The 96,857-nt window shown below is 67.1% G+C and carries 85 protein-coding genes, 2 tRNA genes and 1 pseudogene (1 of these 88 only partly in view); 26 read left to right on the top strand and 62 right to left on the bottom strand.

What is annotated here, in order from left to right:
- Positions 1-400, top strand: partial view of a hypothetical protein gene (locus DID96_RS07275; RefSeq protein WP_185732191.1) — the 3' portion only. 869 nt of this gene lie to the left of the window's left edge; only the last 400 of its 1,269 coding nucleotides appear in the window; its start codon lies beyond the left edge, outside the window; its stop codon occupies positions 398-400.
- Here the strand turns inward: DID96_RS07275 and DID96_RS07280 are convergent.
- The gene (locus DID96_RS07280) at positions 380-922 is read right to left on the bottom strand and encodes a peptidylprolyl isomerase (protein ID WP_124598691.1); all 543 of its coding nucleotides are present in this window, start codon (positions 920-922) and stop codon (positions 380-382) included. The two genes, DID96_RS07275 and DID96_RS07280, sit on opposite strands and share 21 nt — an antisense overlap.
- Positions 923-954: 32 nt before the next feature.
- Between DID96_RS07280 and DID96_RS07285 the strand changes: the two genes are divergently transcribed.
- The gene (locus tag DID96_RS07285) at positions 955-2,178 is read left to right on the top strand and encodes a cupin domain-containing protein (protein WP_124598692.1); all 1,224 of its coding nucleotides are present in this window, start codon (positions 955-957) and stop codon (positions 2,176-2,178) included.
- Between the two features lie 55 nt (positions 2,179-2,233).
- A complete protein-coding gene (locus DID96_RS39510; RefSeq protein WP_011657350.1) occupies positions 2,234-2,479 on the top strand; it encodes a hypothetical protein in 246 nt (81 codons plus the stop codon).
- Between the two features lie 20 nt (positions 2,480-2,499).
- On the opposite strand, the gene DID96_RS38210 is transcribed toward DID96_RS39510, so the two are convergent.
- The 11 genes from DID96_RS38210 to DID96_RS07345 all read right to left on the bottom strand — a co-directional run bounded on the left by DID96_RS38210 (position 2,500) and on the right by DID96_RS07345 (position 11,868).
- Positions 2,500-2,682, bottom strand: coding sequence for a hypothetical protein (locus DID96_RS38210; RefSeq protein ID WP_185732195.1), 183 nt, complete (start codon positions 2,680-2,682; stop codon positions 2,500-2,502).
- A gap of 120 nt (positions 2,683-2,802) precedes the next feature.
- The gene (locus tag DID96_RS07300; protein ID WP_124598694.1) at positions 2,803-3,576 is read right to left on the bottom strand and encodes an MBL fold metallo-hydrolase; all 774 of its coding nucleotides are present in this window, start codon (positions 3,574-3,576) and stop codon (positions 2,803-2,805) included.
- Positions 3,577-3,580: 4 nt separating this feature from the next.
- Complete coding sequence (gene bamC, locus DID96_RS07305; protein ID WP_124598695.1) at positions 3,581-4,726, bottom strand: outer membrane protein assembly factor BamC; 1,146 nt, start codon at positions 4,724-4,726, stop codon at positions 3,581-3,583.
- Between the two features lie 105 nt (positions 4,727-4,831).
- Complete coding sequence (dapA, locus tag DID96_RS07310; protein WP_124598696.1) at positions 4,832-5,737, bottom strand: 4-hydroxy-tetrahydrodipicolinate synthase; 906 nt, start codon at positions 5,735-5,737, stop codon at positions 4,832-4,834.
- Between the two features lie 46 nt (positions 5,738-5,783).
- Complete coding sequence (locus DID96_RS07315) at positions 5,784-6,386, bottom strand: bifunctional 2-polyprenyl-6-hydroxyphenol methylase/3-demethylubiquinol 3-O-methyltransferase UbiG (RefSeq protein ID WP_124598697.1); 603 nt, start codon at positions 6,384-6,386, stop codon at positions 5,784-5,786.
- Between the two features lie 5 nt (positions 6,387-6,391).
- Entirely contained in the window at positions 6,392-7,594 is a 1,203-nt protein-coding gene (locus DID96_RS07320; protein ID WP_124598698.1) for a tryptophan--tRNA ligase, read from the bottom strand.
- Positions 7,595-7,602: 8 nt separating this feature from the next.
- Positions 7,603-8,265, bottom strand: a complete 663-nt coding sequence (locus tag DID96_RS07325) for a site-2 protease family protein (RefSeq protein ID WP_124598699.1) — start codon at positions 8,263-8,265, stop codon at positions 7,603-7,605.
- Positions 8,266-8,315: 50 nt separating this feature from the next.
- Positions 8,316-8,948, bottom strand: a complete 633-nt coding sequence (locus DID96_RS07330) for an L-threonylcarbamoyladenylate synthase (protein WP_124598700.1) — start codon at positions 8,946-8,948, stop codon at positions 8,316-8,318.
- Between the two features lie 83 nt (positions 8,949-9,031).
- Positions 9,032-9,862: a 3',5'-nucleoside bisphosphate phosphatase gene (locus DID96_RS07335; protein ID WP_185732192.1), complete on the bottom strand. Its 831-nt coding sequence runs from the start codon at positions 9,860-9,862 to the stop codon at positions 9,032-9,034.
- Between the two features lie 125 nt (positions 9,863-9,987).
- A complete protein-coding gene (locus tag DID96_RS07340) occupies positions 9,988-10,878 on the bottom strand; it encodes an alpha/beta fold hydrolase (protein WP_124598702.1) in 891 nt (296 codons plus the stop codon).
- Positions 10,879-11,004: 126 nt separating this feature from the next.
- Complete coding sequence (locus tag DID96_RS07345) at positions 11,005-11,868, bottom strand: ferritin-like domain-containing protein (RefSeq protein ID WP_124598770.1); 864 nt, start codon at positions 11,866-11,868, stop codon at positions 11,005-11,007.
- 247 nt (positions 11,869-12,115) lie between these two features.
- Between DID96_RS07345 and DID96_RS07350 the strand changes: the two genes are divergently transcribed.
- From DID96_RS07350 to DID96_RS07360, 3 genes are all read left to right on the top strand, one after another.
- Positions 12,116-12,640 carry a gamma carbonic anhydrase family protein gene (locus DID96_RS07350; protein WP_124598703.1) on the top strand — a complete coding sequence of 175 codons (525 nt, stop codon included), beginning with the start codon at positions 12,116-12,118 and terminating at the stop codon, positions 12,638-12,640.
- A 25-nt stretch (positions 12,641-12,665) separates the two neighbouring features.
- Positions 12,666-13,616 carry an Hsp33 family molecular chaperone HslO gene (hslO, locus tag DID96_RS07355; RefSeq protein ID WP_124598704.1) on the top strand — a complete coding sequence of 317 codons (951 nt, stop codon included), beginning with the start codon at positions 12,666-12,668 and terminating at the stop codon, positions 13,614-13,616.
- 122 nt (positions 13,617-13,738) lie between these two features.
- Positions 13,739-14,089, top strand: coding sequence for a hypothetical protein (locus DID96_RS07360; protein WP_124598705.1), 351 nt, complete (start codon positions 13,739-13,741; stop codon positions 14,087-14,089).
- Between the two features lie 88 nt (positions 14,090-14,177).
- On the opposite strand, the gene ftsB is transcribed toward DID96_RS07360, so the two are convergent.
- The 9 genes from ftsB to DID96_RS07405 all read right to left on the bottom strand — a co-directional run bounded on the left by ftsB (position 14,178) and on the right by DID96_RS07405 (position 25,198).
- Positions 14,178-14,603, bottom strand: coding sequence for a cell division protein FtsB (ftsB, locus tag DID96_RS07365; RefSeq protein WP_124598706.1), 426 nt, complete (start codon positions 14,601-14,603; stop codon positions 14,178-14,180).
- A gap of 82 nt (positions 14,604-14,685) precedes the next feature.
- Complete coding sequence (gene eno, locus DID96_RS07370; RefSeq protein ID WP_017331789.1) at positions 14,686-15,969, bottom strand: phosphopyruvate hydratase; 1,284 nt, start codon at positions 15,967-15,969, stop codon at positions 14,686-14,688.
- Positions 15,970-16,073: 104 nt separating this feature from the next.
- On the bottom strand, positions 16,074-16,928 hold the full coding sequence (kdsA, locus tag DID96_RS07375; RefSeq protein ID WP_124598707.1) for a 3-deoxy-8-phosphooctulonate synthase: 855 nt from the start codon (positions 16,926-16,928) through the stop codon (positions 16,074-16,076).
- Positions 16,925-18,586 carry a CTP synthase gene (locus DID96_RS07380; protein ID WP_124598708.1) on the bottom strand — a complete coding sequence of 554 codons (1,662 nt, stop codon included), beginning with the start codon at positions 18,584-18,586 and terminating at the stop codon, positions 16,925-16,927. Before DID96_RS07380 ends, kdsA begins: the two co-directional genes overlap by 4 nt.
- 257 nt (positions 18,587-18,843) lie before the next feature.
- Complete coding sequence (locus DID96_RS07385) at positions 18,844-19,674, bottom strand: alpha/beta fold hydrolase (protein WP_124598771.1); 831 nt, start codon at positions 19,672-19,674, stop codon at positions 18,844-18,846.
- A gap of 92 nt (positions 19,675-19,766) precedes the next feature.
- A complete protein-coding gene (locus DID96_RS07390) occupies positions 19,767-22,268 on the bottom strand; it encodes a DNA internalization-related competence protein ComEC/Rec2 (RefSeq protein WP_124598709.1) in 2,502 nt (833 codons plus the stop codon).
- A 57-nt stretch (positions 22,269-22,325) separates the two neighbouring features.
- On the bottom strand, positions 22,326-23,114 hold the full coding sequence (locus tag DID96_RS07395) for a TatD family hydrolase (protein ID WP_124598710.1): 789 nt from the start codon (positions 23,112-23,114) through the stop codon (positions 22,326-22,328).
- Positions 23,115-23,193: 79 nt separating this feature from the next.
- Positions 23,194-23,952 (bottom strand): lipoprotein-releasing ABC transporter ATP-binding protein LolD, encoded by a 759-nt coding sequence (gene lolD, locus DID96_RS07400; RefSeq protein WP_409333762.1) that lies wholly within the window; start codon positions 23,950-23,952, stop codon positions 23,194-23,196.
- Positions 23,945-25,198 (bottom strand): lipoprotein-releasing ABC transporter permease subunit, encoded by a 1,254-nt coding sequence (locus tag DID96_RS07405; protein ID WP_124598712.1) that lies wholly within the window; start codon positions 25,196-25,198, stop codon positions 23,945-23,947. Before DID96_RS07405 ends, lolD begins: the two co-directional genes overlap by 8 nt.
- 149 nt (positions 25,199-25,347) lie before the next feature.
- Between DID96_RS07405 and DID96_RS07410 the strand changes: the two genes are divergently transcribed.
- The 5 genes from DID96_RS07410 to DID96_RS07430 all read left to right on the top strand — a co-directional run bounded on the left by DID96_RS07410 (position 25,348) and on the right by DID96_RS07430 (position 32,070).
- Complete coding sequence (locus DID96_RS07410; protein WP_124598713.1) at positions 25,348-26,412, top strand: regulator; 1,065 nt, start codon at positions 25,348-25,350, stop codon at positions 26,410-26,412.
- An 11-nt stretch (positions 26,413-26,423) separates the two neighbouring features.
- Positions 26,424-28,121 carry a single-stranded-DNA-specific exonuclease RecJ gene (gene recJ / locus DID96_RS07415; RefSeq protein ID WP_124598714.1) on the top strand — a complete coding sequence of 566 codons (1,698 nt, stop codon included), beginning with the start codon at positions 26,424-26,426 and terminating at the stop codon, positions 28,119-28,121.
- 166 nt (positions 28,122-28,287) lie between these two features.
- Positions 28,288-29,392, top strand: a protein-coding gene (gene prfB / locus DID96_RS07420; RefSeq protein WP_124598715.1) for a peptide chain release factor 2 whose coding sequence is annotated in 2 segments (ribosomal slippage) — positions 28,288-28,368 and positions 28,370-29,392 — 1,104 coding nt in all. Because the reading frame shifts where the segments join, the coding sequence is not laid out codon by codon here.
- A gap of 82 nt (positions 29,393-29,474) precedes the next feature.
- Positions 29,475-31,001, top strand: a complete 1,527-nt coding sequence (gene lysS / locus DID96_RS07425) for a lysine--tRNA ligase (protein ID WP_124598716.1) — start codon at positions 29,475-29,477, stop codon at positions 30,999-31,001.
- A 319-nt stretch (positions 31,002-31,320) separates the two neighbouring features.
- Positions 31,321-32,070, top strand: coding sequence for a glycine zipper 2TM domain-containing protein (locus DID96_RS07430; RefSeq protein WP_124598717.1), 750 nt, complete (start codon positions 31,321-31,323; stop codon positions 32,068-32,070).
- Between the two features lie 137 nt (positions 32,071-32,207).
- Here the strand turns inward: DID96_RS07430 and iscX are convergent, their stop codons facing one another.
- The 12 genes from iscX to DID96_RS07490 all read right to left on the bottom strand — a co-directional run bounded on the left by iscX (position 32,208) and on the right by DID96_RS07490 (position 41,355).
- Complete coding sequence (iscX, locus tag DID96_RS07435; RefSeq protein ID WP_006478393.1) at positions 32,208-32,417, bottom strand: Fe-S cluster assembly protein IscX; 210 nt, start codon at positions 32,415-32,417, stop codon at positions 32,208-32,210.
- Positions 32,418-32,446: 29 nt separating this feature from the next.
- On the bottom strand, positions 32,447-32,788 hold the full coding sequence (fdx, locus tag DID96_RS07440; RefSeq protein ID WP_006754135.1) for an ISC system 2Fe-2S type ferredoxin: 342 nt from the start codon (positions 32,786-32,788) through the stop codon (positions 32,447-32,449).
- Positions 32,789-32,888: 100 nt separating this feature from the next.
- Positions 32,889-34,757: a Fe-S protein assembly chaperone HscA gene (hscA, locus tag DID96_RS07445; RefSeq protein ID WP_124598718.1), complete on the bottom strand. Its 1,869-nt coding sequence runs from the start codon at positions 34,755-34,757 to the stop codon at positions 32,889-32,891.
- 55 nt (positions 34,758-34,812) lie between these two features.
- Positions 34,813-35,340, bottom strand: coding sequence for a Fe-S protein assembly co-chaperone HscB (gene hscB / locus DID96_RS07450; RefSeq protein ID WP_124598772.1), 528 nt, complete (start codon positions 35,338-35,340; stop codon positions 34,813-34,815).
- An 88-nt stretch (positions 35,341-35,428) separates the two neighbouring features.
- A complete protein-coding gene (iscA, locus tag DID96_RS07455) occupies positions 35,429-35,752 on the bottom strand; it encodes an iron-sulfur cluster assembly protein IscA (RefSeq protein WP_124598719.1) in 324 nt (107 codons plus the stop codon).
- A gap of 63 nt (positions 35,753-35,815) precedes the next feature.
- Positions 35,816-36,223, bottom strand: coding sequence for a Fe-S cluster assembly scaffold IscU (iscU, locus tag DID96_RS07460; RefSeq protein ID WP_124598720.1), 408 nt, complete (start codon positions 36,221-36,223; stop codon positions 35,816-35,818).
- 68 nt (positions 36,224-36,291) lie between these two features.
- Positions 36,292-37,515: an IscS subfamily cysteine desulfurase gene (locus DID96_RS07465; protein ID WP_124598721.1), complete on the bottom strand. Its 1,224-nt coding sequence runs from the start codon at positions 37,513-37,515 to the stop codon at positions 36,292-36,294.
- Between the two features lie 62 nt (positions 37,516-37,577).
- Positions 37,578-38,117, bottom strand: a complete 540-nt coding sequence (iscR, locus tag DID96_RS07470) for a Fe-S cluster assembly transcriptional regulator IscR (protein WP_124598722.1) — start codon at positions 38,115-38,117, stop codon at positions 37,578-37,580.
- 121 nt (positions 38,118-38,238) lie between these two features.
- Positions 38,239-38,721 carry a low molecular weight protein-tyrosine-phosphatase gene (locus DID96_RS07475; RefSeq protein ID WP_124598723.1) on the bottom strand — a complete coding sequence of 161 codons (483 nt, stop codon included), beginning with the start codon at positions 38,719-38,721 and terminating at the stop codon, positions 38,239-38,241.
- 101 nt (positions 38,722-38,822) lie between these two features.
- On the bottom strand, positions 38,823-39,050 hold the full coding sequence (locus DID96_RS07480; RefSeq protein ID WP_124598724.1) for a hypothetical protein: 228 nt from the start codon (positions 39,048-39,050) through the stop codon (positions 38,823-38,825).
- Between the two features lie 135 nt (positions 39,051-39,185).
- Positions 39,186-40,598 carry a lactate utilization protein B gene (locus DID96_RS07485; protein ID WP_124598725.1) on the bottom strand — a complete coding sequence of 471 codons (1,413 nt, stop codon included), beginning with the start codon at positions 40,596-40,598 and terminating at the stop codon, positions 39,186-39,188.
- 34 nt (positions 40,599-40,632) lie between these two features.
- Positions 40,633-41,355 carry a (Fe-S)-binding protein gene (locus tag DID96_RS07490; protein WP_124598726.1) on the bottom strand — a complete coding sequence of 241 codons (723 nt, stop codon included), beginning with the start codon at positions 41,353-41,355 and terminating at the stop codon, positions 40,633-40,635.
- A gap of 180 nt (positions 41,356-41,535) precedes the next feature.
- On the opposite strand from DID96_RS07490, the gene DID96_RS07495 reads away from it, so the two are divergent.
- The gene (locus DID96_RS07495; RefSeq protein WP_124598727.1) at positions 41,536-42,345 is read left to right on the top strand and encodes an IclR family transcriptional regulator; all 810 of its coding nucleotides are present in this window, start codon (positions 41,536-41,538) and stop codon (positions 42,343-42,345) included.
- 101 nt (positions 42,346-42,446) lie between these two features.
- On the opposite strand, the gene pbpG is transcribed toward DID96_RS07495, so the two are convergent.
- On the bottom strand, positions 42,447-43,583 hold the full coding sequence (gene pbpG, locus DID96_RS07500) for a D-alanyl-D-alanine endopeptidase (RefSeq protein WP_124598728.1): 1,137 nt from the start codon (positions 43,581-43,583) through the stop codon (positions 42,447-42,449).
- Between the two features lie 669 nt (positions 43,584-44,252).
- Here pbpG and DID96_RS07505 point away from each other — a divergent pair.
- Complete coding sequence (locus DID96_RS07505) at positions 44,253-44,819, top strand: phasin family protein (protein ID WP_124598729.1); 567 nt, start codon at positions 44,253-44,255, stop codon at positions 44,817-44,819.
- Between the two features lie 209 nt (positions 44,820-45,028).
- Here the strand turns inward: DID96_RS07505 and lpdA are convergent, their stop codons facing one another.
- From lpdA to DID96_RS39375, 4 genes and pseudogenes are all read right to left on the bottom strand, one after another.
- Positions 45,029-46,792 (bottom strand): dihydrolipoyl dehydrogenase, encoded by a 1,764-nt coding sequence (gene lpdA / locus DID96_RS07510; protein WP_124598730.1) that lies wholly within the window; start codon positions 46,790-46,792, stop codon positions 45,029-45,031.
- Positions 46,793-47,064: 272 nt separating this feature from the next.
- Entirely contained in the window at positions 47,065-48,723 is a 1,659-nt protein-coding gene (gene aceF, locus DID96_RS07520) for a dihydrolipoyllysine-residue acetyltransferase (protein WP_124598731.1), read from the bottom strand.
- Between the two features lie 70 nt (positions 48,724-48,793).
- Positions 48,794-51,490, bottom strand: coding sequence for a pyruvate dehydrogenase (acetyl-transferring), homodimeric type (gene aceE / locus DID96_RS07525; RefSeq protein WP_124598732.1), 2,697 nt, complete (start codon positions 51,488-51,490; stop codon positions 48,794-48,796).
- Between the two features lie 136 nt (positions 51,491-51,626).
- Positions 51,627-51,844 (bottom strand): annotated as a pseudogene (locus DID96_RS39375) (hypothetical protein); the annotation flags it as partial.
- Here DID96_RS39375 and fixL point away from each other — a divergent pair.
- The 4 genes from fixL to DID96_RS07550 all read left to right on the top strand — a co-directional run bounded on the left by fixL (position 51,764) and on the right by DID96_RS07550 (position 58,375).
- Complete coding sequence (fixL, locus tag DID96_RS07535; RefSeq protein WP_124598733.1) at positions 51,764-54,280, top strand: oxygen sensor histidine kinase FixL; 2,517 nt, start codon at positions 51,764-51,766, stop codon at positions 54,278-54,280. The pseudogene DID96_RS39375 and the gene fixL sit on opposite strands and share 81 nt — an antisense overlap.
- Complete coding sequence (gene fixJ, locus DID96_RS07540; protein WP_006493245.1) at positions 54,277-54,915, top strand: oxygen response regulator transcription factor FixJ; 639 nt, start codon at positions 54,277-54,279, stop codon at positions 54,913-54,915. Before fixL ends, fixJ begins: the two co-directional genes overlap by 4 nt.
- A gap of 287 nt (positions 54,916-55,202) precedes the next feature.
- On the top strand, positions 55,203-56,060 hold the full coding sequence (gene folD, locus DID96_RS07545; RefSeq protein ID WP_124598734.1) for a bifunctional methylenetetrahydrofolate dehydrogenase/methenyltetrahydrofolate cyclohydrolase FolD: 858 nt from the start codon (positions 55,203-55,205) through the stop codon (positions 56,058-56,060).
- Between the two features lie 227 nt (positions 56,061-56,287).
- Positions 56,288-58,375 (top strand): M3 family metallopeptidase, encoded by a 2,088-nt coding sequence (locus DID96_RS07550; RefSeq protein ID WP_124598735.1) that lies wholly within the window; start codon positions 56,288-56,290, stop codon positions 58,373-58,375.
- A gap of 67 nt (positions 58,376-58,442) precedes the next feature.
- Here DID96_RS07550 and dinB read toward each other — a convergent pair whose 3' ends face one another.
- Positions 58,443-59,612 carry a DNA polymerase IV gene (gene dinB, locus DID96_RS07555; protein WP_124598736.1) on the bottom strand — a complete coding sequence of 390 codons (1,170 nt, stop codon included), beginning with the start codon at positions 59,610-59,612 and terminating at the stop codon, positions 58,443-58,445.
- A gap of 132 nt (positions 59,613-59,744) precedes the next feature.
- Between dinB and DID96_RS07560 the strand changes: the two genes are divergently transcribed.
- Entirely contained in the window at positions 59,745-60,437 is a 693-nt protein-coding gene (locus tag DID96_RS07560; protein ID WP_124598737.1) for an aspartate/glutamate racemase family protein, read from the top strand.
- Between the two features lie 90 nt (positions 60,438-60,527).
- Here the strand turns inward: DID96_RS07560 and DID96_RS07565 are convergent.
- Positions 60,528-60,604 (bottom strand) — tRNA-Met (locus tag DID96_RS07565).
- A 182-nt stretch (positions 60,605-60,786) separates the two neighbouring features.
- Here DID96_RS07565 and xth point away from each other — a divergent pair.
- Complete coding sequence (gene xth / locus DID96_RS07570) at positions 60,787-61,563, top strand: exodeoxyribonuclease III (protein ID WP_124598738.1); 777 nt, start codon at positions 60,787-60,789, stop codon at positions 61,561-61,563.
- A gap of 47 nt (positions 61,564-61,610) precedes the next feature.
- Here the strand turns inward: xth and DID96_RS07575 are convergent, their stop codons facing one another.
- The 5 genes from DID96_RS07575 to DID96_RS07595 all read right to left on the bottom strand — a co-directional run bounded on the left by DID96_RS07575 (position 61,611) and on the right by DID96_RS07595 (position 68,574).
- On the bottom strand, positions 61,611-63,740 hold the full coding sequence (locus DID96_RS07575; RefSeq protein ID WP_124598739.1) for a prolyl oligopeptidase family protein: 2,130 nt from the start codon (positions 63,738-63,740) through the stop codon (positions 61,611-61,613).
- 89 nt (positions 63,741-63,829) lie between these two features.
- Positions 63,830-65,338 carry a nitrogen regulation protein NR(I) gene (gene ntrC / locus DID96_RS07580; protein WP_124598740.1) on the bottom strand — a complete coding sequence of 503 codons (1,509 nt, stop codon included), beginning with the start codon at positions 65,336-65,338 and terminating at the stop codon, positions 63,830-63,832.
- A 38-nt stretch (positions 65,339-65,376) separates the two neighbouring features.
- A complete protein-coding gene (glnL, locus tag DID96_RS07585; protein ID WP_185732194.1) occupies positions 65,377-66,519 on the bottom strand; it encodes a nitrogen regulation protein NR(II) in 1,143 nt (380 codons plus the stop codon).
- 175 nt (positions 66,520-66,694) lie between these two features.
- Entirely contained in the window at positions 66,695-68,110 is a 1,416-nt protein-coding gene (gene glnA / locus DID96_RS07590) for a type I glutamate--ammonia ligase (RefSeq protein WP_124598741.1), read from the bottom strand.
- A gap of 251 nt (positions 68,111-68,361) precedes the next feature.
- Positions 68,362-68,574 carry a hypothetical protein gene (locus tag DID96_RS07595; RefSeq protein ID WP_124598742.1) on the bottom strand — a complete coding sequence of 71 codons (213 nt, stop codon included), beginning with the start codon at positions 68,572-68,574 and terminating at the stop codon, positions 68,362-68,364.
- Here DID96_RS07595 and DID96_RS07600 point away from each other — a divergent pair.
- Positions 68,573-69,037 (top strand): rhodanese-like domain-containing protein, encoded by a 465-nt coding sequence (locus tag DID96_RS07600; RefSeq protein WP_124598743.1) that lies wholly within the window; start codon positions 68,573-68,575, stop codon positions 69,035-69,037. The two genes, DID96_RS07595 and DID96_RS07600, sit on opposite strands and share 2 nt — an antisense overlap.
- Before the next feature lie 156 nt (positions 69,038-69,193).
- Here DID96_RS07600 and DID96_RS07605 read toward each other — a convergent pair whose 3' ends face one another.
- The 5 genes from DID96_RS07605 to hrpA form a co-directional block, all read right to left on the bottom strand.
- Positions 69,194-70,009 carry a molybdopterin-binding protein gene (locus DID96_RS07605; protein WP_124598744.1) on the bottom strand — a complete coding sequence of 272 codons (816 nt, stop codon included), beginning with the start codon at positions 70,007-70,009 and terminating at the stop codon, positions 69,194-69,196.
- Positions 70,006-70,833: an EI24 domain-containing protein gene (locus DID96_RS07610; protein WP_124598745.1), complete on the bottom strand. Its 828-nt coding sequence runs from the start codon at positions 70,831-70,833 to the stop codon at positions 70,006-70,008. Before DID96_RS07610 ends, DID96_RS07605 begins: the two co-directional genes overlap by 4 nt.
- 155 nt (positions 70,834-70,988) lie before the next feature.
- Positions 70,989-71,963 carry a sterol desaturase family protein gene (locus DID96_RS07615; RefSeq protein ID WP_124598746.1) on the bottom strand — a complete coding sequence of 325 codons (975 nt, stop codon included), beginning with the start codon at positions 71,961-71,963 and terminating at the stop codon, positions 70,989-70,991.
- A gap of 16 nt (positions 71,964-71,979) precedes the next feature.
- Entirely contained in the window at positions 71,980-72,969 is a 990-nt protein-coding gene (locus DID96_RS07620) for a beta-propeller fold lactonase family protein (RefSeq protein WP_124598747.1), read from the bottom strand.
- A gap of 210 nt (positions 72,970-73,179) precedes the next feature.
- Positions 73,180-77,262 (bottom strand): ATP-dependent RNA helicase HrpA, encoded by a 4,083-nt coding sequence (hrpA, locus tag DID96_RS07625; protein WP_124598748.1) that lies wholly within the window; start codon positions 77,260-77,262, stop codon positions 73,180-73,182.
- Positions 77,263-77,285: 23 nt separating this feature from the next.
- On the opposite strand from hrpA, the gene argA reads away from it, so the two are divergent.
- From argA to DID96_RS07640, 3 genes are all read left to right on the top strand, one after another.
- Complete coding sequence (gene argA / locus DID96_RS07630) at positions 77,286-78,662, top strand: amino-acid N-acetyltransferase (RefSeq protein WP_124598749.1); 1,377 nt, start codon at positions 77,286-77,288, stop codon at positions 78,660-78,662.
- A 43-nt stretch (positions 78,663-78,705) separates the two neighbouring features.
- Positions 78,706-78,981: an oxidative damage protection protein gene (locus DID96_RS07635; RefSeq protein WP_124598750.1), complete on the top strand. Its 276-nt coding sequence runs from the start codon at positions 78,706-78,708 to the stop codon at positions 78,979-78,981.
- Between the two features lie 227 nt (positions 78,982-79,208).
- Positions 79,209-79,283, top strand: a tRNA-Val gene (locus DID96_RS07640).
- 113 nt (positions 79,284-79,396) lie between these two features.
- Here the strand turns inward: DID96_RS07640 and DID96_RS07645 are convergent.
- The 12 genes from DID96_RS07645 to DID96_RS07705 form a co-directional block, all read right to left on the bottom strand.
- Positions 79,397-80,791, bottom strand: a complete 1,395-nt coding sequence (locus DID96_RS07645) for an aspartate aminotransferase family protein (protein WP_124598751.1) — start codon at positions 80,789-80,791, stop codon at positions 79,397-79,399.
- Positions 80,792-80,842: 51 nt separating this feature from the next.
- Positions 80,843-82,180: a glutamine synthetase family protein gene (locus DID96_RS07650; RefSeq protein WP_124598752.1), complete on the bottom strand. Its 1,338-nt coding sequence runs from the start codon at positions 82,178-82,180 to the stop codon at positions 80,843-80,845.
- A gap of 12 nt (positions 82,181-82,192) precedes the next feature.
- Entirely contained in the window at positions 82,193-83,002 is an 810-nt protein-coding gene (locus DID96_RS07655; RefSeq protein WP_124598774.1) for a gamma-glutamyl-gamma-aminobutyrate hydrolase family protein, read from the bottom strand.
- A gap of 793 nt (positions 83,003-83,795) precedes the next feature.
- Positions 83,796-84,593, bottom strand: a complete 798-nt coding sequence (gene hutG / locus DID96_RS07665; RefSeq protein WP_124598754.1) for an N-formylglutamate deformylase — start codon at positions 84,591-84,593, stop codon at positions 83,796-83,798.
- 60 nt (positions 84,594-84,653) lie between these two features.
- On the bottom strand, positions 84,654-86,030 hold the full coding sequence (locus DID96_RS07670) for a formimidoylglutamate deiminase (protein ID WP_124598755.1): 1,377 nt from the start codon (positions 86,028-86,030) through the stop codon (positions 84,654-84,656).
- Between the two features lie 11 nt (positions 86,031-86,041).
- Positions 86,042-87,265 carry an imidazolonepropionase gene (hutI, locus tag DID96_RS07675; protein ID WP_124598756.1) on the bottom strand — a complete coding sequence of 408 codons (1,224 nt, stop codon included), beginning with the start codon at positions 87,263-87,265 and terminating at the stop codon, positions 86,042-86,044.
- A 4-nt stretch (positions 87,266-87,269) separates the two neighbouring features.
- Positions 87,270-87,902 (bottom strand): HutD family protein, encoded by a 633-nt coding sequence (locus DID96_RS07680; RefSeq protein WP_124598757.1) that lies wholly within the window; start codon positions 87,900-87,902, stop codon positions 87,270-87,272.
- A gap of 3 nt (positions 87,903-87,905) precedes the next feature.
- The gene (gene hutU, locus DID96_RS07685) at positions 87,906-89,594 is read right to left on the bottom strand and encodes a urocanate hydratase (protein ID WP_124598758.1); all 1,689 of its coding nucleotides are present in this window, start codon (positions 89,592-89,594) and stop codon (positions 87,906-87,908) included.
- A gap of 38 nt (positions 89,595-89,632) precedes the next feature.
- Complete coding sequence (hutC, locus tag DID96_RS07690; RefSeq protein ID WP_124598759.1) at positions 89,633-90,328, bottom strand: histidine utilization repressor; 696 nt, start codon at positions 90,326-90,328, stop codon at positions 89,633-89,635.
- 4 nt (positions 90,329-90,332) lie between these two features.
- Positions 90,333-91,856 (bottom strand): histidine ammonia-lyase, encoded by a 1,524-nt coding sequence (gene hutH, locus DID96_RS07695; protein ID WP_124598760.1) that lies wholly within the window; start codon positions 91,854-91,856, stop codon positions 90,333-90,335.
- 282 nt (positions 91,857-92,138) lie between these two features.
- Positions 92,139-92,903 (bottom strand): 4'-phosphopantetheinyl transferase superfamily protein, encoded by a 765-nt coding sequence (locus tag DID96_RS07700; RefSeq protein ID WP_124598761.1) that lies wholly within the window; start codon positions 92,901-92,903, stop codon positions 92,139-92,141.
- 41 nt (positions 92,904-92,944) lie between these two features.
- Positions 92,945-93,994 carry an alpha/beta fold hydrolase gene (locus DID96_RS07705; protein WP_124598762.1) on the bottom strand — a complete coding sequence of 350 codons (1,050 nt, stop codon included), beginning with the start codon at positions 93,992-93,994 and terminating at the stop codon, positions 92,945-92,947.
- Positions 93,995-94,138: 144 nt separating this feature from the next.
- On the opposite strand from DID96_RS07705, the gene DID96_RS07710 reads away from it, so the two are divergent.
- The 3 genes from DID96_RS07710 to DID96_RS38805 all read left to right on the top strand — a co-directional run bounded on the left by DID96_RS07710 (position 94,139) and on the right by DID96_RS38805 (position 96,647).
- A complete protein-coding gene (locus tag DID96_RS07710) occupies positions 94,139-95,080 on the top strand; it encodes a LysR substrate-binding domain-containing protein (protein ID WP_124598763.1) in 942 nt (313 codons plus the stop codon).
- A 224-nt stretch (positions 95,081-95,304) separates the two neighbouring features.
- Complete coding sequence (locus tag DID96_RS07715) at positions 95,305-96,534, top strand: MFS transporter (protein ID WP_124598764.1); 1,230 nt, start codon at positions 95,305-95,307, stop codon at positions 96,532-96,534.
- Positions 96,525-96,647 carry a hypothetical protein gene (locus DID96_RS38805; protein WP_260463821.1) on the top strand — a complete coding sequence of 41 codons (123 nt, stop codon included), beginning with the start codon at positions 96,525-96,527 and terminating at the stop codon, positions 96,645-96,647. Before DID96_RS07715 ends, DID96_RS38805 begins: the two co-directional genes overlap by 10 nt.
- The last annotated feature ends 210 nt before the right edge of the window (positions 96,648-96,857 follow it).

Raw genomic sequence — 96,857 nt, forward strand, 5'->3', positions numbered from 1 at the left:
CGAACCGCTCGCGAACGGCTTCGTCATCGACCGTCCGCTGCGTGCGGATAACGGGGAACTCGTGGGGAACGTGACGCGAGTCGCATTCGGACCGCGCCAGCCTGCGAATCAATGGGTGAAGGTCAGCGTCTCGCCGGCCCGGCAGACGCTCTTCAACATCAGTTTGCAGGATGTGCCGAAAAACCTGCCGGTGCCGCCGGCACTGCCGGCCGCCCCACCCGGCGACATCCCGGTGCCGCAGATGCCGGAAATCCCGGCGTTGCCGGCGCTGCCCGATTCGTCATCGGTCGCGCCGCCGCTGCCGGGCGACAGCGTGGCGCCGTACGGCTCATCGGCGCCGGCGCCGCCATCCGGCCTGGCGCCGAGCTTGCCAGCGAGCTCAGTGCAGCGTGCGCCCTGACGGTTCGCCGTCTTCGTCGTCCTCATCCTCGTCGACGATCTCGAGCCCTTCCGCGCCGTGTGCGTGCTCGTGTTCGATTTCGTCCTCGGTCGCTTCGCGAACGTCCTTCACGGTCAGCGAAAAACGCAGCGCCATGCCGGCGAGCGGATGGTTGCCGTCGAGCACGACCTTGTCTTCGGCGATGTCGGTCACCGTGTAGATCAGCGAGTCGACTTCTTCGTCGCCGTCCTCCGGCGTGCCTTCGAACTGCATGCCAACTTCCAGCGGTTCCGGGAAACGATCGCGCGGCTCGATCTTCACGAGTTCCGGGTCGTAGTCACCGAACGCGTCCTGCGGCTCGAGCTGAATCTGCGCCTGGTATCCGGGCTCGTGGCCATCGAGCTGTTCCTCGATCTTGGGGAACGTGCCATCATAGCCGCCGTGCAGATAGACCATCGGCTCGTCGCTTTCCTCGATCAGGTTGCCTTGCGCATCCGACAGCTTGTAAGTGACCGACACGACGGTGTTTTTTGCGATTTTCATCCAATTCTCCCAAATACAAGTCTCATTATACGATGCGCAAACGGTCTCAAGCCGAACCGCGGAACGACACCGCCGCCGCGCTCGGCGCGCCGCCCCCCGATCTTCCCACGCCGCTGCTCGGCGGACTCACTCCGGCGCAATTCATGCGCCGCTACTGGCAAAAGAAACCGCTGCTGATCCGTCAGGCGATCCCTGGTATCCAATCCCCGGTTTCGCGCGACGCACTGTTCGAGCTCGCCGGCGACTACGACGCCGAGTCGCGGCTGATCACGCATTTTCGTAACAAGTGGCAACTGGCACACGGCCCGTTCGACGCCGATGCGCTGCCGCCCGTCACGCGCAACGCATGGACCCTGCTCGTACAGGGGCTCGACCTGCACGTCGACGCGGCCCGCGCGCTGCTCGAGCGTTTCCGCTTCGTCCCCGACGCGCGCCTCGACGACCTGATGATCTCGTACGCGACCCACGGCGGCGGCGTTGGCCCGCACTTCGATTCGTATGATGTCTTCCTGCTGCAGGTCGAGGGCAAGCGCCGCTGGCGCATCGGCGCCCAGCAGGACCTGTCGCTGCAGCCAGGCGTGCCGCTCAAGATCCTCGAGCACTTCGAGCCGAGCGACGAGTGGGTGCTCGAGCCTGGCGACATGCTCTACCTGCCGCCGCACATCGCGCACGACGGCGTTGCCGAAGGCGAATGCATGACCTGCTCGATCGGCTTCAGAGCCCCGTCAGCCGGGGAATTGAGCGCCCAGTTCCTGTACTACCTCGCCGAGCGCGGCGGCGTGCGCAGCGGCGCCCGCAGCGACGACCTGTATCGCGATCCGAAGCAGCCCGCCGTCGATGCGCCCGCGCAGCTGCCGCCGGCGCTGGTCGAACGGGTCGCCGCGATCGTCAACGGCATCAAATGGCGCGAGCGGGACGTCGCCGAATTCCTCGGCTGCTACCTCAGCGAACCGAAGCCGAACGTCGTATTCGACCCGCCGGCGCGCGCGCTTTCCGAAACGAAGTTCGCCGAGCAGGCGGCCCGCCATGGCGTACATCTCGACAGACGCGCCGCATTGTTGTATAACCCGCGCTCGTACTTCATCAACGGCGAGGAAGGGCCGCTAGATCAGGTTGCCAAATGGCTGCCCGAACTGGCTAATCAGCGCCAGATGGAGGCGAAACGGTTTGTAACACTATCCCGGGATCCCTCAATGACAGCTTTGCTGCACGAATGGTATTGTGCCGGCTGGATACGGGTCGGAATCCTGGATTAATGTCACCTGCCCGTACGCCCATGCGAATCAAAATTTGTATGGGAAAGACAACGTATTGACCCCGCATTTGTCGACGGTCGATAGGAAAGTGCATATAATTTCCGCCCAAGCCGTAGGGAAGATTCACGCTCTAGAAGTGCGTCTCCACCAGCGGCCCAGGTCGGTGTTGGAGCACATTACCGGTATTGTTTCGCGCTGTTGCTTACCTTTAACCATAAAAGGACGTGATCATGAAGAAATCCCTCCTCGTAGCTTCCCTGTTGGCTGCTGTTGCACTGGCTGCTTGCAACAAGAGCGCTGACCAAGCTGCATCGCCGGCTGCTAGCGACGCTGCTGCTGCCGCTTCGTCGGCTGCTTCGGCAGTTGCTGGTGCTGCGAGCGACGCGACGGCTGCTGCATCGTCGACGGCTGCTGCTGCGAGCGACGCAGCTGCTGCTGTGGCGTCGGCTGCTTCGGCAGCGACGGCTGCTCCGGCTTCGGGCGCAAGCCAGTAAGCCTCAGCATCAGCTGAAAAAAAACCGGCCTGCGGGCCGGTTTTTTTACGTCTGTGCGTTTCGTTGCCTGTCGTTGTGCTTCGTCGCGCCGTTCAGCGTCAGGGACGGGCCAAACGGCCGCCCACGGCCCTCACAAGCCCAGCCAGTCGAAGCCCTCGTCCTGCGTGGCCACGATCACGTCGCTTCCGTCCGTGCCCAGCACGGCCGCCAGCGCGCCGCGGGCCAGCTCCGGCCGGTTGTTCTGCTGGCTCAGGTGGGCCGCCACGAGGTGCCGCAGGCGGCTGCGCTCGAGCGACGCGAGGATGTCCGCGGCCGCGCCGTTGCTCAAGTGGCCATGGCTGCCGCCGATCCGCGCCTTCAGCGACTGCGGATAGCGGCTCTTCGCCAGCATCGCGGTATCGTGGTTGGATTCCAGCACCAGCGCGTCGCAGCCACTCAGGACGGCCGTGATGTGCGGCGTGGACGTCCCGACGTCGGTCAGCACGCCGAGGCGGTGGCAGCCGTCCATGAAGACGAACTGGAGCGGTTCCCTGGCGTCGTGCGGCACCGTATAGGGCAACACGGCCAGATCGCGAATCGGGGCCGTCTCGTCGCCCCACAGCACGCGGAGATCGACATCCGCTTCGTCCGCGCCGACCGCGCGCGCGGTGCCCCAGCTCATGTACAACGGCAGCGACGCGCGCCGGGCGAGCGTCAATGCGCTGCCGACATGGTCGCTGTGTTCATGGGTGATCAGGATCGCATCGAGATCGTCGACGCCGAGATTCAGGCGGCCGAGCCGGCGCTCGACCTCCTTGGCCGAAAAGCCGCAGTCGAGCAGCACGCGGGTCGTGGTCGTGCCGCTCGCGGCTTCGACGACCAGCGCATTGCCCTCGCTGCCGCTTCCGAGACTGGCGAATCGCACGCGCTCAGTTCAGCTGCGCGTGGAGCAGCGAAATGATCCGCTGGGCGTCCGACGAGTTGTCGACCTGTCCGTTCGCGTCGACCACCGCGACCTGCGTGCCGCCGTTGCTCTGCGCACGCACGTTGACGACGTATTCCTTGCCCGGCTTCGCCGCCGTCGGGCCGCCGTAGAACAGCTTGCCGAACAGGCCGTCGCGCTTGAGCTCTTCCATCGAGTTCGCGAAACGCACGTAGTACAGGCCCTTTTCGCGATCGCGGTTGTCGACGGTGAAGTTGGTGCGGTCGAGCGCGAGGCCGACGCGCAACCACGCGCGGTCGAACGACTCGGCGAGCTGCAGCGTCGCCGCACCACCGCTCGCGCCGCTGACCTGCGCCGGCGCCGTGGCCGGGCGCGCATCGGTCAGCAGCTGCTTCGCCTGCGCTTCGGTCAGGCCGAACTTCTGCATCAGCTTGGCCAGGAACACCGCTTCCAGCACCGGGTTGCGCGGACGCTCCTCCCAGCGCGACGACGTGCCGCCCTGCGGGCCGACCATCATCTCTTCCATCGCGCTGTGCGTGATCGAGATGTCGGTGTCGCCGTTCGCCGTGCGGTTCACGAGCGTGCGGAACTGGTCGCGCGTGCCCGACGAGTAAGCGAAATCGATAACCCTGCCGATCGTGCGGCGGAACCAGTCATCCGGAATGTTCGCGCGGTTTTCCGCCCAGTCGGTCGTCATGATGCCCGTCGACGGCGCGTCGGTCTTCAGCGAGAAGCCGTTGTCCTGCCAGAACTCCCTCAAGAGCGGCCAGAGCTGCTCCGGCGTGCGGCCGTCGACGACGAGCCAGCGATGGTCGCCGTCGCGCTCGATGTGCATGCCGAACGGATCCTGCGCGGACGGCACGCCGTCGGTCGCCGTGCCGGCGGCCGTCTGGGCCCGCGGCGGCAGCGTGCCGAGCCCCGCGTTCGACGGCGGCGCAACGAACTGCTGGCTCGTCGGCACGGGCTTCAGATCGCTCGGCACCGCCAGCGGCGGCGCCGAGCCGGTGTTCTTGTAATTGACCTTGTCAGGGGCCAGGTAGTCGTTCAGCGTATCGCAGCCGGCGAGCGCGCCCAGCGCCAGCGCCACCACCGAAACCTGGATGGCGCGAGGGGAAAAGGCGAAACGTTTCATGAAATCCTTCGTCTTGCTAAAACGCTCGTCACGAGCGGCGCCGGACGGGCCGGCCGGTGCGGGTTGATCAGGGAATGACGGCCGCCGGGCGCGGCCGTCGCGACATCAGGCGAGGATGCCGCCTTCGATGAGTGCCGAGCGCACCGCGTCGTGGCAACGCTCGTCGAGCGGCGTGAGCGGCAGGCGGATGCCGCCCTGCATCTTGCCCATCACCTGCAGCGCCCACTTCACCGGGATCGGATTGGCCTCGATGAACAGGTTCTTGTGCAGCGACAGCAGCTTCATGTGCAGCTCGCGGGCCGTCTTCACGTCGCCCGCGAGTGCCGCGCGGCACAGCTCGCTCATCGCGCGCGGCGCGACGTTCGCCGTCACCGAGATATTGCCGTGGCCACCGAGCAGCATCAGCGCGATCGCGGTCGGATCGTCGCCGCTGTAGATCGCGAAGTGCTTCGGCGCGGCCTTGATCAGGTGCGCGGCACGGTCGATGTTGCCGGTCGCTTCCTTCACGCCCGCGATGCCCGGCACCTGCGCGAGACGCAGCATCGTCTCGTTCGCCATGTCCGCGACCGTGCGGCCCGGCACGTTGTACAGGATCACCGGCAAGTCGACCGCTTCGGCGATCGTCTTGAAGTGACGATACATGCCTTCCTGGGTCGGCTTGTTGTAGTACGGCACGACCTGCAGCGTCGCGTCCGCGCCGACCGCTTTCGCGTGCTTCGTCAGCTCGATCGCCTCAGCGGTCGAATTGCCGCCCGCGCCCGCGATGATCGGGATGCGCTTCGCCGCGTGCTCGACGGCGGTGCGAATCATCAGGATGTGTTCTTCGACGTTGAGGGTCGCCGACTCCCCGCTCGTACCGACTACGACCAGCGCATCGGTGCCTTCTTCGATGTGCCAGTCGATCAGCTTGCGAAACGCCGGCAGGTCGAGACTGCCGTCTTCGAGCATCGGGGTGACGATCGCGGGGATGCTGCCGCGGATTTGAATGCCGTCTTGAGTGCCGTTAGCCATGAAACGCGATTGATTAGGAATCGGTAAACGTTGAGATTGTAGCGGATTAGCCGGGCAGTTCGTAACGCGGAATACCCGTCTCCGCCAATAGGGTCGCGCCCTCGCGCACCGCGCAGATACGCTGGACGAATGCTGCGCGCGGCGCGGCGACGAAGCCGTCTTCGTAAGCGACCACCCGCAGCCGGCCGCGCACGGCCTCCAGCAGCTCGCCCGGTGCGAGCAGGAACGCGGGATTGGACGGCTTGCCGACCGTTTCGTTTCCTTGCGCGAAAGTTTCGTACACGAGCACGCCGCCCGGCGCCAGCGCATCGAGCAGATGGGGCCAAAGCGGCCGATGCAGATAGTTCGTGACGATCACGGCCGCAAACTGCTCGCCGGCCGGCAGCGGCCACGGCGCGCCTTCGAGATCGGCGTCGCGCGCGTCCACGCCCGGAATCGCGCGCAGCGCGGCGAGCGCGGCCGGATCGCGCTCCAGCGCGACGACCGGATGAGCGCGCGACGCAAACCAGCGCGCATGCCGGCCGCCGCCCGCGGCGACATCCAGCACCGCCCCGCCCGCCGGGACGAGCGCCGACCAGCTCGCCACCCAGCGGGACGGTTCGGCAAGTCCGGCATGCGTGCCGGCCGCGGCGATCAGCGATTCGCGCATGGGGCTCAGGTGTACGACAGGCCCATCGCGTCGCGCACGTCGCGCATCGTCTCCGTCGCGTACTTGCGCGCCTTGTCGCAACCGTCGGCGACGATTGCGCGCAGCAGCGACGGATCGTCCATGTACTTCTGCGCACGCTCGAGCATCGGCTGCTGTTCGCGCAGGATGCCTTCGACCACCGGCTGCTTGCAATCGAGGCAGCCAATGCCCGCCGAGCGGCAGCCCTTCTGCACCCACTCGTGCGTCGACTCGTCCGTGTAGACCTGGTGAAGCTGCCACACCGGGCACTTGTCCGGATCGCCCGGATCGGTGCGGCGCACGCGCGCGGGGTCGGTCGGCATCGTGCGGACCTTCTTCGTGATCGTCTCCGCGTCCTCGCGCAGTCCGATCGTGTTGCCGTACGACTTCGACATCTTCTGGCCGTCGAGACCCGGCATGCGCGACGCTTCAGTCAGCAGCGCCTGCGGCTCGACGAGGATGATCTTGCGCGCGCCTTCGAGATAGCCGAACAGACGCTCGCGGTCGCTCATCGACAGGCTCTGCGATTCCTGCAGCATCGCACGCGCCTGCTCGAGCGCCTCGTCGTCGCCTTCCTGCTGATACGCGTTGCGCAGTTCGTGGTAAAGCTTCGCGCGCTTGCCGCCGAGCTTCTTCGCGGCTTCGAGCGCCTTCTCCTCGAACCCAGGCTCGCGGCCATACAGGTAATTGAAGCGGCGCGCGATCTCGCGCGTCATCTCGACGTGCGGCACCTGGTCCTCGCCGACCGGCACGAGCGAGCCGCGGTACAGCAGGATGTCCGCCGCCATCAGCACCGGATAGCCGAGGAAGCCGTAGGTCGACAGATCCTTGTCCTTCAGCTTCTCCATCTGCTCCTTGTAGGTCGGCACGCGTTCGAGCCAGCCGAGCGGCGTGCTCATGCCGAGCAACAGCGCGAGTTCCGCGTGCTCGGGCACCTTGCTCTGGATGAACAGGGTCGCCTGCGCCGGATCGATGCCGGACGCGAGCCAGTCGATCAGCACGTCCCACACGTTCTTCTCGATCACCTCGGGCGTTTCGTAGTGCGTCGTCAGCGCGTGCCAGTCGACGACGCAGAAGAAGCACGGGTACTCGGACTGCAGCTTCACCCAGTTTTTCAGCACGCCGTGGTAGTGGCCGAGGTGCAGCGACCCGGTGGGTCGCATGCCGGAGAAAATACGATCTGGGAACATGATTGTCGTTAGAAAAGCGAGGCGAAAGGAGACAGGATGGCGTTCAGGACGTCGACACCGACGTTCACGAGCGGACGCAGCCAGAAGTTCGTCAGCACGCCCGTCGTGACCAGCACGAGGACGATGATGAAACCGTACGGCTCGATGCGCGACAGCGCGATCGACTGCTTCGGCGGCAGCAGCGCCGCCAGGATGCGGCCGCCGTCGAGCGGTGGCAGCGGAAACAGGTTCAGCACGCCGAGCACGAGGTTCACGCTGATGCCGGCCGTCGCCATGCCCAGGAAGAACGGCTCGTCGACGCCCGCGCCGTGCAGCGCGATGCGGAATACGCCCCACACGAGCGCCTGCACGAAGTTGCAGGCGGGTCCGGCCAGCGACACCCACAGGCTGCCCCAGCGCGGATCGCGCAGATTGCGGAACGCGACCGGCACCGGCTTCGCATAACCGAACAGGAACGAGCCGCCGGTCAGGAAATACAGCGCGAGCGGAATCGCGATCGTGCCGATCGGGTCGATGTGGCGCATCGGGTTGAACGACACGCGCCCCATCATGTACGCAGTGTTGTCGCCGAGCAGGCGTGCGGCATAGCCGTGAGCGGCCTCGTGCAGCGTGATCGCGAAGATCACGGGCAGCGCGTAGACGGCGATGGTCTGTATCAGGGAAGCGTCCATATCGCGTTATTGTAACAAGCGCAATCGTGCGGAATCGGAACGATGCGGGCTCAGCCCGCCGTCAGCCCGAACGGCTCCAGCGGCCCGCGCCCGGCGCGCACGAGCTGCGGTTCGTCGCCCGTCAGGTCGATCACCGTCGACGATTCGGCCGGACACGCGCCGCCGTCGATCACGAGGTCGACCCGCTTTTCGAGGCGCGCACGGATATCTTCCGGATCGTTCAGCGGATCCGTCTCCGGCGGCAGGATCAGCGTCGTGCCGAGCAGCGGCTGGCCGAGCGTTTCCAGCAGCGCGAGCGTGATCGCATGATCCGGCACCCGCAGCCCGATCGTCTTGCGCGACGGGTGCGACAGCCGCCGCGGCACTTCCTTCGTCGCCTGCAGGATGAACACGTACGGGCCGGGCGTCACCGACTTGATCAGCCGGTACTGCCGGTTGTCCACCATCGCGAAGTTCGCGAGTTCCGACAGGTCGCGCACCAGCAGCGACAGGTGCTGTTTTTCGTCGAGGCCGCGGATGCGGCGCACGCGCTCGACCGCGTCCTTGTCGTCGAGGTGGCACGCGAGCGCATAGCTCGAATCGGTCGGCATCGCGATCACGCCGCCCTTGTTGACGATCTCAACCGCCTGCTTGATCAGGCGCGGCTGCGGATCATCCGGATGAATCCTGAAGAACTGGGACATGGGGACGGGTCAAGATGGGGTGTACGTGGGGTGTACGGAGGCACGCCGTACCGGCGGCGCACACGGCTCGCGCCCGCGGGGCGTCAGAGCCAGCGTTCCCAGACGGGTTTCAGGTCGGACGGCAGCGGCGGCAAGCTGCCGAGCTCGATGCGGCCCTCACCGGGCGCGTGGAAATCGGAACCGGCCGACACTTCGAAGCCGAAACGGCGCGCGACGTCCGCATATTCGCGGTACTGGTCCGGCGTGTGGCTGCCGGTCACCACCTCGATCGCCCGCCCGCCGAAATCGATGAATTCGCCGAAAAATGCGTCGAACTCGACCGGCGTATAGCGATAGCGGCCCGGATGCGCGATCACGGCCTCGCCGCCCGCACCGCGGATCCAGTGCACCGCGTCGGACAGCTTCGCCCAGCGGTGCGGGACGAAGCCGGGCTTGCCGTCGCCGAGGATGCGGTCGAACACGTCGGCCGTCGATTCGGCATGGCCGCTCTCGACGAGAAAGCGCGCGAAGTGCGTGCGCGAGATCAGGTCGGGGTTCGACACGTATTTCAATGCGCCGTCGTAAGCGCCCGGAATACCGAGCTTGTCGAGCTGGGCGCCGATCGCCTGCGCGCGGGCCGCACGGCCATGGCGCGTGCGGTACAGGCCGTCGACGAGCGCCGGGTTCTCCGGATCGATGTTCAGGCCGACGATGTGCACGGTGCGCGATGCCCAGGTCACGGAAATCTCGACGCCGTTCAGGTAGCGCATGCCGAGCGCTTCCGCCTCGCTGCGTGCCGCCGCCTGGCCGCCCACCTCGTCGTGATCGGTGAGCGCCCAGAGGGTGACGCCGCCCGCATGGGCACGGCGCGCAACGTCAACGGGCGACAGTAACCCGTCGGAAACATTCGAATGGCAGTGGAGATCGGCGTTCATTGTCGGCATCGGAAATGAAGCTTCATTCTACTGCAATGCGGCATTCCGCCGCCGAGCGCCGGCCACCGCGGACGGCGGCTCGCGACCACTCGCGACCACTCTCACCCATACATACCCGCCGCGCGCTACGCGCAGAACGCCTCGATCAGCGCGGCGATCTGCTCCGGCTGGTCGTGGTGAACCATGTGACCGGCATCCTCGACGAGTTTCTCGCGCCAGTCGGCGAACGCGCTGAATCGCGCCTTGAATTCCGGCACCGGGATGTCGCCAGCCAGGTACGCGAGCGTCGGCGAATTGACCGCCTCGACGTGCAGCACCTTCGCACGCACCTGCGACCAGGTCGCCATCACCTCGTCGAGCCGGTACAGCAACGGCCCCATCATCTTGTGCGCGGGATCCGCCAGCAGATGGAAGCGCCCGTCGTCGCCACGCTTCGACCAGTGCGCGGCCAGGAACGCCGCGCGGCGCGGATCGAGCCGCGGGTTGGTCTTGATCAGGCGGGCGGCCACGTCGTCGAGCGACGCATAGGGCTTCAGCGCCGGCGGCTCGCGCAAGTCGTCGAGCCAGGCGCGCAGCCGGCGCGGAGCCTGCTCGGCCCGCGCGGGCGCGAGGCCAAAGCCCTCGAGGTCGACGACCCGCCGCACGCGCTCCGGCCGCGCACCCGCATACAGGCACACGACATTCGCCCCCATGCTGTGCCCGACCAGGTTGACCTCGCCAGTCGGCGCATAGTGGTCGATCAGCGCATCGAGGTCGCCGAGGTATTCGTGGAACCAGTAATTGCCGCCGCCTTGACGCGCGACCGGCCAGTCGGACAGGCCGAAACCGCGCGCGTCCGGCGCGATCACCTGCCAGTCGCCCGCGAGCGCGTCGACGACGAACTGGAACGACGCCGCGACATCCATCCAGCCATGGAGCATGAACAGGATCGGCGCGTCCCGCCGGCCCCAGCGCCGCACATGCAGCTTGACGCCACGCACCGTGACGAAATCGGAAACAGAACTCGACGCAGTCATTGCAGCCGCCAAAAAAGAATGATCGTTCGATTATAGCGATGCCGCGTCCACCGCGCGGGCATGCCCCGGCAATCGGCTCGCGTATCGAGGCACTTCTCTAGGGCCTGTTCACGCTAATAACGAGCCCTAGGCCGGTCGCGCAGCGCCGTCGCCGGCAGCGTCCTGCGCAGCCAGCGCGTCCAGTTCGGCCGGTTCGAAGCCGGCGCTGCGGCGCGCATCGAAATTGAACGGCCCGCGCAAACGCGGAGCGCGATACTGTTCGGCCAGTTGCCGGTAGGCCGGCACCGGATCTCGGCCCGCCTCGTCGCACAGATGGCGGAACCAGCGGTTGCCGATCGCGACGTGGCCGATCTCGTCGCGCAGGATCACGTCGAGAATCGCCGCCGATGCGTGATCGCCGGCCTGCGCGAGCCGCGCGCGGATCGGCGGCGCCGCATCGAGCCCGCGCGCCTCGAGCGTGCGCGGCACGAGCGCCATGCGCGCGAGCACGTCGCCCGCGGTGCGCTCGCACATCTCCCACAGGCCGTTGTGCGCGGGGAAATCGCCGTATGCATGCCCGAACTCGCCGAGCCGGCCGGCCAGCAGCGAAAAGTGATACGCCTCCTCGGCCGCGACCGTCAGCCAGTCCGCATAGAACGCGTCCGGTTGGCCCGTGAAGCGCCACACCGCGTCGAGGGCCAGGTTGATCGCGTTGAATTCGATATGCGCGAGCGCGTGCAGCAGCACGGCGCGGCCCTCGGGCGAACGCATGCTGCGCCGCTCGAGCTCGCGCGGCTCGACCAGCGCGGGACGCGCGGGGCGCCCGGGCAGGCCGGCGGGCTCGGCGAGGACGAGCGCCGCGTCGATCGCGGCCTGCCCTGCCCGCTGCGCGTCATGAAGCGCGCGCACCTGCGCGGCCTTGGCCGCCGGCTCGGGCTCGCGCAGCGCATCGAGCGCCGCACGGCGCACGCAGATCGACACATCGGGAGAGGAAGAAAACACCATGCTCATAAACGGGGACACTACGGGGGACACCACGGAATGCGCGGCAGGAGCCAGCGCCCGCATCGGTTTACAATACGCGTCTGTGCATCGGCGGCGAACGCCGGGCGAAACGCGCCATTTTACCGGCGCCCGTCGAACGACACCGCAATGCACGGGATCGAACCAGGCGCTGAAACGCCAGGTCCGGTCGACCTCAACGCATGGGACCGAGCCACGCGCTGAAGCGCCGGGATCGGTCGACCAAGGAGACAATGTGACGATCTACAAGCTGGGCGACACCACCCCGACCATTCACGAAAGCGTATTCGTCGCCGATACGGCGGCCATCATCGGCAAAGTCGTGCTCGAGGAAAATTCGAGCGTGTGGTTCGGCGCGACGATCCGCGGCGACAACGAACCGATCACGGTTGGCGCGGGCAGCAACGTGCAGGAAGGCGCAGTGCTGCACACCGACCCCGGCTGCCCGCTGACGATCGCGGAAAACGTGACGATCGGACACCAGGCGATGCTGCACGGCTGCACGATCGGCGAAGGATCGCTGATCGGCATTCAGGCGGTGGTCTTGAATGGCGCGGTGATCGGCCGCAACTGTCTGGTCGGTGCCGGCGCGGTGGTGACGGAAGGCAAGACGTTCCCGGACAATTCGCTGATTCTCGGCGCACCGGCGAAAGTGGTGCGTGAGCTGTCGGCAGAAGACGTCGCACGGCTGCGCGCGAACGCGCAGACCTATGTCGAGCGGCGTGCGCATTTCAAGGAGCAACTCGTGCGGATCGGCTGATCCGCGCGATTTTCAAGGAAGAAGAGTGAGCGACCAGTTACAGAAATTCATGTTCAACGCGGCGCCCGTGCGCGGCGAGATCGTTTCGTTGCGCAACACCTGGCAGGAAGTACTGACCCGCCGCGATTACCCGGCCCCTGTCCGCACGGTGCTCGGCGAGATGATGGCCGCATGCGCGCTGCTGTCGGCGAACCTGAAATTCAACGGCACCCTCGTCATGCAGATCTTCGGCGACGGGCCCGTGAAGATGCTGGTCGTGCAATGCGGCTCGGACCTGTCGATGCGCGCAACCGCGAAATTCTCGGGCGACGTCGCGCAGACGATCGGCGACGACACGCGCTTCGCGGAGCTCGTCAACGCGAGCGGTCACGGCCGCTGCGTGATCACGCTCGATCCGGCCAACAAGCAGCCGGGCCAGCAGCCGTACCAGGGCATCGTGCCGCTGAACGGCGAACACGGGCCGCTGGAATCGGTGTCGCAGGTGCTCGAGCATTACATGCACCATTCGGAGCAGCTCGACACGCGCCTGTGGCTCGCCGCCGATCGCGATCGCGCGGTCGGCATGCTGCTGCAGAAGCTGCCCGGCGACGGCGGCATCGTGCCGCGCGCCGCGCAAACCGATGCGGACACGTGGGAACGCGTGTGTACGCTCGGCGGCACGCTGTCCGCGCAGGAGCTGCTCGAGGTGGAGCCGGAAGTCGTGTTCCGCCGGCTGTTCTGGCAGGAGAACGTCCAGCACTTCGAACCGGCCGGCACGCGCTTCCAGTGCACGTGCTCGCGCGAGAAGGTCGGCGCGATGCTGAAGATGCTTGGCCAGGAGGAAGTCGACGGCGTGATCGTCGAACGCGGCCACGTCGAAATCCATTGCGAGTTCTGCAACCAGCGCTACGAGTTCGATCCCGTCGACGTTGCGCAACTGTTCACGGCGCCCGAGCATGCGAGCGGCGTGGCGCCCGCATCGGAACAGCGTCACTGAGCGCCGCACGCTCGCGTGCGGACGCATAATGATGCACGGGCGTCGGGCGCACCATCAGCGCGCCGAAGGCCACACCTTCGGCGCCAGCCTCTTCGGTCGCCGCCGCCCCGCTGGAGAAGGACATGAACCACCTGTTACGCACCATCGTCATGACGGGCGCCGCGGCCGGCACGCTCGCCCTCGCCGGCTGCGCAGTGCAGCCATCCTCCACGATCCTGAGCCGCCTGCCCGAGCCGGGCGCGGCCGGCGGCCAGCCGCATGCGCTGACGTCCGCGGAGCGCAAGCGCTACGACGAAATCGACAAGCAGGTACTGCGCGAGCAGAACGATGCGATGGCCGCGGAAGCCGCCGCGCGCGCATGGTCGTATTACGCGCCGCCGCCGGTCACGGTGTATGGCGGCTACTACGGCGGCGGCTGGGGGCCCCGTTGGGGAACCGGCGTCACGTACGGCTATCCGGGCTGGTGGTGGTAACGGCCAGGCCCGTTCGATTGCCGATCGTCAGGAAATAAAAAAGCGCGGTATTTCCCGCGCTTCTTCAATGGGCGTTCACTTGCTGCAATCAGTGGTGAGCCGCCTTGCCTTTCTCGCCGCCGTGATGCCGCGACGGCTTCGCGATCGACTGCGGGTTCGGCACGACGCGCACCGGCGAAGCCGAGACTTCGCCACGCGTCGACGTGTTCGGCGACATATTGCTGGCCGGCGTGGCGGGCGCGTTCGGCGACACGAACTGCACGAACACTTCGCCGTCCTTCACCATCCCCATCTCGTAGCGTGCACGCTCCTCGATCGCAGCGGTACCGCTCTGCAGATCCTGCACTTCGCCGGCGATCCGCTCGTTGCGCAGCTTCTCGTCGGCGTTTTTCTGCAGTTGGCCGTCAAGCTGCTGACGCAATTCGTGCACCCGCAACCAGCCGCCATGCCCCCACCAGAGGGGAAACTGAATAAGCGCCAGCAAGGCAATCAGGACGACAGTGACAAGGCGCATGTACGAAACGCAGATATAAGAAGCGCCGCTCCACGCATCACGCAGAGCGGCGTCGTTTGGGGACTAGCCGGATGGTAGCGCGTTAGCGCAGGTTATAGAACGCCGACTTGCCCGGGTAGCTTGCGATGTCGCCGAGATCTTCCTCGATGCGCAGCAGCTGGTTGTACTTCGAGATGCGGTCGCTGCGCGACAGCGAACCCGTCTTGATCTGGCCGGCGTTCAGGCCGACTGCGATATCCGCAATCGTCGAATCTTCCGTTTCGCCCGAACGGTGCGAGATCACGGCCGTGTAGCCGGCGCGCTTCGCCATCTCGATCGCCGCGAACGTTTCGGTCAGCGTGCCGATCTGGTTGATCTTGATGAGGATCGAGTTCGCGATGCCCTTCTCGATGCCTTCCTTCAGGATGCGCGTGTTGGTGACGAACAGGTCGTCGCCGACCAGCTGCACCTTCTTGCCGAGACGCTCGGTCAGCAGCTTCCAGCCGGCCCAGTCGCCTTCGTGCATGCCGTCCTCGATCGACACGATCGGGAACTTGTCGGCGAGCGTCGCGAGGTAGTCGGTGAACTCGGCCGACGACAGCTGCAGGCCTTCGCCCGCGAGCTGGTACTTGCCGTCGTGGTAGAACTCGGACGCCGCGCAGTCGAGCGCGAGCAGCACGTCTTCGCCCGCACGATAGCCGGCCTTTTCGATTGCCTGCAGGATCGTCGACAGGCACTCGTCGTTGCTGCCGAAGTTCGGCGCGAAGCCGCCTTCGTCGCCGACTGCCGTGCTCATGCCGCGGTCCGACAGGATCTTCTTCAGCGCGTGGAACACTTCCGCGCCGCAACGCAGGGCTTCACGGAACGTCGGCTGGCTGACCGGGACGATCATGAATTCCTGGATGTCGAGGCTGTTGTTCGCGTGCGCGCCGCCGTTGACGATGTTCATCATCGGCACCGGCAGCTGCATCGCGCCCGAGCCGCCGAAGTAGCGATACAGCGGCAGGCCGGCTTCTTCAGCCGCGGCCTTCGCGACGGCCATCGACACGGCCAGCATCGCGTTCGCGCCGAGGCGCGACTTGTTGTCGGTGCCGTCCAGCTCGAGCAGCGTCTTGTCGAGGAACGCCTGTTCCGACGCGTCGAGGCCCATGATGGCTTCGGAGATTTCGGTGTTGATGTGCTCGACCGCCTTCAGCACGCCCTTGCCGTTGTAGCGACCGGCTTCGCCGTCGCGCAGTTCGATCGCTTCACGCGAGCCGGTGGACGCGCCCGACGGCACCGCCGCGCGGCCCATCGTGCCCGATTCGAGCAGCACGTCGCATTCGACGGTGGGGTTGCCGCGCGAATCCAGAATCTCGCGGCCGATGATATCTACGATTGCACTCATGGGTTTCCTCTGAGAATGACGATGGATTCTTCATACTGCGACGGCGCACGCGCGAAAGCCGCTTTCGCTACAGACGCGCGAAGCCGCCGCAGGTTCATACGTTCTTAGTTGAAATCGTTTTCCAGGAACGGGCTGCGCTTCACGGCCTGGTCCAGCGTGACGAGCGTCTCCAGCAACGCGCCCATCCGGTTCAGCGGCACCGCGTTCGGGCCGTCCGATTTCGCTTCGGCCGGCTTCGGGTGCGTCTCCATGAAGAGGCCCGCGACGCCCGTGGCGACCGCCGCGCGCGCGAGCACCGGCACGAATTCGCGCTGGCCGCCCGAGCTCGTGCCCTGCCCGCCCGGCAGCTGCACCGAGTGGGTCGCATCGAACACGACGGGGGCGCCCGTCTCGCGCATGATCGCGAGCGAACGCATGTCCGACACGAGGTTGTTGTAGCCGAACGAGACGCCGCGCTCGCACGCCATGAAACGGTCTTCCGACAGCCCCGCTTCGCGGGCCGCTTCACGCGCCTTGTCGATCACGTTCTTCATGTCGTGCGGCGCGAGGAACTGGCCCTTCTTGATGTTGACGGGCTTGCCCGAGCGCGCGCACGCGTGGATGAAGTCGGTCTGGCGGCACAGGAACGCGGGCGTCTGCAGCACGTCGACGACCGACGCGACGGGTTCGATCTCGTCGATCGAGTGCACGTCGGTCAGCACCGGCAGGCCGAGCTGGCGCTTCACTTCCGACAGGATGCGCAGCCCCTCGTCCATTCCGAGGCCGCGGAACGACTTGCCCGAGCTGCGGTTCGCCTTGTCATAGGACGACTTGTAGATGAACGGGACGTTCAGCTTCTCGCAGATTTCCTTCAGGCGGCCGGCCGTGTCGATCGTCATCTGTTCGGATTCGACGACACAGGTGCCCGCAATCAGGAAGAACGGCTTGTCGAGACCGACCTCGAAATCGCACAACTTCATGCTTTCACTCCGGCGCGCGCCTGCTGGCTGACCAGCGCGGCTTCGACGAACGACTTGAACAGGGGATGACCGTCACGCGGCGTGGACGTGAATTCCGGGTGGAACTGCACGCCGACGAACCACGGGTGCATCGAGCGCGGCAGCTCCATCATTTCCGGCAGGTCCTCGCTCGGGGTACGCGCGCTGATGATAAGGCCGCCGCTTTCGAGCTGGGGCACGAAGCGGTTATTGACTTCATAACGGTGGCGGTGACGTTCGTTCACGTCCTTGCCGTAGATCTCTTCCGCGAGCGTGCCGGGCTTGATCGGGCAGCGCTGCGAGCCGAGACGCATCGTGCCGCCGAGATCGGACTCCTCGGTGCGCTTCTCGACCTTGCCTTCGCGGTCGTACCACTCTGTGATCAGCGCAACGACGCGTTCCGGCGTCTCCTGGTCGAATTCGGTGCTGTTCGCCTGCTTCAGGCCGACGACGTCGCGCGCGAACTCGATCACCGCGAGCTGCATGCCGAGGCAGATGCCGAGGTACGGCACCTTTGCTTCGCGTGCATAGCGGATCGCCGCGATCTTGCCTTCCGTGCCGCGACGGCCGAAACCGCCCGGAACGAGCACCGCATCCAGGTGCTTCAGGCTGTCGACGCCGTTCGCCTCGATCTCTTCCGAGTCGATGTACTCGATGTTGACCTTCGTCGACGTGTGGATCGACGCATGGCGCAGCGCTTCGATCAGCGACTTGTACGACTCGGTCAGGTCGACGTACTTGCCGACCATGCCGATCGTCACTTCGTGCTTCGGGTGCTCCAGCTTCTCGACGAGCTCGGACCACATCGAGAGGTCGGCATCCTTCGGCGACAGCTTCAGCTCTTCGCAGATGATCCGGTCGAGGCCCTGGTCGTGCAGCATCTGCGGGATCGTGTAGATGCTGTCGGCGTCCCACACCGAGATCACGGCGTCTTCGGGCACGTTCGAGAACATCGAGATCTTCTTCGATTCGTCGTCCGGAATCCGGCGATCCGCGCGGCACAGCAGCACGTGCGGCAGGATGCCGATCTCGCGCAGCTTCTGCACGCTGTGCTGGGTCGGCTTCGTCTTCAGCTCGCCGGCCGTCGCGACGTACGGCACGAGCGTCAGGTGCACGAAGCACGCGCTGTTGCGGCCGAGGCGCAGGCTCATCTGACGCACGGCCTCGAGGAACGGCAGCGACTCGATGTCGCCGACCGTGCCGCCGATCTCGACGATCGCGACGTCCGGCTCGCCGCAGGTGGCGGATGCCGCGCCGCGCTCGATGAACGCCTGGATCTCGTTCGTGATGTGCGGAATCACCTGCACGGTCTTGCCGAGATAGTCGCCGCGGCGTTCCTTGCGGATCACCGATTCGTAGATCTGGCCGGTCGTGAAGTTGTTGGCCTTGCGCATCTTCGTGCTGATGAAGCGCTCATAGTGGCCGAGGTCGAGGTCCGTCTCCGCGCCGTCTTCCGTCACGAACACTTCGCCGTGCTGGAACGGGCTCATCGTGCCGGGGTCGACGTTGATGTAAGGATCAAGCTTGAGGAGGGTGACTTTCAGACCGCGCGATTCGAGGATCGCGGCGAGGGAGGCGGCGGCAATACCCTTGCCGAGGGAAGAAACTACGCCGCCGGTGACGAAAACATATTTGGTCATCGCTGGATGCTCGCGGGAAAAACGGATTATACCGTAAAGCCCGCGCTTCTCTCAGCAATTGGCGCGATGATCGTGCCCTTTCCACCCGCCGCCCGCGCACCGCGCCAGACGGACGGCGACCGGCGGTCCGGTCGGATCGTGCCCTGCCGTGCCAATCTCGCACCAATCTCGCGCCGATCTCACCATACACCGGCGCACGCGGCCGCGCGGAACGACGCGCTGCCGCCGATGACCCGCGTGCCGTTGCGATCCGCGCTTCAGGCGCTCTTCGCGAGCGGCGCGACGCTCTCCTCCGCGCGCAGCGCATTCAGCATCCGCTGCACCGCGCGGGCCGTCTCGAGCGGCCGCTCCATCGGGAACAGGTGGCTGCCCTCGAGCCACTCGATGCGCCCGCGCGTCGCCCGCCGCGTTGCATCGAGGCCGACCTGGCGCACTTCGCGCGAACGCGTGCCGGCCAGGAAGCCGAGCGGCACCGGCGCGCCGTGCGCGAGCCGCGGGCCGAGCGTGTGCGGCAGCGTCCGGTAGATCAGGTATTCGACCTGCCGGTCGAACGCGAGCGAGCGCGCGCCATCGGACGCCGCCGGCGGTATCCCGTAGTCGATGTAGTCGGCCAGCATCCGTTCGTCCCAGCGCGCGAACGCCGGTTTTTCGTGGAAGTGGCGCCACACATCGTCGCGGCTCGCCCAATGCGTGCGGCGGTTGCGCGTCGCCGCGGCCGGCGACAGCCGCTCGTCGAGCCCCGCCCACTGGCTCGCGCGCAATGCGCTGCTGCGCCAGCCGGCGATGATCGGCGAATCCAGCATCACGACGCCGCGCACCCACTGCGGCTTCTTCAGCGCGGCCATCAGCGACAGGTAGCCGCCGAGCGAATGGCCGACGAGCCACACCGGCCGCTCGTAGCGGCTGCCGATATCGTCGAGCAGTTGCTCGACGAGATGCGGCCAGTCGCGCGTGACGGGATAGCGGCGGTCGTGCCCGATCCGTTCGATGTAGCGCAGCTCGTAGTCGTCGGCAAGCTCGGCGAAGATCGTCCGGTACGTCGATGCCGGAAAGCCGTTCGCATGCGAAAAATGCAGGATGTCCTTCAAAAGCACGTGTCTCCTGTGCGATCGGATGTCGACCGGGGCCGGCGCCTCGTCAGTTGCTCCGGTCCACGCAAAGCGATCTCCCGCGCGATCCGTCAGCGGTCCATCCAGTAGCGGTGCTGCGCATCGCGATGACGTTCGAGCGCGAATCCGCCGTCCGCCGGCGCGACGTCGAACCGTACGGCGCCATCGTGATCGGTGCGCGGCAGCGGAATGCCGCGCGCCGCGTAGCGCGCGAGGACGGTCCGGTGCGGATGCCCGAATCGATTGCGATAGCCTACAGGAAAAGCCGCGACGCGCGGCCCCACCGAATCGAGGAAAGGCTCGATCGACGACGTGCGGCTGCCGTGATGCGGGACGATCAGGATCTGCGCGGCGAGCGCGTCGCGATCCGCAGCGACGAGCGCGCGCTCGACGCGCGCGTCGATGTCCCCCGTCAGCAGCGCCGACGTGCCGCCCGCGTCGACGCGCAGCACGCACGACTGCCCGTTCGTCGCGCCGGCGCCGGGACCGCCGCGCGGCCACAGCATCGTGAAGGTCACCGCGTCCCAGGTCCAGCGCTGCCCGGCCGCACACGGCACGCGATCCGCCACACCGGCTGCCTGCGCGTCGCGCCACAGCCGGCTCTCGGCCGGTATTCCGGCCAGCAGCTGACGCACGTCGACGGCCGCATAGACCGCGCCGGCCCCGCCCGCATGATCGGCGTCCGCATGACTGAGCGCGAGCGCGTCGAGCGTCCGGATGCCGCGGGCGCGCAGGAACGGTGCGACGATCCGTTCGCCGGCATGAGTCGATTCCGCGCCCGGCCCGGCGTCGAACAGCAGCGTCCGCCGCGCGGTCTCGATCAGCACCGCGGCACCCTGCCCGACGTCGAGCACGGTCAGCCGGAAGCCGCCCTCCGGCGGCCGATCGGGCGCCGGCGCGACGAGCGGCAGCCAGGTGAGCGGCGCCGCCCAGCGCAACGGCCAGCCGCGCGGCAGCAGCACCCAGACCACACCGACGCACGCGAGCACCAGCACCGGCCAACCCGGCATCGGCAGCCAGAACACGCTGCGCGGCCAGTCTGCGAGCCACGCGAGCGCCGACATCATCGGCTCGAGCAACGCATGCGCGAGCCGGAACGCGTGAACATCGAGCGGCGCGGGCAGCACGATGCCGGCCAGCACGACGGGCGTGACGACGCTGCTGACCCACGGAATCGCGAACGCGTTGGCGAGCGGCCCCGATACGGAGATCTGCGCAAACCATGCCGCCGTCAGCGGCGCGAGCCCGATCGTGACCGCGTACTGCACCCGCGACGCGTCCGCCAGGCGGCGGGCTGTGCGCGAGAACCACGTGCACAGCCGCTCGCAGATCCCGTCGTCCGCCGGGTCGGCGCGTGCTTCGCGCACCGCGCGCCAGCCCGCGACGGCCAGCAGGATCACGGCCACCGCGCCGAACGACAGCCAGAAACCGGCCGACAGCACGGCCCACGGATCGGCCAGCAGCACGCCGCCGAGCGCCACGCACAGCACCGATGAAGCCGGCACGCTGCGCCCCGCCAGATACGCGACGCCGCCCGCCGCGATCATCCACCATGCGCGCTGCGCCGGTACGTTGAAGCCGGCAAGCGCCGCGTAGCCCAACGCCCCTGCCAATGCCGCCACCGCAGCGACACATGGCGCCGGCACGACGAGCACGGCCGCCCGACGCCGCCAGCGGATGCGACGCCAGACCGCCGACGCGAGCCAGCCGGCGATCCCGCCGACCAGGCCGACGTGCAGGCCCGAGATCGCGACGAGATGGCTGGTGCCGGTGTCGCGCAACACGCGCCAGTCGTCGGCGCCGATGCCGGACTGGTCGCCGATCGCAAGCGCGGTCACGATGCCGCGGTGCTGCGCATGCGTCCCGAGCGTCGCGGCGATGCGCTCCCGCAGCGCATCGCGCACGCGGTCAATCGACGCCTGCACGCCGCGCGAGCGCGCATCGAGCAGCACCGCCCGCTGCGGCGCGCTCACGTAGCCGAGCGCGCGAATCCCCGCGCCGAGCCACGCCGCCTCGCTGTCGCGCACCCCGGGATTCGCTTCGCCGTGAGGCCGTTTCAGGCGCACCGTCAGGCGCCAGCGCTGCGCGGCGCGCAGGTCGGGAATCGCCGCCGCTGCCGTATGGTCGCCTCGGTCGCCTCGGCCGCCTCGGCCACCGTAAGTGCGCCATGAAAGGCGGATCAGCGGCGGGAAATCGGCGAGGCCCGCGTCGTTCGACTCGACCGCGAACAGGAACCGGGCGCCCGTGTCGTCGACCACCGGCAGCCCCCTGATCACGCCCGTGACCGTCATCTCGCGCCCCTCCGATGCGGCAGGCAGGTGATCGCGCAGCCGCCATTCGGCCCGCGCGGCCGCATACCCGAATCCCGCCACACCGGCCGCGGCCGCACACAACGCCCAGCCGAGTGCGACGCTCGCCCGCGTCCGCGGCCGACATCGCACGCACGCGATGCAAGCCGTCGCGAGCACCGCCAGCGCCGCGGCGCCACCGAACCATCCCGCCGCGCCGGGCAACGCCGCCTGCCGCTGCAGCACGACGACGCCGAGCGCGAATGCCACCCACCACACACGCATCCCGCCTCCCCGCAAACCTGGCGCAGCGCTTGCTGCCGCCGAGCCGTCCGGAAACGATTATGCGGACGAAAGCGCGAGACGAGGCAGCGCGGCACGCGCGTTAGCCGAAGTGCATAGGGCCAGCGTGGCCGCATCGACGCCGCGCAGCTCGGCGAGCACATCGCCGATGCGGGGCACCTGATCGGGCGTGTTGCGTGATTTGTACGCCCACTCGGGCGCGATGTCGGGCGCATCCGTTTCGACGACGAGCGCGTCGACGGGCAGTTGCGTCGCGAGCCGGCGGATCTGCAATGCGCGCGTGAACGTCACGTTGCCGCCGAAGCCGAGATGGAGGCCCTGCGCTAGATACGCTTGCGCCTGCTGGAAGCTGCCGTTGAACGCATGCGCGATCCCGCGCCGCACGCCGAAGCGCCGCAGCCCCGCGAGCACGCGGTCCTGCGACTTGCGGACATGGCACAGCACCGGCAAGTCGAACTCGCGCGCGAGCTTCAACTGGCCCTGGTAGAAGAACTGCTGCCGGTCCTCGTCGAGCCCCGGCACGAAATAGTCGAGGCCGATCTCGCCGATCGCGACGAAGCGCGGATCGTCGACGCTCGCCTCGATTTCCATGCGCAGCAGGTCGAGATCGCCGTCGCGCGCATGCGGCGTATACATCGGATGGATGCCGAGCGCGTAGACGGCGCCCGGCGTGCGGTGTGCGAGCTCGCGCACTGTCGCGAAGTTGTCGCGCCCGACGCTCGGAATCACGACGCGCGCCACGCCGGCGTCGCGTGCCGCTTGGGCGACCGCGTCCCGATCGGCATCGAACTCGGCGGCATCGAGATGGCAATGCGTGTCGATCCACATATCAGACCTCGCCGGGCCGCCCCGCCCGCTGCGGCACCCGATGCAAAGGCTGCCGGCGCGCGGGGCGCGGATGAGAATTTCAGACCGGTACGGCCGGCTCTTCGTGCAGCAGCCCGTCGCGCAGGCGCATGATGCGGTCGCAGCGCGCGGCGAGATCCGGATCGTGCGTAACGATCACGAAGCTCGTGTTCAGCGTTTCCGACAGCTCGAGCATCAGGTTGAACACCGTGTCGGCGGTCGTGCCGTCGAGGTTGCCGGTCGGCTCGTCGGCGAGCACGCACGCCGGCTTCGTCACGAGCGCGCGCGCGATCGCGACGCGTTGCCGCTCGCCGCCCGACAGCTCGCCCGGGCGGTGCTTCGCGCGCGGGCCGAGCCCGACGCGCGCGAGCATCGCATGCGCCTCTTCGCGCGCAGCCTCGGCCGTCATCCGGCGAATGCGCAGCGGCATCGCGACGTTGTCGAGCGCGGTGAACTCGGGCAGCAGGTGGTGGAACTGATAGACGAAGCCGAGCGCGCGATTGCGCAGGTCGTTGCGCTCGCGCTCGGCGAGCTGCGTGAACGGCTTGCCGAGCAGCGACACCTCGCCCGCGCTCGGCTCGTCGAGACCGCCCAGCACGTGCAGCAGCGTGCTCTTGCCGGAACCCGATGCGCCGACGACCGCCAGCTTCTCGCCGCGCCGCACCGACAGCTCGGTGTTGTTGAGCACCTGCACGTTGAAGCCGCCCTGCACGAATGCCTTCGTAATGCCGCGCGCCTGAAGCACGTATTCCTGCATACCTGCCGAATCCTGTTTGATGGGTTGTCGTGAGTCCGCGAATGCGGTCGCGCGGTCATTCATAGCGCAATGCCTCCGCCGGTTTCACCTTCGCGCCGCGCCAGCTCGGATAGAGCGTCGCGACCGCCGACAGTGCGAACGCAATGAGGCCGATCTTGATCACGTCGCTCGCGACGAGTTCGGACGGCAGTTCGCTGATGAAGTACACCGACGGCGGCAGGAACTGCACGCCGAACAGATGCTCGATCATCGGGATCAGCCACGGAATGCTCCACGCGATCAGGCAGCCGAGCGCAACGCCCGTCGCGGTGCCGACGAAGCCGATCGTCACGCCCTGCACGACGAAGATCTTCATGATCGAGCCCGGCTGCGCGCCGAGCGTGCGCAGGATCGCGATGTCGGCCTGCTTGTTGGTGACGGTCATCACGAGCGACGACACGAGGTTGAACGCCGCCACCGCGATGATCAGCGTGAGGATGATGAACATCATCCGCTTCTCGATCTGCACGGCCGAGAACCAGGTCTTGTTCTGCTGCGTCCAGTCGCGGATGTACAGGCTGCCCGACAGCGAATGCGACAGCTCGACGGCCACCTCGGGCGCCTTCTGCATGTCCTGCACCCGCAGCCGCACGCCGGTCGGCGCGGGCAGCCGGAACAGCGCCTCGGCATCCTGAATGTTGACCATCGCGAGCGTGCTGTCGTATTCGTAGTGGCCGGACTCGAACACGCCGACAACCGTGAACTGCTTCAGGCGCGGCATCATGCCGGCCGGCGTGATCGTGCCTTCCGGCGCGACCAGCGTGACCTTGTCGCCGACCGTCACGCCCAGATTGCCGGCGAGCGCGTCGCCGAGCACGATGCCGAACTGGCCCGGCACGAGCGCCGTCAGCTGGCCGGCCTTCATGTCCTTGCCGATATCCGACACCTGCGGCTCGAGCGTCGGCTCGACGCCGCGCAGCATCACGCCGCTCACCGCGTCCTGGCGCGTGAGCAGCGCCTGCGCGTCGACATATGGCGCGGCGCCGGTCACCGACGGGTTGCGGCGCACCTCCTGCGCGGTCAGTTGCCAGTCGGGCATCGAGCCCGTCGGCGAGAACACCTCGACGTGCGCGAGCACCGACAGCATGCGGTCGCGCACCTCCTTCTGGAAGCCGTTCATCACCGACAGCACGACGATCAGCGCCGCGACGCCGAGCGCGATGCCGAGCATCGACACGAGCGCGATGAACGAAATGAAGCCGTTGCCGGTCGTGCGTTTGCCGGCGCGCGTATAGCGCCAGCCGATTTGCCATTCGTACGGAAGTTTCAAGCGAATCCTTTCTGCTGGTTGCGGCATGGGTGGCGGCCCGCGAGTCCGGTCGCCGCCCGCCCGGGCGGGGACAAAACCGGCCGCCGGGCGCGAGCGGGCCGCAGGCCCGCCCGAATACGCGCGCAGTTTGCCATACAATGCGCAGCATCATGCACGACCGACGCCTCCATTTTCTCGTTCCGTTCGCGCTGCCGTCGGCGGCCGATGCGGCCTCGTCCCTGCACACGCTGGACAGTCCTGCGCTCGAAAAGTTGCTGTCGCGCGCCAGCCTCGTCGAGCGGGTGGCCGGCGAGGACTTCCAGCGCACGCTGCCGCACGAGCGCTGGCTCGCCCGCCAGTTCGGCGCGGCCCAGGGTAATGCCGCCGACGAGGCGCCGCTCGCGCCCTACATGCTGCTCGCCGACGGCGGCGACCCGGGCGACCAGGCCTGGGCCTGCGTCGAACCCGTGCATGTCGAGATCGCGCACGACCATCTCGTGCTCGTCGATCCGGCCGCACTGGCGCTCGAAGACGGCGACGCGGCCGCGCTGCTCGCCGTCGCGCGCCCGCTGATCGAGGAACTCGGCGTGCGGCTCGAAGCCCCGCGGCCGAGCCGCTGGTACCTGTCGAGCGAGCAGCTTCGCAACCTGGCCGGCGCCGCACCGTTGCGCGCGAGCGGCCGCAACATCGAGATCTGGCTGCCGCACGAGGCGCACACGGGCGAACGCTCGCGGATGTGGATGAAGCTGCAGAACGAAGTGCAGATGGCATGGTTCCAGCATCCCGTCAACGAAGCGCGCGAGGCCCGCGGCCTGCCCGCCGTCAACTCGATCTGGTTTCACGCGCAGGGCGCGCTGAAGCCCGTCGGCCAGCCGTTCGCGCGCGTGCTGTCGGCGTCGCCCGCGGCACTCGGCCTCGCGCACGCCGCGCGGGCCGCCGCCGGCACTCCGCCCGCCGCGTTCGACCAGCTCGCCGCCGCCGACGGCGCGACGCTCGTCGAACTGTCGGCGCTCACGACCCCATTCATCGAACAGGACTGGGCGCGCTGGCACGACACGCTCGCCGCGCTGGAACGCGACTGGTTCGCGCCCGCCCTCGCCGCGCTGCAGCGCGGCGAACTGGCGAGCGTCGACGTCACGCTGTGCGGCGACACCAGCTCCGCGACCCTGCGCGCGACGCGCGGCGACCTGCGCAAGTTCTGGCGCCGCCGCGCGCTTGCCTCCCTGTTCGAATAAAACGACCCAGCATGACCCGCATCGTTACCCGTTCCGTCGCGCCCGCCGACGCCGAAGCGCTCGCGCGCCACGGCCTGCACCCCGTGCTCGCGCGCCTGTATGCCGCGCGCGGCGTGCAATCCCCGTCCGACATCGAGACCGCGCTCGCGCGCCTCGTTCCGCCCACCGAACTGAAGGGCTGCGCCGACGCCGCCGCGCTGCTCGCCGACGCGATCGCCGACCGGCGCCGCCTGCTCGTCGTCGCCGACTACGACTGCGACGGCGCGACCGCCTGCGCGGTCGCGGTGCGCGGGCTGCGGATGTTCGGCGCGCAAATCGACTACCTGGTGCCGAACCGCTTCGAGTACGGCTACGGCCTCACGCCCGAAATCGTGGAACTCGCGGCCGCGCGCAAGCCCGACCTGCTGATCACCGTCGACAACGGCATCGCGAGCGTCGCGGGCGTCGAAGCCGCAAACGCGCGCGGCATCGACGTGCTCGTGACCGACCATCACCTGCCCGGCGACGCACTGCCCGCCGCGCGCGCGATCGTCAACCCGAACCAGCCGGGCTGCGGGTTCCCGAGCAAGCACATCGCCGGCGTCGGCGTGATGTTCTACGTGCTGCTCGCGCTGCGCGCCGAGCTGCGCCGCCGCGGCGCGTTCGCCAGCAAGGAGGCCGAGCCGCGCCTCGACGGCCTGCTCGACCTCGTCGCGCTCGGCACCGTCGCCGACGTCGTGCGGCTCGACGGCAACAACCGCGTGCTCGTCGCGCAGGGGCTGCAACGGATCCGCAACGGCCGGATGCAGCCGGGCATCGCCGCACTGTTCCGCGCGGCCGCCCGCGAGGCCCGCACCGCGTCGGGCTTCGACCTCGGCTTCGGACTCGGTCCGCGGCTGAACGCCGCCGGACGGCTGTCCGACATGTCGCTCGGGATCGAGTGCCTGATCACCGACGACGTCGGCCGTGCGTGGGAGCTCGCGCAACAGCTCGACACGATGAACCGCGAACGCCGCGAAATCGAGGCCGGGATGCAGCAGCAGGCGCTCGCCGATCTCGCACACGTCGATCCGGCCGACGCGTGCACGATCACCCTGTTCAATCCCGAATGGCATCAGGGCGTGATCGGCATCGTCGCCGGGCGCCTGAAGGAGAAATTTCACCGGCCGTCGTTCACGTTCGCGCATGCGGACGAGCAAGGCGCGCGCGTCAAGGGCTCCGGGCGATCGATCCCCGGTTTCCACCTGCGCGACGCGCTCGATCTCGTGTCGAAGCGCGAACCGGACCTGATCGTCGCCTTCGGCGGCCACGCGATGGCGGCCGGCATCACGCTCGACACCGGGAACGTGCCGCGCTTCGCGGCCGCGTTCGAGGCGGTCGCACGCGAATGGCTGTCGGACGACGCGCTCGCCCGCGTGATCGAGACCGACGGCGAGCTCGAGGACGCGTACTTCACGCCGCAGTTCGTCGGGCTGCTCGACGAGGCCGTCTGGGGCCAGGGCTTTCCGGCCCCGCTGTTCTCGGGCGAATTCGACGTCGTGTCGCAGTCCCTCGTGAAGGACAAGCACCTGAAGCTGCAGCTCGCGCGCGGCCGCCAGCGCTTCAATGCGATCTGGTTCAACCACACGGAGCCGCTGCCGGCAAGCGCGTTCCTCGCGTATCGCCTCGTCGCCGACACGTGGAACGGCGTCACGCGCGTGCAGCTGATCGTCGAGCACGCGAGCGCCTGATCCGGCACCGGAGCTCGCACTTGAGCGCGCCCGGGACCACGCACCGCACCGCACCGCCTCGTCCGGCGGGGCGCGGACGAGCGTCGCCCCCTGCCGGCGCCACCGGGACGCCGCCCCGATCGGCTATAATTCCGCTTTTTTACGAAGCACGAAAAGCGAAACGATCATGGAAGCGGAACGTCTCAACGCGATCGAAAGCTCCCTGCTCGACCTGCGCAACCGCGCGGGCGAGCTTCGGGGGTATCTTTGACTACGACGCCAAAGCTGCGCGTCTGACCGAAGTCAACAAGGAACTCGAAGACCCGAACGTCTGGAACGATTCGAAGAACGCCCAGGCACTCGGCCGCGAGAAGAAGCTGCTCGAAGGCGTCGTCACGACGCTGACGGTGCTCGATAGCGACCTGCGCGATGCGCTCGACCTGTTCGAGATGGCACGCGAGGAAGACGACGAGGACACCCTCGTCGCATCCGAGGAAGACGCCGCGAAGCTTGCAGCGCGCGTCGGCGACATCGAATTCCGCCGGATGTTCTCGAACCCGGCCGACCCGAACAACTGCTTCATCGACATCCAGGCCGGCGCCGGCGGCACCGAAGCGTGCGACTGGGCGTCGATGCTGCTGCGCCAGTACCTGCGCTATTGCGAACGCAAGGGCTTCAAGGCCGAGGTGCTCGAAGAATCCGACGGCGACGTCGCCGGCATCAAGAACGCGACGATCAAGGTCTCGGGCGAATACGCATACGGCTTCCTGCGCACCGAAACGGGCATCCACCGCCTCGTGCGCAAGTCGCCGTTCGACTCGTCGGGCGGCCGCCACACGTCGTTCTCGTCGGTGTTCGTGTATCCGGAAATCGACGACTCGATCGAAGTCGAGGTCAACCCGGCCGACCTGCGCATCGACACGTACCGCGCATCGGGCGCGGGCGGCCAGCACATCAACAAGACCGACTCGGCGGTGCGGATCACGCACATGCCGACCGGCATCGTCGTGCAGTGCCAGAACGACCGCTCGCAGCACCGCAACCGCGCGGAAGCGATGGCGATGCTGAAGTCGCGCCTGTACGAAGCCGAGATGCGCAAGCGCCAGGCCGAGCAGGACAAGCTCGAGTCGAGCAAGACCGATGTGGGCTGGGGTCACCAGATCCGCTCGTACGTGCTCGACCAGAGCCGCGTGAAGGACCTGCGCACGAACGTCGAAATGAGCAACACGAAAGCGGTGCTCGACGGCGATCTCGACGACTTCATCAGCGCGAGCCTCAAACAGGGCGTGTAAGCGCCGCGGCGCGGCCGGTCCAGGTCGCGCCCCCTTGCCCTCCCCGTTTGCGTTGCCGCACCCACCCCGAATCCCGACCATCATGAACGAATCGACCCAAACGCAGCCCGCCGTCGCGGCGGACGAAAACCAGATCATCGCCGAACGCCGCGAGAAGCTGCGCGCATTGCGCGAGCAAGGCGTCGCCTACCCGAACGATTTCCAGCCGACGCATCACGCGGCCGACCTGCAGGCGAAATTCGCCGATTCGGACAAGGCGGCGCTCGAAGCGAACCCGTTCGAGGTCGCGATCGCAGGCCGCATGATGCTCAAGCGCGTGATGGGCAAGGCCAGCTTCGCGACGGTGCAGGACGGTTCGGGTCAGATCCAGTTCTTCGTGACGCCGAACGATGTCGGCGCGCAGACCTACGACGCGTTCAAGAAGTGGGACCTCGGCGATATCGTCGCCGCGCGCGGCGTGCTGTTCCGCACCAACAAGGGCGAGCTGTCGGTCCAGTGCAAGGAGCTGCGCCTGCTGTCGAAGGCGCTGCGCCCGCTGCCGGACAAGTTCCACGGCCTCGCCGACCAGGAAATGCGCTACCGCCAGCGCTACGTCGACCTGATCGTCACGCCGGAAACGCGTGACACCTTCCGCGCGCGCACCAAGACGATCGCGTCGATCCGCAAGTTCATGGATTCGGCCGAGTTCATGGAAGTCGAGACGCCGATGCTGCACCCGATCCCGGGCGGCGCGGCCGCGAAGCCGTTCGTCACGCACCACAACGCGCTCGACATGCAGATGTTCCTGCGCATTGCGCCGGAGCTGTACCTGAAGCGGCTGATCGTCGGCGGCTTCGAGCGCGTGTTCGAGATCAACCGGAATTTCCGTAACGAGGGCGTGTCGCCGCGCCACAATCCGGAATTCACGATGATGGAGTTCTACGCCGCGTACACCGACTACCGCTGGCTGATGGACTTCACCGAGCAGCTGATCCGCCAGGCGGCGATCGACGCACTCGGCACCGCGACGATCCAGTACCAGGGTCGCGAGCTCGACCTCGCGAAGCCGTTCCATCGCCTGACGATCACGCAGGCGATCCAGAAGTACGCACCGCAATACACCGACGGCCAGTTGACGGACGATGCGTACCTGCGCAGCGAACTGAAGCGCCTCGGCGTCGACGTCACGCAGCCGGCGTTCCTGAACGCGGGCCTCGGCGCGCTGCAGCTCGCGCTGTTCGAGGAAACCGCCGAAGCGCAGCTGTGGGAGCCGACCTACATCATCGACTACCCGGTCGAAGTATCGCCGCTCGCGCGCGCGTCGGACACGGTGCCGGACATCACCGAGCGCTTCGAGCTGTTCATGACGGGCCGCGAGATCGCGAACGGCTTCTCGGAGCTGAACGATCCGGAAGACCAGGCGGCACGCTTCAAGAAGCAGGTCGAGCAGAAGGACGCCGGCGACGAGGAAGCGATGTTCTTCGACGCCGACTACATCCGCGCGCTCGAATACGGGATGCCTCCGACGGGCGGCTGCGGGATCGGCATCGACCGTCTCGTGATGCTGCTGACCGACAGCCCGACGATTCGCGACGTGCTGCTGTTCCCGCACCTGCGCCGCGAAGACTGACCGCCGGCCTTGGCTCCTGCGCGCCGCACTCTGCGGCGCGCAGGCCTCGGCTTTGTAACCGCGCGTAAATCCCGCCTGTCGGCGCCCGCCGGCAAATGATCCGCCCCCGTTTTATCTCCTCGTCGCACCAGCCCTCCGCGGGTTTTCCCTGCGTTGCCGGGAAATTTTCCACTGCGAATCGTTACAACTTGATACGGCGCGGTGCTCGCGTCTGGACGACACTCCTTTTGCAAAATAAACGCACGATCGCGTGCGCCAGCTTTGCAAGTGACCCGAATCGGCGCTGAAGCGTCAGCCCGGGTCGACAGGAGAGCAAAAAATGGACAACCAGAACCAGACCACGCCGCAAAAGCAACGCCTCCACCCGCTCGTCGCCACCGCGGCGGGCGCTGTCATCGTCGCGAGCCTCGCGGCGACTGCAGCCATCACCGGCCTGATCCCGAAGGCTACCGGCAACAATGAGCAGAACGGCCAGACTCAGGCCGCGCTGATCGCGTCGCAACCGGCGGTCGACACGGCAGCGGCGGGCAGCGCGGTACGTGCCGCGCAAGCGCAGCAGCTCGCGGCCGAGCAAGCTCCGCAACAGCAGGCGCCGGTCGCCCAGGCCCAGCCGCAACCCGCACCGCGCCCGGCGCCGGTGCACCATCGCCACCACGCGTCGACGGCCCCGCAACCGCCTCAGTACGCGCAGCAAGGCGGCAGCTATTCGCAGCCTTCGCAGCCATCCACGTCGTACTGCCAGACCTGCGGTACGGTCGTTGCGGTCAACCAGACGCGCACGCCTGGCCAGAGCTCGGGTATCGGCGCGGTCGGCGGCGCCGCGGCAGGCGGCCTGCTCGGCAACCAGTTCGGTCGCGGCAACGGCCGGACCGCCATGACGCTGCTCGGCGCGCTGGGCGGCGGCCTTGCCGGCAACCAGGTCGAGAAGCAGGTGCGGGCGGAAACCGACTACCAGGTGCAAGTGCAGATGGAAAACGGCACGACGCGCACGTTCACGTACCACAACCCGCCGCCGTTCGGCCAGGGCCAGCGCGTGCGGATCGAGAACGGGACGCTGGTCGGCGCATGACCACATGACCGCCCGGCTGCCCGCGTGCGATGCGCGGGCAGCCTGACGCAACAACGGAAAACGGCTCGTGATTGCTCACGAGCCGTTTTCCGTTGCCGGGGACGGGAATCGCACACGCGGTGCGACGCGCCCGGTGTTCAGTCTTCGTCGTCGAAGTCCGATTCGTCGATCCAGTGCGCCTGGATCGCTTCGAGAATCTTCTCGCCGGAGTGCGTCGGATCGTCGTCGAACCCGTCGAGTTCGAGCACCCACTGACGCAGGTCGACGAAATTGATCCGCTGCGGATCGATGTCGGGATGCTTGTCCGCCAGCGCGATCGCGATCTCGCGCGAATCAGTCCATTTCATCGCTTGCCCTCCGGTCCGATGCAAAGCCGTCAGTGATTTTCTTTCGCGTGATTGATCGAGTACTTCGGAATCTCGACCACCAGGTCCGAATCTTCCTGCACGATTGCCTGGCACGACAGGCGCGACGTCGGCTCGAGGCCCCACGCCTTGTCGAGCAGGTCGTCCTCGTCCTCCTCGGACGGTTCCAGATCGTTGAAGCCCTCGCGGATCACCACGTGGCAGGTCGTGCACGCGCACGACTTCTCGCAAGCGTGTTCGATCTCGATGCCGTTGTCGAGCAGGTTGTCGCAAATACTCTTGCCGGGCGTCGCGTCGATCACCGCGCCGTCCGGGCACAGTTCGACGTGAGGCAGCACTACCAGTTGAGGCATGTCCGTTCCGTCAGTCCAGGTGCGGCGGCTTGCGCCGCACGATTCATCATAGCGCCGGCCGTCGCCGGCCGGCGTGCGTGTGGTGGTTCGCTCAGTTCGTTCAGATCTCGTCGAGCCGGCGGCCGGCCAGCGCACGCTTGATGCTCTTGTCCATCCGGCGCGCGGCGAATTCGTCGGTGCCTTCCGCGAGCGACTTAGTCGCCGCCTCGATCGCGTCCGTGTCATCGCCCTGCGCGACCGTGCGCAGCGCCGCGACACGCGCGTCGACATCTGCGCGCTCCGCGTCGTCGAGCAGTTCGCCGTCCGCGGCAAGCGCCGCTTCCGTCGCCTCGATCATCCGCTCGGCCTCGACCTGCGCCTCGCGCAACGCGCGCGCGCGCATGTCGATCTCGGCGGTCTTGAAGCTCTCCTCGAGCATCTTCGCGATGTCGTCGTCGGCAAGGCCGTACGACGGCTTCACGACAACCGACGCCTCGACGCCCGAATGCTGTTCGCGCGCGAACACCGACAGCAGGCCATCCGCATCGACCTGGTAGGTCACGCGGATGCGCGCGGCACCAGCCGTCATCGGCGGAATGCCGCGCAATTCGAAACGCGCGAGCGAACGGCAGTCGGCCACGAGCTCACGCTCGCCCTGCACGACGTGGATCGCCATCGCGGTCTGGCCGTCCTTGAAGGTCGTGAACTCCTGCGCGCGCGCGATCGGGATCGTCGAATTGCGCGGAATGATTTTCTCGACGAGGCCGCCCATCGTCTCGACGCCGAGCGACAGCGGAATCACGTCGAGCAGCAGCCAGTCGTCGTTGCCACCGCGGTTGCCGGCGAGCAGGTCGGCCTGGATCGCCGCGCCGAGCGCGACGACCTGATCCGGATCGAGATTCACGAGCGGCGGCTGGCCGAAATGCTTCGCGACCGCGTCGCGGATCACCGGCATGCGCGTCGCGCCGCCGACGAGCACCACGCCCTTGATGTCGGCCGGCGTCACCTGCGCGTCGCGCAGCGCCTTGCGGGTCGGCGTCAGCGTGCGCTGCACGAGCGGCTCGACGAGCGCGGCGAACGTGTCGTGCGTGACCGTCTGCGCGAGCTGCGCGCCGGTCGACAGCGTGACGTCGAGCGACGCCTGCGGCGCCGCCGACAGCGCTTCCTTCAGCACCCGCACGCGATCGAGCAGCAGGCGCACGTCCTCGGGCGCGAGCGTCGCCGGATCGATGCCGGCTTGCGCGAGCACGTGACCGAACAGCGCGTGGTCGAAATCGTCGCCGCCGAGCGCCGAATCGCCGCCCGCGGCGAGCACTTCGAACACGCCCTTCGTCAGCTTCAGGATCGACAGGTCGAACGTGCCGCCGCCGAGGTCATATACCGCGTACAGACCTTCGGCCGCGTTATCGAGGCCGTAGGCAATCGCCGCCGCGGTCGGTTCGTTCAGCAGGCGCAGCACGTTCAGGCCGGCGAGACGTGCGGCATCCTTCGTCGCCTGGCGCTGCGCTTCGTCGAAATAGGCCGGCACCGTGATCACCGCGCCGACCAGCTCGTCGCCGAGCGTGTCTTCCGCGCGCTGGCGCAGCGTTGCGAGAATCTCGGCCGACACCTCGACCGGGCTCTTCACGCCATCGACGGTGCGAATCTGCACCATGCCCGGCGCGTCGACGAATTCGTACGGCGCATTCGCCGCGCCTTCGACCTCGGCCTTGCCGCGGCCCATGAAGCGCTTGACCGACACGATCGTGTTGCGCGGGTCGGTCGCGGCCTGCTCCTTCGCGTCGTGGCCGATCCGGCGGCCGCCCTTCTCGAGGTAACGCACCACCGACGGCAGCAGCACGCGGCCCGCGTCGTCCGGCAACACTTCCGGCACGCTGTTGCGCACGGCCGCGACGAGCGAGTTCGTCGTGCCGAGATCGATCCCGACGGCGAGCCGCCGCTGGTGCGGCGCCGGCGCCATGCCCGGTTCGGAAATTTGCAGTAAAGCCATCTTGGTTCGTTCGGGCGCTCACGCCCGTTTGCTGCGCGTGCTGCGACGCACGCGGTTAATGTTCGAGCCGCTCGATCTGCGCGCTCACTTCCGCCGCGACCCGCTCGATGAACATCATCTGGCGCACGGCCTCGGCGGCGGGCTGGTCCGCGCCGCTGTCGAGCAACGTGCCGAGACGTTCGAGACGCGCGCGCTTTTCGTCGCGCAGTTCGGCAAGCAGCGCGTCGAGCGCATCGACGTTGCGCGCCGCCGCGGCATCCTCGATGCCTTCGCGCCATTCCATCTGCTGCATCAGGAACGCCGGCTCCATCGCTGTGTTGTTCTCCGCACCGATATCGATGCCGCGCAGCAACAGCAGATAGGTCGCCCGCTTCAGCGGATCGCGCAGTGTCCGGTATGCCTCGTTCGCGCGGGTCGCCCATTGCATCGCAATGCGTTTCTGCGCGTCGCCCGCCGCCGCGAAGCGGTCGGGATGCACCTGCGTCTGCACGGTCCGGTACGCGGCGTCGAGCGCCGCATCGTCGATCGCGAACTGCGCCGGCAGGTGGAACAGGTCGAAGTGGCTGTCTTTCAGCGAGACCATCATCGCGTTCAATTCCAGTTCGTCGCGCGGCGAACGCCGCACATCAAAAAGGCGGCATGTGCCGCCTCTTGCCCGCATCGCGCGGTCGTCACACGCGGAACGATTCGCCGCAACCGCACTCGTCCTTCACGTTCGGGTTGTTGAACTTGAACCCTTCGTTCAGGCCTTCGCGCGCGAAATCGAGTTCGGTGCCGTCGATATACGCGAGACTCTTCGGATCGACGATGACCTTCACGCCATGGCTCTCGAACACCTGATCCTCGGGTGCGAGCTCATCGACATACTCGAGCTTGTACGCGAGGCCCGAGCAACCGGTCGTGCGAACGCCGAGCCGCAGGCCCAGCCCCTTGCCGCGCCGGCCCAGGTACTTCTGGACGTGCTGCGCTGCTTTTTCGGTCAGTGTAATTGCCATGATGTCCTTGCCGCGGCGCGCCGATCGCGGCGCGTCGCGTTCCAGCTAGTCGCTCGATGCCGCTCAGGCAGCTGCCTGATCGCCTTGCTCGCCGTCGTGGCGCTTCTTGTAGTCGGCCACCGCCGCCTTGATCGCGTCTTCCGCGAGGATCGAACAATGGATCTTCACGGGCGGCAGCGCCAGCTCTTCGGCGATCTGCGTGTTCTTGATCGCGAGCGCCTCGTCGAGCGTCTTGCCCTTCACCCATTCGGTCACGAGCGAACTCGACGCGATCGCCGAGCCGCAACCGTACGTCTTGAACTTTGCGTCCTCGATCACACCGTCCGCACCTACGCGGATCTGCAGCTTCATCACGTCGCCGCAGGCCGGCGCGCCGACCATACCGGTACCGACTGCGTCGTCGTCCTTCGCGAACGAGCCGACGTTACGCGGGTTTTCGTAGTGATCCAGAACCTTGTTGCTGTAAGACATGACTCAGACTCCTTGACTCGTTACGTCTGCGTGCGCCAATCCGCCCGCGTGTGTATTCAATGCGGTGTTCAGTGCGCGGCCCATTCGATCGTCGACAGATCGATGCCTTCCTGGTGCATTTCCCAAAGCGGCGACAGTTCGCGCAGCTTCGCGATCTTGCTGTTCAGCAGATTGATCACGTAGTCCACCTCCTGCTCCGTCGTGAAGCGGCCGACCGTGAAGCGGATCGAGCTGTGCGCGAGTTCGTCGTTGCGGCCGAGCGCACGCAGCACGTACGACGGCTCCAGCGACGCCGACGTGCACGCGGAGCCCGACGACACCGCGACGTCCTTGATCGCCATGATCAGCGACTCGCCTTCGACGAAGTTGAAGCTGATGTTCAGGTTGTGCGGGATCCGGTGTTCCATGTCGCCGTTCACGTACGTTTCCTCGATCTGCGACAGGCCGCGCAGCAGCTTGTCGCGCAGCATCCGGATCCGCTCGTTCTCGGTCGCCATTTCTTCCCTGGCGATCCGGAATGCCTCACCCATGCCGACGATCTGGTGCGTCGCCAGCGTGCCCGAGCGCATCCCGCGCTCGTGGCCGCCGCCGTGCATCTGCGCTTCGATGCGCACGCGCGGCTTGCGGCGCACGTACAGCGCGCCGATGCCCTTCGGGCCGTAGGTCTTGTGCGCGGAGAACGACATCAGATCGACCTTCAGCTTCGCGAGGTCGATCTCGACCTTGCCGGTGGACTGCGCGGCGTCGACGTGGAAGATGATGCCCTTTTCGCGACAGATCTCGCCGATCGTCTCGATGTCCTGGATCACGCCGATCTCGTTGTTGACGTGCATCACCGACACGACGATCGTGTCCGGGCGCAACGCGGCCTTGAATGCGTCGAGGTCGATCAGGCCGTTATCCTTCACGTCCAGATAGGTGACTTCGAAGCCGTCGCGCTCGAGCTCGCGGCAGGTGTCGAGCACGGCCTTGTGCTCGGTCTTCACCGTGATGATGTGCTTGCCCTTGCCCTGGTAGAAGTTCGCGGCGCCCTTGATCGCAAGGTTGTCCGACTCGGTCGCGCCCGACGTCCAGATGATTTCCCGCGGATCCGCGTTCACGAGCGCGGCCACCTGCTCGCGCGCCTCTTCGACCGCGCGTTCCGCGTCCCAGCCGTACGCATGGCTGCGCGACGCCGGATTGCCGAACTGCTCGCGCAAGTACGGCACCATCTTGTCGACCACGCGCGGATCGACCGGCGTCGTCGCGCTGTAATCCATGTAGATGGGCAGGTGGAGAGTCTCTTGGGTCATCTGTCGCTCCGGATATTCTGTGCAGGGGCTATGTGTTGGATGTCAGCGGGCCGTGTCGGCGCTCACGAACTGGCGATGTTGAACACCGAATTCGGACCGAGCGGCATCGTGCGCACTGGCTCGGCGGGCGCGGCGGCGGGCTCCGGCGAGCGGCGGTCGCGCAGCACCGCGGGCGCGCCTTCGCGCGTGCGCTGCTGATCGACGAGATCCTGCAGCGACACCGAATCGAGGTATTCGACCATCTTCTGATTGAGGGTGGCCCACAGCTCGTGCGTCATGCAGTGGCCGTCCGGCTGCTTCGAGCCGTCGCACGTGCCTTTGCCGCCGCACTGCGTGGCGTCGAGCGGTTCGTCGACCGCAATAATAATGTCGGCAACGGTGACGTCCTGCGCGCGGCGCGCGAGGTTGTAACCGCCGCCCGGACCGCGCACGGATTCGACGATTTCATGTCTGCGCAGCTTGCCGAACAGCTGTTCGAGGTACGAGAGCGAAATCCGCTGGCGCTGGCTGATGCCTGCAAGCGTCACCGGGCCCTGCTCGTGGCGCAGTGCCAAGTCAATCATCGCCGTGACGGCGAAACGACCTTTAGTGGTGAGTCTCATGGTGTCTAGGGGACTGCAATCTTGACGATTTTGGTCAAGTATAAATATTTGACGAATTTAGTCAAGTATCCCTGTCTTCAACAGGGTATTCGCAAAGCAGTTAACAGAACCGCTTCGGAACTCAACTCGACACGCGCTCGCGCAACGTATCCAGAAGGCCGCGGCAGGCGTCCTCGCACTGGTCGAGCACCTGTTCGAAACCCTGCGCGCCGCCGAAATAAGGGTCGGCGACCTCGGTTTCCGGCGCCTGCGGCGCGAACGCCATCAGCAGCCGCAGCTTGTCTCGAAATTGCGGCGGGCAGCGCCGGCGCAACTCCGCGAGATTGGCCTCGTCCATCGCGAGCAGCAGATCGAAGCGCTCGAAATCGGCTGCGCCCACCTGCCGCGCGCGCAGCGCCGACAGGTCGTAGCCGCGTGCGCTTGCGGCCGTCTGCGCTCGCGTATCGGGCGGCTCGCCAACGTGCCAGTCGCCGGTGCCGGCAGAATCGATTTCGACGCGATCCGACAGCCCGGCAGCGTCCACCTGATGGCGCATCACGCCTTCCGCGGTGGGAGAGCGGCAGATGTTGCCGAGACAGACGAAACAGATCGCTACGCGGGTCATCACGCTACCGGAAAGCCGCGGCGGACCGCGCATGGAGAGGACGCGCCATTATACAAAGGCACACGGATTCGCGCCGCCGCGCGATGCGACGGTGAACTGCGTCAGAGCGCCTTCGGCACGGCGAGCGCGACGTCGCCCGACGCAGCAGGCAGCGATTTCGCCGTATCGCCGACGAGACCGAACGACACGGTGCGCGCCAGCTCGGCCGATGCCTGGTGAACCGCGAGCGGACCGCGCGACGGCGCACCACCGATCGAATGCAGATAAGCGGCTGCCGCGAGCGGCACGACGATCGCCAACGGCCAGTACATCGATATTGTCCTTTTCATGATGCGACCTCCTTGACCTGATGCCCCGAAACCCTCTTCCGGGGACTACAGGGGTAATTCTATAGATCGCATCTATCGGGATAAATACGTAAATAGCGAACGCAGTGTTGCGGCCCGATGAACAGTCGCGCGCGGTCAGCCGAGATGGCTGCGGGACGCCGCATACAGCTCCCGGAACGTGCGCCCCGTCGGTACGGGCAAGTCGCGCGTATCCATCCAGCCGCCCATCATCGGCAGGCGCCGCAGCATGCCGCCATCGCCGCCCAGCCGCTCGAGAATGCGCACCGCGAGTTTCGTCGTGAGCGCGTACAGCATCGGCCGGCGCGCGACGAAGCCCCACACGGCGAGCGCCGCCCGCTCGCGCCATGGCCGCAGATGCCGCTCGACCTGCTTCTCGCGCAGCGTGCGCAGCAGGTGCGACAACGGAATGCCGACCGGACACACGCTGTCGCACTCGCCGCACAGCGTCGCCGCCTGCGGCAGGTCGAGCGCACGGTCGAGCCCGACGTAGCTCGGCGTCAGCACCGAGCCCATCGGCCCCGGATAGACCCATCCGTACGCATGGCCGCCGACCTTCTGGTATACGGGGCAATGGTTCATGCACGCACCGCAGCGGATGCAGCGCAGCATCTCCTGGAACTCGCCGCCGATGAGGCCCGTGCGGCCGCCGTCGACGAGCACCACGTAGTTGTGCTCGGGGCCATCCTCGTCGCCTGGCTGGCGCGGCCCGGTCAGCAACGAGAAATAGTTCGACGCCCTCTGACCGGTGGCCGAGCGCGGCAGCAGGCGCATCGCGGTCGCGAGATCCTCGAGCGTCGGCAGCACCTTCTCGATGCCCGTCACCGCGACGTGCACGCGCGGCATCACCGTGCACATCCCCTCGTTGCCCTCGTTCGTCACGAGCGCGACCGAGCCCGTCTCGGCGATCACGAAGTTGCCGCCCGTCACGCCCATGTCGGCCGACATGAAGTGCGGACGCAGCATCTCGCGCGCCTCGCGCGTCATGTCGGGGATCTCCGACAGCCTTTCGCGGTGATGGGTGCGCGCGAACAGGTCCGCGATCTCGTCCTTGTCCTTGTGCACGACGGGCGCAATGATGTGGCTCGGCGGCTCGTTGTCGTTGATCTGCAGGATGTATTCGCCGAGATCCGTCTCGATCGACTGCACGCCCATCTCGCCGAGCACCGCGTTCAGGCGCATTTCCTCGGACACCATCGACTTGGTCTTGATGACCTTCTTCACGTCGTGACGGCGCGCGATGTCGGCAACGAGCCGCGCGGCGTCGGCCGTCGTCTCCGCGAACAGCACCGTCGTGCCGCGCCGCGTCGCCTCCCGCTCGAACGCTTCGAGCCAGACGTCGAGGTTCTCGAGCGCACGGTTGCGGCGCGCCTTCAGCGCCGCGCGCGTCGCCGGGAAGTCGATCTGCGTGATCGCGTCGGCGCGTGCCGACACGAATTTCGTCGACAGCTTCTTCAGGTTCTGCTGCAGGCGCTGGTCGGCGAGCTTCTGGCCGGCGCGCGCCTTGAAATGCATCGATTGGACTTGCATCGCGGTCTCGGGGAAAAGTGAGCGGAACCGGGCGTCAGACGTCGCCCGCGAGCACCTGCGCGACGTGCAGCACGCGCGTGTCGCGGTCGCCCGTACGGCGCAACCGCCCTTCGATGTTCAGCATGCAGCCGAGATCGCCGAGCACGACGGCGCCCGCGCCGGACGCGCGCACGTTCGCGCATTTCTCGTCGGCGATCGCTGCCGAGATGTCGCCGTACTTGACCGCGAACGTGCCGCCGAAGCCGCAGCAGTGCTCGCAATCCTTCATCTCGGTGATCGCGACGCCGCGCTGCGCGAGCAGCGCGCGCGGCTGCGCCTTCACGCCGAGCTCGCGCAAGCCCGAGCACGAGTCGTGGTACGTGACCGGGCCCGCGAACTCGCCCGGCTCGAGCTTCACCCTGGCGACATTCACAAGGAAGTCGGTCAGTTCGTAGACCTTTTGCTGGAACCGGGAGAAACGCCCCATCAGCTCGGGGTCGTCGCGGAACAGGTCGCCATAGTGCGTGCGGATCATCCCGCCGCACGACCCCGACGGCGCGACCACGTAGTCGAACTGCTCGAACTCGCGCAGCGTCTTCTCCGCCAGGTCGCGCGCGAGCGCGCGGTCGCCGGAGTTGTACGCCGGCTGGCCGCAGCACGTCTGCGCCGGCGGCACGAACACCTCGAAGCCCGCGTCGCGAATCAGCTTGAGCGCGGAAAAGCCGATTTCGGGACGCATCAGATCGACCAGGCAGGTCACGAACAAACCGACTCGCATATGCGCTCCTTCGAGAAAACGGCCCTCATTATCCGCCGTTTGCCCGGCAAGACCAACGCCGCCGCGCAACGCGCCCCGCCCGGCGCGGAAACGAGGACTTCCTCGAACGCCGTTCGCTTTTTTCACGATACGAGATACAATCGGCGGAACAGCGTTTGACGCATCAACGGATTCCCCGACATGACCAACCCGACCCCGGATTCCAAAACGTCGATCCAGGTGATCGAACGCATGATGCGGTTGCTCGACGCCCTCGCCGCGCACAGCGACCCCGTCAGCCTGAAGGAACTCGCGCAACGCACCGAGCTGCACCCGTCGACCGCGCACCGCATCCTCAACGACATGGTGACCTGCCGCCTCGTCGACCGCTCCGATCCGGGCACGTACCGGCTCGGCATGCGGCTGCTCGAGCTCGGCAACCTCGTGAAGGCACGCCTGTCGGTGCGCGACGCGGCGCTGATGCCGATGCGCGAACTGCACCGCCTCACCGGACAGACGGTGAACCTGTCGGTACGCCAGGGCGACGAGATCGTCTACATCGAGCGCGCGTATTCGGAGCGTTCCGGGATGCAGGTCGTGCGCGCCATCGGCGGCCGCGCGCCGCTGCACCTGACGTCGGTCGGCAAGCTGTTCCTCGCGGCAGACGAAACGTCGCGGGTGCGTGCGTACGCGACGCGCACCGGGCTCGCTGGCCACACGCAGAACAGCATCACCGACATTGCGAAGCTCGAGCGCGAGTTGACGATCGTGCGCCAGCAATCGTGCGCGCGCGACAACGAGGAGCTCGAACTGGGTGTGCGCTGCATTGCGGCGGGCATCTACGACGACTCGGGCAAGCTCGTCGCGGGCCTGTCGCTGTCGGCGCCGGCCGACCGCCTGCAGGACGCGTGGCTCGGCCAGTTGAGCCGTACCGCGCTGACCATCTCGGAATCGCTCGGTTACCGGCCCGAGAACGCGAAGGACGTGAACGGCCTGCAGCGGCAGGCCTGAGCGGCCGCTGCGCAACCCAGACGAACGAAAAAAGCCCCGCGAAGCGCGGGGCTTTTTGCTGGCTTCGCCACGGCGGTGCCGAAGCGCCGCCGGAAGCACGATCAGGTACCGCCGTTCGGCGAATTGGATGCCGTCAGGCGCTCGCCGCCGCCGGCGTCGAGCCAGTTGCGCAGCCGTGCCGCATCGGCGAAGCGCGAATACTTGCCGTACGAGTCGAGCAGCACCATCACCATCGGACGGCCATGGATCGTCGCCTGCATCACGAGGCACTCGCCTGCTTCGTTGATGAAGCCGGTCTTCTGCAGGCCGATGTCCCACGAGCCGTTGCCGCGGATCAGCGCGTTCGTGCTGTTGTAGGCGAGGCTCCGCTTGCCCGTGTACACCTCGTAGCTGCGATCGGTCGAGAACTTGCGGATCAGCGGGTACTGGTACGCCGCGTCGACCATCTTCACGAGGTCGCGCGCGCTCGACACGTTCGAGCTCGACAGCCCGGTGGAGTTCTCGAAGTGCGTATCGGCCATGCCGAGCGCCTTCGCCTTTGCGTTCATCGCCGCGATGAACGCCGGACGGCCGCCCGGGTAGTAGCGCGACATCGACGCCGCCGCGCGGTTCTCGGACGCCATCAGCGCGATGTGCAGCATGTCTTCGCGCGACAGCACCGAGCCGACCGACAGGCGCGAGCCGGTGCCCTTCTCGTAGTCGCGATCCTCGTCGGTGACTTCGATCTGGTCGGTCAGCGGCAGCTTCGAGTCGAGCACGACCATCGCCGTCATCAGCTTCGTGATCGACGCGATCGGCACGACCGCGTGCGAATTCTTGTCGAACAGCGGCTCGCTGGTGTTCTGGTCGACGACATAGGCAACGCTCGAGCGCAGCGCGAGCGCGTCCGGCGTCTCGTGCAGGCCGAATGCCTGGCCGACCGACGGCTGGCGCGGCTGGAACGCGACCCGGCGCACGGCGCCGTGGTGGCCGCGCACGTTCGCGGCGAGCGTCGCGCGCTTGCGCGTCGATTTTGCACGCGGTGCGTCATCGGTGGCGGACGCCGATTTCACCGACTTCTTCGCGGACGAAGCAGTCGCTTTCTTCTTGGCGGCTTGGTGAGTCTTCGCAGTGGCGGCAAAGGCGTCAGCGGGCGCAACGGTGGCAGTGGCCGCCAGCAAGGCGACGGCGACCGACACCGCTGTGCCGAGCGCCATGCTCTGCAACATTCTGCGCGGTGAAAACGATTCGGCTTTCATTGGGGTCTGGACAAAGCGGCGGGAGTTTCCGCAAGTGTAGTTAAGGCTGAAAAAAGAAGCAATATTAGGCACTTACCGATCGTCTTTAAACCGGATTGTAAGCGTCGTCGTAAACGCAATCGATCGACACCCCTGCTCCCATCAAAAAAAATCATGACGGGCGCACAGCCTCACAGTGCTCGCCTCCCGATTACCACTCGGTTAATTGAGATAACGTCACTTTGAGCGTGTTTTAAAGCGGGGAAACTACGTATCCGGCGCTCGGCGGGCCAAGCGGCACGTGTCGGCGCAACGGCGGTGGCACATCGCTGCGGCGCGAATCGAAACGGCGCGCTTTTCGACAAGAACAAGAGGACAACGTTCCAACCCCCTGTCAGGTTTACCTGCGCGCGATCATGGTGCGTCGCACGTGCCCGTCAAGCGTGCGCAGCATGTGGGACAGCACGCGTGCGCAGCGCCTGAAACCGTTTCCGAAACCGCCAGATAACTCGTTGTTTTGTCGATAATTTATCGGCATTGTGCGACGCACAAAAAGTCCTTGACATCGGCTTTGTCTGCCCTAAAATAAGCTCCATTGCTGCGTCGCACAAAGCGCGCACAACCGAGGTTCCCCATCGTAGTGCCCACTACTATCCTGCGATCGTCGCGATCGCTTTTCAGGAGCTTGACATGTCCTTGCTGACCCCCGAGCAAATCGCCGCCGCACAAAAAGCCAACCTCGAAAGCCTGTTCGGTCTGACGACCAAGGCATTCGAAGGCGTCGAAAAGCTGATCGAACTGAATCTGCAAGTCGTGAAGTCGACGCTCGCGGAATCGCAGGAAAACGCGCAGCGCCTGCTGTCGGTGAAGGATGCACAGGAACTGATCGCGCTGCAGACGAGCCTCTCGCAGCCGGTCGCGGAAAAGGTGCTGTCGTACGGCCGTCACCTGTATGAAATCGCGTCGGCCACGCAAGCCGAGTTCGCGAAGGTTGCCGAAGCGCAATTCGAAGAGCAGAACAAGAAGGTCCAGGCTCTCGTCGACAACGTCGCGAAGAACGCCCCGGCAGGTTCGGAAACGGCTGTCGCCGCGCTGAAGTCGGCGCTGAACGCCGCTAACACGACGTACGAAACGGTGCAGAAGGCTGCGAAGCAGGCCGTCGAGATCGCCGAGACGAACTTCAACGCCGCCGCTGCCGTCGCGACGAAGGCTGCCAGCGCAGCTGCTTCGCGCCGCACGACCAAGCCGGCCGCGTAAGCGCTTCACGCGTTCCGAAAAAGCCGCGCCCTGCGCGGCTTTTTCTTTTGCAGCGGCACGCAGCCGGTGATCCGGCCCCGCACTTCGCATCACTGATCGCGCACTGGCGCGCAGCGCCGCGCAAAAAACCAAACGCCGCTTCCCGGTTGCCCGGGAAGCGGCGTTTTTCGTGGCCGGCGCTCGCGCGCCGGCGGCAACGACGGTCGAACTTACTTCTTGCGCTGCGGCGGCAGGTCCGTGCAGACGCCTTCGTACAGCTCCGCCGCCATGCCGATCGATTCGCCGAGCGTCGGGTGCGGATGGATCGTCTTGCCGATGTCTTCCGCGTCTGCGCCCATTTCGACCGCCAGGCAAACTTCGCTGATCAGGTCGCCCGCGTTCAGGCCGACGATCCCGCCGCCGATCACGCGATGGGTTTCCTCGTCGAACAGCAGCTTCGTGAAGCCTTCGTCGCGGCCGTTCGCGATCGCGCGGCCCGATGCCGCCCACGGGAACACGGCCTTGCCGTACTTGATGCCTTCGGCCTTGCACTGCTCTTCCGTCTTGCCGGCCCATGCCACTTCCGGATCGGTGTACGCCACCGACGGGATCTGCAGCGCATCGAAGTACGACTTCTCGCCGTGCGCCGCCTCCGCTGCGACGTGGCCTTCGTGCACGGCCTTGTGCGCGAGCATCGGCTGGCCGACGATGTCGCCGATCGCGAAGATGTGCGGCACGTTCGTGCGCATCTGCTTGTCGACTTCGATGAAGCCGCGATCCGTCACCGCGACGCCGGCCTTGTCCGCGCCGATCTTCTTGCCGTTCGGGCTGCGGCCGACTGCGACCAGCACGAGGTCGTAGCGTTGCGGCTCAGCCGGCGCCTTCTCGCCCTCGAACGTCACGTAGATGCCGTCTTCCTTCGCTTCGGCACCGACGGTCTTGGTCTTCAGCATCACGTTGCCGAAGCGCTTCGCGTTGTACTTCTCCCAGACCTTGACGAGATCGCGATCCGCGCCGTTCATCAGGTTGTCGAGCATTTCGACGACGTCGATCTCGGCGCCCAGCGTCGCGTAGACGGTGGCCATTTCGAGGCCGATGATGCCGCCGCCGATCACGAGCATCCGCTTCGGCTGCTGGCGCAGTTCGAGCGCGCCGGTCGAATCGACGATGCGCGGGTCTTCCGGCAGGAACGGCAGATTCACCGACTGCGAGCCTGCCGCGATGATCGCCTGCTTGAAGCGGACGACCTTCTTGCCGTTTTCGCCCTGCACTTCCATGTGATACGGATCGACGAACGCGCCGACGCCCGTCACCACTTCGACCTTGCGCGCCTTCGCCATGCCGGCGAGGCCCGTCGTCAGTTTCTTGACGACGCCGGACTTGAAGTCGCGCAGCTTGTCGAGATCGATTTCGGGCTTGCGGAACTTGATGCCGTGCGATTCGAGCGCTGCTGCTTCGTCGATGACGAGCGCGGTGTGCAGCAGTGCTTTCGACGGAATGCAGCCGACGTTCAGGCACACGCCGCCGAGCGTCGAATAGCGTTCGACGAGCACGGTCTTCATGCCGAGATCGGCTGCGCGGAACGCGGCCGAGTAGCCGCCGGGGCCGGCGCCGAGCACGAGCATGTCGCACTCGACATCGACGGCGCCGGCATAGCTGCCTGCCTGCGGCGCGGCCGCCGGAGCGGCTGCGGGCGCGGCGGCCGGTGCTGCGGGTTTGGCCGGCTCGGCGGCATTCGCCGGTGCTGCGGCAGCGGCCGACACTTCGACCAGTGCGATCACGGTGCCTTGCGAGACCTTGTCGCCGGCCTTGACCTTGATTTCCTTGACGGTGCCGGCGACGTCGCTCGGCACTTCCATGGATGCCTTGTCCGATTCGAGCGTGAGGAGCGTCTGCTCCTTTTCGATCACGTCGCCCGGCTGAATATTGACTTCGATGACATCGACGCCGCTGAAATCGCCGATATCCGGTACTTTGACTTCGATGAGACTCATGTACTGTCCCCTTCTTGATTGGCTGCTGACAGACGGAAAAGGCTCGAACGCTGAACTACGGCCTGACTGGAGAACGGGGGACTTGGGCAGGACCACCTTTGCCGTCCGCCCAAGGACGCGCCTTTCTTTTGGTTACTTTTCTTTGGAAGACAAAGAAAAGTGACCGCCGCCCCGCGCAGGGGCGACGCTAATAGACCGTTAGCAATACAGATTCAACGACGAGGCGCGGATCGCCGACAGACAACCCACGCCCCCGCGAGCCCCAACGCTCATCAAAGAATGACGCGCCGGAAGTCGCCAAGCAGCGACCCCAGATATGCATTGAACCGCGCCGCTTCCGCGCCATCGATCACGCGATGGTCATACGACAGCGACAGCGGCAGCGTGAGGCGCGGCACGAACTGCTTGCCGTCCCACACCGGCTTCATCTGGCCGCGCGACAGGCCGAGGATTGCGACTTCCGGCGCATTGATGATCGGCGTGAAGTTCGTGCCGCCGATCCCGCCGAGCGACGAGATCGAGAAGCAGCCGCCCTGCATCTGGTCCGGCTTCAGCTTGCCATCGCGCGCGGCCTTCGACAGCTCGCTCATTTCCTTCGCGATCTCGACGAGGCCCTTCTTGTCCGCATCGCGGATCACCGGCACGACGAGGCCGTTCGGCGTGTCCGCGGCGAAACCGACGTGGTAGTACTGCTTGAACACGAGGTTGTCGCCGTCGAGGCTCGCGTTGAAGGTCGGGAACTTCTTCAGCGCGGCGACGACTGCCTTGATCACGAACGCGAGCATCGTGAACTTCACGCCCGCCTTTTCGTGCTCCTTGTTAAGTTGCACGCGCAGCGCCTCGAGATCGGTGATGTCCGCTTCGTCGTTGTTCGTGACGTGCGGGATCATCACCCAGTTGCGGTGCAGGTTCGCGCCCGAGATCTTCTTGATGCGCGACAGCGGCTTCGCTTCGAACGGGCCGAACTTCGCGAAGTCGACCTTCGGCCACGGCAGCAGGTTCAGCTCGCCGCCGCCTGCCGGCGCGGCTGCCGCGACCGGCGCCGCGCGCTGGCCCGTCATCACGCCCTTCACGAAGTTCGTGACGTCTTCCTTCGTGATGCGGCCCTTCGGACCGCTGCCCGCGACGCGCGCGACTTCGACGCCGAGTTCGCGCGCGAACTTGCGCACCGACGGCGATGCGTGGCTCGCGCGGTACTCGCCGGCTGGTGCAGCGGCCGGTGCGGGCGCCGCAGCCGGAGCCGGTGCGACTGCCGGTGCCGCCTTCGGCGCGGCAGCCGGGGCAACAGCAGCCGGCGCGCTCGCCGGTGCGCTTGCCTGCGGCGCGGCGGCAGCCGGCGCGCCGGCTGCGTCGAGCAGCACGATCAGCGTGCCTTCGGACACCGCGTCGCCCACCTTGACCTTGATTTCCTTCACGACGCCGGCGGCCGGGCTCGGCACGTCCATCGTCGCCTTGTCCGACTCGAGCGTGACGAGCGACTGTTCCTTCTCGACCGTGTCGCCAACCTTCACGCCGATCTCGATCACCGGCACGTCCTTGTAGTCGCCGATATCCGGCACCTTCACTTCGAGCGTGCCGCCACTTGCGGCCGATGCGGCGGCCGGCGCTGCTGCGGGCGCCGCCGCCGGTGCGGCCGGTGCCGCAGCAGGCACTACGGCAGGCGCGGCCGCGCCGTTCGGCTGCGCCGCGGCGCCGCCTTCGAGCAGGATGATCAGCGAGCCTTCCGACACCGCGTCGCCGACCTTCACCCGCACTTCCTTGACCGTGCCCGCCGACGGGCTCGGGACGTCCATCGTCGCCTTGTCCGATTCGAGCGTGACGAGCGACTGCTCGGGCTCGACCGTATCGCCCGCCTTCACGAGCACTTCGATGACGGGCACGTCCTTGTAATCGCCGATATCCGGCACCTTCACTTCGATCGCTTGACTCATCTTTTTGTGTCTCCAGAGCCGCGCGCGCCCCTCCCGGAAGCGGCGCGCGGCATCATACGGCGCGTGGGCGTTAAACCGTCATCGGGTTGGGTTTGGACGGATCGAGGTTGTACTTCGCGATCGCGTCGGCGACGACCTTGCGCTCGATCGTACCCTCGTCCGCGAGCGCGTTGAGCGCCGCGACCGTGACCCAGTGGCGGTCGACCTCGAAGAAGTGACGCAGCTTCGCGCGGGTGTCCGAGCGGCCGAAGCCGTCGGTGCCCAGCACGACGAAGCGGCGATCGATCTGGCCGCGGATCTGGTCGACCAGCGCGCGCACGTAGTCGGTCGATGCGATGACCGGACCTTGCGTATCCTTCAGGCACTTCTGCACGTGCGACAGGCGGCGCTCCTCGCTCGGATGGAGCAGGTTCCAGCGCTCGACTTCGTGGCCTTCACGCGCGAGCTCGGTGAAGCTCGGCACGCTCCACAGGTCGGCGGCGACGCCCCAGTCGTTCTTCAGCAGGTCGGCAGCAGCGATCACTTCGTTGAAGATCGTGCCCGCGCCGAGCAGCTGCACGCGCGGTGCCTTCTTGTCGGCGTCGGCCTTCTTGAACGCGTACATGCCCTTGATGATGTCGGCCGCCACGTGCTCGCCCTGCGGAATCGCCGGGTGCTCGTAGTTCTCGTTCATCACCGTGACGTAGTAGTACACGTCTTCCTGGTCCTGCACCATGCGGCGCAGGCCGTCCTGGATGATCACCGCGAGTTCGTAGCCGAAGGTCGGGTCGTAGCTCACGCAGTTCGGCACCGATGCCGCCCACAGCAGCGAGTGACCGTCTTCGTGCTGCAGGCCTTCGCCGTTCAGCGTCGTGCGGCCCGCGGTGCCGCCGAGCAGGAAGCCGCGCGAGCGCATGTCGCCCGCGGCCCATGCGAGGTCGCCGATCCGCTGGAAGCCGAACATCGAGTAGAAGATGTAGAACGGCACCATGATCTCGCCGTGCGTCGAATACGACGTCGCCGCCGCGATCCAGTCGCACATGCCGCCCGCTTCGTTGATGCCTTCCTGCAGGATCTGGCCGGTTTGCGATTCCTTGTAGAACATCAGCTGGTCGGAATCTTCCGGCACGTACTTCTGGCCTTCCTGGTTCCAGATGCCGATCTGGCGGAACAGGCCTTCCATGCCGAACGTGCGCGACTCGTCCGGGACGATCGGCACCACGCGCTTGCCGAGCGCCTTGTCCTTCAGCAGGATGTTCAGGATCCGCACGAACGCCATCGTCGTCGAGATCTCGCGGCCTTCGCCCGTGCCCTTCAACAGCGGCTCGAACGCGTCGAGCGCCGGCACCGGCAGCGACGTCGCCTTCTCGCGGCGGTGCGGCAGGTAGCCACCGAGGTCCATGCGCTGCTTGCGCATGTATTCGAGCTCCTTCGAGCCTTCCTCGAACTTGAGGTACGGCACGTCGGCGATCTGATCGTCCGTGAGCGGCAGGCGGAACTGGTCGCGGAACTTCTTCAGTTGCTCGACCGGCAGCTTCTTCTGCTGGTGCGTGATGTTCATCGCCTGACCGGACTCGCCCATCCCGTAGCCCTTGATGGTCTTCGCGAGGATGACGGTCGGCGCGCCCTTCGTGTTGCTGGCTTCGTGGAACGCCGCGTAGATCTTGTGCGGATCGTGGCCGCCGCGGTTCAGCGCCCAGATGTCGTCATCGGACCAGTCGGCGACCAGCGCCTTCAGTTCCGGCGAGTTGAAGAAGTGCTCGCGGACGAACGCGCCCGATTCCGACTTGTACGTCTGGTACTCGCCGTCGACGACTTCCATCATGCGGCGCATCAGCGCGCCCGTCTTGTCGCGCGCGAACAGCGCATCCCAGCGGCTGCCCCAGATCACCTTGATCACGTTCCAGCCGGCACCGCGGAATTCCGATTCCAGTTCCTGGATGATCTTGCCGTTGCCGCGCACCGGGCCGTCGAGACGCTGCAGGTTGCAGTTGATCACGAACACGAGGTTGTCGAGCTTCTCGCGGCTCGCCATGCCGATCGCGCCGAGCGATTCCGGCTCGTCGGTCTCGCCGTCGCCGAGGAACGCCCAGACCTTGCGACCCTGCGTCTTCGCGATGCCGCGCGCTTCGATGTACTTCATGAAGCGCGCCTGGTAGATCGCCATGATCGGGCCAAGGCCCATCGACACGGTCGGGAACTGCCAGAAGTCCGGCATCAGCCACGGGTGCGGGTACGACGAGATGCCGTTGCCGTCGACTTCCTGACGGAAGTTGTCGAGCTGCGCTTCCGACAGGCGGCCGAGCAGGAACGCGCGCGAGTACACGCCCGGCGACGAGTGGCCCTGCACGAACACGAGATCGCCGCCGTGCTGGTCGGACGGCGCGTGCCAGAAGTGGTTGTAGCCGACGTCGTAGAGCGTCGCGGCCGATGCGAACGACGCGATGTGGCCACCGACGTTGGTGTCCTTGCCGGCGCGCAGCACCATCGCGAGCGCGTTCCAGCGCGTGTACGAGCGGATCTTGTGCTCGATTTCCTGGTCGCCGGGAATCTTCGCCTGGGCTTCGACCGGAATCGAGTTGATGTACGGGGTGTTCGCGGAGAACGGCAGATGCTCGCCGCGCACACGCGCGAATTCGATCTGCTTTTCGATCAGGTAATGCGCCCGGCCGGTGCCGACGGAGGAGATCACGCCGTCGAGCGACTCGAGCCATTCAACGGTTTCCTGCGGATCGTCGTCACGCTCGGCGGCAACATACTTCATCACTTCGTTAGGTACAGCGGACATTCTCGTCTCCTGGTCCGGAAATGTGAGGATCGCTCTCGATGCAGACGACGCGGCGCGGCCGGCTGCGGGCAAGCTCCAGCGGATTGTAATGAGCGCGTCGGGCAGCACGCAACAAAATTTTCGAATCGTGAGATCTTTTCTCGTAATGCGGAATATTGCTGCGCTGCACCCTTGTTTCGGGGCATTCAGGCGCGTCGCCGCGCGGTAAATCCGTTTCGGTTCAACATATCCGGTATAGGTTTTCCATCAATTGCGCTGCGCTACAATCCTGCCATGTTGACCGATCGGCTTTTCGCACGCTCGGCGCGACCGTCGGGCCCGCCGGCGGAGTCGCAGCCGTCCCGTTGGCACCACGGACCGTGGTGGTCCAATTCCTATTTGCTGACGCCGCTGCTGTCGATCCTCGTGTTCCTCGTGGTGATGAGCCTCATTCTGTGGAGCCTGAACCGCCGCGAGCAGCAACAGCAGGAAGACACGCTGTTCCGCAACGTCGCGTGGGCCCAGCAGCAGATCCGGCTGTCGATGACGGGCGCGCAGGAACAGCTGCAGGCGCTGTCGCGCGATCTCGCGTCCGGTCGCCTCGACCAGAACGCATTCCAGATGGCGGTTGCGGACGTGATGCAGACGCATCCCGAGATCCTCTACCTGAACTGGTACACGGCCCCCGGCACCCAGCGCTGGCCGACCGTGCATCCGCCGCTGCTCGGCCAGCGTCTCGCGAAGCCGAACGACGCGCAGATGCAGGACGCGGTGCGCGGCGCCTACGACGACGCGCGCAATTCGCGCCGCCAGGCCTACTCGCCGCTGATCTACGACGACTTCGGCAACGGCTACATCACGCTGCAGACGCCCGTGATGCGCGGCGACCGCGAATACCTCGGCGCGATCGCCGCGGTGTTCTCGGTCGAAGGCATCCTGAAGCACGACATCCCGGCCGAGCTGTCGTCGAAATACAAGATCTCGATCACCGACTCGAACAACCGCGAGCTGTCGTCGACGTCGTCGCGCCCGCGCCTGCCGCGCGACTCGCACTACGACCTGCCGCTCGACCCGCCCGGCCAGGGCCTGACGGTGCGCGTGTACGCGTTCCCGCAGCTCACCAACCTCACCAACAATACGCTCGTCTGGCTCGTCGCGGGGCTGTCGTGCTTCGTGCTGTGGAGCCTCTGGAGCCTGTGGAAGCACACGCGCCAGCGCTTCGAGGCGCAGCAGGCACTGTACGCGGAGGCGTTCTTCCGCCGCGCGATGGAAAACTCGGTGCTGATCGGCATGCGCGTGCTCGACATGCACGGCCGCATCACGCACGTGAACCCGGCGTTCTGCCGGATGACCGGCTGGGACGAGAGCGATCTCGTCGGCAAGGTTGCGCCGTTCCCGTACTGGCCGCGCGATTCGTACCCCGAGATGCAGCGCCAGCTCGACATGACGCTGCGCGGCAAGGCGCCGAGTTCGGGCTTCGAGCTGCGCGTGCGCCGCAAGAACGGCACGCTGTTCCATGCGCGCCTGTACGTGTCGCCGCTGATCGACAGCTCCGGCCGCCAGACCGGCTGGATGTCGTCGATGACCGACATCACCGAGCCGAAGCGCGCGCGCGAGGAACTCGCCGCCGCGCACGAGCGCTTCACGACGGTGCTCGAGAGCCTCGACGCCGCGGTGTCCGTGCTCGCGGCCGACGAGGCCGAGCTGCTGTTCGCGAACCGCTATTACCGCCACCTGTTCGGGATCCGCCCGGACGGCCATCTCGAGCTGTCCGGCGGCGGCTTCGACCGTGCACAGGCATCGTCGGACTCGATCGACATGGTCGACACGTTCGCCGGCCTGCCCGCCGCCGCGCTGACGAGCAGCACCGCGGACGCGCAGGAGGTGTACGTCGAGAGCATCCAGAAGTGGTTCGAGGTGCGCCGCCAGTACATCCAGTGGGTCGACGGCCACCTCGCGCAGATGCAGATCGCGACCGACATCACGACCCGCAAGAAGGCGCAGGAGCTCGCGCACCAGCAGGAAGAGAAGCTGCAGTTCACGAGCCGATTGATGACGATGGGCGAAATGGCGTCGTCGATTGCTCACGAATTGAACCAGCCGCTTGCGGCGATCAACAACTACTGCTCGGGCACGCTCGCGCTCGTGAAGAGCGGCCGCGCGACCAACGAAACGCTGCAGCCCGCGCTCGAGAAGACCGCGCAGCAGGCGCTGCGCGCGGGGATGATCGTCAAGCGGATTCGCGAATTCGTGAAGCGCAGCGAGCCGAAGCGCCAGCCGGCGCGCGTCGCGGACATCGTCGCCGACGCAGTCGGACTCGCCGAAATCGAGGCCAGGAAGCGCAGGATCCGGATCGTCACGGAAATCCTCGCAAGAATGCCTATTATTTATGTCGACCCCGTGCTCATCGAGCAGGTACTCGTGAACCTGATGAAGAACGCCGCCGAAGCGATGGCGGACGTGAAGCCGGCAGCGGCCGACGGCGTGATCCGCGTCATCGCCGACATCGAGGCGGGTTTCGTCGACATCCGTGTGATCGATCAGGGGCCGGGCGTCGACGAAGCGACCGCCGAGCGCCTGTTCGAGCCGTTCTACAGCACCAAGTCCGACGGCATGGGCATGGGGCTGAACATTTGCCGCTCGATCATCGAATCGCATCGCGGGCGTCTGTGGGTGGTGAACAATGTCGAGACGGATGGCCGCATCTCCGGCGCGACGTTCCACTGCAGCCTGCCCATTGGGGAACCCGCTGATCTCGGCCAAGGGGGGTCCGAGGTATCGGCATCAAATACCGTTACGGGAGAACTATGAATAGCCCTGTCACCACCACTCAGGAAACCGTCTTCGTCGTCGACGACGACGAGGCCGTACGGGACTCGCTGCGCTGGCTGCTGGAGGCGAACGGCTATCGCGTGCAATGCTTCTCGAGCGCCGAGCAGTTCCTCGATGCGTATCAGCCGGCCCAGCAGGCCGGGCAGATCGCGTGCCTGATCCTCGACGTGCGGATGTCCGGCATGAGCGGCCTCGAGCTGCAGGAACGCCTGATCGCCGACAATGCCGCGCTGCCGATCATTTTCGTGACGGGTCACGGCGACGTGCCGATGGCCGTGTCGACGATGAAAAAGGGTGCGATGGACTTTATCGAGAAGCCGTTCGACGAGGCGGAACTGCGCAAGCTCGTCGAGCGGATGCTCGACAAGGCCCGAAGCGAAAGCAAGAGCGTCCAGGAACAGCGCGCCGCGAGCGAGCGCCTGTCGAAGCTGACCGCCCGCGAGCAGCAGGTGCTCGAGCGGATCATCGCCGGCCGCCTGAACAAGCAGATCGCCGACGATCTCGGCATCAGCATCAAGACGGTCGAGGCGCACCGCGCGAACATCATGGAAAAGCTCAACGTCAACACGGTGGCCGACCTGCTGCGCCTCGCGCTGTCGAAGAAGCAGGCGTAAGCTTCGTCGCGGCCCGGTGAGCCTGCCGGGCGCGCGCCCCGCCCCGCGCGACGCGGCCTGATCGCGGGGCGGCGACTTTGCATTCGACCGGGCCGGCGATCCGGCGGGCGGCATCCGTCAGCAGGCGATCCGGTGGCCGGTGGCCGACGCTCCGGCGGCCCGCCAATGACGCTTCCCGCGCATTCGCTGTCGGACGATGGCAGGCGGACGGTATAATTCCATGCTTTGCTGCGGCGCACCCCGACGCGCCGCACGCCCGCATTCCAACTTCCGCAGAACCCACCACCATGACAGCCCTCCTCATCGACGGCAACGCCCTTTCGAAGACCCTGCGCACCCAGGCCGCCGAACGCGCCGCCGCGCTGACCGCCCGCGGCCACCAGCCCGGCCTCGCGGTGATCCTCGTTGGCGACAACCCGGCCAGCGAAGTCTACGTGCGCAACAAGATCAAGGCGTGCGAGGACAACGGCTTCTTCTCGCTGAAGGACAGCTACCCGGCGACGCTGTCCGAGGCGGACCTGCTCGCGCGCATCGACGAACTGAACCGTGATCCGAAGATCCACGGGATCCTCGTGCAGCTTCCGCTGCCGAAGCACATCGACAGCCACAAGGTGATCGAGGCGATCGCGCCGGAGAAGGACGTCGATGGCTTCCACGTCGCGAACGCGGGCGCGCTGATGACCGGCAAGCCGCTGTTCCGCCCGTGCACGCCATACGGCGTGATGAAGATGTTCGAAGCACACGACATCCCGCTGCAAGGCGCGAACGCGGTCGTGATCGGCCGCTCGAACATCGTCGGCAAGCCGATGGCGATGCTGCTGCTCGAAGCGGGCGCAACCGTGACGATCTGCCACAGCAAGACGCGCGACCTTGCCGCGCACACGCGGCAGGCCGACATCGTCGTCGCCGCGGTCGGCAAGCGCAACATCCTGACGGCCGACATGGTGAAGCCGGGCGCAACCGTGATCGACGTCGGCATGAACCGCGACGACGCGGGCAAGCTGTGCGGCGACGTCGACTTCGCGGGCGTGAAGGAAGTTGCCGGCCACATCACGCCGGTGCCGGGCGGCGTCGGCCCGATGACCATCACGATGCTGCTGATCAACACGATCGAAGCCGCCGAGCGCGCTGCCGCGGCTGCTTGATCGCTGCCTGATTCCGCCTGCCGGCGCGCGCCCGCGCGCCGGCGCTTCTGCCGTTCCTCCGCCACCCTCCCGCCGGGCATCCAGCTCCCCGTTCGCCCCCACCCCAATCGCGCCGTTAGAAACTAACGATTGGAAAGCGCGCGTTGCGCCCCAATAATGTCGTTATCGGGCGCCGCCGCGCCCTACCCTCATTACCCCGGTTCATCCGGCAACAGACAGGGAGTCCTATGTCCGCAAGCGCCAATACCAATCCGCTCCTCGATTTCTCCGACCTGCCCCGCTTCGGCGAGATCCGCCCGGAACACGTCACGCCCGCGCTCGATACGCTGCTCGACGACGCCAATCGCGCGGTCGACGCCGCGAGCGCGTCTGCGACGCCGGCGACCTGGGCGGACGTCGTCGAGACGGTCGAGCGCGCAACGGAGCCGCTCGGCCGCGCATGGGGCATCGTCGGCCACCTGAACGCGGTCGCCGACACGCCGGAACTGCGCGCCGCCTATGGCGAGAACCTGCCGCGCGTGACCGAATTCTGGTCGAGCGTCGGCCAGAACCTCGCGCTGTATGAGAAATACAAGGCGATCGCTGCGAGCGCCGAATACGCGACGCTATCCGTCGAGCGCAAGAAAATTCTCGACAACGCGCTGCGCGACTTCCGCCTGTCGGGCGCCGAGTTGCCCGAGGACCAGAAGCCGCGTTTCGCCGAGTTGCAGGAACAGCAGGCCGCGCTGTCGAAGTCGTTCTCCGACCACGTGCTCGACGCGACCAACGCGTACGCGTACTTCGCGAAGGACAAAGCCGAACTGGCCGGCCTGCCCGGCGACGCGATCGAGGCCGCCCGCGAAGCCGCGCAGAAGGACGGCAAGGACGGCTGGAAATTCACGCTGCACTTCCCGTCGTATTTCCCGGTGCTGCAGTACGCCGACAACCGCGCGATGCGCGAGACGCTGTATCGCGCATACTCGACGCGCGCATCCGAACTCGGCCCGCAATACGGCGGCGGCAACGCCGAGTGGGACAACACGGCGATCGTCGCCGACGAACTGAAGCTGCGCCGCGAAGAGGCGCAGATGCTCGGCTACCGCAACTTCGCCGAAGTGTCGCTCGCGCCGAAGATGGCCGAGTCGCCGCAGCAGGTGATCGCATTCCTCGAGGATCTCGCGACGCGCGCGCGTCCGCATGCGGACCAGGACTGGGACGAGCTGCGCGCATTCGCCGCGAAGGAACTCGGCCTGACCGAGCTCGCGCCGTGGGACATCGCGTATGCGGCCGAGAAGCTGCGCGAGCAGCGCTACGCGTTCTCGGAAAACGAGGTCAAGCAGTACTTCCCGGAACCGGCTGTGCTGAAGGGCCTGTTCACCGTCACCGAAACGCTGTTCGGCGTGCAGATCAAGGCGGACGACGCGCCGGTCTGGCACAAGGACGTGCGCTTCTTCCGCGTCGAGAACCGTGACGGTTCGCTCGTCGCGCAGTTCTATCTCGACCTGTACGCGCGCGAAGGCAAGCGTGGCGGCGCGTGGATGGACGATGCGCGCTCGCGCGCGAAACGCGACAGCGGCGTGCAGACGCCGGTCGCGTACCTGACCTGCAACTTCTCCGCGCCGGTCGGCGGCAAGCCCGCGTGCTTCACGCACGACGAGGTGATCACGCTGTTCCACGAGTTCGGCCACGGCCTGCATCACATGCTGACGCGCGTCGACGAGCTCGGCGTGTCGGGCATCAACGGCGTCGAATGGGATGCGGTCGAGCTGCCGTCGCAGTTCATGGAGAACTTCTGCTGGGAATGGGACGTGCTGTCGTCGATGTCGTCGCACGTCGACACGGGCGCGACGCTGCCGCGCGACCTGTTCGACAAGATGATCGCCGCGAAGAACTTCCAGAGCGGCCTCGGCACGCTGCGGCAGATCGTGTTCTCGATGTTCGACATGCTGCTGCACGTCGATTTCGATCCGGCAGGCGCGCTCGGCGTGAACGCGTTCGCGCGCGAGATCAACGAGCGCTACCACGTGATCCCGCAAGCGCCGTTCTCGCGCTGGCCGAACACGTTCAGCCACATCTTCGCGGGCGGCTATGCGGCCGGCTACTACAGCTACAAGTGGGCCGAAGTGCTGTCCGCGGATGCGTACGCGGCATTCGAGGAAGCCGCCGAGGCCGGCGGCAGCGTGCTCGATGCGGCGACCGGCACGCGCTATCGCCGCGAGATCCTCGAGGTCGGCGGCAGCCGTCCGGCGATGGATTCGTTCAAGGCGTTCCGCGGCCGCGAACCGCAGATCGACGCGCTGCTGCGCCATAACGGGATGGCAACGCCCGCGCACTGAGCACCGTTTCCACCCTTTCCGTTTCTCATCTCGATGACGACGGCGCCTCGTTTTGCGGCGCCGTTTTTCATGGTGCGAGCGGGTCGGGCTCCGATTCGAACAGCGCAAACTGCCCGTGCCGCTCGGCGGTGTCTTCGTCGATGCGCACGCCGACGCCAAGCAATCGCACGGGCTGCGCGCGCCGCATCAGGCCCTTCGCGAGCAGCGCGACGGCCGTATCCGCGTTCGTCGCGTCGGCAACGCATTCGACCGTCGTGCGCTGGAAATCGGCGAAGCGGATCTTCACATACAGCTTGCGAATCGACCGCGCGGCGCCCGCGCGCGCGATCCGCGCGTCGAGCTGGACCGTCAGCTTGCGAATCTCGGCCGCGCACTGGTCGAGCGTCGTCAGGTCGGTCACGTAGGTTGTCTCGACGCTGACCGACTTGCGTTCCTGGTCCGCCTGCACGGCCCGCTCGTCGATGCCGCGCGACAGCTCGTAGAGACGCCGCCCGAACGCGCCGAATTCGCGATGCAGATCGATCAGCGACCAGTCGCGCAGTTGCGCGCAGGTCTGGATGCCGAGCTGGTCGAGACGCGCGGCCGTCACCTTGCCGACACCGTGCAGCTTGCGCACCGGCAGCGCCGCGACGAACGCGTCGACTTCGTGCGGGCGCACGACGAACAGGCCGTCCGGCTTGTTCCAGTCCGATGCGATCTTAGCGATGAACTTGTTCGGCGCGACGCCCGCCGACACCGTGACGCCGACCGTCTCGAACACCCGCTGGCGGATCTCGCGGGCGATCAGCGTCGCGCTGCCCTGGCAGCGCTCGGAGCGGCTGACGTCGAGATACGCCTCGTCGAGCGACAGCGGTTCGACGTCGGGCGTGTAGTCGCGATAGATCGCCATGATCTGGCGCGACGCGGCGCGGTACTTGTCCATCGCCGACGGCAGGATCAGCAGATCGGGGCACTTGCGCATCGCGAGCGCCGACGACATCGCCGAATGCACGCCGTAGCGCCGCGCCTCGTAATTGCAGGTTGCGATCACGCCGCGCTGGTCGGGGCGGCCGCCGACCGCGAGCGGACGCCCGCGCAGCGACGGGTCGTCGCGCATTTCCACCGACGCGTAGAAGCAATCGCAGTCGCAGTGGATGATCTTGCGCACACGCGGCGGCGCGTCGCCCGGTGGTGGCGTGCTCGAATCGGCTGGCGGAATGGTGGTCGGGCTCACGGTGCCGATACTGTACAAAAACACAGTGCCGGTTTCAACTGCCCCGTGCTGCCATATACGGCCGCGCCGTACCGGCCCGCTTCGCGCGAAGCGTACCGCCGGGTGTACGCTCGCACGCCTATACTCGCGGCGATATGGTTAGCGGAAGGGTTGCAGATGAAAACGATCGGACTGATCGGCGGGATGAGCTGGGAATCGTCGGCGGAATACTATCGGATGCTAAATCGGTATTCGAAGGCGCTGCATGGCGGGCATCACAACGCGAAGAGCGTGATGGTGACGGTCGATTTCGCGGAGATCGAAGCGCTGCAGCGCGCGCACGACTGGCCCGCGCTTGGCGCGCACATGGCTGCGGCCGCGCGGCAACTCGAAGCAGCGGGCGCGGAGCTGATCGTGCTGACGACCAACACGATGCATCGCGTGCACGACGCGATCGAGGCGGCGGTCGCCGTGCCGTTCCTGCACATCGCGGACCCGACGGGCGAAGCGCTGCGCCATGCGGGTGTGGAACGTGTCGGCCTGCTCGGCACACGCTATACGATGGAATTGCCGTTCTACGCGGAACGGCTGCGCGAGAAGTTCGGGCTCGACGTGCTCGTGCCGGACGAACGCGAGCGCGCCGACGTGCATCGGATCATCTATGACGAGCTGTGTCATGGCGTCGTCGATGCGGGGTCGCGCGCGACGTATGTGCGGATCATCGAAGGGCTGGCGACGCGCGGTGCGCAGGCCGTAATACTTGGCTGCACGGAGATCACGTTGCTGATCGGCGCGGAGGATTCACCGTTGCCGGTGTTCGATACGACCGCGTTGCATGCGAAGGCGGCGGTGGAATGGGCGGCGGGTTGACGCGCAGAAAACAAAAAACCCGGCATCGAGCCGGGTTCTTGTTGGCGAGGTGCGCATCGGTCACTTGCGCTGCACATCGCCAGATGTGCTTGGTTGCGGGGGTAGGATTTGAACCTACGACCTTCGGGTTATGAGCCCGACGAGCTGCCAGACTGCTCCACCCCGCGTCAGAGAAATAAATTATAGGGTGCGTAGGCACTCACGTCAACACTTTTGTCATCTTTCTTTCTTGCGCGTACGCTAGCCGCGTCACACCAGCGGCGTGCGATGCATCGCATCGCACGCGACCGCACATCACGCTCGCGGTAAGATGGCGGCCTTCGAATACACGCCGCAACCGCACCCGTCCATGAAGATTGCCACCTGGAACGTCAACTCGCTCAACGTCCGCAAGCAGCACGTGCTCGACTGGCTCGCGCAAAGCGGCACCGACGTGCTGTGCCTGCAGGAACTGAAGCTGCCGGACGACAAATTCCCGCGCGCCGATCTCGAGGCGGCCGGCTATCGCTGCTGGTTCACGGGCCAGAAGACCTACAACGGCGTCGCGATCCTCGCGCGCGATACGCTGCCGTTCGACGAATCGGACGTGACCCGCAACATCCCCGGCTTCGACGATCCGCAACAGCGCGTGATCGCGGTGACGATCGGCGGCGTGCGCATCATCTCCGCGTATTTCCCGAACGGCCAGGCGCCCGACTCCGATAAGTTCGTCTACAAGATGCAGTGGCTCGACGCGCTGAACGCGTGGCTGCGCAGCGAACTGCAGCGTTACCCGAAGCTCGCGCTGCTCGGCGACTACAACATCGCGCCGGAAGACCGCGACGTGCACGATCCCGCGAAATGGGAAGGCCAGAATCTCGTGTCGCCGCAGGAGCGCGCGCACTTCGCGGGCCTCGTCGAACTCGGGCTCGTCGACGCGTTCCGCCGCTTCGAGCAGCCCGAAAAGACCTTCACGTGGTGGGACTACCGGATGATGGCGTTCCGCCGCAACGCGGGGCTGCGCATCGACCACATCCTGCTGTCGGCGCCGCTCGCCGAAACCTGCGCGTCGTGCGAAGTCGATCGCACGCCGCGCACGTGGGAACAGCCGTCCGACCATACGCCGGTCGTCGCCGTCGTCGGCTGAGCACGCTGCCCGCGCGCGGTTAGTGATGCGCGGTTAGTGACGCGCAGTTAGCGACGCGCGGGCGCGGGCCCAAGATGGGCCCACAGGAAACCGAATTCGGCCGCGTCGGATTCGGCACGTTCCAGATCGTCGGCGCTGCCGTGGCCGCCGTCGGTGTTCTCCCAGTACCACACCCGTTCGTGACCGAGCGCGTGCATGCGCGCGGCCATCTTGCGCGCATGCGCGGGATGCACGCGATCGTCGCGCGTCGACGTCGTCAGCAACAGCGGCGGATACGTAACGCCTTCGCTCACGCGGTGATACGGCGAATACGCAGCCAGCGCCGCGCCCTCGCGCGGGTCGTCCGGGTCGCCGTACTCGTCCAGCCAGGCGGCGCCCGCGTGCAGCTTCGGATAGCGTCGCATGTCGAGCAGCGGCACCCGGCAGAGCACTGCGCCGAACAGCTCCGGCCGCTGCACCATGCACGCGGCGACCAGCAGCCCGCCGTTGCTGCCGCCCTCGATACCGAGTTGCGCGGCCGTCGTCACGCCCGTCGCGATCAGATCCTCGGCCACCGCGATGAAGTCGTCGAACGAACGCTGCCGGTGTTCGCGCTGCGCGTCGACGTGCCAGCGCGGCCCGAACTCGCCGCCACCGCGGATATGCGCGAACGCCGCGACGCCGCCGCGCTCGAGCCACCCGATGCCGAGCGCATCGCTGTAACCGGGCAGGTTCGGCAACGCGAAGCCGCCGTAACCGGACAGCAGGCATGGCCGCGCGACGCGTGCGGCACCGTCGGGCACATCGCCGTCGAGCACACCGCCGTCGAGCGCTTCACGCGGCCCGATCAGCGTGTACGGCACCACGGTGCCGTCGCGCGAGCGCGCGCTCGCGCGGCGCACGACGAGCCCGGCCGCGTCGAACTGCACCGGCGGCCGGTCGAGCAGCACGCGGCGCGACGCAGCATCGGCCGCACGATCGGCAAGATCGGCCAGCCAGCATTCGGGCGGATCGAGATAGGTGTCGACGTCCACGTACACATCGTCGTTCAGCGTCGACTCGACGGGCTCGACGTCGATCTGCGCATCGCCCGGCCAGTCGAACGGCCGCGCATCCCAGGTCCACGCGCCGTCGTCACCCAGCCGCGGCTGCCACAGCATCGTGCGGTTGTGCACGTCGTCGAGCCAGCTCGCGATCAGCGTATGGCGCGTATGGGTCCACGTGCACGCGGACGTCGACGGCCCCGGTTCGAACAGCGTCGTGAAATCGCGCGAGCCGGCCAGGAACGCGTGCTCGCGGATCGCAAGCAGCGAGCCGCCCGCGTGGAGCACGCCGCCGCTGTCCCAGTCGAGCCGCGGCTCCAGCACGAGCCAGCCCTCCCAGAAGCCGATCTCGACGTGCGTCGGCGCATCGTAGCGCGCCCACTCGCCCGCCTCCGTCAGCCGGTACGCATGCGCATCGAAGAAATCGACGCTGCGCCACGCGACGTGGCGGCCGTCGATCGGATCGAACCACGCGCCCGCGCTGATGTCGTCGGGCTCGCCGCGAAACACGACGGGCGCATCGGCGAGCGGCGTGCCGCGCACCCAGCGCCGCGCGTCGTACGGATAGCCGGCCGCGGTCGAATGCGCTTCGCCGCGATCCCAGCTCACGTAGACGGTATCGCGATCGATCCAGCCGATCATGTGATGGCCCGGCTCGTCGATCGTGAAACCCGCATCGACGAAACGGCGCTGCACGAGATCGAATTCGCGCACGACGACCGCGTCGGCGCCGCCCGGCGACAACGACAGCAGCGCGCGATCGCCGTCCGGGTACAGGATCGCGTCCTGCTCGAATACCCACGACTCGCCCTCTTCCGCGCCGAGCGCGTCGACGTCCAGAAGCGTTTCCCATTCCGGCCGGCCCGCGCGCCAGTCGTCCCAGCGCGCGCGGCGCCACAATCCCTTCGGATGCAGGTCGTCCTGCCACAGGTCGTATGCCCAGTCGCGCCAGCGGGTCGGAATCACCGGGCGCTCGCGCGGCAGATAGGCTTGCGCGAGGCGCGCGACGAGCGCGCGATACGCGTCGTCGTCGCGCAGCGCGACGCGGGTGCGCGCATTCTGCTCGTCGACCCACGCGCGGGCGCGCGCACTGTCGAGCGCTTCGAGAAAACGGAACGGGTCGGCCCCGGCGGGCCAGCGGAAGGAATCGGACATGGCGGATCGGCGGAATGGCAAACTGCGGTCAAACCGCGATTATGTCCGATCGCGGCATGCGCGGCGCCCGCGCATGCCGCACTGCGCGCTCAGGGCTCCAGATGCAGTTCCTGGATCTTGCGCGTGATCGTGTTGCGGCCGATGCCGAGCCGCTCCGCTGCCTCGACCTTGCGGCCGCGCGTGAAATCGAGGGCCTCGCGGATCACCGCGGCCTCGAAGCGGCGCGCGAGTTCGTCCATCACGTCCGCCGAGTTCTCGCGCAACAAACGCGCGACTTCGGTGCGCAACCCGTGCTCCCACATCGGATAGCCGGCCGGGCCGCTGCCCGGCGCGGGCGCGACGGACGCGACGGCTGCGCCGAGCGCGGCCGGCGGCAGCGCCGCCGGCTCGCCGACCGCCACATGCGCATCGCCGCTGTCGCCGGTGGCCGCCACCGCCGCGCCGGACGGCACGAGATCGGGCGGCAGGTCCTTGACTTCGACCGTCTGCGCAGGGGCCATCACGGTCAGCCAGTTCGCGAGGTTCTCGAGCTGCCGCACGTTGCCGGGAAACGGCAGCGAGCTCAGGTACGCGAGCGCTTCGTCCGACACGCGCTTCGGCTCGACGCCGAGATCGCGCGCGCTCTTCTGCAGGAAGTGGCGCGTGAGCAGCGCAATGTCTTCGCTGCGCTCGCGCAGCGGCGGCAGCCGCAGCCGGATCACGTTGAGCCGGTGATACAAGTCCTCGCGGAACAGCCCCTGCCGCACGCGCGATTCGAGGTTCTGGTGCGTCGCGGCGATCACGCGCACGTTCGCGCGCAGCGGGCTGTGGCCGCCGACGCGATAGAACTGGCCGTCCGACAGCACGCGCAACAGCCGCGTCTGCAAATCGAACGGCATGTCGCCGATTTCGTCGAGGAACAGCGTGCCGTTCTCGGCCTGCTCGAAGCGGCCCTGGCGCGTCGTCTGCGCGCCGGTGAACGCGCCGCGCTCGTGGCCGAACAGTTCGGACTCCAGCAGGTCCTTCGGGATCGCCGCGGTGTTCAGCGCGATGAACGGCCCGTTCGCACGCGGGCTGTGACGGTGCAGCGCACGCGCGACGAGCTCCTTGCCGGTGCCCGATTCGCCGGTGATCAGCACGGTCGCGGCCGAATGCGACAGGCGGCCGATCGCGCGGAACATGTCCTGCATCGCCGGCGCCTGGCCGAGCATCTCGGGTGCCTCGGCAATGCGGTCGTCCGCGGGCGCGCCGCCGCGCAGGCTCTCCTCCACCGCACGGCGGATCAGCTCGACCGCCTTGTCGACGTCGAACGGCTTCGCGAGATACTCGAACGCGCCGCCCTGGAACGCCGCGACGGCACTGTCGAGATCGGAGAACGCAGTCATGATGATCACGGGCAGGCCCGGCATCCGCTCGTGCATTGCCTGCAGCAGCTCGAGGCCCGAGCCGCCCGGCATCCGGATGTCGGACACGAGCACCTGCGGCGTCTCGTGATCGAGCGCGTTGAGCGCATCGCGCACGTTCGAGAAGCTCTTCGTCGCGAAGCTGTCGCGGGCGAGCGCCTTTTCGAGCACCCAGCGGATCGATTGGTCGTCGTCTACTATCCAGATCGGCTTCATAGGTCGGTCAGATATCGTGGTGTATCGCGAGTCGCCGCTCAATGGTCGAGCGGCAGCAGAATCTGAAATTCGGTGCGGCCGGGCCGGCTTTCGACCTCGATCATCCCGTCGTGCTGCTGCACGAACGTCTGCGCGAGCGTGAGGCCGAGGCCGCTGCCGTCCTCGCGCCCGGACACGAGCGGATAGAAGATCCGGTCGCGGATCTCTTCCGGAATGCCGGGCCCGTTGTCGATCACGTGCAAGTCCAGTGCCAGCTTGTACAGGCGCTTCGCGATCGTGATCTTGCGCGCGATCCGCGTGCGCAACTCGATGCGCGCATCGCCCTGCGCGATCCGCTCGCGCAGGGCCTGCGCCGCGTTGCGCACGATGTTCAGCAACGCCTGGATCAGTTGCTCCTTGTCGCCGCGCAGGTCGGGCACGCTGACGTCGTAGTCGCGCTCGATCGACAGCCCGCGCGGAAACTCCGCGAGCATCACCGCGCGCACGCGCTCGCACACTTCGTGGATGTTCACGTCGCCGACGATATGCGGATGCCGGTGCGGCTCGAGCAACCGGTCGACGAGCGTCTGCAGGCGATCGGACTCCTTGATGATCACCTGCGTATATTCGCGCAGCTCGCCGCGCTCGCGCTCGCCGAGTTCGAATTCGAGCAGTTGCGCGGCACCGCGGATCCCGCCGAGCGGGTTCTTGATCTCGTGCGCGAGATTGCGGATCAACTGCTTGTTAACCGCGGTCAGGTCGTGGATCCGCTCCTCGCGGTCGGTCCGCGACTGGCGCTCGTTCTCGAACAGCTCGACGAGCACGAAGTCCGGCGCGCTCTCGAGAAAGCCGACGATCGCATGCACGTGCAGCGGCTCGCGGCCGGGCCGGTCGAGCACCGTGTCGAGGTGCGTCGCATGAAAGCGCTCTTCGCCGATCGCGGTGATCGTCGACGCGAGCTCGTTCGCGTTCGGGAAGATTTCGCCCCACGGCCGCTGCGCGAGCTGCCGGCGCGAAATGTCGAGCATCGCCTCCGCGGACGGATTCGCGAACGCAATCTTCAGCGTCTTGCGGTCGAGCACCAGCACGACAGTCGGCAACGCCTCGAGCCCCGCGAGCAGCCCCGAGCGCGCGAGCCGGTCGTCGTCCGTCAGACGCTCCGACTGCCCCGTTCTCGCCTTGATCAGATTCTTCAGAACCATCTTGCGTCTAGTCGCGCCCAGAATGTGGCAAAAGTGAGCATTCGGCGGAACAAAAAAGGGACGGCTGGGCGCCGTCCCCTTTTCAGATTCCGTTGCTTGCGCCGGGAGCTGCGCGGCGGAAGCGAACCTGCGTGGCGGCGCTTCGCCCGCTGATGCGTCGAAGCGCCATCGCCGCTTACAGCGAGTAGTACATCTCGAACTCGATCGGATGCGTCGTCATGCGGAACTTCGCCAGTTCCTGCTCCTTCAGCGCGAGGTACGCATCGATCATGCCGTCCGTGAACACGCCGCCGCGCGTCAGGAACTCGCGATCCTTGTCGAGCGCTTCGAGTGCCTGGTCGAGGCCCGCGCAGACGGTCGGGATCTTTGCATCCTCTTCCGGCGGCAGGTCGTACAGGTTCTTGTCGGCAGCTTCGCCCGGATGGATCTTGTTCTGGATCCCGTCGAGACCGGCCATCATCAGTGCCGTGAAGCACAGGTACGGGTTCGCCATCGGGTCCGGGAAGCGCGTTTCGATGCGGCGGCCCTTCGGGTTCGACACGTGCGGAATGCGGATCGATGCCGAACGGTTGCGCGCCGAGTAAGCGAGCTTGACCGGCGCCTCGAAGTGCGGAACCAGACGCTTGTACGAGTTCGTCGTCGGGTTCGTGATCGCGTTCAGTGCGCGGGCGTGCTTGATGATGCCGCCGATATAGAACAGCGCCAGTTCCGACAGGCCCGCATAGCCGTTACCCGCGAACAGGTTCTGGCCGTCCTTCCAGATCGACTGGTGAACGTGCATGCCCGAACCGTTGTCGCCGACGACCGGCTTCGGCATGAACGTTGCCGTCTTGCCGTACGAGTGCGCGACGTTGTGGATGACGTACTTCGACCATTGCGTCCAGTCGGCGCGCTCGACGAGCGTCGAGAACTTCGTGCCGATTTCGTTCTGGCCCTGGCCCGCCACTTCGTGGTGGTGCACTTCGACCGGGATGCCGAGCTGTTCGAGCAGCAGGCACATTTCCGAACGCATGTCCTGGAACGTGTCGACCGGCGCGACCGGGAAGTAGCCGCCCTTCGTGCCCGGACGGTGGCCCGTGTTGCCGCCTTCGAATTCCTTGCCCGACGACCACGGTGCTTCTTCCGAGTTGATCTTCACGAAGCAGCCCGACATGTCCGTGTTCCACTGGACCGAGTCGAAAATGAAGAATTCCGGCTCCGGACCGAAGTACGCGGTGTCGCCGATGCCCGTGCTCTTCAGGTACGCTTCGCCGCGCTTCGCGAGCGAACGCGGATCGCGCTCGTAGCCCTTGCCGTCGGCCGGCTCGACCACGTCGCAGGTCAGCACGAGGGTCGACTCTTCATAGAACGGGTCGACGAATGCAGCGTTCGGGTCCGGCATGAGCAGCATGTCCGACGCCTCGATGCCCTTCCAGCCCGCAATCGACGAGCCGTCGAACGCATGGCCGCTTTCGAACTTGTCTTCGTCAAATGCCGAAACCGGCACCGACACGTGCTGTTCCTTGCCGCGCGTGTCCGTGAAGCGGAAATCGACAAACTTGACGTCCTCGTCCTTCACGAGCTGCATGACGTCGGCGACGGTTTTACTCATAACCTCTTCTCCTGATTGAACAATACCGGCGGACTGGGACCGCCTCGTTTATCGAGCTGCTCGGGGCCAGGCTTTCGCGCAGCGTGCCCCGATTGGACCGAATTCTATAAAGCAGCTTCCGTGCCATGCATGCGCCGGATTGGCGCGAATCGCGCCGAGGCTCGCCGCGACAGGGCTTCGCCGCGCGATTTCGGGGCCTCGCATGCAACCGCCACTCCGGCGCGCGCACCCCGATGGTGCAATCCACGTTGTCAGGCAATCGGAAGGAATCGTTTTGGTGCATTCGCGCCATTCTGCACCTTATTGGTGAGCGTGTGTGCGGTGCGCGTGCCACGCTGCGCACGGACATCGGGCGGCAGGCGGCGCGCTAGAATGCTCGTTTGATCGATTACTTTGCATGAGATCAGCGTAAGCGCCGAAGCGCCGAAGCGCCGAATCTGATCGACACGGAGACCTCCTGCCATGAGTACGCTCGAACAACTTTATGCCAAGGCCGACGAACGCCGCGCGCAAGGCTCGCTCAACTACGCCGGCGCGCTGCTGCCGGCCGAGGCATTCGAACTGCTGCAGCTCGATCCGTCTGCGCGTCTCGTGGACGTGCGCACCCGCGCCGAACTCGACTGGGTCGGCCGCCCGCTCGTCGGCGACGGCCAGTACCTGCATCTCGAATGGACCCGCTACCCCGGCGGCGTGCCGAACGCCGAATTCGTCGACCAGTTGACGGCGGCGCTCGAACCCGGCGTGCCCGTGCTGTTCCTGTGCCGCAGCGCCGCGCGCTCGAAACTCGCGGCGGTCGCCGCCGCGCAGGCCGGCTTCACGAAGGCGTTCGACCTGCTCGAAGGCTTCGAGGGCGCCAAGGATGCCGAAGGCCACCGCAAGACCGTCGACGGCTGGTGCTTCCGGAAACTGCCGTGGATCGGTGCGTGACGACAATCGCGCGCCGCACCCGGGGCTTGTGCCATCGTCGAGCCGGGCGATGACATGCCGATGACGGGCCGCACACCAGAACGGCGGCGGCCCGTTGCTTTTGGAAGTACCGGCTGTTGGAAATACCCGCTTTAGGAAATACCGAACGCGCGGCGCTCAGCCGCGCGGCGCGTCGGGCTCGACGATGTCGCCGCCGAGCAGGTGAACACCCTCGCGCAGCTTCACGAACGCGGCCGCGACCGCTTCCGGCTCACCCTTCACGCCGAGGTCGATGTGGCGGCGCGCATAGATCCCGCCCCGCTCTGCGTCGCCAACGCTCGGCAGGCTGAACACCCGCACGCCGGGGAAGTCGTGCTCGATCTTCTCCATCAGCGGCGTGAGCGTCGATTCCGGCAGTTCGAACACGTACAGCGACCGCTCCGCATGCGGCGTCGCGTGATGCAGGTGCGCGTACTGCGTGTCGAGCACCCATTCGATCATCGGCCAGGCCATCACCGGGAAGCCCGGCACGAAATGCAGATCGCCGACCGAGAAGCCCGGAATCCGGTTGTAACCGTTCGGGATGATCGTCGCGCCGCGCGGAAACACGCCCATGTTGAGGCGGTGCTGGTTCTCCGGCGACTCGAAGTCGACCGGCTTCTCCGGGTCGGTGTGGGTCTCGCGGATGCGCTCCTGAATGAGCAGCTTCGCATCAGGATGCAGCTCGAGCGGCACGCCGAGCGCCGCAGCCGCGCATTGTCGCGTGTGGTCGTCCGGCGTCGCGCCGATCCCGCCCGTCGAGAACACGATGTCGCCCGACGCGAGCGCGCGCGCGAGCGTCGTGGTGATGCGCGCCGGATCGTCGCCGACGTACTCGGCCCAGTCGAGCGCGAGGCCGCGCGCGCCGAGCAGCTCGATGACCTTCGCCAGATGCTTGTCCTGCCGGCGGCCCGAAAGGATTTCGTCGCCGATGATGATGATGCCGATACTCATGCCTGCCCCATGTCGATTGTGGTGGCGCGCGGCGTCGCGCGCAGGTCCTCGAGCGCGCGCAGGCAGTAATGACCGAACCACAGCGCCGAGAACACCAGAATGAATGCATAAACCCAGATCATCGCCGCCGCGACGAACGGAAACAGCACCATCATCCAGACCGACGACACCCAGATGAAGGTCGGAACGGTGCCGAGCAGCCCGGTCGCGATGCCGATGCCGATCAGCGGCCAGCGGTGCTGCTGCACGAGCGCGCGGCGTTCGTCGCGGCTCGCGTGCTCCGCAAGCGCATCGTAGGTCATCACGCGATACGTGATCCAGCCCCCGATCACTGGCGGCAGCAGCGCGAAGAACGGCGGGATCAGCCACAGCGGCAGCGTGACGACGAGCAGCACGACACCGGCGAACGCCGTCCCCAGCGCGTTGAACACGCTGCCGAAAAACGTGCCGCCCCGCTTCATCTCGAGCTCGGCGAAGCGGCGGCTCGACAGATGCTTGACGACGACCGGCATCGAGATCGACGCGATCAGCAGCAGCACCGTCAGCACGATCAGCGGAACCGCGAGCGACACGACGACGAACGGCGCGACCACCGCATGCAGCTGCGACATGCCGATCATGTCGAACACCCGGTAAAGCGCCGCCGTCAGCGCGAAGCTGTCGAGCGCGCCGCGTGCGGTGTCGACGAGCATCTGCCACGCAAACCACAGCAGCACGCCCCAGAACAACGCGGACACGACGAACGGCATCAGGGTGAGCCACAGCATGCGCGGGTGCAGCGCGCTCGCGAATGCGCGGACGAAGGAACGCAGCAAGTCGTTCATGCGGACCTGTTTCAACGGAGAAAAACGGGGAAAGGATAAACCACGCGGCCCGCATGCGCCAAAACGCATGCGGGCCGCGGGAAAGAGGCACCCGGCGAGGACGCCCGGCGCAGGAACAGGCATCGCCGGGCGCGGAGGAATGGCGGACGCCGTGCTCAGGCCGACGCCGCGCCACGCTTCGCGGGGACGAGGCGCCGGAAGATCCGCACGAACGCAAGACCGTGCTGCGCCCAGAAGCCGTCGCCGTACGACACGCCCTCGATCTGCTCGCGGATGCCGGTCGGCTCGACCGTGCGGTTCCACGACGCGGTGCCGAACATCATGTCCCACCACGGGAACAGCACGCCGAAGTTGCAGCCGTATTTGGTGCCTTCGTGACCGTAGCCAACCGCATGATGCCGGCGGTGGAAGATCGGGCTCACGAGCAGGCGCTCGCCGAGCCAGCCGAACGACAATAGCGCATTCGTGTGCTGAATGCTCTGCGCGAAGTTGGTGAGCGCGGTCAGCACGACGAACTGCGATGGCGACACGCCGATCACGAGCGCGATCGCCGCGAAGAAGCACGACTGGATCACGTCGTCGAGCAGGTGATTGCGGTCGTCGCACCACAGCGACATCTGCCGCTGGCTGTGATGCACCGCGTGCAGCTCCCACCAGACGCCGATCTTGTGTTGCCAGCGGTGATACCAGTAGCCGGCGAAATCGAGCACGACGAGATAGATCGCGAACGTGACGATCGGCTTCGACGTGACGCCCGGCCACAGGTAGTCGAGGTTGAAGTTCGCAATGCCGTTCAGGCGCAGCCAGGCCTGAAACTTGTCGAACAGCGGCTGCAGCGCGAAGAAGAAGAACAGCGAGTAGATGCCGAGCTTCGCGATCAGCGTGTAGATCACGTCGACCCGCACGGCCCGGCGGCTCTCCCACTTCTCGACCGGCCGCAGCGCCTCGAGCGGGCGCAGCAGCACGAACATCGCAACGATCTGCAGCGCGCCGACGATCACCCAGTACAGCGCGTCGTAGGTGTCCTCGTCATAGTCCATCAGGTTGAACTTGAAGAGGAGCGGCTGCACGATGCCGACGTACAGCCAGGTCTGGATGTCCGACACGAACGCATCGATCAGGTGCAGCATCGTTTGCCCCCGAACGTCACGCGCCGTTCGCGGCCTTCCACGGCGCGCGGTCGTAGAAGTAGATCCCGTGCGGCGAGCGGCCGACGGAAATCGTCTGCACCAGCTTGCGCGACGGCAGGTCGATGATGCCGACCTTCTTCGCGAAGCGGAACGTCACCCACAGCGTCTTCTTGTCGGCGGACAGCTCCATGTCGTCGGGGCCGGGCAGCAGGCCCGTGATGTCGCCGACGTTCGTGAGCGTGTTCTCGTCGATGATGCTGATCGTGTTCGCGACCCGGTTCGTGACCGCGACGTGCGTGCCGTCGGCGAGCGAGCGGAAGTTGTGCGCGCCCTTGCCGGTCTGGATCGTCTTCACGACCTTCTGGTTGCGCCAGTCGACGACCGCGACGTAATCGGCGCCCGTCATCCCGACCAGCAGGTACTTGTCGTCAGGCGTGAGCCACAGGCCCGCCGGCACCTTGCCGACCGGCATCTTCCACTTGACCGTCTGCGTCGCGAGGTCGACCGCCGCAATCTCGCCCGACACCTGCAGCGACACCAGCACCGTCTTGCTGTCCTTGGTGAATGCGAGGTGGCTCGGCATCGTCGCTAGCGGCAAGCGCTTCGCGATCGTCACATCGCGACCGTCGTAACTGTAGATGTCGAGGCGATCGAGACGCAGGCCGGTCGACACGAACCACTTGTGATCGGGCGAGAAGCCGAGCTGGTACGGATCCTCGATCCCTTCGACCGTGCGCTGCAACTTGCCCGTCTTCGGATCGACGAACATCAGGCTGTTCGACACCGAATTCGCGACGATCAGCGACGAATTGTCGGGCGTCGCCATCAGGTGGTGCGGCTCCTTGCCGGTCGGCATCGTCGCGACCACCTGGCGGGTCTGCTGATCGATCAGGGCAAGGGTGGCTTCGGCCGAATTGAGGATGATGACGTTATTCGCGTGGGCGACGGGCGCCAGCGCAACTGCGGCCAGCACGAGCGTGCGGCCGAGGGAAAGGAAAGTGGGCATGAAGACTCACGTCGAGGAACAACCGTCATTGTAGAACGGACGACCCACCCCACCGGTTGACGGGAGCGGGAAATGCGCCACTTGGACGCAGGGGCGGCGCGCCGCGTTCCCGCCCGCTGCGTCTTTATTTTGCGTTGGCGTTTGCGTCGGCGTTCGCATCGGCGTTTTGTCCCTGCGGCGCCCGGCGGCAGCCGCCCCCGCGCGTCGCACCTAGCGCTGCATCGACTCCCAGACCTTGTGCAACCGCTTCACCGACACCGGCATCGGCGTGCGCAGCTCCTGCGCGAACAGCGAAATCCGCAGCTCCTCGAGCAGCCAGCGGAATTCCGCGAGCCGCGCATCGGCGACGCCGCCACGCTGCGACACCGCACGCTGGTACTGCTGCGAGAGCGGCTGCAGCTCGGCGAGCTGCTTCGTATCGCGGGCCGGATCGGCCTTCAGCTTGTCGATCCGCAGCGCGATCCCCTTCAGGTAGCGCGGGAAATGCGCAAGCTGCGCGTAAGGCGTGTCGATCACGAAGCGCTTGCCGACGAGTGCCGTCAGTTGTTGCTGCAGGTCCGCGTGCGCGGACGCGAACGGTTTCGCCTGCGCAAGCTTCTTCGCGAGCCCCGCATATTCGGCGAGGATCTGCCCGACGAGCCGCGCGATTTCCTGTGCGAGCAGGTTCAGGCGGTTGCGGCCCTCGTCGCGCCGCGCGTGGAAACTCGCGTCATCGTCGGGCAGCGGATCCTGCAGGCACGCGCGGTCGAGCGCGGTGTCGATCAGCTGGTCGCGCAGCTCGTCCTGCGTACCGAGCGACATGTACTGCATCGCCATCTCGCGCAGGCCCGGCAGGTTCTTCTCCAGGTACTTGATCGGTTCCTTCAGCTGCAGCGCGAACAGCCGCCGCAGCCCCGCGCGGTGGATGCGCGCGGCTTCCTCCGGCGAATCGAACACCTCGACGTCGCAATGCGTGGTGCGGTCGACGAGCGCCGGGTAGCCGAACAGCGTCTGCCCGCGCCGGCGGATCTCCAGCAGCTCGGGCAGCTTGCCGAAGTTCCACGTCGTCAGGTTCTCGTACAGCGCCGTCGCGCCGGCTTCCGCCGGGGCGGCGGTCTGTGGCGGCACGCCCTTGCCGCCCTTGCCACTCGTGGCGCCTTTGGCGGTGGCCGCTGCAGTGCCCGCGACCGCGGACGGCGACCCAGACGGGGACGCATCGACAGCATCGCCGGCGCCGGCCGTGATCGTCGCCGCCGCGGCGATCTTCTGGAACTGCTGCTGCGCCTGCGCGCCGAGTTCCTGGCGCAGCTGCGCGAGATTGCGCCCCATCGCGAGCTGGCGGCCATGCTCGTCGATCACCTTGAAGTTCATGAACAGGTGCGCGGGCAGCGTCTCGAGCTTGAAGTCGCTCGTCTTCATCATGACCTGCGTCTCGTTGCGCACGTCGGCGATCAGCGCCTCGACGAGCCCGCCCGCGCCAAAGCGCTCGCGCCCCATCCGCTCGACGAAGCCAGCCGCGTATTCGGGCAGCGGCACGCAGTGCCGGCGCAGCTTCTGCGGCAGCGACTTCAGCAGCAGCTGCACCTTCTCCTTCAGCATCCCCGGCACGAGCCACTCGCAGCGGCGCGCATCGACCTGGTTCAACGCGTAGAGCGGCACCGCGAGCGTCACGCCGTCGCGCGGCGTGCCCGGCTCGAAATGGTAGGTGAGCGCCATCTCGACGCCCGCCATCGTCGCGCGCTTCGGGAACAGGTCGGTCGTCACGCCCGCCGCCTCGTGGCGCATCAGGTCGTCGCGCGACAGGTACAGCAGGCGCAGCTTGTCCTCCGGCTGGCCGCTCTTCTTCGCCTCGTCGCGATACCAGCGCTCGAACGCGGCACCCGTGTGGATCCCTTGCGGAATCGCCTGGTCGTAGAACGCGTGGATCAGTTCGTCGTCGACCAGCACGTCCTGGCGGCGCGACTTGTGCTCGAGCTGCTCGATGTCCGCGAGCAGCTTGCGGTTGTGCGCGAAAAACGCCAGCTTCGTGTCGAACTCGCCATCGACGAGCGCGCCGCGGATGAACAGCTCGCGTGCGCGCGCCGGATCCTGCTTGCCGAATGCGACGCGCCGCCGGTGGTAGACGGGCAGCCCGTACAGCGTCGCGCGCTCGAACGCGCTCACCTGCGCCGGGCGCTTTTCCCAGTGCGGCTCGGACAGCGACTTCTTCAGCAGGTGTGCGCCGACCTTCTCGATCCACTCGGGCTCGATCTTCGCAAGGCAGCGCGCGTACAGCCGGCTCGTCTCGACGAGTTCGGCCGCCATCACCCAGCGCCCTGCCTTCTTCGCGAGCGCGGAGCCCGGCCACAGGAAGAACTTGATCCCGCGCGCGCCGAGATAGTGCGGCTCGTCCTCGGCCTTCAGGCCGAGGTTGCCGAGCAGGCCCGTCAACAGGGCCAGATGGATCTGCTCGTAGGTCGCCTCGGCTTCGTTCAGGCGCCAGCCGTGCTCGCGCACCACCGTCAGCAGTTGCGAATGCACGTCGCGCCACTCGCGCAGCCGAAGATGCGACAGGAAGTTCGCGCGGCACGCGTCGATCAGCTGGCGGTTCGACTTCTTGTGCGCGACCGCTTCCTCGAACCACGCCCAGATCTTCAGCCACTGCAGGAATTCGGACCGCTCGTCGGCGAACCGGCGGTGCGCCTGGTCGGCCTGTTCCTGCGCTTCGATCGGCCGGTCGCGCGGATCCTGCACCGATAGCGCGCTCGCGATGATCAGCACGTCGCGCAGCGCCTGCTGGTCGCGCGCACCGAGGATCATCCGGCCGACCCGCGGGTCGAGCGGCAGGCGCGCGAGTTCGCGGCCGAGCGGGGTCAGCGCGTTGTCGTCGTCGACCGCGCCGAGTTCATTGAGCAGCTGGTAGCCGTCCGCGATCGCGCGGCCCGGCGGCGGCTCGAGGAATGGAAACGTTTCGATCGCCGTCAGGTGCAGCGACTTCATCCGCAGAATCACCGACGCGAGCGACGAGCGCAGGATTTCCGGATCCGTGAAGCGCGCCCGCGCCTGGTAATCGGTTTCCTCGTACAGGCGAATGCAGATGCCGTCCGCAACCCGGCCGCAGCGGCCCGCGCGCTGGTTCGCGGCGGCCTGCGAGATCGACTCGACCTGCAGCTGCTCGACCTTGTTCCGGTACGAATAGCGCTTCACGCGCGCGAGGCCTGTATCGACGACGTAGCGGATGCCCGGCACCGTCAGCGAGGTCTCGGCGACGTTCGTCGCGAGCACGATGCGGCGCGCATTCGACGGCTTGAACACCTTGTCCTGCTCGGCCGCGGACAGCCGCGCGAACAGCGGCAGGATCTCGGTGTGCGGCGGATGATGCTTGCGCAGCGCCTCGGCCGCGTCGCGGATCTCGCGTTCGCCGGGCAGGAACACCAGCACGTCGCCCGAGCCTTCGCGGCACAGCTCGTCGACCGCGTCGACGATCGCGTCCATCAGGTCGCGCTCGGCTTCGCGCGCGGTCTTCACGCGGTCACCGCGGTCACGACTGGCCGTGCCTTCGGCATTCTTGACGGCCGGACGGTCCTCGGCCACCGGGCGGTAGCGCATCTCGACCGGATACAGGCGCCCGCTCACCTCGATCACCGGCGCCGGCCGTTCGTCGCTGCCGAAGTGGCGCGCGAAGCGGTCGGCGTCGATCGTCGCGGACGTGACGATCAGCTTCAGGTCCGGACGCTTCGGCAGGATCTCCTTCAGGTAGCCGAGCAGGAAGTCGATGTTCAGGCTGCGCTCGTGCGCCTCGTCGATGATCAGCGTGTCGTATGCCTTCAGCAGCGGATCGGCCTGCGTCTCGGCGAGCAGGATCCCGTCCGTCATCAGCTTGACCGACGCGCCCGGCGCGAGATTGTCGGTGAAGCGCACCTTGTAGCCGACCACTTCGCCGAACGGCGTGCCGAGCTCCTCGGCGATGCGGCGGCCCGTTGACGACGCGGCGAGCCGGCGCGGCTGCGTATGGCCGATCAGGCCCGTGCCGCCCGCGCCGAGGCCGCGGCCAAGGTCGAGGCAGATCTTCGGCAGCTGCGTGGTCTTGCCCGAGCCCGTCTCGCCGCAGACGATGACAACCTGATGACCGGCGATCGCGCGCGCGATCTCGTCGCGCTTGCCCGACACGGGCAGGCTTTCCGGGTACGTGATCGGCGGAACGCGATTGGGGGTAACGGCGGCGCGCGGCGCGCGCTCACGGCGCGGCCCGCGTGCGTCGGGCGCACCATCCAGGTGCCGGCCCGACGGCGCGTTGGCCCGCGTCGGCGCGGGACTTTTAGGTACATTCGACATGGGGGCGCATTATAATCCCGGCCATGAATTCCCAAACCGACCTCCCCACCGCCCAGTCCGGCGCCGCGAACCCCGCGACGTCCGACGACGCCGCGAGCCACGCCCAGTTCGTCGACTGGATGCGTTCGGTCGCGCCCTACATCCACAAGTTCCGCAACAGCACGTTCGTCGTCGGCTTCGGTGGCGAAGTCGTACAGCAGGGGCTCCTCAACGCACTGGTGTCCGACATCGCGCTGCTGCAGGCAATGGGCATCCAGATCGTGCTCGTGCACGGCTCGCGACCGCAGGTCGAAGAGCAACTGAGCCTGCACGGTGTCGAATCCGAGTTTTCGCACGGGCTGCGCATCACCGATGCACGCGCGCTCGAATCCGCGAAGGAAGCGGCGGGCGAAGTGCGCCTCGATATCGAGGCCGCGATCAGCCAGGGCCTGCCGAACTCGCCGATGGCGCACGCGCACATCAGCGTCGTGTCCGGCAACTTCGTGACGGCGCGGCCGGTCGGGATTCTCGACGGGGTCGATTTCGCGCACACGGGCATCGTGCGCAAGATCGACGCCGAGTCGATCCGCCATTCGCTCGCGAGCCGCAAGCTCGTGCTGCTGTCGCCGCTCGGTTTTTCGCCGACGGGCGAGGCGTTCAACCTGTCGATGGAAGACGTCGCGTCGGCCGCCGCAATCGCATTGCGCGCCGACAAGATCATCTTCCTGACCGAAGGGCCCGGCATCGTCGACGAGGAAGGCGAGCTGGTGCGCGAAATGTCGCTCGACGCGGCGGCGGAACTGCTCGACTCCGGCAACGTACAGGGCGACGACGCGTTCTTCCTGAAGCATTCGATCCGCGCGTGCCGCGGCGGCGTGACGCGTGCGCACCTGATCCCGCAGACGCTCGACGGCAGCATGCTGCTCGAGCTGTTCCTGCACGACGGCGTCGGCACGATGATCTCGTACGAGAACCTCGAGAGCCTGCGCGAGGCGACGCCGGACGACGTCGGCGGCATCCTGTCGCTGATCGAACCGCTCGAGACGGACGGCACGCTGGTGCGCCGCGGCCGTCACCAGATCGAACGCGACATCGACCATTTCTCGGTGATCGAGCACGACAGCGTGCTGTTCGGCTGCGCGGCGCTGTATCCGTACCAGCAGGAAAAGATCGGCGAGATGGCATGCCTGACCGTGTCACCGGAGGCGCAAGGCTCCGGCGACGGCGAGCGGCTCCTCAAGCGCATCGAGCAGCGTGCGCGCGCGCGCGGGCTCACGCACATCTTCGTGCTCACGACGCGCACCGAGCACTGGTTCCTCAAGCGCGGCTTCGTCAAGGCGACCGTCGACGACCTGCCGGAAGACCGCCGCAAACTCTACAACTGGCAGCGCAAGTCGCTCGTGCTGATGAAGCAGCTCTGAGCACCGCCGCCCTCCCCCAGAACGCTTACAGGAGAAGTACACGATGGCTCGAATGGTTCAATGCGCGAAGCTCGGCAAGGAAGCCGAAGGTCTCGATTTCCCGCCGCTGCCGGGCGAGCTCGGCAAGCGCATCTACGAAAGCGTCTCGAAAGAGGCGTGGCAAGGCTGGCTCAAGCAGCAGACGATGCTGATCAACGAAAACCGCCTGAACATGGCCGACCCGCGCGCGCGCCAGTATCTGATGAAGCAGACGGAAAAGTACTTCTTCGGCGAAGGCGCGGACCAGGCATCGGGCTACGTGCCGCCGTCGCAGGGCTGATACTGCGCGCTCGGCTTGAACCGCCGCTCCGGATTCCAGCCCGACCAGCCGCGCCGGGCTTGCCACGCGATCAAAATCGCGTATCATTCCGCCGGCGCTCAAGCGCGCCGGCTCGACGTGATCGAGCCGTTGTCAGGCGGCTGAAGAACTTCTGCGACGGAAAGTAAAAAAATTTGCAGAAAGTGCTTTACGAAGTCGAAAAGCTCTGACATAATTTCATCTTCTTTGGGCGGTTAGCTCAGCGGTAGAGCACTGCCTTCACACGGCAGGGGTCACTGGTTCGATCCCAGTACCGCCCACCAAAGAATTCAAGGCCCTGCGTCTCACGACACAGGGCCTTTTCGTTTTCCCGGTGCAGATGCGCACACCGGTTTCCCGGCCTGCGTCCGACGCCGCGCTACACCACCATCGCGCATCACCGCCCCACTCGCTCCGCAGTCGCATCGAACGCACGCTTCGCCTTCTCGACGATCTCGTCGACCTCGGCCTCGCCGATCACGAGCGGCGGCGACAGCAGCATCCGGTCGCCGGTCGCGCGCATGATCAGGTTGCCGTTGAAGCAGAAGTCGCGGCAGATCGAGCCCACCTCCGCGCCATTGTCGAATCGCATGCGCCGCGCCGGGTCGCGCGCGAGCTGCACACCCGCGACGAGCCCCGTGCCGGCGATCTCGCCGACGAGTGGATGTCCGCCTAGCGTATCGCGCAGCCGGCGCTGGAAATACGGCCCGATGTCGCGCTTCACGCGCGCGACGATCCCGTCGTCGCGCAGCAGCTTCAGGTTCGCGACCGCGACCGCCGCCGCGACCGGGTGGCCCGAATACGTCATCCCGTGATTGAACTCGCCGTGCTCGATCAGCGCCTGCGCGACGCGGTCGTGCAGCGCGACCGCCCCCATCGGCACGTAGCCGCTCGTCAGCCCCTTCGCGAGCGTCATCAGGTCCGGCTCGAAGCCGAAGTACTGGTGTGCGAACCATTCGCCGGTACGGCCGAACGCGCCGATCACTTCGTCCGCGACGAGCAGGATGTCGTACTGGCGGCAGATCCGCTCGATTTCCGGCCAGTACGTCGACGGCGGGAAGATCACGCCGCCCGCGCCCTGGAACGGCTCTCCGATGAACGCGGCGACGTTCTCCGCGCCGAGCTCGAGGATCTTCGCCTCGAGCTGCTGCGCGCGTGCGAGGCCGAACGCTTCCGGCGTTTCGCCGGCCTGCGCTTCGCCGAAGAAATATGGCTGATCGACATGTACGACGTGCTCGACCTTCGACGACATCTGCTCGTGCATGTAGTCCATCCCGCCGAGCGTCGCGCCCCCGATCGTCGAGCCGTGATAGCCGTTCCTGCGCGAGATCACGTATTTCTTCTGCGGCTGGCCGAGCACGCGCCAGTACTGGTGCACGACGCGCAGCACCGTGTCGTTGCCTTCCGAGCCGCTGTTGCAATAGAAGAAGTGGTTGAAGCCGTCCGGTGACACCTCGGCGAGCAGCGCCGAAAGTTCGATGACCGGCGGATGCGTCGTCTTGAAGAACGTGTTGTAGAACGGCAGCTCGCGCATCTGGCGCGCGGCTGCGTCGATCAGCTCCGCGCGGCCGTAGCCGACGTTCACGCACCACAGGCCGGCCATCCCGTCGATGATCCTGTTGCCGTCCGAATCCCACAGGTAGACGCCGTCCGCCTTCACGATCACGCGGCTGCCCGCGCGATTGAGCGCGCCCATGTCGGAGAACGGATGGATGTGATGCGCGGCGTCGAGCGCACGATACTGCGCGGTCGTGCGCGGCGTGGTGCCCGGGTGTGCGAAGTGGTCGGTCATGCTGTCCTCCTGAATGCCGGAATCCCGGTGCGAAGCATGCAGCGTCGCGTGTCACACGTGCAGCAGCAGATGCCTGCGCTCCCACGAACTGATCACGCGGAAGAACGCTTCGTACTCCGTTTCCTTCAACGCGAGATACGCCTTCACGAACTTGTCGCCGAGAATCCCGGAAAGCGGCGTGCACGCCGCCATCAGCGAGATCCCCTCCTCGAGATTGCGCGGCAACTGGTACGGCAGGTCGTAGCCGTCGGACGCGATCGGCTCGGTCGGCTCCAGCCGCTGCGTAATGCCGAGATAACCGGCCGCGAGCGTCGCCGCGAACACGAGATACGGATTGCAGTCGACACCCGGAATGCGGTTCTCGATGCGCCGCGCGACGGGGCTCGCCTGCGGGATCCGGAAACCGACCGTGCGATTGTCGTAACCCCACTGCACGTTGATCGGCGCGGCCATGAAGCGCGACAGCCGGCGGTACGAGTTGATGTACGGCGCGAAGATCGGCATCAGCGCCGGCGTGTATTTCTGCAGCCCGGCGAGATAGCCGCGAAACAGCGGCGTTGCGTTGCCGTTTGCGTCGGAGAACAGGTTCATGCCCGTCTGCGGATCCGCGAGGCTCTGGTGAATGTGCATCGCGGAGCCTGGCTCGTTTTCCATCGGCTTCGCCATGAAGGTCGCGTACATGTTGTGGCGCAGCGCGGCCTCGCGCACCGTGCGCTTGAACAGGAACACCTGGTCGGCGAGCGACAGCGCATCGCCGTGCACGAAGTTGATCTCCATCTGCGCGGCGCCGACTTCATGGATCAGCGTCTCGATGTCGAGCCCCTGCATCTCGCAGTATTCGTAGATGTCCTCGAACAGCGGATCGAATTCGTTGACGGCCTCGATCGAATACGACTGGCGCCCCGTCTCCGCGCGCCCGGTGCGGCCGACTGGTGGACGCAACGGCAGGTCGGGATCGGCGTTCATGTCGACCAGGTAGAACTCGAGCTCGGGCGCCACGACAGGCTGCCAGCCTTTCGCCTTGTACAGCTCGAGCACGTGCCGCAGCACGTAGCGCGGCGAGATTTCGACGGGCGAGCCGTCGAAGTGCACGCAGTCGTGGATCACCTGCGCGGTCGGATCGACGGCCCACGGGATCAGGCAGATCGTCGACGGATCCGGCACGCACACCATGTCGGGATCGGTGACGCCGGTCAGCGTGCCGTCTTCCGGATAGTCGCCGGTGACGGTCTGCACCATCACGGCCTGCGGCAGGCGCATCGATTCGCCGGACTCGAACTTGTTGCGCGGAATGATCTTGCCGCGCGCGATGCCGGCCATATCCGGAATGATCGCCTCGACCTCGGTGATGCGATGCTGTCTCAGGAATTCGCCCAGTTCGGGTTGCATGATCGGCCTCTTTCAGTGGACGTCGGATGGGTCAGGCGGCGCCATCGCGCAACGTCGGGCCGCATGGAAACGATGCGTCATGCGCGCGCGGCACGCCGCGCCGAATGCCGCGAAGATGTCGCGCGACAGCGGCTGCTCGGCGAACCGCCATTCGGGATGCCATTGCACGCCGAGCGCGAATGCACGCGCGCCGCGAACGCTCACGGCCTCGATCAGCCCGTCGGGCGCGGTCGCCTCGACCGCAAGGCCCGCGCCGAGCCGCGCGATGCCCTGGTCGTGCAGCGAATTCACCGTCGCTTCGTGCGCGCCGCGCGCGATCCGCTGCAGCAGGCCGTCGGTCGCGAAATGCACGACGTGCGCGGCACCGTACTGCGACTCGAGCGGATCGGACGACCGCTCGCGATGGTCGGCAAAGCCCGTGGTCGCATGCAGCCGCTGATGCAGCGTGCCGCCATAGACGACGTTCATCTCCTGCATCCCGCGGCAGATCGCGAGCACGGGCACACCGGCATCAATCGCCGCGCGCATCAGCGGCAGCGCGGTCGCATCGCGCGCCGGATCGTGCAGCGTGCCGGGCGCGCTCGCGGGTCCGCCGTAACGGTGCGGCTCGACATTCGAATAGCTGCCCGTGAACAGCAGCCCGTCGATCGCGGCGACGAGCGCATCGACCGGCTGGCGCACGCCGAGCGCAGGCAGCACGAGCGCGAGCACGCCGGCGCCGTCGACGAGCGCGGCCAGGTATTTTTCGCCCGCAATATGACTCGGATGCGCGCCGCGCATCGTGCGGTCGGCGGTCACGGCGACGACAGGACGCGCACGCATCATCGTCCCTCCTCCCGCGCCGTATCGGTCGTGCATCGCGCTGCTGGACGGCATACGTAGCACACACAGCACGCTCGGCACGCACGCGACCGGTCACGGAGCACGCCGCGCTCGCCACCGCCGGTGCGCCGCGCGCACACGCATGTCACCGCATCGCAGGCACGACGCTGCGGAGCACGGTACGACCTGGAACGGACGATGCAAACGAAGCTAGGGCAACAGCGACGCGCTGCCGTCGCACTGAACCGCGCTGAACGCGCGTGTGAAAACGAGATTGAAGCGGCGCAGGCCGCGGCGGGAAATGACGATGACGCGAGGCTGGCTTGAGTGGGCGGACCGCGCACCGCGATCGGCATGCCGGACAGGACCGGTGCGATGCGGCGCGCCCGCCGACGGACTTCGCGTCCGGCGTATCGAGGGGCTTGCGGCTTTCACGATCGAACTCGACTGACTGTTTGACGTAAGTACGTGTCGAGTGAAACCGATGCGGCCGATGCCGCGCAACGACACGTCGGCAAACCGTCACGGTGCGGGCCTGGGCGCACGGCGCAGCAGTACGCGAACGCGTTCGCCGCCGGCTCGTATGTGACGACTACCTGACATTCAGCTTATATCACCTAAAAATTGCGTCAAATTTCAGGTGCCGACGCCGGTATTAACCCTGAGCAAAACAAAAGCGGCATCGACCTGCAGAATCGATGCCGCTTTTCGTCAGATGACACAACACACGGCACCGTTGCGCGCGCGGGTGAAGCCCGTTCTGCGCGCGGCGCCGCATGCCGCACTCAGGTGTTCAGCGATGCGCGAGCGCGGTTTCGACGAGCGTCTGCAGCAACTGCGATACGCGCGCGGCGCGCGATTCGTCGTACGCGTAAGGACGCGTCTCTTCCATGTAGGTGATCTGCGCGAGTTCGAGCTGCACGGCCTGCACGCCCGTGTCGGGCACGCCGTAATGACGCGTGATGTAGCCGCCCTTGAAGCGGCCGTTCGCGACCGCCGTATAGCCGCCATGCTCGATCACGCGTGCGGCCAGCGTTTCCGCGAGCCCCGGCGTTGCGCTTGCACCGTTCGCAGTGCCGAAGTTGAAGTCCGGCAGCCGTCCTTCGAAGAAGCGCGGCACGTGCGAGCGGATCGAGTGCGCCTCCCAAACGAGCGCGCGGCCATGCTCGCGCTTCAGGCGCGCGACCTCGCCCTGCAGCGCGTCATGGTACGGCCGCCAGTAGCGGTCGCGGCGTCGCAGGATCTCGTCGTTGTCGGGCAGCGCGCCGGCCGGATAGAGCGGCGCCTTGTCGAACGTATCGACCGGTACGAGCCCGGTCGTGTCCTGCCCCGGATACAGGTTCTCGTTGTCGGGCGGCCGGTTCAGGTCGACGACATAGCGCGCGTGCGACGGCACGATCACCGATGCACCGAGCGCGACGGCGAAGCCGTACAGGCGCTCGAGGTGCCAGTCGCAGTCATCGACGAAGCGCGCGTCGGGCGTCATCGTCGCCGCGATGTCGTCCGGAATGAACGTGCCCGCGTGGGGAATCGAGATCAGCAGCGGCAGCGTGCCCTGCTTCAGCGTGAATACAGCCGGTTGGTCGGTCATGTCGGTTCACCGTATCGTTCGAACGGCGCGCGCACCGTGGCGCGCGCCGGATGCCGCGCGTCAGCGCAGCAGTTGCGCCAGCGCGGCGCGGTAATCGGCATACGCGGCCGCTTCGTCGCGATGGCGGCGTTCGCGCACGACGCACTCGCCGCCCGTGTAGACGTCGCGCACCGGCGTGTCGCCGTGCTCGGCGAACACCGCGCCGGACAGCCACGCGGCGCTGTCGTGCTCGGCAATCGCCGGATGGTCGGGGTCGAGCACGAGCCAGTCGGCGCGGCAGCCCGCGCGCAGCGCGCCGATACGCCGCCCGCTCGCCTGCGCGCCGCCTGCGAGCGACGCATCGAACAGGCGGTCCGCGACGTACGCCTGGGTATCGCTCGCGAGCACGTTGCGCGCGCGATGCACGAGCCGCTGCCCGTATTCGAGCAGGCGCAGCTCGGCGCGCCAGTCGACCGACGCATGGCTGTCGGAACCGACGCCGATCACGCCGCCGTGCGCCAGATAGTCGACGGCCGGGAACACGCCGTCGCCCAGGTTCGCCTCGGTCGTCAGGCACAGGCCCGCCACCGCACGGCGCTTCGCGAGCGCCTCGGTCTCGGCCGCGTCGACATGCGTCGCGTGCACGAGGCACCAGCGCGCATCGACGTCGAAACGATCGAGCAGCCATTGCACGGGGCGCGCGCCGTAAGCGCGCACGCAGTCGTCGACCTCGGCCGTCTGTTCGGCGATATGGATGTGCACGGGCGCATCGTCGGGCAGCCCGTCGAGCAGCACGCGCAGCCCGCTTTCGGACACCGCGCGCAGCGAGTGCGGCGCGACGCCGTAGCGCAGCGTGCCGTCTTCCGGCGCGACGCCGCGCATCGCGTCGAGCAGTTCGAGCAGGCCTTCGGGCGTATTGATGAAGCGACGCTGGTCGTCGCGCGGCGGCTTGTTGCCGAAGCCCGCGAACTGGTACGACACGGGCAGCATCGTGATGCCGATGCCGGCCGCGCGCGCCGCGTCGATCACGCGCGTGCCGAGTTCGGCGAGCTGCGGATAGCGCGAGCCGTCCTGCGCGTGATGCACGTAGTGGAATTCGCACACCGACGTATAGCCGCACTTCAGCATCTCGACATACAGCCAGCGCGCGACCGCCGCGAGCGCGTCGGGCGTGATCTTCAGCGCGAAGCGGTACATCAGGTCGCGCCAGCTCCAGAAGCTGTCGGACGGGTTCGCACGGTATTCGGTGAGCCCCGCCATCGCGCGCTGGAACGCGTGCGAGTGCAAGTTCGGCATGCCGGGCAAAACGGGGCCCGCCGCGCGCGCGACGCCGGCCGGCGCGTCGGTGTCGGGCGTCACCTCGGTCAGCGTGCCGGCCGCGTCCCAGCGCAGCAGCACGTTGCGGCGCCAGCCGTCAGGCAGGTAGGCATGGTCTGCGAACAACATTGAATCGGTCATCGTTGATCCTGTCATCCGTTCGTACGACGAAACACGGTCGTCCCGCCGCGCACGACCTGCTCGCACAGCGGGCGGCCGATCCAGTAAGCGAGCTCCGCGAGCGAGCCGACCGACCACACCGCGAAATCGGCCTGGCGGCCGGCTTCGAGCGCGCCGTGGCGATCCGCGCGGCCGAGTGCCGCCGCAGCATGGCGCGTCACGCCCTGCAGCACTTCGGGCACCGTCATGCGGAACAGCGTGCAGCCGAAGTTCATCGTCAGCAGCAGCGATTCGAGCGGCGACGTGCCGGGGTTGTGGTCCGTCGCAAGCGCGATCGGCACGCCGTGCTTGCGCAGCAGCTCGAGCGGCGGCAACTGCGTCTCGCGAATGAAGTAGTAAGCGCCGGGCAGCAGCACGGCGACCGTGCCGGCCGCCTTCATCGCCTCGATGCCGGCTTCGTCGAGAAATTCGAGGTGGTCGGCGGACAGCGCGCGGTAGCGCGCGGCGAGCGCGGTACCGCCCGCGTTCGACAACTGCTCCGCGTGCAGCTTGACGGGCAGCCCGCGGCGCGAGGCCGCTTCGAACACGCGTTCCGTCTGCGCGAGCGAGAAGCCGATGCGCTCGCAGAACACGTCGACCGCGTCGACGAGCCCTTCGTCGGCCAGCGTCGGCAGCATCCGGTTGCAGACTTCGTCGATGTACGCGTCCGCGCGACCCGCATATTCCGGCGGCAACGCGTGCGCGCCGAGGAAGGTCGTATAGACCGTCACCGGGAAGCGCTCGGCGAGCTGGCGCGCGACGCGCAGCATCTTGCGCTCGCTCGCGAGGTCGAGCCCGTAGCCCGACTTGATCTCGATCGCGGTCACGCCCTCGGCGAGCAGCGGCTTCAGGCGCGCGGCGGCCTGCACGAACAGCGTCGCCTCGTCGGCGTCGCGCGTCGCGCGCACCGTCGACACGATCCCGCCGCCCTGCCGCGCGATCTCCTCGTAGCTGACGCCCGCGAGGCGCTGCGCGAATTCATCCGCGCGCGTGCCGCCGTACACGAGGTGCGTATGGCAGTCGACGAGCCCCGGCGTGACCCACGCGCCGTGCAGGTCCTCGCGCGTCCAGTGCGCATAACCGTGCGGCAGCGCGGAGAACGCGCCGAGCCAGACGATCGTGCCGGTTTCGTCGACGGCGATCGCCGCATCGTCGATCGTCTCGTCGGGATGGCCGTGCGGACACAGCCTCAGGTGATGCCAGACAGTCGGTTTCATGCGTTCAGTTCGTATCGGCAGCCGCAGGTGACACGACAAGCGACACGGCGAGCAGCGCGCCGTCGCCGCTCACCGCGACGTCAAACGCACGCTGCGGCCCGTCGAGCCGCAGCGTGTCCAGTTCTTCAAGCGTATGGGTTGCGCCGTCGAGCACGACTTGCACCGTACCCGTCGCGCAGAACAGCAGCATGGTGTCCGTACGCTCGACGCGATGCGTGCCGGCGCGCCACGCGGCGACCGACCCGCGCGTCGTCGCGCGGCGCGTCATCAGGTTGAAATCGCGTGTCGCGCCGTCGTGCAGCGTCGCGTCGATCGCCGTCTCGCCCGCGAAATCCACGCGCGCGAGCGGCGCATCGAGCACATGCTGCGCGCCACCTTCTTCGGCGAGCGTCATGCCGGCGCCCGACAACAGCACCAGCGTGCGGTCGATGCCGGGAAAACGCGAGAACGGCCCCGCCTCGCCGACGTCCGCGACGCTCACGCGCCACGCGAACGCGTCGAGCGCCGCGCCAGGCGGATGTGCGGCGATCTCGCGCGTCACGCCGCCGCCGTTTTTCCACGGCGACGCGACGAGCGACGACGCGCGAATCAGCGTCGTGCCCGCCGCGCCTGCCGGCGCCTGATCGAGCGCCGTCATCGCTTAGCGGCCGAGCATCGGCAGCTTCAGGCCGGCTTCGCGGGCCGTCTGCTGCGCGAGTTCGTAGCCGGCGTCCGCATGGCGCATCACGCCCGTCGCCGGGTCGTTCAGCAGCACGCGGCCGAGACGCTCGTGCGCTTCAGCAGTGCCGTCGGCGACGATCACGACGCCCGAGTGCTGCGAGAAGCCCATGCCGACACCGCCGCCGTGGTGCAGCGACACCCACGATGCGCCGCCTGCGGTATTCAGCAGCGCGTTCAGCAGCGGCCAGTCGCTGACGGCGTCCGAACCGTCCTTCATCGATTCCGTCTCGCGGTTCGGGCTCGCGACCGAACCCGTGTCGAGGTGGTCGCGGCCGATCACGATCGGCGCCTTCAGTTCGCCGTTCTTCACCATCTCGTTGAACGCCTGGCCGAGGCGATAGCGATCCTTCACGCCGACCCAGCAGATCCGTGCCGGCAGGCCCTGGAACGCGATGCGCTCACGCGCCATGTCGAGCCAGTTGTGCAGGTGCGGATCGTCGGGGATCAGCTCCTTCACCTTCTGGTCGGTCTTGTAGATGTCTTCCGGATCGCCGGACAACGCGACCCAGCGGAACGGGCCCTTGCCTTCGCAGAACAGCGGGCGGATGTACGCCGGCACGAAGCCCGGGAAGTCGAATGCGTTCTCGACGCCCATTTCCAGCGCCATCTGGCGGATGTTGTTGCCGTAGTCGAGCGTCGCAGCACCACGCTCCTGCAGCGTCAGCATCGCGCGCACCTGCACGGCCATCGACTGCTTCGCGACCTTCACGATGCTTTGCGGATCGACCTTCTGCGCCTCGCGCCATTGCGCGACGGTCCAGCCTTGCGGCAGGTAGCCGTTGATCGGATCGTGCGCGCTCGTCTGGTCGGTCACGCAATCCGGCGTGATGCCGCGGTTGACGAGTTCCGTGAACACGTCGGCCGCATTGCCGAGCAGGCCGATCGACACGGGCTTGCCGGCGCGCTTCGCTTCCTCGATCATGCCGAGCGCCTCGTCGAGCGTCGTCGCCTTCTTGTCGACGTAGCGCGTCTTCAGGCGGAAGTCGATGCGCGTCTCGTCGCATTCGACCGCGATCATCGAGAAGCCGGCCATCGTCGCTGCCAGCGGCTGCGCGCCGCCCATGCCGCCGAGGCCGCCCGTCAGGATCCAGCGGCCCGACGGGTCGCCGTTGAAGTGCTGGTTCGCAACCGAGAAGAAGGTTTCATAGGTGCCCTGAACGATGCCCTGGCTGCCGATGTAGATCCAGCTGCCGGCCGTCATCTGGCCGTACATCATCAGGCCCTTGCGGTCGAGCTCGTTGAAGTGGTCCCAGGTCGCCCAGTGCGGCACGAGGTTCGAGTTCGCGAGCAGCACGCGCGGCGCATCCTTGTGCGTGCGGAACACACCGACCGGCTTGCCCGATTGCACGAGCAGCGTTTCGTCTTCGTTCAGGTCCTTCAGCGACGCGAGGATCTGGTCGTAGCATTCCCAGTTGCGCGCTGCGCGGCCGATGCCGCCGTACACGACGAGCGCGTGCGGGTGCTCGGCAACTTCCGGATCCAGGTTGTTCTGGATCATCCGGTACGCCGCTTCGGCGAGCCAGGTCTTGCAGACCTTCTCGCTGCCACGCGGCGCACGGATCGTGCGCGTCGGATCGAGACGGGGATCGATGTGTTTCGGATGGTTCATGACGACTGCTCCCGAAGGAAATGGATAATCAATAGGATTCAGAAATGCCCGGTGAAGCGATAACGGCTGCCGGGATGCCACAAATTCGCCACCGAGGCGACGACGCCCTGCGACCAGGTGCGCCGATGTAAAACCAGACACGGTTCGACGTCGTCCATCCGAAGCTGCTCGCGCATCTGCTGCGCGGGTGCGGCCGCTTCGATCCGGTACTCGACGCGCTGCAGCGGTGCCGCGCGCATCAGGTACTGGTTCGGCGTCGTGTTCGTGAAATCCTGCTCGGCGTAATCCGGCGCGACGGCCGGATTCACCCAACGTTCTTCGAGCTGCACCGGCTCGTCGTTCTCGAAATGCAGCACCTGCGAATGGAACAGCTTCGCGCGCACCGTGACCTGCATCTCGTCCGCGAGCGCCTCGTCGGCCTTCACCATCGCGAGGCCGAGCACGCGGGCGTGATACGCATGACCGCGCGCCGCGACTTCCTCGGAGATGCTGCGGATCGCCACCAGGGTCGACTCGTACTTCGGCCGCGCGACGAACGTGCCGGCACCCTGCACGCGCGTGATCACCTGCTCGGCCGTCAACTCGCGCAGCGCGCGGTTGACGGTCATGCGCGCGACCTTGAACTCGCGGGCCAGCTCGTTCTCGGACGGCACCTGGTCGCCTTCCGCCCAATCGCCGGCGTGAATGCGAGCCAGGATGAAGTCCTTGATCTCCTGGTAGACCGGTGCGCTCATCGCGTTACTGTTCCGACGCGAACGAGAACGGGCTGTGCTTCGCGAACGCACGCTCGTCGACCAGCTTCGCGATCACCGCGATATCCGGTGCGAAGTAGTGGTCGAGCTCGTAGTGCGCGACCTTGCCGCGGATCGTTTCCATCACTTCCGCGAGCTTCGGGCTCGTGTGGTGCGGCGCGCGCAGGTCGACGCCCTGTGCGGCGGCAAGCAGCTCGATCGCGAGGATGTGCTTCGTGTTGTCGGCGATGTCGGCGAGCTTGCGCGCGGCGAACGTCGCCATCGACACGTGGTCTTCCTGGTTCGCCGACGTCGGCAGCGAGTCGACCGATGCCGGGTGCGCGAGCGTCTTGTTTTCCGACGCGAGCGCGGCAGCCGTCACGTGGGCGATCATGAAGCCCGAGTTCACGCCACCATCCTTCACGAGGAACGGCGGCAGGCCCGACAGCGTCGCATCGATCAGCAGTGCGATGCGACGTTCGGCCAGTGCGCCGATTTCCGACGCGGCGAGCGCGAGGTTGTCGGCCGCGAACGCGACCGGCTCCGCGTGGAAGTTGCCGCCCGACAGCACTTCGCCCGTGTCCGGGAAAATCAGCGGGTTGTCCGACACGGCGTTCGCTTCGACGAGCAGCACGTTAGCCGCATGGCGCATCTGGTCGAGACACGCGCCCATCACCTGCGGCTGGCAGCGCAGGCTGTACGGGTCCTGCACCTTGCTGCAGTCGCGGTGCGACAGGTTGATCGCCGAACCTTCCAGCAGCGTGCGGTAGGACTCTGCCGCGTCCATCTGGCCCTGGTGGCCGCGCAGTTCATGGATGCGCGCGTCGAACGGCTTCACCGAGCCGGCCGCCGCGTCGACCGACAGCGCGCCCGCGACCAGCGCGGTGCGGTACAGGTCTTCGATCGCGAACATGTTGTCGAGCGCCAGTGCGGTCGATGCCTGCGTGCCGTTCAGCAGTGCGAGGCCTTCCTTCGCCTGCAGCGTCAGCGGCGCGAGGCCCGCGACGCGCAGGCCGTCGACCGCGCTCGCGCGCTCGCCGCGGATGAACACTTCGCCGACGCCGAGCAGCACGGCCGACATGTGTGCGAGCGGCGCGAGGTCGCCCGATGCGCCGACCGAGCCCTTCACCGGGATCAGCGGCAGCACGTCGGCGTTGAACAGCTTGATCAGCGCGTCCATCACTTCGCGGCGGATGCCCGAGTGGCCGCGGCCGAGGCTCGACAGCTTCAGCGCGATCAGCAGACGCACCGACGAGCGCGCCATCGGCTCGCCGACGCCGACCGCGTGCGACAGCACGAGGTTCTTCTGCAGCAGCTCGAGCTGGTCGTGCGGAATGTGCGTGCTGGCAAGGCGGCCGAAGCCCGTGTTGATGCCGTAGGCCGGCTCGCCCTTCGCGGCGATGTCGGCGACGGCCTTCGCGCCTGCGTCGATCTTCGCGAAGCTTGCCGGGTCGAGCGCGAGCTGGACGGGTTCGCGGGCGATCTTGCGCAGTTGCGGGAGGGTCAGGTGGCCGGGGGTCAACGTAATCATGTGAGCAATCCTGTCTAGACAAGTTCGGGATGGATGCAGTGTAGTGACCCGAACTTGTATAGACAAGTGGTTTTTCACCGATTTCGACTTGGGAGTTTCCCTGATGCCCGGAATCGCCCGCCCGGTCGCCTGACCGACATCCCGGCTTATCACACGTTGTATTTAAGTTGTTCCTGACAACACACGAATCACTCCTCCGTCGCCGGAGAAGCGGCGTGATCAACGCGCGCTACGCGGCGCCGAAAGATGCGCCGAACGACACGCCACTCGAATGAGCGGCTGTCAGCCGCGCGTCCACGCGACGCACGCCGCGTAGCCGGGCGCCGCGTCGAGCCACGCGGCGTCGAACGCAGCTACGCCGGCCGCGGGTGCGGCTGGCGCGACAACCTGCATCGACGGCGTTGCCGCATCGCGCGGCGGCACGACCGCGAACGCGCGCAGCCCGCCGGCGATGCCCGTGCCGAGCGCCTTCAGCAACGCTTCCTTCGCGGCCCACACGCGCATGAACGCAGCGGCGCGCGCGGGGTCCGGCAGGCTGTCCAGATACGCGGCTTCGGCCGGCGTGCAGACCTCGCGGGCCAGCGCGCGCCAGTCGATCGCGCGGCCGCTGCGCTCGATGTCGACACCGACGCGGCAGGCCGCGGACCACGCGATCAGCGCGTGATCGCCCGCGTGCGACACGTTGAAATCGAGCGACGCGCGATGCGCGGGATCGAGCGCCGGGCGGCCGGACTCGCCGACGACGAGCGCCACCGCATGCGGCGCGACGCCGAGCTGCGGGCCGAGCACGTCGCGCAGCGCGGCGCGCGTCGCGGCGCTGCGCACCGTGTCCGCCCATCTGACGAAGCGGCCGGCCCGCTCGCGCTCGGCATCGCTCAGCGCCGCGTAGGCAGGCGACGCGAGCGGCTCGCGCCAATCGAAATCGATACGTACGACCTGCACGCCCGCGCGCCGCGCGGCCGGCGGCACGTCGAGCGCTTGCGCGCGATACGCGTGATACGCGCGCTGCGCGCCGGCGGAGGAATCGGGAACGGACGGGGTGGACATCGACACGTGGCCTGCGGGGCAAAGCGTCCGATGTTAATCGATCAGCCGTTCACCGCCGCACTGGCGTGCCCATGCCGCGAGCGCGCCGCGGGATGGTGCGCATGGACCGCACCCGGCGCATCGGCCGGCAGCGCGCCGTGCTGCAGCCAGTGCAGCGCGACAGGCCACAGCGTGTCAGTGAAGCGGCTGTGGAAGAACGCGAAGTGCCCGATCGCGGCGACGCCGATATCGCGCGGCGCGATCCGCAGATGCGTGACGTCGCTGCCCGTGTAATAGCCGACGAGCCGCTCGATCGCGGCGACGGTGCCGAACGCGTCGTCCTCGAGGCCGATCGCGAGCATCGGCGCGGACATCGCCGCGAAGCGCGCGGGCAGTCCGGCGCGGGTCTCGACGCTCTCCGCATGCGGGCCACGCGTATAGCCGTCCTCGAAGCGCGGCTGCGAACGCGCCCATGACAGCGCGACGCCGCGCGGCGTGTCCTCCATCCAGCCGAACCGCTTCGCGGGCACATAGCCGCAGACCGCCGCGAGCGCCGGCATCGCGACGTGCCACTTCCACCACATGCGCCGCCGCTCGACCGGCAAGTAATCGCGCCAGTACGCGTACTGCGCGCCGACCGTCAGCACGTGTCGCACGTATACGTTCGATGGCGCGAGCCCGAGCGCGAAGCCGCCGATGCTGTGCGCGACGACGTCGAGCGGCTGGCCGGGAAAATGATCGCGCGCGTACTGCAGCGCGGCCTCGCAGTCGAGCCGCCCCCAGTCGAGCCAGTTCGCGCGCAGGCCCGCGAGCCGCGCGGGGCGCGATCCGCCGATGCCGCGATAGTCGTAGGCGAGCACGTCGTGCCCGTGCGCGTACAGCCACGCGGCAAACCGGAAGTAATAGTCGCAGCGCACCGACGTCGCGCAGTTCACGACCGTGACCGGCCGCCCGGCCGCGGCCGCGCGATGCCGCCATACATGGCCGCGCAGCGCATAGCCGTCCGCCGCGTGCAGCGTCACCGGCTCCGGCGGCAGCGGGCCCGCGGTGCGCTCGTCGCGCTCATCGCGCTCATCGCGCCGTTCGCGGGCCGTCTGGTTCGAATTCGTCATCTTGTCTCCACGCTCGGGCCGGTTGCCCGGCTCATCCCGGCTGCGTCGCGCCACCTGCGCGCGCGGCCCCGTCCGCCTCCATTGAACTTGACGCGCCGCGCGAACTCAACCAATCTTGCTGCTCCGTTCGCATGAGTCCAACGCATGTCAACGCCTCTCGTCCGTCTTCCGTCGCTGGATCTCGTGCGCGGCTTCGTCGCCGTCGGCCGCCGCATGAGCATCACGCTCGCCGCGCAGGATCTGTGCGTCACCCAATCCGCGGTCAGCCGCCAGGTGCATGCGCTCGAGGCGCACCTCGGCGTCGCGCTGCTCGAGCGCGGCTACCGGAAGATCGCATTCACGCCCGAAGGCGAACGCCTGTTCCGCGTCGCCGACGCCGCATTGCGCAGCCTGCAGGACACGGTCGGCACGCTCGCCGCCGCGCGCGAGCGCCAGCCCGTCACGATCACCGCGAGCATCGGCGTCACCGCGCTGTGGCTGCTGCCGCGCCTCGGCCGGCTGCAGGCGCGCCTGCCGGAGATCGACCTGCGCGTCGCCGCGAACGACAAGGTACTCGATTTGCGCGCCGAAGGCATCGACCTCGGGATTCGCTACTGTCCGCGCGATCGCGCGCCCGCGGGCGCACGGCACCTGTTCGACGAGACCGTGGTGCCGGTCGCGCATCCGGCGCTCGCCGCGCGGCCGATCGCCGATGCGGCCGCGCTGGCGGGCCACGTGCTGCTCGAATTCGACGGGCCGCCACAGACGCAGTTGCGCTGGCTCGATCATCTGCAAGCGACCGGGCTCGGCGACGCGCGCCCGAAAGGCGTGCTGCGCTTCAACCAGTACGACCAGGTGATCCAGGCGGCGATCGCGGGGCAAGGCATCGCGCTCGGGCGGCTCGCGCTCGTCGCGCCGATGCTCGCGGACGGCCGTCTCGCGGTGCTCGGCCCGCGCGGCACCGCGCCGCCGAACCGCTACGGATACTGGCTGTTCCAGCGCGATCCGGCGCCGCGGCGCGAAGTGGCCGACGTGCGCGACTGGATCTGCGCGGAAGCCGCCGAATGCGATGTGGTGATGCGCGCGCAGGATCCCGCGAACCCGTGAGCGGACCGGTGGCCGCACCGTCGGCGATCCGGCGCACGGGAACGCGCATCTCCGCTGCATACCGCTGCATACGGCCGCATAACCGTACCGCCGGCCCGTCACATGCGCAGCGCGCATGCGAACCCGACCGAATGATCGCTTGAGCGCCGCCGCGCGCGGGCCGTCTAATCGGGCTGTCTGCGCGCCCTTTCCGCCGCGCGCCGCCGATCTTCCGGAGACGCCCGATGCCCCCGCTCAAGTACGAATTCCGATATCGCTGGCTACCCGTCCTCGCAGGCGGACTGATCATGGGCGTGGCGCTCGGCATCCGCCACGTCCAGGGCCTGTTCCTCGCCCCCGTCACGCTCGACCACGGCTGGTCGCGCGAAGCGTTCGGCCTCGCGCTCGCGCTGCAGAACCTGATCTGGGGCATCGCGCAGCCGTTCACGGGGATGATCGCCGACCGCTTCGGCTCGGCGCGCGTGATCGTCGCCGGGATGCTGCTCTATGCGCTCGGGCTCGTGACGATGGCGCACGCGGGCTCGCCCGCCCTCTTCACGGTCGGCGCGGGGCTCGTGATCGGCATCGCGCTGTCCGGCTCCGCGTTCGCCGCGATCTACGGCGCGCTGAGCCGCATGTTCCCGGCCGAGCAGCGCGGCTGGGCGCTCGGCGTCGCGGGCGCGATCGGCGGGCTCGGCCAGTTCTGCATGGTGCCGGTCGCGCAGGGCCTGATCGGCGGCATCGGCTGGGGGCATGCGTTCGTCGCGCTCGCGCTCGTCGCCGTCGTGCTCGCGCCGCTCGCCGTGCTGCTGCGCGACCGCCCCGCGAGCGCATCGGGCACGCATGAGCACGACCAGTCGATCGCCGACGCGGTGCGCGAGGCGTTCTCGCACCGCGGCTTCTGGCTGCTCAACGCCGGCTTCTTCGCATGCGGCTTCCAGCTCGCGTTCATCGCGACCCACCTGCCTGCGTACCTGCTCGATCACGGCCTGCCGGCGCGCCACGCGAGCATCGCGCTCGCGCTGATCGCGCTGACCAACGTCGCCGGCACCTATGCGTGCGGCCACCTCGGCGGACTGCTGCGCCGCAAGTACGTGCTGTCCGTGCTGTACCTCGTGCGCTCGCTCACGATGGCCGCGTTCGTCGCGGCGCCGCTGTCGCCCGCGAGCGTCTATGCGTTCGCGGCCGTGATGGGGTTCACGTGGCTCGGCACGGTGCCGCTCACGAACGGCGTGGTCTCGCAGGTGTTCGGCGTGCGCTACATCGCGACGCTGTTCGGCTTCGTGTTCTTCGGGCACCAGCTCGGCAGCTTCTTCGGCGTATGGCTCGGCGCGATCGTCTACGACGCGGTGCATTCGTACATGCCGCTGTGGATCGGCTCGATCGTGCTCGGCATCGTCGCGGCACTGGTGCACCTGCCGATCAACGATGCGCGCGTCGCCCGGCCGGCACCGGGCAAGCCGGCATGGGCATGATCCGTGCCGCGCTCGCGGCCGGCGCGCTCGCGTTCGTCGCGTGGTGCGGCGCTGCGTACTTCGATTCGAGCGTCGCGTTCGCGATGCTCGAGCATGTAGCGTTCTGCAACTGAGGGCGCGTCACCGGCCTGACGGCGCCGCGGCCAACGCTTCGTCAGGCCGCGCGACCACGCGTACGGCGCGGCGGGATCGTCGCCCCCGTTACTATCTTCGCTCCCCGATAATCGGGGATTTGGCCAGCCAGGCCCGGCATGATTCCCGCCCCCAGTCGCTTCAATGATCCGGGGGGTGCTGTCACCGGGCCTGGTGGGTGGCTGGTGATC

This window comes from Burkholderia sp. Bp8963 (assembly GCF_003854275.1).
GTDB lineage: Bacteria > Pseudomonadota > Gammaproteobacteria > Burkholderiales > Burkholderiaceae > Burkholderia.

What these genes read in the sequence shown, in the direction of transcription:
- DID96_RS07280 (WP_124598691.1), bottom strand. Translation starts at nt 922, where the DNA reads ATGAAAATCGCAAAAAACACCGTCGTGTCGGTCACTTACAAGCTGTCG.
- DID96_RS07285 (WP_124598692.1), top strand. Translation starts at nt 955, where the DNA reads ATGCGCAAACGGTCTCAAGCCGAACCGCGGAACGACACCGCCGCCGCG.
- DID96_RS38210 (WP_185732195.1), bottom strand. Translation starts at nt 2,682, where the DNA reads ATGCTGAGGCTTACTGGCTTGCGCCCGAAGCCGGAGCAGCCGTCGCTG.
- bamC (WP_124598695.1), bottom strand. Translation starts at nt 4,726, where the DNA reads ATGAAACGTTTCGCCTTTTCCCCTCGCGCCATCCAGGTTTCGGTGGTG.
- dapA (WP_124598696.1), bottom strand. Translation starts at nt 5,737, where the DNA reads ATGGCTAACGGCACTCAAGACGGCATTCAAATCCGCGGCAGCATCCCC.
- DID96_RS07315 (WP_124598697.1), bottom strand. Translation starts at nt 6,386, where the DNA reads ATGCGCGAATCGCTGATCGCCGCGGCCGGCACGCATGCCGGACTTGCC.
- DID96_RS07320 (WP_124598698.1), bottom strand. Translation starts at nt 7,594, where the DNA reads ATGTTCCCAGATCGTATTTTCTCCGGCATGCGACCCACCGGGTCGCTG.
- DID96_RS07325 (WP_124598699.1), bottom strand. Translation starts at nt 8,265, where the DNA reads ATGGACGCTTCCCTGATACAGACCATCGCCGTCTACGCGCTGCCCGTG.
- DID96_RS07330 (WP_124598700.1), bottom strand. Translation starts at nt 8,948, where the DNA reads ATGTCCCAGTTCTTCAGGATTCATCCGGATGATCCGCAGCCGCGCCTG.
- DID96_RS07335 (WP_185732192.1), bottom strand. Translation starts at nt 9,862, where the DNA reads ATGAACGCCGATCTCCACTGCCATTCGAATGTTTCCGACGGGTTACTG.
- DID96_RS07340 (WP_124598702.1), bottom strand. Translation starts at nt 10,878, where the DNA reads ATGACTGCGTCGAGTTCTGTTTCCGATTTCGTCACGGTGCGTGGCGTC.
- DID96_RS07345 (WP_124598770.1), bottom strand. Translation starts at nt 11,868, where the DNA reads ATGAGCATGGTGTTTTCTTCCTCTCCCGATGTGTCGATCTGCGTGCGC.
- DID96_RS07360 (WP_124598705.1), top strand. Translation starts at nt 13,739, where the DNA reads ATGAACCACCTGTTACGCACCATCGTCATGACGGGCGCCGCGGCCGGC.
- ftsB (WP_124598706.1), bottom strand. Translation starts at nt 14,603, where the DNA reads ATGCGCCTTGTCACTGTCGTCCTGATTGCCTTGCTGGCGCTTATTCAG.
- eno (WP_017331789.1), bottom strand. Translation starts at nt 15,969, where the DNA reads ATGAGTGCAATCGTAGATATCATCGGCCGCGAGATTCTGGATTCGCGC.
- kdsA (WP_124598707.1), bottom strand. Translation starts at nt 16,928, where the DNA reads ATGAAGTTGTGCGATTTCGAGGTCGGTCTCGACAAGCCGTTCTTCCTG.
- DID96_RS07380 (WP_124598708.1), bottom strand. Translation starts at nt 18,586, where the DNA reads ATGACCAAATATGTTTTCGTCACCGGCGGCGTAGTTTCTTCCCTCGGC.
- DID96_RS07390 (WP_124598709.1), bottom strand. Translation starts at nt 22,268, where the DNA reads ATGCGTGTGTGGTGGGTGGCATTCGCGCTCGGCGTCGTCGTGCTGCAG.
- DID96_RS07395 (WP_124598710.1), bottom strand. Translation starts at nt 23,114, where the DNA reads ATGTGGATCGACACGCATTGCCATCTCGATGCCGCCGAGTTCGATGCC.
- lolD (WP_409333762.1), bottom strand. Translation starts at nt 23,952, where the DNA reads ATGAATGACCGCGCGACCGCATTCGCGGACTCACGACAACCCATCAAA.
- DID96_RS07410 (WP_124598713.1), top strand. Translation starts at nt 25,348, where the DNA reads ATGCACGACCGACGCCTCCATTTTCTCGTTCCGTTCGCGCTGCCGTCG.
- recJ (WP_124598714.1), top strand. Translation starts at nt 26,424, where the DNA reads ATGACCCGCATCGTTACCCGTTCCGTCGCGCCCGCCGACGCCGAAGCG.
- lysS (WP_124598716.1), top strand. Translation starts at nt 29,475, where the DNA reads ATGAACGAATCGACCCAAACGCAGCCCGCCGTCGCGGCGGACGAAAAC.
- DID96_RS07430 (WP_124598717.1), top strand. Translation starts at nt 31,321, where the DNA reads ATGGACAACCAGAACCAGACCACGCCGCAAAAGCAACGCCTCCACCCG.
- iscX (WP_006478393.1), bottom strand. Translation starts at nt 32,417, where the DNA reads ATGAAATGGACTGATTCGCGCGAGATCGCGATCGCGCTGGCGGACAAG.
- fdx (WP_006754135.1), bottom strand. Translation starts at nt 32,788, where the DNA reads ATGCCTCAACTGGTAGTGCTGCCTCACGTCGAACTGTGCCCGGACGGC.
- hscA (WP_124598718.1), bottom strand. Translation starts at nt 34,757, where the DNA reads ATGGCTTTACTGCAAATTTCCGAACCGGGCATGGCGCCGGCGCCGCAC.
- hscB (WP_124598772.1), bottom strand. Translation starts at nt 35,340, where the DNA reads ATGGTCTCGCTGAAAGACAGCCACTTCGACCTGTTCCACCTGCCGGCG.
- iscA (WP_124598719.1), bottom strand. Translation starts at nt 35,752, where the DNA reads ATGGCAATTACACTGACCGAAAAAGCAGCGCAGCACGTCCAGAAGTAC.
- iscU (WP_124598720.1), bottom strand. Translation starts at nt 36,223, where the DNA reads ATGTCTTACAGCAACAAGGTTCTGGATCACTACGAAAACCCGCGTAAC.
- DID96_RS07465 (WP_124598721.1), bottom strand. Translation starts at nt 37,515, where the DNA reads ATGACCCAAGAGACTCTCCACCTGCCCATCTACATGGATTACAGCGCG.
- iscR (WP_124598722.1), bottom strand. Translation starts at nt 38,117, where the DNA reads ATGAGACTCACCACTAAAGGTCGTTTCGCCGTCACGGCGATGATTGAC.
- DID96_RS07475 (WP_124598723.1), bottom strand. Translation starts at nt 38,721, where the DNA reads ATGACCCGCGTAGCGATCTGTTTCGTCTGTCTCGGCAACATCTGCCGC.
- DID96_RS07480 (WP_124598724.1), bottom strand. Translation starts at nt 39,050, where the DNA reads ATGAAAAGGACAATATCGATGTACTGGCCGTTGGCGATCGTCGTGCCG.
- DID96_RS07485 (WP_124598725.1), bottom strand. Translation starts at nt 40,598, where the DNA reads ATGCAAGTCCAATCGATGCATTTCAAGGCGCGCGCCGGCCAGAAGCTC.
- DID96_RS07490 (WP_124598726.1), bottom strand. Translation starts at nt 41,355, where the DNA reads ATGCGAGTCGGTTTGTTCGTGACCTGCCTGGTCGATCTGATGCGTCCC.
- DID96_RS07495 (WP_124598727.1), top strand. Translation starts at nt 41,536, where the DNA reads ATGACCAACCCGACCCCGGATTCCAAAACGTCGATCCAGGTGATCGAA.
- pbpG (WP_124598728.1), bottom strand. Translation starts at nt 43,583, where the DNA reads ATGAAAGCCGAATCGTTTTCACCGCGCAGAATGTTGCAGAGCATGGCG.
- DID96_RS07505 (WP_124598729.1), top strand. Translation starts at nt 44,253, where the DNA reads ATGTCCTTGCTGACCCCCGAGCAAATCGCCGCCGCACAAAAAGCCAAC.
- lpdA (WP_124598730.1), bottom strand. Translation starts at nt 46,792, where the DNA reads ATGAGTCTCATCGAAGTCAAAGTACCGGATATCGGCGATTTCAGCGGC.
- aceF (WP_124598731.1), bottom strand. Translation starts at nt 48,723, where the DNA reads ATGAGTCAAGCGATCGAAGTGAAGGTGCCGGATATCGGCGATTACAAG.
- aceE (WP_124598732.1), bottom strand. Translation starts at nt 51,490, where the DNA reads ATGTCCGCTGTACCTAACGAAGTGATGAAGTATGTTGCCGCCGAGCGT.
- fixL (WP_124598733.1), top strand. Translation starts at nt 51,764, where the DNA reads ATGTTGACCGATCGGCTTTTCGCACGCTCGGCGCGACCGTCGGGCCCG.
- fixJ (WP_006493245.1), top strand. Translation starts at nt 54,277, where the DNA reads ATGAATAGCCCTGTCACCACCACTCAGGAAACCGTCTTCGTCGTCGAC.
- folD (WP_124598734.1), top strand. Translation starts at nt 55,203, where the DNA reads ATGACAGCCCTCCTCATCGACGGCAACGCCCTTTCGAAGACCCTGCGC.
- DID96_RS07550 (WP_124598735.1), top strand. Translation starts at nt 56,288, where the DNA reads ATGTCCGCAAGCGCCAATACCAATCCGCTCCTCGATTTCTCCGACCTG.
- DID96_RS07560 (WP_124598737.1), top strand. Translation starts at nt 59,745, where the DNA reads ATGAAAACGATCGGACTGATCGGCGGGATGAGCTGGGAATCGTCGGCG.
- xth (WP_124598738.1), top strand. Translation starts at nt 60,787, where the DNA reads ATGAAGATTGCCACCTGGAACGTCAACTCGCTCAACGTCCGCAAGCAG.
- DID96_RS07575 (WP_124598739.1), bottom strand. Translation starts at nt 63,740, where the DNA reads ATGTCCGATTCCTTCCGCTGGCCCGCCGGGGCCGACCCGTTCCGTTTT.
- ntrC (WP_124598740.1), bottom strand. Translation starts at nt 65,338, where the DNA reads ATGAAGCCGATCTGGATAGTAGACGACGACCAATCGATCCGCTGGGTG.
- glnL (WP_185732194.1), bottom strand. Translation starts at nt 66,519, where the DNA reads ATGGTTCTGAAGAATCTGATCAAGGCGAGAACGGGGCAGTCGGAGCGT.
- glnA (WP_124598741.1), bottom strand. Translation starts at nt 68,110, where the DNA reads ATGAGTAAAACCGTCGCCGACGTCATGCAGCTCGTGAAGGACGAGGAC.
- DID96_RS07600 (WP_124598743.1), top strand. Translation starts at nt 68,573, where the DNA reads ATGAGTACGCTCGAACAACTTTATGCCAAGGCCGACGAACGCCGCGCG.
- DID96_RS07595 (WP_124598742.1), bottom strand. Translation starts at nt 68,574, where the DNA reads ATGGCAGGAGGTCTCCGTGTCGATCAGATTCGGCGCTTCGGCGCTTCG.
- DID96_RS07605 (WP_124598744.1), bottom strand. Translation starts at nt 70,009, where the DNA reads ATGAGTATCGGCATCATCATCATCGGCGACGAAATCCTTTCGGGCCGC.
- DID96_RS07610 (WP_124598745.1), bottom strand. Translation starts at nt 70,833, where the DNA reads ATGAACGACTTGCTGCGTTCCTTCGTCCGCGCATTCGCGAGCGCGCTG.
- DID96_RS07615 (WP_124598746.1), bottom strand. Translation starts at nt 71,963, where the DNA reads ATGCTGCACCTGATCGATGCGTTCGTGTCGGACATCCAGACCTGGCTG.
- DID96_RS07620 (WP_124598747.1), bottom strand. Translation starts at nt 72,969, where the DNA reads ATGCCCACTTTCCTTTCCCTCGGCCGCACGCTCGTGCTGGCCGCAGTT.
- hrpA (WP_124598748.1), bottom strand. Translation starts at nt 77,262, where the DNA reads ATGTCGAATGTACCTAAAAGTCCCGCGCCGACGCGGGCCAACGCGCCG.
- argA (WP_124598749.1), top strand. Translation starts at nt 77,286, where the DNA reads ATGAATTCCCAAACCGACCTCCCCACCGCCCAGTCCGGCGCCGCGAAC.
- DID96_RS07635 (WP_124598750.1), top strand. Translation starts at nt 78,706, where the DNA reads ATGGCTCGAATGGTTCAATGCGCGAAGCTCGGCAAGGAAGCCGAAGGT.
- DID96_RS07645 (WP_124598751.1), bottom strand. Translation starts at nt 80,791, where the DNA reads ATGACCGACCACTTCGCACACCCGGGCACCACGCCGCGCACGACCGCG.
- DID96_RS07650 (WP_124598752.1), bottom strand. Translation starts at nt 82,180, where the DNA reads ATGCAACCCGAACTGGGCGAATTCCTGAGACAGCATCGCATCACCGAG.
- DID96_RS07655 (WP_124598774.1), bottom strand. Translation starts at nt 83,002, where the DNA reads ATGCGTGCGCGTCCTGTCGTCGCCGTGACCGCCGACCGCACGATGCGC.
- hutG (WP_124598754.1), bottom strand. Translation starts at nt 84,593, where the DNA reads ATGACCGACCAACCGGCTGTATTCACGCTGAAGCAGGGCACGCTGCCG.
- DID96_RS07670 (WP_124598755.1), bottom strand. Translation starts at nt 86,030, where the DNA reads ATGACCGATTCAATGTTGTTCGCAGACCATGCCTACCTGCCTGACGGC.
- hutI (WP_124598756.1), bottom strand. Translation starts at nt 87,265, where the DNA reads ATGAAACCGACTGTCTGGCATCACCTGAGGCTGTGTCCGCACGGCCAT.
- DID96_RS07680 (WP_124598757.1), bottom strand. Translation starts at nt 87,902, where the DNA reads ATGACGGCGCTCGATCAGGCGCCGGCAGGCGCGGCGGGCACGACGCTG.
- hutU (WP_124598758.1), bottom strand. Translation starts at nt 89,594, where the DNA reads ATGAACCATCCGAAACACATCGATCCCCGTCTCGATCCGACGCGCACG.
- hutC (WP_124598759.1), bottom strand. Translation starts at nt 90,328, where the DNA reads ATGAGCGCACCGGTCTACCAGGAGATCAAGGACTTCATCCTGGCTCGC.
- hutH (WP_124598760.1), bottom strand. Translation starts at nt 91,856, where the DNA reads ATGATTACGTTGACCCCCGGCCACCTGACCCTCCCGCAACTGCGCAAG.
- DID96_RS07700 (WP_124598761.1), bottom strand. Translation starts at nt 92,903, where the DNA reads ATGTCCACCCCGTCCGTTCCCGATTCCTCCGCCGGCGCGCAGCGCGCG.
- DID96_RS07705 (WP_124598762.1), bottom strand. Translation starts at nt 93,994, where the DNA reads ATGACGAATTCGAACCAGACGGCCCGCGAACGGCGCGATGAGCGCGAT.
- DID96_RS07710 (WP_124598763.1), top strand. Translation starts at nt 94,139, where the DNA reads ATGTCAACGCCTCTCGTCCGTCTTCCGTCGCTGGATCTCGTGCGCGGC.
- DID96_RS07715 (WP_124598764.1), top strand. Translation starts at nt 95,305, where the DNA reads ATGCCCCCGCTCAAGTACGAATTCCGATATCGCTGGCTACCCGTCCTC.
- DID96_RS38805 (WP_260463821.1), top strand. Translation starts at nt 96,525, where the DNA reads ATGGGCATGATCCGTGCCGCGCTCGCGGCCGGCGCGCTCGCGTTCGTC.